Source organism: Myroides sp. TSA_177.3 (assembly GCF_052691955.1).
Genome location: NZ_JBQZGD010000013.1, coordinates 1 through 99,118 on the forward strand (window position 1 = coordinate 1; position 99,118 = coordinate 99,118).

Below are 99,118 nucleotides of genomic sequence, written 5' to 3' on the forward strand. Positions count from 1 at the left end.
ACAGCTCTCCTCACGCAGTGCACCGAATACCAAAACAAATAAAATCATTAATGAGGTAAATGGTAGGTAACCATAGTAATGCGTCGGCACTCCATTGATGTCTGTAAGGTAAGAAGAATTCTCTCTCATGAAGCCAAAATAAATACATACAATCTTTTAATTTTCATTTGGCTGTTTTTATTCTTTGCAATTGTAGTCTTTAGTTTAATGTAAAAAGTAGTGTTTCAAACCACATTGTTTATTGACACTGTCGTAGCCTTCGACTCACTGCGTTCCTCTTTACTGCTCCACCGACGATAAATATAGTGGACAGTTTACAGCGAACAGTTTTACTTCTCTCTTATAATAAATAGTTGTCCAAAACCCAACTATTTTTTTTGATTTACTGTGTACTATCCTTATTCTCTTTATATTGAAAATCCACCTTTATCCGTTAACAGTAAACTGTCAACTAAAAAACCCCAACGATCCGATTTGGAAGGTTGGGGTGATATATTGAGAATCAGAAATTAATAAAATCTTTTCTTCCTTATTGTAAAGCATTTCTTTTCTACTTCATTGCTGTTTTTTAGATCAAAATAAAACATATCAAAATCAATTGTTATTTTCTTATTAGGTGAATCAATTACAATCCTTTTTGTAGCAGCAACATCATGCTTTAATTTAACTACTAAACCTCCATCTCTTTCATATTTAAAAACGAATTGTAACGTATCTCCTATACCAAACGGATAGTTAAAAGAGGTATCTCCTCCCTGTAGATTTCCTAATAAAGTTTCTATATCATTCTTCTTCACATAAACATCTATATTCTCATAAGTGACTTTATTGACTTCCGTATGAACAAATATATTATTCTCTGCTTGATCATTCGCTTCATCAAAAACATTAGGTAAGTTCATTCTATCTATTAAGTCATATATACATAATTTTCCTTTTTTATTAAGTTGATATTTTCCCATAATCAACCCATTACTAACAAAATGAAAAACATCCTGAAGTACAAAAGTTGAATCTTTATCCAATAACAGTAACTTATTACCATTTCTCTCATAATATCTATTATAACTCAATTCTTTTTTGGGAGTACAACTATAAAGTAATACAACCATTATAAAGCATATTCTTTTCATTAGTCAAGATTTTTATTGGGATAGTTCCTTTGTCCATTTTTATCTATGTTAAAAAATCTTTTAATCCAAATCTAGAAGGTTTTGGGTAGTGTTACTTTTTTATCCCTAAAACTATAGATACATGGGAATATTAATCTAACAAGCTAAATAATTTTTTGTTATTAAATAATTTTATATCAAAATCGTAATTATTAATTCTATTAGTATAATAAACAAGGTTTTGCTCATTATCTATCATTTTTTTTATTTTATCTACGTAAATATCTAAATGTGATATCTTATATAAAATTAGCAACGATAGAATTTTTATGTTATCACTATGTTTACTATCAACAATTAATTCTAAAGATTCAAAAATTTCTTCTATATAGTAATATTTAATATTTTCTGATAAATATTGTAATGCGGATAATATAACAAAATGTTCTTTTTTATCACTCTGTTTAACCAAATTAATAATAATCGTATAGTCTAAATTAAGTCCATATAAAATTGAGAAATCTATTAAATCGGAAACATACTCTCTATTATCATTATACAGCAATGTATTTATTTTTTTCTCGATAATTTTTAAATTACTTCTTGAAAAACCATTAAAATTCCCCAAAAAAGCACTAATAAGTTCTTTCTCCTCTATTGTAAATAATAGGATAATATCTTGGTTTACAATTTTCTCTTGACTTAAAGCTAGTTCTAAAATACCTTTATATCCTTCTTCAAAAGTTAAATTTATGTATGATTCAAACATTTCTATTTCTTTTTTTGCCTTTACTCTTACGTGAATGTTGCTCTCCCGTATTCTTTAAATGTCTCTTCAATTTCTGCATTTCAGCTTTAGAGAATGGTATGATATCCAACAAGCTTCTCCGCTAACGATTCCACACTCTTCCAACTCTACTCCTCTTTTTCCGCGAACTCAACTCATTATCAAAGGGTCAACTGTCCTTATAAAAATAAAGTTTATTACGATTGAAAAAATATTTATTTAAAAGATTAGAGATTTTTTAAAAAATTATTGGTCAGCATGAACTGCAAAAGCAATTTCTTTCACTGAAACGGCTAAAAAATAGTGGACACCCAGAAGTATCTTTGGGTTATTTAGTAGGTGATAATACTTCGTGAACAGTCATTGAAAAAACTAGAAGATATCAAGTCTTGGGGAGAACTAGAAGAACGCAAAAACAAATCCTTTATGATCTAATTGATACTTATATAAAAGACAAAATCGTGTGAAACATATAGCTTATAAATAAGCGCCCCTCCATACATCCTACAAAACTAAAAAGGAAAATAAAAAACAACCTTTATATTAATTACTAATTATAGTTACTATTTGGAATATTAAAACCATTATATATATCACATAATCAACCCCAATACTAAACCACTTTAAAAACAACTCGTCTTTTTCTCTATTAAACGTTGATGTAACCCAAATAGCTACCTCCTTTGCAAATCTAGAAACAATTAAAGTCATACTAAAACCAATTAATATGTAAAATACTTCGTTAGAAATAGCCAATCCAAAAGGATTCAAAAAATGAATGATAGTAAAGAAAAACAAAAATACAGTAAGCAAAAATAATCTTCTTCTTCTCAATCTAATTTTTTTTACTAGAACGCTAAAAAACATAAGATCCAAAACGATAAAAAAAATAATATAAAATAATTTCACTTCTCTCTTTTTTTCTTTGCACTATATATTTTTTGCTGCTCCTCGGTAAACATAAAGTCAATCTTTACCCTAGCACATAAGTCAATATAAGCCCTACCAGTTACTTAAAACTCTTTACTAAATTATATATAATCATTCCTTTACTCTCACCTACTGCCCCGAAGGCGTATTTCCACTTTTGCGTCTTGTTTCATAAAAGCGGATAAACTCCTGACTGTAATCTGAATCTGGCAGGTCTTCGGCTCTATTGTTGGAAGATTCTTTTTCTTCTTTTTTCTTCTTCTTTTTCTCGGACTGATTTAAAAACTTCGCGATTAACTCTTTCAACGTATCAAAATCCACCTCATAGGACAATCCTACCCCTTGTGTATAACCGATTCCTTCCCCAATATAATTGATGTCATTCTCTCGGTTAAAGAAGCGTGCATTTAGCGTTCCTTCTTCATTGATACGCAACAATACTTCAACGTCACCAACAATAACCGATTGCTCTACTCCACCGACAGGCACTCCTAATTTTCCATTTACAGAGATGCGATCATTCACTTTCGTGGTAAAAGTTACCCCTAATCGTCCTTCTGTTTGCGTATACGGATTTCGCTCTCCTTGCGCATAGTTTAGTCCTACTTTAAACTTATCATCTACATCCGAGAACAAGTCGTCAAAAATACTACTTGCGCGCTCAAATAAACTTCCTGCTAAAGCAGATGAAGAGTTATCAGAGGAGAAGAAAGACCCCGTTGCTAATAGAGCCATGGCTTGTCTTTCACGTGTATCGCGATCACTCAATTTATAGTCCAACTCCGATTTTACAACCGAACTCACCGTTGGAAAATTAATATCAAAATCTACTTCTGGATTACTTAAACTTCCATTCAATACAATAGCCACATCCGTAGGTACTTTTCTATTGATAATCGAGTTATCAATAATTACACTTGGATTAGCTTCCGTATGGTAAATGGCTTGAAGGTCCAAAATAGCATTCATCGGGTTGCCATCCCAGCGAATTGTTCCATATTTCTTCACGACAAATTTCTTGTCGATCAATCCACCATATTTAAAATTATATTCTCCTTCATACGCCTGGAAATCCCCCCACATATTGAACTTACCAAGTGTATTGATTTCCATGGTAATAAATCCAGCACCTTTTCCACGCATGGCATGTCCAGACTCTCGATCGAGGATAATTTCAATTTCCGCATCGGGTGTTACATAAAACTCAAAATCCAATTCAATTCCACTGTTGCGGTATTTATATGGATCGTAATCATTTCCTGTTAAACGCAATTTCTTTTCTTGAGGCGACAAGAAATGGATAAAGTTATTTTCGCCTGTACTTTGTGCCTCCTTCAACGGAATCTTAATCGATGTCCCTTTATTCGAAGTCGCATTAATATTGATGCTCAACATTTCAATAGGCCCTACAATGTCTGCTTTTCCATTGATATAAGCAGTTCCATAGTATAAACTTCCTTCTGTATATTGGGTATCCAAAGCCAATAAATTCGTAGACGAAAGCGATAGATTCATCACCCAATCCTTAAACATCTTATGGGATACATTTCCATCGACCAATCCCCTTGTCTTGTATTTGGTATCAGTTAATCCTGCCTTGCGGAGGATGAATTGTTTCGTTGTAATATCCAATGGGGTTTCTTGATCAAAAGCATAGCTTACCCCTGTAAACTTCGATTTGAATTTGGTATCATTCAAGTACAAACGTCCATTGACATCTGGATTTTTTGCAGTTCCCAAGAAGGAAATCTTACCAAAAGCAGTTCCTGTCATATCACTAGCCACACTACTTAAAAATGGTGCAATCGTAGCCAATGGGAAATCCGTTAACCCAGACTCTAAATTGAAATGGGTCTGTTTATTGATCACATCGACATCTCCATTCAAATAAAATCGCTCCTTTTCTTCATCATCCATCAAACTAGATTGAACGGTAAACTTCTCTAATCGCTTATCTCCATCCACTTTGAAGAACATATCCCCTAAGTATATTTTATTAATCAGCAGCGAATCGATGACAATATTCGCCTGGGGATGATACACATCCTTCATTTGGGAGAAATTCACCTCTCCATCAATTTTACCGCCAAAAGATAGATTTTCAATATCAGGTGTAATCTTATTTAAATCTACATTGCCAAAAGATAAATTCAGCTTTTTGTATGTAGAATCTCGCATTACTCCACTTAAATTCACCATTTGCTTGTTGTGAGAAATAGCGAGAGAATCAATGGTAAAGTCCATCAATTTTTTATTGAACACCAACTTATTGGCTTTGTCGTTATTCTCGTTGATACTCCATTGGAAATCTTTGAAGAACACCTCTGATTTCTTGAATCCCACCACAGAGAGTTTCTCCTCGTTAATGGTGTGATACAAGTTCAATTCGTATTTATCTTTTAAGTTTTTACCTCCTTTAAATTCTGAACGCACAAATAACGTATCATTATGCGTTAAATTCAGCAAGTTAAAATCAGAAATATCATAGAAATTAGTATGCACACTATCAATAGAAACATACGTATTATAAATGGGATTGGAATTATTGACATTCAATAAGATATTGAAGAATTCCACGCCACTCACGGCAATACTCGGCGAATCGAAATTAAGTTTAAACAAATTCTCATCGCTGTCAATTTCTCCATCTACGTGCGTACGTTCGTTTAGGGTTAATTGGGGCAAGAAAACCTCAATTAAGCGATTGTGTACCGTAATATCAAAATCAACATATTGTCCTTTTTTTGTTTTATACGGAGAGTAATTGGTATACAAACTACCCAATGCATTTGTAAACAACATCTTGGATTCACCAAACAAGAATTTCCCTTTGATGTATCCCTGAATAGCTTCTTTTGAATTTAATTTCAACAAACGCTCACCGCCTTCTGTGAAACTAGATTCAATAGAAAACTCTTCAAATACATAATGATCTTTACTGTTGTCATAAATCGCATTATTAACTTTAAATACACCTTCTAAATCCTCAATATTATTCCCTTTGGCTTTAAATTCAAAATCACCTGTAAACTTAGATAACGTATCGTTAACGAAACCTAATGCATATAAATCCGCATAATCAATCTGCGCAACAAAATCGTAATTCTTTTCTTTAGTACTTAGGTCAATCGTCCCGTTAAAATCGAGTTTCACATTCGGATCTGCACTGTGTAATAACCCGCGATAGTATGGCATTTTCATTAATCCATCCACGGCCAATTGGGTGTATTTATACTTACCAAAAACAAAAGAGAATACATCCCCTTTTACAGAAGTATTCAACGATTTTTGATTAAACCCATGCCCATCTACATATAAATCAAAAGACGTTAATCCAAACTGTTCATTGTGGATAAAATGACCTAAATCAAAGTGATCCAATTTAATATTTCCTTTGTATGTAGCGTGATCCGGATCATTCAGCTGTTGAATGGCAATTTTAGCATTTCCTTTTCCGATAGCCGTTACTAATTCAATATCCGTATCTAAGGTTCGCTTCGTTAACTCAATATTTCCTATGATATTTACCAATCCTAAGCCATCCAATTCCGTTGGTAAAGATTTACCTAACAGATCTGGCATTAAAGCAACTAAGTTATAGCGTGTAGTTTGTAAACGCGATAAATCGGCACGCATCCAAAAAGGTTCATGATCATCAAATACATTGCGGAATGCAAATTTCCCAATAATCTGCGAATTGTTTTCATCTACTAAATTGGCTCCTTCAAGAACAAAGTCATTCATTACCCCTTTCATATATCCTTTGAAGAATACTTCTTTATTAGAAGCAAACTCATGGGCGAATACATTGATATCAGAAGAATTTAATTTGGCTTTTTTAATCTCAAAATCCCACTTCACCTTATCGACAAAATACTTCATATCGCCAGGTTCAAACGTCAATTTCAGGTTTCCTTCAATATCCGATTGATCCGTGACTAATTTCATGTCTTTTAGTCCAATACTCGTTTTGGTATGGGAAAAATCTGCGGTTAAGTTTTGTACGTTCATTCCCCAGTGATCGAGGAAGCTCACGTTTTTCACAGTTCCGTATATTTCAGGTCCTTTGATTAAAAAGTTATCCACTTGACCTTGCAACTTTCTGAAATCAACCGCTACTTTTACTTTCGTATTGTCGTCCGAAATAATTAACTGTGAATTTTTAATAAATATGCGAGAAGCTTTTAGTCGGAACTTCCCTTCTCCAGGTTGTCCATCATCAAAAACAGCAATAAGCTCATCTAGATTCGTTAGTTCTGCGCCTTCGTACTTGTGAATATTCATATACAAGCCATTGATTCGGGTTGTTCCCAAATACACCTTTCCTTGCTGCAAAGCATTTAGGTCAGCCAAACGCGTTTGAAGATGATCAATTCCGATTAATATATTTTCGTGGTTGTCTCTTGCTTCTACCCCTTTGAGGTGAATCACTCCAAAAACATCAATAGATAAACGGTCAATGTAAAAATCCGTACCGAATTTTTCATTCACTTTTTCCGTTACATAGCGTGCTAAATAGCTTTGCACAATTGGCAACATCATGGATCCCACTGCTAAAATCAGCAAGCAGAACAGAGCCAAAAGCAGGCGAAAAACTATTTTTTTAAATTTTTTGATAACTATTAATGTTTTAAATTTGCCCCTAAAATCTACTTTTTTTAAATACCTACGTACAATCAACAAATTTAATTAATTTTTAGGAGTGATTGACTAAAAAAAGAAGATATAAATTAGCATTAAATTAAATTATACATGTCCACAAAACCCACCTATATATTAGCGATTGAAAGTTCTTGTGATGATACCGCAGCTGCAGTTTTAGCAGACAACAAAGTATTGTCTAATGTCGTGGCTCGTCAAGAGATACACGAAGAATACGGTGGTGTTGTTCCAGAATTAGCCTCAAGAGCACACCAACAAAATATCGTACCGGTTGTTGATATTGCCTTAAAGAAAGCGGGAATTACGAAAGAAGAATTGCAGGGAATTGCCTTTACACAGGGTCCTGGATTAATGGGTTCACTTTTAGTTGGCGGATCTTTTGCTAAATCTTTGGCTTTGGCTTTGGATATTCCTTTGATTGCAGTGAATCACATGCATGCTCATATTCTTTGTCATTTTATTGATGAAAGCGGATATGATCAGCCTACTTTTCCTTTTCTAGCTTTGACAATTTCAGGTGGACATACTCAAATTGTACAAGTGAATAGTTTCTTTGATTTAAAAGTATTGGGAGAAACAACAGATGATGCCGTGGGTGAAGCCTTTGATAAATCAGCTAAAATTCTTGGTTTTCCTTATCCTGGCGGGCCTTTGATTGACAAATATGCCAAGGAAGGGAACCCTAAAGCGTATCCTTTTACAAAACCAAAAGTGGAGGGATTAAACTTTAGTTTTAGTGGTTTAAAAACACAGTTTTTATATTTTATTCAGAAACAAGTAGCTGAAAATCCAAACTTTATAGAAGAAAACAAAGCAGACATTTGTGCTTCAATTCAACATACGATTATCAAAATATTGATGGATAAGCTCAAGTTAGCCGTTGAACTAACTGGTATTACTCAAATTGCAATTGGCGGTGGTGTATCGGCTAATTCAGGTATACGCGCAACTTTAAAAGAAGCCGAACAAAAATACAAGTGGAAAACATATATTCCCAAATTTGAATATACAACGGACAATGCAGCCATGATTGGTATTGTAGGGTACTATCGTTATAGAGAATCTCTTTTTGCAGATTCTTCTGTTGTATCCAAAGCTAGAATTGAATTTTAAGGTTTTACATTATGCAGTTATTTTACGCTCCCGCTATCGATAAAGAACAGTCGACTTTCACTTTTGACAAAGATGAAAGCAAACACATTATACGCGTTTTACGCAAAAAAGAAGGGGATATTCTCTTCGTGACCAATGGTCGTGGAACCTTATTTGAAACTAGAATTTCATTAGCCTCAGACCGCAGTTGTTTAACTGATATTGTAGGTTATACAGATAAAGAACAGACGCCTTTTCGCTTGCATTTGGCAGTTGCACCGACTAAAATGAACGAGCGTTATGAGTGGTTTCTAGAAAAAGCAACCGAAATCGGTATTCATGAGATTACGCCTATTATTTGTGATCATTCGGAACGCAAAGTAGTTAAAACAGAACGATTTGAAAAAATCATTCAATCGGCAATGAAGCAATCCCTTCAACTGCATTTACCTCAGTTGAATGAACCGATTACCTTAAAAGAATTTTTAAAACAAGACCATCAAGGTGCTTTATACATTGCGCATTGTGAAGATGACCAAACGAAAGAGCTCCTAAAAAACAAGATTCAACCGCAAGAAAATTACCTCTTATTGGTTGGACCTGAAGGGGATTTTTCTCCTGTTGAAATTAAAATAGCTTTAGAAAAAGGTTTTAAACCTGTATCTTTAGGACATACAAGATTGAGAACAGAAACAGCTGCTCTTGTTGCTTGTCATAGTTTTGTATTCGCTAACGAATAAATCATTGCATGTTGAAATCTAAAGAAATTTCCAAAGGTATTGTTCAAGCCGTTCTTATTTTAAGTGGAATTGCATTAAGTGCGGGGTTGTTGTATCAAATTCGCACCTTGTTTATTTATATTGCCTTAGCTTTTGTCTTAGCCTTAATAGGCAAGCCTTTAGTTGATTTTCTCTATAAAAAATGTAAGCTAAAAAAGATGTTTGCCATCAGTATTACGATGGGCTTCTTTATAGCCGTTTTTATCGGATTTTCTTTTATGTTTGTGCCTTTATTTACTACACAAGCACAGAATTTATCTGTATTAAATACTGCGCATTTACAAGAGGATTTTAATGGTTTAATCCTAAAAATTGACGCTTACCTCGATGCCAAAGGAATCAGCTTGGATAAAATTGTCGAAGAATCTCACCTGAAATCGCAATTCAATCTGGATTTTGTACCTAATTTACTCAATACCCTCATCAGCATGTTGAGCGATATTGGTATTGGACTATTTTCTGTTCTTTTTATTGCTTTTTTCTTCCTAAAAGATCAAGTTGTACTAGAATATCAATTTAAAAAATTGTTTTCCAAAAAGCACGAAAACAAGGTTTTAAACTCTATCAATAAGATTAACAACCTATTGTCCCGTTATTTCTTAGGACTTTGTGTTCAGATGTTCGTCATCTATATTCTTTGCCTCACGGTATTGTTGATTTTTGGTGTAAAAGGGGCAGCTACTATTGCCTTTTTGTGTGCCATCCTCAATATTATTCCTTATATCGGACCATTAATTGGAAATATTCTAGCGGTTGTATTTACCATGCTAACCTACATAGGCGATGATTTTATCGCAATTACCTTACCAAAAGCTATATCTGTAATGATTGGTTTTTTAATCGTTCAATTGATTGATAACGTAGTAAATCAACCGTTGATTTTCTCTAATAGTGTGAAATCACATCCATTGGAAATTTTCGTTGTCATCTTAGCTAGTGGTATGTTTAGTGGAATTTTCGGTATGATTGCCGCTGTTCCTTTATACACTTGCTTAAAAGTTATTGGTAAAGAGTTTTTCCCAAATGTTCGATTTATTCAAGTACTCACCAAAAAGTTATAAGTGGATATTCATCTTATCGTACAACCCGAAGTTCAAGCGTATCTTAAAGAGCACAGTCAAGCTACTTTAACGGATTTGGCGTTCAAAAAAAGTCCATTTCCAGCTATTCCCATGTCTGATTTATTGACGCAGATTGAGAGTAAGCAAAAGTCTAAACACAAGTTGTCTAAGTGGTATACCACCGATTGCATCGTATTTCCACCCAAATTATCTATTGAGCAAACGTCTTCAGAAGAATGTGCTGCCTATAAAGCTTCTTTAGTGGAAGGCAATACGCTGATTGATTTAACGGGGGGATTTGGAATTGATTGCTACTATTTTGCTCAACGTATTAAACAGGTTACCCATTGTGAAATACAGCCTGAATTAAGTGCTGTTGTGCAACATAATTACCAACAGCTTCAACAGACCAATATCACTTGTATTGCAGGAGATAGCTTAGACTATCTAGCCAATAGTAATCAACAGTTCGATTATATTTACTTGGATCCTGCACGAAGAAATCAAAACAAAGAAAAAGTATTTTTCCTCAGCGATTGTACACCGAACATTGTTGAACATCTGGATATGCTTTTCCAACATACAGCAACAGTTTTAGTCAAAACCTCGCCTTTACTAGATATTCAAGCGGGGCTTTCTGAATTGAAACATGTCAAAGCCATTCACATTGTTGCCTTGCAAAATGAGGTCAAAGAATTACTGTGGATTATTGAAAAGGGGTATGTGGGAACCATTGTATTAACCGCAGTTAATCTCACTAAAAAAGAGCCTCAAATTACCGTTTTCGATTTATCAGATGAGTCTGTGGCTACCTATGCAGAACCGCAAACTTATTTGTATGAGCCGAATAGTGCTTTGCTCAAAACGGGAAAGTTCAATGCCATTAGCGCCTATTTTAACGTTGCTAAATTACACCAGCACAGCCAGCTATACACCAGTGAAACACTTGTGGACTTCTCGGGCAGACGCTTTAAAATAAAGCAACATTTGCCTTATAATAAAGCTACAGCCAAAGAATATTTACAACAACAAAAAGCGAATGTTACGGTGCGTAATTTCCCTATTAAAGTGGATGAACTACGCAAGAAATGGAAAATTAAAGAGGGAGGTGATACGTATATTTTCTTTACCACTACCCTATCGAATCAAAAGGTATTTTTAATTTGTGAGCCTGTCTAAAAATTGAGGGCTCTAGCTGACATTGTGAATCCAACACAATTGAGAAACACTACTCCACGTTACCTCAACGGTTGCATTTGAATCAACAGCTAATCCTGCTTGATTTGCCACTAACAAATAGCGTTGATTTTGATATACAACTTCAACCAAAGCGCGTTGTTGTGCATCATTTCGAACTAGTTTCCCAGCATGATCAGTTGCTACTACTCGACCTAAGGCTTTTAATTTGCCTTTTTGCACGCGTTTGCGATCAAAACGAGGGTATAGCAGGTGAAAAGCCCAAACAATAGGAATCAAACTTAACACCATATTCAAGAAGAAGTAAGCCACTTGACGCTTGGTCCAATCGAAATTTTCAAAGTTCCAAACAATAGCGACAACCAGTGTTAACGCAACTAATAATCCAGCAAAAGACAACGTATCTGAGATACAATGTCCTTTAGGACGTGGAAAAGCCTTAGGCGTTTGCAGTGCCTCAATACCTGGTCTTCTTTTTCCTAAAGATCGAACAGGTATAGGTTTCATCGTTCCTTGTATTCCTAACTCAATCGAATGTCTGTAAGGCTGTTTCATATTCTATTTTTTATCGTTCAAACAATAAGATTTTAAAAAAAAAGTTACAACGACAATGCAGGTTGGACCATAAATAGTAACAAATTGGGATCAATAAATAGATAAACTTTAGGTTGAGAAAATAAGAACACGTGGTTGTTAGGGTTTCTCAAAAATCGCTCAAGGTAGCATTGGTCCTTTTTTGCTATTGTTATGTTGTAACCTTTCTTTTTTGTTTTACTTCCTTTTTCTTTTTCACAGTTCGAAAGTACAACCAAAAAAACACATAAAACACAACGAATCAATTCCTTAACTATTTGATAATTCCACCTCATTCGACTAAACATTCCCTTTACATTACTGAAATATTGCCTTTTAATTGCACTTGATTTCCCTTTTTATCTCCTCCTATCTCCTCCTATCTCCTTCGCTTACAAGCTTGTTAAATAACCGTTTACAAGAGTGGCTGTTTGATTATAATTTCATTACTTTGTACGACAAAAAGCAAATATACAATCCACATGAAAAGAAAAACGCTACTTGGTTTAGTTCTACTTTCAACGGTATCTTTTATCAGTTGTAAGCAAGAGAAAAAAGCAGATCCTGTTGTTTCTCCATCGACTGAACAAACAGCTACACCACAACCAGAAACAGCGGTTGATACAGTAGCTTTGAAAAAGCAGATTGAGCAGGAGAAAGAAACATTGAGCAAACCGTATAATGAAGACGAAGATGCACAAGCAAAATTAAATGAACTCGTTGCTCAAGCGAAAAAAGAAGGAAAATACGTTTTTGTCCAAGCAGGAGGAAACTGGTGTATTTGGTGTTTGCGCTTCAATGATTTTGTGCAAAAAACACCTGAGTTGAAACAAATAGTAGATCAAAATTTTGTTTATTATCACTTGAATTACTCTCAAAAGAACAAAAATAAAGCGGTTTTCAATGCTTATGCTCCAAATGCGCGCGGTATTGGCTATCCTTTCTTTTTTGTCTTGGATGGAAATGGAGAAGTAACCAATATTATTTCTTCTGGTGAATTGGAAGAAGGGAAAGGGTACAGTCTTGAAAAAGTGAAACAAATGTTTATTGATCAAGCACCGAAAAAATAGTTAAACAGCCTCAATGATTTTTGAGGCTTTTTTTTTCAACTTAATCCTATCATTTATAATGAAATAGATAAATATTCTTATTTATTTGCCTCCTTTTGATACTGCTCCATGCATTCAAACAGCTCATTTTTAATCGTTTTTATCTGAACAAGATGAAAGGCACTATACCACATTGCTCCTAGTAAGTTGTAATGCCATTTTTGGTAAAATTTCTGAAGTTGTCTTTTAATAATATCCTCATTTCTAAGTTGATAAACAACCACATAATAACCTGATTTTAAATGTTTTATTTCTACTTTGGATACGTCTTTCCAATGTATTATTAAATTTAAACGATGATCGATAAAATAATCTTCTCTTATTTCAAGTATGGGTTTTTTCTTGTAAGCAAGATAACAGTTTCTCCATTCGCACATGAGGAAATCAAAACCAATCACGAGGTAGAGTAATAAAAATAATACGAGTAAAAAAGCTGGTTGATAGTAGATCAAAAAGTATAAACTTCCTAAATACAGCAGCGTAATGAAAAATCGGATTGTTACAATACGTTTAAAATAGAAAAAATGTACCATCAATTAAAAGATTACAGCGAAAAAACAGGTTTATCTTAGGTAAAATGCACAATCAAAGATACAATTAAATGACCATCTGCGATGCTCGGGATTAAAATTCAAAAAAATATTATTTTGGATATTAGTAGGATTTAAACAGAACAAGCTCAACTACTAAGCAGAATGAACAAAAACAGCTTTTATTTTTTCGCTCATTTGTTAATATTTTACACTTTTACAACATTAAAACCCGTTTAATCTATTTAATCCAATAATAAAGTTATGTTAAATAGCATTATCTAATTTTATACCTGATATACATTTGTTTTCCTCAACCACTAATATATTCAACCATGTTGATGACTACATTACCCTTAGGAGGAGTAGCACCATCTGAACTTATAGTTGTTGTTGCAATAGCCTTATTGTTATTCGGCGGTAAAAAAATACCCGAATTAATGAAGGGACTTGGGACAGGAATTAGGGAGTTCAAAGCTGCTACAAGAGAAACCAATGCGACTACCGCAGCTCCTAAACAGAACACTACAGATTCAGTTACTGAAACGACAAGTGAAGGAATTGAAAAGTAAACAAGAGGGTACCTTCAAGGTTGCCCTCTTTTTGTTTTTATGTTGCTGATTCGCTTTATACCACAGCACCTAAATTATAGCTAGCCTTTCCTTCTACTAAATAAGTCAACTCTTCGCAACGAATGATTTTCCCTTCTTGAAAAAGAAACTCCGCCATTACTTTATAGGTATGTGTGGACTGATCATTCAAAAGTACCTCTACCTTGTGCTTGGTAAATACACAATCTTTTCCTTCTCCTGTTTGTAGAATTTCTAAACGAATGGTATGAACAACTTCTTTCAATTTCTTGATATGCTGTTTAAATCCTTCAAAATCCAACACTGTATCATTCACTACTTGAACATACTGCGGTGAAAAGTAAGTGGTTATTAATTGTTCATCATATACCTTGTTTTCGATGATTTGATGTAACATCTCTCGTACTAATTTTTCCATTCTATCTGATTTAATTATAAAAGAACAAAGGTTCATATTTACGCAGCGTTAAGACGATAACAAATGTTATCAATTCACTTGTCAATTACTGCTAAAGTTTACTGACCCCCCCTTCAACTGTACCGATTATACCATCAAAAAAAACTATATTTGTTCTATACAGTATTTCAATATAGCACCGTGAAAAAATACAAATACGAAATCTTTACCACCAAAATAGAACGCGCGATTCAACAAGGGCATTTACAAGCTGGTGATGCCTTACCTTCTGTTCGCGAAACAAAAGCAATGTATCAACTCAGTACGAGTTCAGTTCAAAGTGGGTATGATTATCTTGTATTTAAAGGACTAGTAACGAGTATTCCTCGTTCGGGTTATGTGGTTGCCGCTCATATTCAAACTACAGCAGCGACTAAGCTTGATTTGCCAACCATACCCAAAGACGCCGTATTTACTACTAAAAAAGCCTTGACTTCCCAGCGATTAACACATACAGAACGTCCTTCTTTTCACATAGCTGCGCCAGCATCAACCTTTATCCCACAACAGCTGATTTTGAAGACGATGCAAACGGTTATTCGCGAAAAAGGCGTTTCATTACTGCAATATTACCCCAATACAGGATCTGAAGAGCTACAAGCCCTGCTAATCAAACGAGCAGCGTTGCATGGTGCAGCTTTGCAAAAAGAGGAACTAATTGTTACTGATGGCGCATTACAAGCTTTATATATTGCTTTAGCTTCTACTACCGTTCCTCATGATATTGTTGCTGTAGAAAGTCCCTGTGTATTTTCGGTATTGGAGGTATTGTCAAACTTGCGTTTACGCGCTTTAGAAATTCCCGTAAGACCTATGCATGGTTTTGACCTCGCTTATTTAAGAAAAATGTGTCAACAACACGCAGTTAAAGCAGTTGTCCTCACACCTAATTTCCATAACCCTACGGGCATTCTCATGCGCGATGAACAAAAAGAAGAACTCTACTCCCTTGGTGTACAACATCAAATTCCCATCATTGAAAATGATATCTATGGGGATTTACACTTTCAGGGTGAAAGACCGATAAATATCAAGAATTTCGACAAAAAAGGCCTTGTCATGACCTTTTCCTCCTATTCAAAGACGATTGCCCCAGGTTTGCGCTTAGGATGGTTGGCCGCAGGACAATATGCTGCACAAGCTGAGCGCCTCAAATTCTCCTTAGGAAGATCCGTCTCCCCGATTAATCAGGAAGTCATTATTCAACTCCTACAAATGCCAAGCTATGACAAACACTTGCGTATTTTTCGTCAGCAATTGGAACGTCAAGCGATGCAATTTCTCCGCACCTTCAACGCTTATTTCCCTTCCGATTTTACGCAACAAGCGCCGCAGGGTGGTTACAGTATTTGGGGACAATTACCCAATGATGTGGACGCTAAATCTTTTTACGAAACTTGTCAAACGATGGGCATAGGCTTTACCCCTGGAGAAACTTTTTCTTTTACGGATGTGTACAAACGCCACTTTAGAGCGATTTTTGCACAACGACTAACAGCTACAGATTTATCCCTGATTAAACAATTGGGAGAAGAATTGAAATAACCGATGTACTGATAGTTTTTACTGATACTGTATCGAAAAATATCAACGTTGTTCTTTTATCTTTGTATATAAAGACAAATGAACATGAGTATTATATCTAAATTTACTATAGCAACAGAAGAAGGACTTGCTGTTCTTTTTCAATTAAGAGAAGCGCAAATCAGAAATCTTTATACCTCAAGTACAGATACCGCTTCTTTGAATCAATATATCGCTCAACAACTTGACCACAAAGAAACGATACTTGAACTAAATGATTTAAGTACCCAAATGTTGACGGTATATAACAAAGAAATTCCTGCTGGTTATGTCATGATCAAGCAAGTCGATCAACCTGCAGTTTTAGCAGATAAAAAAGTAATTAATTTAGCTTCTTTTTACATCGAACCAAATCAGAACCAAGAAGAAGTCAGAGCTTCTTTATGGAACAAAACCTTATCGCTAACGCGTCAATATGATGCTATCTGGTTGGAAGTTTTACAACATGATCCTTTATTGCCTTACTACAAAGCATGGGGATTTGAAATTAGTGAAGAAAAGGTGATGCAACCTTTTGAACAACCTTCTTATCTTTTGATTCGTTGGAAAGAATAAATTCTATCCACACAATTCGCTATTTGTTCAAATAGAATATAAAAAGGGTGGTCTTTTGAACCACCCTTTATTTTTATATCCTCAATTTATTACATTTTTGCCAAAGCACGATCAATAAAATCAAGTTCATCTGCATTTAATGCAATAGTAATCGCCTGTGCATTTGCTACAGATTGCTTCGCGTTTCGCGCACCAGCTAGCGTCACGGTAATAGCAGGCTGCAAAGTAGTCCAACGCAAAACAAGTTGAGCTAAAGTAGCGCGTTTCTCTTCTGCTAGTGGTCGAATCTCTTCTAAAAAATTCTCTACTTTAGGTAAATCAAACTGAGAAAAATAGCTCGCACGATGATCACCTTCCATAAAAGCATTAGCCTTAAAATATTTCCCTGTTAATAATCCTCTTTCCATCGGGCTATAGGCAATAATACTCAAATCATGAGCTAAAGCATAAGGAACTAGTTCTTTTTCTATTCCTCTATTGAGCATACTATAGGGTACTTGATTACTCACGATCCCGACGGTATTTCTTGCTTCTTTCACTTGCTCTAGGTTGTAATTACTTACTCCTGCTGCGCGAATTTTACCTTGTTGAATCAACAATTCCATTGCTTCCATCGTCTCTGCAATAGGCGTAGTCGCATCAGGCCAATGCAATTGCAACAAATCGATATAATCTGTACCTAAACGTTTCAAGCTATCTTCCACCTCTTTTATGACGCTCGCTTTACTTGCATACTTGTAAATAGCGATGTCTTTACCTTGGTTATCCTGGCTATTCATCACAAAAGTACCTTGAGGCTTATCTAAGTCCCAACGCATACCAAACTTCGTCAATAGCTGTACTTTATCTCGTGCCAATCCTTTTATGGCCTCTCCTACAATCTCTTCACTCACCCCTTGCCCATATATAGGCGCTGTATCAATGGTGGTTACTCCTTCTTGATGGGCTGCTTGGATAGCCTCAACCGCCTCTTTGCGGTCTGTACTTCCCCACATCCATCCCCCTGCTGCCCACGCACCAAAGGTAATAGCGGAAACTTCTATAGTAGAAGTACCTAGTTTTCTAAATTCCATCTGTTTTGTATTGGTTTACTTGAATATTAAACCTTAAAATCACTACAGCTCGTATCAAGAATTGCTGTTTTCTCATTTTAAGGGCAAGCTTAAAGATAGCAAAAAAAGCCCTGCAATACAAAAATAGGTGCTAAAAAAGGAAAAGTTTAACATCAAAATTCATACTTATACCCCTGAATTACAAACAGATAATAATAAAAGTTTTATTTCTCTTTAGACCATAAAGGTTGATGTGCTAGTGCCTTAGCATAAATCGGACAAGTTTCAGTGTGTGCTCCTTTTAAGTAGCCAATACTCATCAAAAATTCATTGACAATTTCTCCTCCCGTAAAGCGAAAGTGTTTTTTAAATAACTTCCCCCATTCTTCTTTTGTTTTAGGATGATGATGCTCTAGCCATTGCTCAAATGAACCAAACTCTTGTTGAAACTGTACGATGACCTTTGCATTTTCTATAGCTGCATTAATTTTGAGGCGATTTCGAATAATTCCAGCATCTTGCATCAAACGCGCTCGATCCTCCTCTGTGTAAGCAGCTACGGCCTGAAGATCAAAATTGCTATAAGCTGTCCTAAAAGCTTCTTCCTTTTTAAGAATAGTTTCCCAGCTCAATCCAGCTTGATTGATTTCCATCAACAATCGTCCAAACAGCTCATTATCATCATGAATCGGAAAACCATAATGATTGTCATGATAATTTTTATGGAGTATTTGTCGGTCCCCAGTCAATAATTCAACGTGATCACAATAAGACATACTTTCTCTTTTTAAAATTCTGTTTCCTAGTACTCAATACTATTTTGGTACCAACAAAAATAAAACTTCCAACTGACAACTGTTTGTCAAGCACAATTAAATATTTTTTCTCCTTTGGGGTTGAGAAACTAGACACAACATTCTTCTTTTACGAAAAAACGATTGTTTTCAAAGATAACGTTACAATTGCATACTAAAAACAAAGTATAGCAGTAAAACCTAATAAAAACGTTATATTTTAGTAAGCCAAAAACAAATTTAAAAGAGACAATGAATACTGTAAATTAGATTTTTAATATGAAAGTTTTTTTAGACATCGATGGCGTCATGGTTCACGGTAATCCGCAAAAAAAAGTGGAAATTGCTGAGGATGGTTTTTACGTTTTCATGACTAAAGCCATTGCTATTTTCAATCAAATCGAAGTAGATGAAATTATTTTATCTACTTCACATCGAAATAGGTTTTCTATAGCGGAATGGTCCGCTTTATTAAAAAGCAGAGGATTGAAATTTTCTAAACTTACAAAAATGATATCTTGCAGTCCTTATACTTCAAGGAAAGAAGAAATTGAAACTCATATAGCAACTTATCATTTACTTCCAGAGGATATACTTATTCTCGATGACGATAAATCTATTTATGGTCTATCTCCACATATAAAAGAAAGAGCAATTGTTACTCGATCGTTTCTCGGCTTAACAGCATTTGATTTAGCTGATATTCAAACTATTTTACAGGTGGAAGTAAAATAGAAAAGGATACGCAAGAAATAACAAACATAATCACCGCCAAACAAGGGCATAAACAGATTTAGGCTGGAAGTATCTTTTTTTCGTTGCATTTAATTTCAAAAATTATTTTCTGTTTTTTTTAGTGTATTTTTGCGCTTTAATTTTTATTGCTTTATAAAAAAATGCCACAAGAATTACTGCTCCAAGTGCTTCCTGAAGTTGCGGCTTCTGCGGACTTATTAACGTCTTATGTTGCACAACATATTAAAAGTTCAGTTTCTGACATCCAACACATTACTATTCTAAAGAGATCGATTGATGCTAGGCAACGCATCGTCAAAATCAATTTAAAAGTACAGGTGTTTTTTACTGGAGAAGAGGTTGTACATCGACACATTGATTTTCCTGCTTACAAAAATGTAAAAGATGCCAAACGCGTTATTGTCGTTGGTGCAGGACCTGCGGGTTACTTTGCCGCACTGCAACTCATTGAGTTGGGTGTAAAACCCATTGTAATCGAAAGAGGAAAAGATGTTCGTGGACGTCGAAGAGACTTAAAAGCAATCAACATTGACCATGTTGTTCATCCTGATTCAAACTATTGTTTCGGTGAAGGTGGTGCAGGAACTTATTCTGATGGTAAATTATATACGCGTTCTAAAAAACGCGGAGACATCAACCGTATTCTAGAATTATTGGTTGCTTTTGGAGCTTCACAAGATATCTTAGTAGAAGCTCATCCCCATATTGGGACAAATAAACTACCTAAAATTATGCAAGACATGCGCCATAAGATTGAAGAATTTGGTGGTGAAGTCCTCTTTGAAAAACGCGTCACTGATTTTGTCTTAGACGGCAATGAAATGCGAGGAGTAGTACTTGAAAATGGGGATACAATTGAAGCCAATAAAGTTATTTTAGCCACAGGACACTCTGCTCGTGATATTTATGAATTATTAGATCGAAAGAATATCGTAATCGAAGCTAAACCTTTTGCTTTGGGTGTTCGTGCAGAACATCCGCAATCACTTATTGATCAAATTCAATATTCGTGCGATTATAGAGGGGAATTTCTTCCTCCTGCTCCCTACTCGATTGTAAAGCAGGTTAATGGACGTGGAATGTATTCCTTCTGTATGTGCCCTGGAGGGGTAATAGCCCCTTGTGCCACCGCTCCAGGTGAAGTAGTGACCAATGGATGGTCTCCTTCTAAGCGCGATCAAGCAACAGCAAACTCGGGTATCGTAGTTGAATTGCGACTAGAAGATTTCAAACCTTTTGAAAAATTCGGCGCATTAGCAGGAATGGAATTCCAAAAGTCCATCGAACAGCAAGCCTTTAGATTGGCCGGAGAAACACAACGCGTTCCCGCCCAACGCATGGTAGATTTTGCACAAAAGAAGGTATCAACCGCTATTCCGAAAACTTCATACCTACCTGGAACAACTGCGGTTGAACTAGGAGAAGTATTTCCTAATTTCTTAACGGACATTATGCGAGAAGGATTTCAGGAATTCGGAAAATCAATGAAAGGCTATTTTACCAATGAAGCCATTCTACATGCACCAGAAAGTAGAACCTCATCACCGGTGCGTATTCCTCGTGATGATCGCTCATTAGAACACCCACAAATCAAAGGCTTATACCCTTGTGGAGAAGGAGCTGGTTACGCCGGTGGTATTATTTCCGCTGCTATTGATGGAGAGAAATGCGCAATCCTCTGTGTAGAAAGTATGCAATAAATCTTATTTTAATAGATCAATCAAGTCCAACTGCTTTTGTAGTTGGACTTTTTTTATTGCATTTTGTCAACGCAACTTTAGGACAATCCTTTTTCTTTTAAAGAATTCACAAATCACTTTAAAAAAATTGAACCACAATTTAGATAACAAAAATTTTAATTTAATAATTTAACTATTTATAACATTCAATTTATTCACATCTTGCGAAATCGCTTCGTTTTATTATGTTAATTTATTTAGACATTAACCTTTTATTTAAAATAAAATCTAACTTGCACCAAGTAGAATTTTATAAACATCAAATATAAACACCCAAAAAGAACCAAAAAATCAAAGTATAAAATTCTTCCAACAAACAAAAATAACCCGTGTGCCTGCACACACTTTGACACTAATTCGATTTAATTATGAAAAGACTATCGTATGTAATAAACTTTGTTTTGCTTAGTAGTTTAGCAATCACCTCATGTAGTAGTGATGACCACAATTACTTAATCCCTGTAGATCCAATCGATCCAACAGTTCCTACTACCGTTGAGCATGCTAAAGGAACTTATGTAGGAAAAGTAAAAGATAGCGGAAATTTTGCTATTATTCTTACAACCAACAAAGGGGAATTTAACTTAAAATTCATCTCTAATGTAGTAAAAGAGGAAGAATTATTAGAAGCAACCTTAAAATCAGAAACGTATATTGTTACTGATACGGAAAATCTATACACCCTTTCAACAACAAGTACAATAAAAAATGGTGACGCAGTAGCTGCAATCACAAAAGGGGAATTAGTGGTAGTAAATACCAATGGTTCTTATAGCTTCAAGGGAACTTTACAAGACGAACAAGGGGAAGAATACGACATCAATTACACACAAGCCATCGATATTGAACCTATTTACGATGTAACGTATGAAGTTCAAAACGGTTGGTATTGGGGAGATAATATCTTTGATCACCCCAATGTAGCGGAATATATGACGTATTTCACTCAAGGAGATGCAAATGAATATGGGGAATTAAAAGAAGATGGAGATGGATACTATATTTCTCTTTCTTTCTTTGACGAAATGGCTCCAAAAGCATGGGAGGCAAAAGTTCCTGTAAAAACCTTTAAGGCATCTACTGGGTATGAAGTAGGCACATTTAGAGTAGGATCAAAAGAAGCGATTGAAAATGGAGATTATGATTATTCATTTGCTTCATTCCAACACAACGACCAAGCAGCTGGAATCAAAGATAAATTGTACATTTTAGATGGTGCAATCAAAGTGATGGACAACGAAAAGGGACAAGAAATTCGCTTTAATATTTTATTAGAAGATGGTACAAGACACCTAGGTAAATACATCGGAAAAGTAAAACAAGGCGATGAGTATACGATTTCAACGTTAAGAGCAGATAAAACAGTAAGCAAGCTAACACAAGGATTTTTAGAATATAAAGGCAAATCGCCAATCACAGGGAAAGATAATAACCGTTGGGACATTTATTTATATTCCGAAACGTTAACTCCTACCCCTGGAGCGTACTTCGAAGTTAATGGTATTGGAGAATGGATGCGTGTTAGACTTTTTACTGACATTAATACAACAACTGACATTCCTGTTGGAGAATATCCAATCGGAGAAGAAATTGTTGGAAATGCAGGTTTAGGTGGAGGTTCTGAAGTAGGATTAGACTGGGGAACTTGGTTCTTTGAGCAAGCGATCAACAAAGACGGGGACTTAGCAACGACAAACTACGCTCCTACGCGTACAGGAACTGTAAAAGTTGAGAAAACAGGAGATCAATATACAATCACTGTTAACGCAATCGACGACAGAGAAAACAAGATTACCGCTTCGTATACTGGAGCCTTGGAATTCGTAAACAACGCTAATAGAGCTGCTGCTAAACAAACAAAAGCTACTAAAAAATCATACAACAAAGGAAAAAAATTCGATGCTGCTAAAAACAGCAGAAAATAATTTTCTTCTCTTATACAATCAAAGCCCAATTGCTAGCAATTGGGCTTTTTTTATTTTTACACTGTTTTAAAATACTGTTATTTATCATCTTTTCCTTTTATTTTAACTCGTACTTTTGAGTATTAACCCCAAAAAACGAATGAAGATGTCTACGAATACTTTTAGTTGGAAAAACAACATTACCACACTTCTATCTATACCATACCCTATTATCCAAGCTCCCATGTTTGGCGTCGCTACTCCTCAAATGGTAGCTGCAGCTGGTGAAATTGGTGTTTTAGGTACGCTCCCGTTGGGCGACTTACCTGCTGTAAAATGTAGAGAACTAATTCAGCAAACAAAGCAGTTGACTTCTCATCCTTTTGCCGTTAATGTGTTTTTAAATCCCCTACCGGAACGCACAGCGGAATTAAAAAATCAATATACCCGTACAAAACAGTATTTAGAAGATTTTGCCAAGCAAGCTAATCTGGACGTTCAATTAGCAGACTATGACCAAGTGGTTTATACAGACTACCGCGATCAAGTGGATGCAATTATCGCCGAAGGTTGTCAAATCGTCAGTTTTACTTTTGGTGTCTTTGATGAGGCAACGATTGCAAAGCTCAAACAACATGGGGTTATCCTTATTGGTACAGCTACATCTGTAGCAGAAGCGCAACTATTAGAACAAAAAGGCATCGATATCATTTGTGTACAAGGCATTGAAGCAGGTGGACATCAGGGCACTTTTTTACGTGAAACGCTGCCTGAAATCGGAGGGTTATCTTTGTTAGCTAAAGTATATGAAACGGTAAAGACACCACTCATTTATGCAGGTGGATTATATAATGCTTCCACGCTCTTAGCTGTTAAAACATTAGGTGCGCAAGGATTTGCTCTTGGTAGTTTATTGATGGGATCAGAGGAAAGTAATTTAGCCGAATTTGAAAAAGAAGCTTTACGACAAGCCACTGAAGATCAATTGGTCTTAACTAAAAGTTTTTCAGGTCGTTATGCAAGAGGATTACGCAATACTTTTACGCAAAAACTAGATCATTCAGATTATATTCTCCCCTATCCGTTCCAAAATAAATTAACAGTAGGTTTCCGAATTGCGGCTAAAAAGAAGGAAGATGCACAATTTTTAAGCTTGTGGACCGGACAATCTCGTGGGCCTTATCCAAGTGCATCAATCAAAGTAATTCTCACTCAGTTAATTCAAGACGTAGAAGCGTATCAACAATAAAATACGAGATTAATTTTATTTTCTATTTTTCAAAAAGAGGGGCGAAATTATTTTCGCCCTTATTTTTTCTTTTGAAGTAAAGAGAGATAAGCTCCATATCCTGCTGCTTGCATTTCTTCTTTTGGAACAAAGCGCAAAGAAGCTCCATTGATACAATAACGCAACCCTCCTGTCTCAGCAGGTCCATCGTTAAAGACATGTCCTAAGTGAGCATCACCTGTAGTACTTCTCACTTCTATGCGATCCATGCCGTGTGATTTATCTTCTTTTTCTTCGATTAATCGCGTATTAATCGGCTTGGAAAAACTAGGCCATCCACAACCTGCATCATACTTATCTGTTGAGATAAACAACGGTTCACCTGTTGTAATATCTACATAAATTCCTTCGCGAAACTCCTTCCATAGTTCATTGCTATACGCTCGTTCTGTACCGTTATTTTGCGTTACTTCGTATTGAGTTGGAGTTAATGTTGCCTTTAATACTTCTTTTTCCTGACGTTGATACGTTTGCTCTTTTTTAGGGTTAGCCTTTCTCGCTATTTCAAATAAATCTGCACCAATATGACAATATCCTCCTGGGGTTTTATCTAAGTATTTTTGATGATACGTTTCTGCATCGTAAAAATTGCGCAATGGTTCTACCTCAACTACGATTTCTTTCGTATACTGCTTTGCTAATTCTTTAATTTTTTGTGTAATTAAAAATTCATCTGACTGATCTGCATAGTAAATCCCAGAGCGATACTGCGTTCCCACATCATTGGCTTGTCGATTTAAGGTGGTAGGGTCAATCGTCTGCAAAAATAAATCAAGTAATAACTCAAAATCAACAACTTGAGGATCATACGTTACTTTTACTGTTTCTGCGAAACCAGTTGTTCCAGTGGTAACCTCTTTATACGTTGGATTTTTCGTTTTTCCATTTGCGTAGCCCACTTCAGTAGCAACTACTCCTCTAACTTGCTGGAAAAAGTGTTCTGTTCCCCAAAAACACCCACCTGCAAAATAAATTACTTTGGTATTTTTATCTTTTCTTGTTTCCATTTCTTCCTCTGTTTTAGCTGTGTATTTACTTTGATGAAATACTGTACTATTAGCTAGTACAAGTCCACTTACAATAAGTAAAGCGATAAAAAATATTTTTTTCATTTGTTCTTTTTCTAATTGTTAAACTGTTTCATCTTCTTCCATCTGCTCTTGTAAAATAGTTAAAAATAACTGCATGGCAGGACTAATCCACTTTTGGTGATGATAAGCCGCAATCATCGTAATTGTTGGCAAAAAACCCTGTACTGGAATTTCGATAATCTTCCCTCCTTTCAATTCTTCCTCTACCACAAAATGGGGCAAATAAGAAATACCAATCTGACTCATAATGCTACGTTTTGTTGCTTCAATACTCCAAAGTTCAATATGTTGTTTAACCGCTATACTTCTCTTTTTTAATTCTTCTTTGAAAGCTTTTTGATACACTCCATTACTATCACTATTAATCAATGCGCAACCTTTCTCTTGATTCCATTGACTGAAATCCATTTCTTTTTTTGGAAACTGAGGAGAAGCCATCAATCCTACTTTAAAGTCTTTAATAGGAACCGTTTTTATTTGTGGCCCATAACCATCTACCTGGTAATGAATCCCTAAATCAATTTCATTTTTAATAATATCTCTTTGTATTTCATAACAGTTTTTGACTTTTAATTTTAAAAGTACATTTGGTGCTTTTTCAATGAATTTCTTTAATGCAGGTTGTAAAATATAGGTTACTAAACTATCCGAAACTGATATAGTTAAACTACCTTCTATTTTTGTACAATCTGTATTAAGTAATTTTATTTGTTGAACCTCTTCCTCAATACGCTTAATATGTGGAATCATTTTTAAAGCCTGTTCAGTAGGATGCATCCTTCTTCCTATTTTTTCAAACAAGGGAAAATTAAGCTCATTTTCAAGTTGTTGCATTTGATAACTAATAGCCGATAGGGAGTAATTTAATTCCTTTGCTGCTTCTTGGAAACTTTCTTTTTCAACAATTGTTTTAAAACTTTTTAATTGATGTACATCCATACTTCTAAAATATTGAAGTAAAGCTACCAAAAATTTCAATTGTTTGAAAGTATTTATCTTCCTAAATTTGGTGACAAATAAAGCTTTTTCTGTTAAAATAAATCGAATAAATTGACATACAAAAACAAACAATTATGACAAAAAACACACGTACCTATACTTGGGAAAACCCTACCACCCTTTTAGAAGAAGCAAAAAAACAAAGTGGTTATGATCTTTTAGTAAGTGTTCTCAATGGTTCATTACCACAAGCACCTGCACTCGAGACAATTCACAGTACGCTGATTGCGGTAGAAAAAGGACAAGCTGTTTTTGAATTAAAAGCAAGCGCATTTTTATATAATCTTATTGGTACTGTTCACGGAGGTATTATCAGTACAGTATTGGATACGGCTATTGGATGTTCACTACTCACTACTTTAGCAGCAGGTGAAAGCTTTACTTCTTTAGATTTAAAAGTAAATTTTCTAAAAAAAATCACCACCGAAAGCCCATTATTACATACTGAAACAACTATTATTCACCAAGGTAGAACAACAGCCTATTTGGAATCTAAACTCGTTGATGCAACAGGTGTGATTTATGCACATGCAGTATCTACTTGCCTTATTTTTAGATAGTCATTTTTTTCAAAAATACTAGCTCAACCGATTTGTTTTTACTTTCTATCACCTCCTTTTAAAACTAAGTCTATGATTCCGTTTCAAGCCTTATTGCTATTTGCTTTAGCCGCTTTAATTTTAGCTATCACTCCAGGACCTAATATGGTTTACCTAATTTCAAGAACTTTATCACAAGGCCAAAAGGCCGGGCTGATTTCTTTGTTGGGTGTGATTATTGGTTTTTTATTTCACATCGTGTTAGTCTCTTTTGGATTAACAGCTGTTCTCTTTACTATTCCTTATGCTTATACCGTATTAAAATGGACAGGAGCACTCTATTTGGTATACCTCGCTTTTCAAGCGTTAAAACCCAATGGAAAAAACATCTTTGCAGTTGAGCAAACCCTAAAAGTGGATGCCCCTAGTAAACTGTTTTCAATTGGTTTTTTAACCAATGTACTCAATCCCAAGGTCGCCGTTTTTTACTTATCACTCTTTCCTCAGTTTATTAAACCGGCCTATGGCTCTATCTTTTTTCAAAGTTTAACCTTGGGAACGACTCAATTAGTTATTAGCTTTTTAACTAATCTTCTGATTATTTTATTCGCTGCTAAACTCGCATCCTTCTTTCAAAAACAACCCTTTTGGGTTAAAATACAAAAATGGTTTATGGGGAGCGTATTGCTCTTTTTAGCTGTAAAAATGGCGCTTTCTAAAGGGAGATAGTTTTTTGGTGGACAGTAGACAGTTTATGGTACTCAGTTTATGGTACTCAGTTTACGGTGCACAGTGGACAAAGTTTACGGCCTACAAGCACTGTAAACCGTAAACCTTCAACTGTAAGCTATTTTCCCTCTTTCGCAGCCCAAATTTCAATTTCAATCGCAATTTCTGGCAATCCTAAAGCGGAAATATACGCAATAGTCATGGAAGGATAATGTTCACCAAAAACACTAATCCAAATGTGATCAAAATACTCCCAATCGATGGTTTGTGTTGCCCAAATATTCACTTTGATTACTTCTTCAGCTGTTAAGTCTTGACTTGCTAATAGGGCCTGAATATTGTCAAAAGTCAATTTTACTTGTTCATTAAAATTAGACGGAATCACGCCTTCTGCATTAATGCCAATTTGCCCTGAAAAGGTAAATAGACTAGCTTCTTTTGGAATCACAGTTACGTGTGCATATTTTCCCACAGGGTGAGGTACTGTTGCAGGGTTCATTCGAACGATTTTGTTTTGCATTTTTTATCTTTTAAAATTATACTACAAAACTAAAGGATGCGAAATCCTTAGGATTGGATAAAACCGACATCCCTAAAAATTACTCCTTTTCTCCTTTTTTCCACTCGGGAAAATTAGAGAGCTTTTCGTCTGAATGTTTCAAAAACTGCGTTGGATTATTTCCTGTAAAGGTTTTAAACTCTCGGATAAAGTGCGATTGATCATAGTAATCTTGATCATACACTAGCGTTGTTAGGGTATCAAACCCCTTGGTTTTCAGCAATTCTAAACTCGTCTGAAAACGCATAATTCGCGAGAAAATTTTAGGAGATATTCCCGCATGTTGTTTCATGAGACGTTCCAAGGTGCGCTCAGACATGTTCAATTCTTCTTGGATCTCTGCTAGCGATTTACCGCGTTGTAATAAATTGGAGGCAAATTTAGCCTTTTGATTTTCATAGCGGACAAGCTGGATTTGTCGCAACACAAAATCAGAAAGCAAGGTAATTTTATCCTCTATCGTAGAAGCATGTTGCAATTGATCCAATAAAGGAGTAGCCATAAAATCAGCTAATGCAATGGTTTGATTGGTTACATCAGAAGCATCCAATCTGAATATGCTTTTTAAAGCTGTAGGTTCGAGATACGCGCCAATAATGCGAAAAGCGCCATCAATTAATTGATTGGTATACGTTGTAAAGGCACCGTAAACATACAATTGAGGTGTATACTGTTCGTGTTCATCTCGAAATAGATTAGGCGTATCTTGGTAAATCAAAGCGGGAATCCCATCGGGTACTATTTTAAATTGCTTGCTCCCTGGTTGTTCTTCTCCACTCTCCAATACCCAAAAGTAACGGATATACCCTTGTAAAGCAGGAATGGGAAGAATTTCTTGGTAGCGCATAAATTGAGATTTACAATATCAAAGATACAGATTTACCAGGTATATTGGGAAGATGTTTGTTGAGCATTTGTTCCAATCAATAAGGCTACATTCTACCTCAACGGTTTTCTTTCATTCGGATCCACACCACAATACCTGATACAAACGTTAAGGCTCCCGCGATATGGACAGCCCACATCAAGCCGAAATAATTCCCTACAATACCAGCCATTAACGCTCCTATGGCATAGCCCATATCGCGCCAAAAGCGATAAACACCCAAAGAAGAAGCTCTCCAATTGGGATGTGCCACATCACTAACCGCAGCGAGCAACGCAGGATATACCATAGCTGTTCCGATACCCAAGAGAATAGAACCAATTAAACCCGCCGTTAAAGGATTGAAAACAGCACTTCCAATCACTAGATGTCCCAATACTTGAATAAACATTCCCCAAACTATCAAAGGTTTTCTCCCCCACTTATCAGTCAAAGGGCCTGTTACAATCTGTCCTACTCCCCAAACAACCGGATATACGGCTTTAATCCATCCCACACCTTCTAATCCTACACCCATCGAGATAAAAAGCAAAGGAAATACTCCCCAGGACATTCCATCATTTAAGTTGTTGATTAACCCTGCCTGAGAAATAGAAAACAAGTTTTTATCTTTATAGGTAGTTTCTTTAAACACCCACCACAAATTAGGTTTAGCAATTCCTTCTTTTGCTGTTTGATTGTGCTGTTTGGCTTCCAGTTGTGCAAATTGACGGGTATCTCTCACAACAAAAATAGAAAGTAGTAATCCGATAAGTGTATAAGCAATTCCCAAGTAAAAAGGCGCTGGACGCAAACCATAACGAGAAGCAATAATTCCAGTTATCAAAGCAGTTAACCCAACAGCACCATAACCAGCAGCTTCATTTAATCCCATAGCCAAGCCGCGACTTTTACTCCCCACTAAATCGATCTTCATATTTACCGTCATGGACCAAGCCAATCCCTGACTAATCCCCAAAAGAATATTCGCAAATAGAATCCAATCCCATGACGGCCCATAAGCTAGTAAAAAAGGAACGGGGACACCAATAAGCCAACCTAAAACCAATACTTTCTTGCGCGTATACTGATCCGCTAACACCCCTGAAATTAAGTTAGTAAATGCTTTGACCACGCCAAAAGCCATAATAAAAGAAAAGACAACAACGTCTGATTGAATATGAAACTCCTCTGTTCCCACCAAAGGAACAACCGTACGCTCCAATCCAACCATTCCTCCAACCATCATATTGACTACAACCAAAAGAGTAAATTGCTTCCAGTTTTCTTTTAAACCAAGTTGTATTGCCTTCATCTGTTATTTTTTCTTGTTTTGTGTTTCCCTATAGCGAATAGAAGACAAAGATAGTATTTTTTCACCACCTATTCAATAAAACTATTGAATAGATGGTTTGTAAAAGAGATTTCCTTCCTCTTTGGATCAAAACAAACAATCAGAGGCATAACAAAAAAAGCGCATGGATTCCTCCATGCGCTTCTCAGCTATTTTCAAAAATCTATTCTTCTTTTTTATTTGTAGGCAGGCCTTTTAAAGCCCATTCAGGGTAGCCTTCCTCCAAGCGAATCGCTTTAAAGCCCTTTTCCATCAGAAAAGCAACGGCTTCATCAGCATAAACGCAAAATGGACCACGACAATATGCTACAATGGTTTTTCTTTTGTCGAATGCTTTTACTGCCTCTTCTAATTGCTGCAAAGGCATTGATAGCGCTTGATGGATATGCCCTCGATTGTATTCTTCTTCTGGGCGAACATCTAGCAATAAAATCTCTTCTTCTTTAAGTAGCATTGCTAACGTATCTGCATCGATTGCTTGTAGGTTTTCATTTTGTTCTTGACGAAAATCAGTAATCACCTTTTCTACTTCTGCATTGAAATGAATCCCCAATTCACGCAAGGCAATCCACGTTTTATATACTCCATTACTCCTCAGTGAATAGTAGACAAAGTTTCCTTGTTTATTGATTTGAACAAGTTGAGCTTTTTTAAGGTTCTGCAAGTGCTGAGATGCATTCGCAATGGATTGATTGGTATAATTGGCAATCTGTTCTACGGAGAAAGGCCCTTGCGCTAATAGATCAATAATCTCCAATCGCACGGGATTTGCCATTGCTTTGGCTACTTTCGCTAACTCTGTATATACGGTGTCTTTAAATGCTCTCTTATCCACGATTAATCGTTTTTTACCACTCATCACTTGACGAATACAACAAAGATACGATATTTATGATTGCGGCTTTGGAAGGGTTGTTTTTTGTGAGGTTTGTGCTTTGCTCTTTGTGAGGTTTGTTTTTTGTGAAATCGTAAAATTTATCGTTTAAAGAAGGAACGCTGTTTTTGTGCAGTTTGCTCAGACTTTATATCTAGTTACTTGGCAAATTGCCATTTACCACTACGGGGTTTTACATCACACCACCTCATCGTCTCACCATCTTACCTTCTCACCCCCTCATCAATTGCTTTGTGAAATCGTAAAATTTATCGATTAAAGAAGGAACACTGTTTTTGTGCAGTTTGCTCAGACTTTATATCTAGTTACTTGGCAAATTGCCATTTGCCACTACGGGGTTTTACATCTCATTGTCTAACCCCCTCACCATCTAACCTTCTCACCCCCTCATCAATTGCTTTGTGAAATCGTAAAATTTATCGTTTAAAGAAGGAACGCTGTTTTTGTGCAGTTTGCCCAGATTTCTTATCTAGTTACTTGGCAAATTGCCATTTGCCACTACGGGGTTTTACATCTCATTGTCTAACCCCCTCACCATCTAACCTTCTCACCATTCCCTTTCTCTATTATTGGATGAGGTTCCTTCGATTCTCCTTCAACTCTCCTTGGAGTTTCCTTCGAGTTTTCTTGGACATTCCTTCGACAAAAGGGTGTATTTTCCTAGTATACTCCAAGGAATGTCCAAGGAATGTTCAAGGAATGCCCAAGGAATGCCCAAGGAATATAGAACAAAGGTACTGCTTATCTTTATTTTGTAAGAAGTGAATTTGCTCTTTGTGAAATCGTAAAATTTATCGTTTAAAGAAAGAACGCTGTTTTTATGAGGTTTGCCCAGGTTTCTTATCTAGTTACTTGGCAAATTGCCATTTGCCACTACGGGGTTTTACATCACACCACCTCATCGTCTCACCATCTTACCTTCTCATCACCTAACCCTTAACTTCTAACCTCCTCATCGCCTAACCTCCTCATCGCCTAACCCTCTCATCACCTTACCCTTAACTCCTAACCCTTACCCCTTAACTCCTAACCCCATAACAACTAACTCCACTTTGAAAAACTCGCCATATAAGGATCCGTAATACTACTTGCTCCATTTTCGATATGACCTGCATATTGATAAACGAAACTCGTATAGTTGACCAGTGTAATCACTACATCATACCATCCTTTGTATTTAGTATAATCTAGCTTCAGGGTATGTTCTTCGTTTGGTTTTACTGATATCTTCTGATTTTCTTTGCTGTATACAACATCTTGCACATAGAAAGTAAGTGTTTCATTTGATTTGTTTTTGAGGGCAATGGTTACAGTTTGATCGACATGCACTGTAAAATCAACAGCTACACTAGGGTCTTGTACTTTTCCTTTAAAATTTCGATAAAAACCATTGAAACTATGTACACTAAAGTTGTATCGTCCTTGTTCTAAATCCTGGCTTCCCCATTGGTACACCAAAGGTTCCTTTTCATCTACGCTGAAATTCCAATTACGACCTGTTTCTCCTTGAAACTTCTGATGAGCATATACTTGAACAGGCGCTAAATAGTCCTTATTTTTAAGCGCATTGGCGTGAACATCCAATTGCATTTTTACTCCTTTTTTATCAACTAATGCATTGACATTGATTACATAAGGCAATCCGCATGCTTTTTTAACTCCACTTTCTTGTTTAGGAAAATGTTGGAAATCATTCCAAGCTTGGTGCTGTTGTAATTCCTGCCAAGTGTAAGCATTAAAACCTTGTGGTAAATTTTTATCTCGGGCATTTAGGATACGCTCCACATACTTGTTTCGGTCAACAAAATCTAAATCCAATTTCTTCAAGTCATTAGCTGGTTGAAAAACGGATGTCATATTACTACATGTTCCTCTTCTCCACGCTGATATATTCTCTTCAATTACTTTTTTTCCTGTTTTTTTCTCGATGAAATACTCCAAAAATTGCAAGGTTGACGTTAAATCACATACTTCTGAGTTCACCCAACCTCCTCTTGTCCAAGGTGAAGCAACTACCATAGGTACGCGATACCCTAAACCAATAGGACTCGCCAGTGCACTTTTACTATCTCTGGCACGATCTTGTGCTAGCGTTACCCACTCGTCTTGTGTATCTAATTGACTAGATACTTTTCCTTGTTTTTCATCTGTACTCAATGGAGGAACAAACGGTGCGACGTGATCAAAATAGCCGTCATTTTCATCGTACGTTAGAATAAAGATAGTCTTTTTCCACACCTTTGGATTTTTTGTTAGAATATCTAATACTTCCGATACATACCAAGCGCCAAACCACGGAGCACCAGGATGATCTGAAAAATTACAAGGAGCAACTAACCAACTCACCATAGGCAATTGATCTTCTGCAACATCTTTTCTGAATTGATACAAGATATCTCCTTTGGGAACAGCTACCTTTTTGGTTTCTCCATTCTCTTGGTATTCTATTTCTTCTATTTGGTGATAATCAGGATCAGCCGTATTGGTTGTAAAAGCTTTTTTGTGAATTTGCTGTTCAAAATCCGATAATTGAGCAAATGCAGCTTCACCATGTTCTGCTAGGTATTTTTCTAATGCTAGGCGTTCTGTTTCAGCTTTTTGCAATGCTTCTCCAGCTAGCGTACCATCCGTTATCTGTTGTGTTAAGCGTTTCAATTCTAATGCTTTGAATTGAATATGAGCCTTGTGAAAACGAACATTATACTGCTTGTAAAACTCTAAGTTATTATCTGTAAAATTAGCCAGCCACGATTCTTCCATATCCGTAAACCCTACAGGTACACTCAATTCATTTTGGTATACTTTCCAAGAGATATTATTTTCTTCCAATCGCTCGGGATAGGTTTTCCAACTCACATCTTTGTAGTTGATTTGCCCGTTGTTGACATGAGCAATAGAATTGGGATCACGTGGATTTTCTCGAATTGCTCCTGCCCAAAAATACGATCGATTGGCGCTTGTTCCCGTTAGGGACGAACAAAAGTGTTGATCACAAACTGTAAAAGCGTCTGCAAAAGCATAGTAAAACGGAATATCTTCTCGCGTAAAATACCCCATGGTTAAAGGCATGTGCGCGTATTCTTTATTTCCCGGTTTTTTCGCAATCAACCATTGATCCATTTTACCGTCATTTCTCGCTTCCACCATATCTTTCCAGCTATGCGGTAAGCTCCCCATCCAGGTGATTTTTGTATTTTCAATATCCAATCGAAAAGGACCATATATCGTTTTATTTTGGTCTGTTTGAAACCAAACAGGCAACTGATTAGACTGTCGAATTACGCGAGGATCATTAAACCCACGAACACCGCTCAACGTTCCATAACAATGATCAAAAGAGCGATTTTCTTGCATCAAGAACACCACATGCTCTGCATCGAGAAAAGTCGTTCCTGGATCTGCTTCAATACTCAATGCGCGTTGAATTGACGATGGCATTGCATTTAGAACCGTCATCCCTCCCATAAAAAGGGATGACGTTTTAATAAAATCTCTTCTAGTTGTACTCATCTCTCTTATTTTAACCACCAACTAATTCCTCTAATATTATCTGAACCGCTAAACTGGCGATCTAACGCTTCTTGCAAATGTTTTTGATTTCGGTTGTACTCTGAACTTGGGTATTGCCATCTCGTTGGAGCAGTAACGCCTTGTTGTAGTTTCAAAGCTGGAAATCCTGTACGCAAATAATCAAAATAAATACTCATTCCCGCTTGATGAAACATAATCAAATACTTTTGCGTCAAGATTTGTTTTAGTTGGGTTTGCAAATCCCCTCCTTGGTAACTTACCTTAGGCTGTTGCACATATTCCTCGTATTTTTCCGTTGTAAAATAGTTACCTAAACCTTTAGCATATTGAGCATAATACTCAAAATTCCCTTTGATTCCCTTCAGGTAAAATTCTGCTGCATTCCCTGCAATCCACCCTCTAGCCGATGCTTCTGCTAAAATGAATTGCAATTCGGCATAGCTCAAAATCACATTGGTTTCATTGGTTGGATCTTGATAGTATCTGCTTTTTACTTTAGAGATATTTTTACTTTGTACTAATTTTTCATTCTCAGCATAAGGTACCGTAGGGTCTCCTCCGTTGTATCCATCGAAATTATCCTCAGCCAATCCTTGCTCCAAAGCTGAAGCGGTACGTTGAGCAAATGCAAATAATCTCGGATCTTTCAATTCTTTCAACAAATCAATAAAAGTACTTGACATATACATACTTGATCCGTATGAGCTTGAGTTGAACTGAGGATAACGGCTTCCTGCTTGATCAAAGAAAGTAAGCTGCCCATTATCTGCATTATCCATCATCAAGATTCCTTTTTGATAGATTTCATTAAAGCGTTGAGCCACATCAATTCCGCCTACTTTTTGCTTTTTAGACAAAGTCAACAACACTTTTAATTTATAAGATTCAATCAATTTTTCCCAGCGATTTAAATTGCCATTGTAAATGATATCACCTTGAATTGAACCTTCTTTTTTCAATGTTTTTGACGCTTGTTCTAACTCCTCTAAAATTCCCACAAACACAGCTTCTTGTGTGTCATATTTCGGAAATTGGATGCTTCCTTCGCCTTGCAAAGCTTCTGAGAAAGGGATATCACCAAACGACATGGTTAATTCATAAAAGAAATAAGCTTTTAAAAAATGTCCAATTGCAAGATATTCGGTCTTTCCTGTACGAGTAGCCTCGTCCATCATTTTTTGGGTTTGCATCAAATCTTTATAGCGATCAAATCCTTTACTTCCCCATTTCAAATACTGATAGGTGCTTTCTCCATCCGTTTGTATAATCATACGAGAAGCGTACTCTTTATCTATATTTTGTAATGAAAAAGCTGTTTTTTCAACTTTTGTTAGCAATAAATAAGGATCTGCCTCCTTGATTTTATTTGGATCTTCATTCAATTGATCTAAATCGTGACATCCCACTACGGTTAATGCCAAAGTAATTGCGTATAGTGTTTTTAAGTATTTTTTCATGACTCTCAGTATTAGAATTTTACATTTAACCCTAGTCCAATCCAACGTGTTGAAGGATCTTGGATATCGTTCTTATTTGCCGTATCGTAATCTGGATCAGAGTATAATCCTTTTGATTTTTTCCACATCAATAAGTTATATCCCGTTAAAGAAGCAGATAACTGCGTGATTTTCTTTGATTTTATCATAGGCGTAAAATCATACGATAAACTCAAGGTTCTCAATTTGAAATACGTTCGATCAAATACGTTTGCGAACAATTTGCTTTCTTTTTCAGTTACTCGAGCGCGATAAGGATAATTTTGCGCCCAACTTTGCCAGTTTACAGCCCCAGTATGCTCTTTAAATACACGAGTATCCGAAATCACATTCCCTTGTACATCCGTTACTAATTCTCCCGAAACTAGATTAACCCCACTAGGTACAAACACTGGATTTCCTGTTGAGTACTCTTCATCTCTGTAGCGAACAGATTCAGGATGTTTTCCTCCCCACCACATTTTCTCTACCACTTCAGAACGCATTACACCACCCCAAATACCATCAATTCCAATATTCAATCCCCAGTTTTTATACTTGAAGCTATTGTTCCATCCTAATGTCCATTTCGGGTCTTTATGTCCTAAATACGCCGCTTGTTTATTTGCAGTAGGCATTCCTGTTTTTTCGTCTAAGATGACTTTTCCATCTGGTGATTTCATCCAATCCACACCATAATACGAATCCACACGGTCATTCAAACGCAAGTCGCCAAATCGCTCCGCATCTTCGTGAATTTTCGTCAAGCGTCTTGTTCTCGCACTCCAGTTGATGGCTGAATTCCACTGAAAATTATCATTTTTCACTACAGCACCTGTTAAGGAAATTTCCCACCCATTTGTTGTATATTCATTTCCATTCACCTTCATGTTATTGAATCCAGATGCTTCTGAAACAGGATAATCAATAATAAAGTTTGAGTCCAACACGCGATAATACGTTACATCTACATTTAAACGCTTCTTGTAAAAAGCACTTGATAAACCAACCTCATAAGTTTTTGATTTCTCAGGAAGTAAATACGGATTCAAAACGGCATTGGGATATTCTACCATTTGATTGCCATTGAAAGAAGGATTTACAGGAGAATAGGTCGATTGCAATTGGTAAGGAGTCAAGTCACTCGATACATTTGCCCAAGACGTATACAATTTTAAATAATCAATTTGTTCAGGCATCTCAACTAAATTAGAGACCACCACACTCAAGGAAGCTGAAGGGTAAAAGTAGGAACGTTGACTTTTCGCCAAAGCTGAAGACCAGTCATTACGCCCTGCAAAACTCAAGAAAAATGCGTTGTATAAATCAAATTCTATGGTTCCATATACACTATTTACTGCCTTTTTCTCCAAGTAATTCGTTGCGGTAACGGGACCTTTTGAATTTCCTAAATTGTGTACACCTGGCACAGTCAATCCATCTGCTGCTGCAAATGAATTTGTTAAGCGATAGTAGCGAGAAGCCGCTCCTGCATTAATGTTAATTCCAAAATTATCTGTAATAGTCTTGCTGTACATCGCTAAGAAATCATAATCAATATCCAAGCGATCATTTTGCTCTAAACTATATCCACCTTCTCTTGATGTACTATAATTGAAATATGATTTTGGGCTTTGTAATTCTGTATTGTTATTCGTTGAAATCATCGAAGCTCTTCCTTGTAATACCAAATCCTCCGTTGCTTGATAACTCAAACTCAATTGTGCATTTGTCACATCTTTATTCCAGATGCGTTTGAAATATTCTGATCCAAACCAAGGGTTGTTGTACCACGCATAATTGTAACTTGCTTGTTTATATCCTTCCATTCCTGGAGTCCATAAATTATTTTTCAAATCACGTCCATTCACATCATCTCCCATCCAAATTAAAATAGTATACATATGCCCACTTGGGTTATACTCATAATTTGGCACATTTGGCGCGTGTACTTTGCTATAAGAAAGCTTAGAATCTAACGTCAATTTATCGGTCAAATAAGTTGTTGATTTGAAGTTTAAACTCCCTCTATACATACTCGTATTCGGTACTCGGTCTTTGTTGTACGAAAAATCCCCTCCTAAGCGATACGATCCTTTTGCTGATTTGTTTGAAACCGCGAAATTTGTACGAGAGATGATTCCAGTTTCCATAAACTCTTTCAAGTTATCGTGGTACTCCCAAGCGATAGGCACTCTTTCGTAACGCGATTTATCATCATACTGTGTGCCTTCCACGTTTCCATACCAAGGAATTACGCTTCCTGTTTGTTTGTCTCGAATTGGACTATTCCATTGTGCAATATTCACCCCTGGTTCAAATTTAGGCCCCCAAATCATATCTCCATCACTGATTCCTCCATCTTTTCCGTCCCAGAATTCATATTTCCCATTTGATCCACTTCCGTATTCATTTTGCGTTTTAGGAAATAAAGTATACCCTGCACTGATCATTGTATTTTGCGATACCTCAACCGATATACCTTCTGTTTTAGCATTTTTAGTTGTAATCATAATGGCTCCATTACGACCTAATGAACCATAAAGTACAGAAGCACTCGTTCCTTTCAATACGTTGATATTGGCGATATCCTCTGGTGATACATCATAAAAATCGGTCGTTACTGGAATCCCATCAATCACAATAAGTGGATCTTTTCCTCTTAAGGAAAACTTAGGTGCTTGTAGCATCCCAGGAGGATTGGATACTTGAAGTCCTGCTACTTGACCACTCAACAAACTTCCCATATTCGGTGTAGCTACTTCTTGTACTTTTTTGACGTCTATATTTTGCGTTGCATATCCAATTTTCTTCTCTGCTTTTGAAATCCCCAAAGCTGTGATAACTACTTCATCTAAAGAAGCTTGTTCTGGGGTTAATACAAAAGTAAAGTCGATTGTTTTTTGTACTGCTTTTTCACTGTTTTTGTACCCTATAAAAGAAACTACAATATGATCTTTATCTTCTACTTCTAATGTGAATTTTCCATTTAAATCTGTTGTTGTTCCCGCTGTTGTTCCTTTTATTACAACAGAGGCACCCGGTAACTCTAATCCGGTTTCATCTTGTACCACACCTGTAATATTTCGCTTTTGTTGCGCATAGGTCAGGCTGACACATAGTAGAAATACGGTATTCCAAAATAGTAATTGCTGTCTCATAATTCTTTTAATTAAGTTGAGACAAATATTGTTTTTTCAACGCGCTATCGTATTACGCAAAAAACAAGAATCCCGCTTTTTACTTTAACTAATTATTAAGAATCCCAGATACATGAAACAATAAGATAACAAAGGTAAACGGAGTTGTATCTTTCAATCCCTTACGGCAATCGTCTGAAATTTGCAAAGAAAAATTTCCTTTTTACACGATAAAAATGGAGTGTTCCTCTTAATTTTATTCCTAAAAATTAACGCTATTCAGTATAAAATTCTAGTTGATTTCCGAGGCTGCTCCCAAACACTTTTAGTAATTTTGTCTAAAATTTACATCCAAAATGAACGTAGTCAAACAAGTCGCAGTCATTTTTGGCTGCCTTGCCTTTGGTGAATTAATCATTTACCTCACAGACATCAAGCTTCCTTCTAGTATTATTGGTCTTCTTACTTTGTGGATCTTATTGCAAACAAAAGTGGTACAAGTACACACTATTCAAGACATTTCGGGGTTTCTTATGCGCAATATGGGTATCTTCTTTGTTCCGCCTTGTGTAGCCATGCTCAATTATTTTGACTTACTACAAGCCTCCTTTGTTCCTCTTGTAGTAGCTACTTTACTCAGTACAGTTCTCGTTGTTTTTATTACGGGATTAACCCACCAACTTTTGCGAAAACTAAAAAAATGAGCTTCTTATCTAACCCAACATTTTTACTCTTTTTGGTCGTAGCCTTTTATGCCTTAGGTCTTACACTAACAGAGAAATACAAATGGATTATTTTTAATCCCATTATTCTATCTACAGCCATTCTTATTACCTATTTGGTTCTGCTAGAAATTCCCTATGAAAACTTTAGCCAAGCGGGGCAATACATTGACTTTTTCTTGAAGCCATCCATTGTAGCCTTAGCCATCCCTTTGTATCTTCAATGGCCGGTAATTAAAAAACAACTTTTTCCCATCGTTATCAGTCAATTCGCTGGTTGTGTAACAGGGGTTGTTTCTGTTGTACTATTAGCACATTGGACGGGTGCAGAACGCGAAATTATTTATTCTCTCGTGCCTAAATCTGTCAGTACGCCGATTGCGCTTGAAATTTCCAAAACAGTGCATGGCATTCCCTCCATCACAGCAGCAGCTGTTATGATTGCGGGAATATTTGGTAGTATGGTTGGTTTTCAAGTCCTTCGCCTCACACACATCAACAATCCGATGTCTCAAGGTATTGCCCTAGGAACTTCTTCCCATGCTATGGGAACGATGAAAGCGATGGAAATCAGCAATAAATACGGTGCTTTTGCCAGCGTTGGAATGATCTTCAACGGTATTCTAACTGCGATTTTAGCCCCCATCATTTTATCACTTTTACTCCCTTTGCTCAACTAAGTTGCTTTAGTTTTAAATTATTATTAAATTCAAAGCAGGAAATCCAATACAATCAAGCATTTTGAGTAACTTTATAGAAAATAATGCTACTATAAAAAAAAATATGCGCGAAATTAACTTGTACCATACTATTCCATAGATAGTATATCGTACAAAACAAAAAATTGCAGATAAAAAAAAGAAAAACTAAATCTAAGCCACTGAAAATATGCTTCAAAAAGCAAGAAAATACACTGATAATACCCATTTAGCAGATTCGTTAAAAATCACCATTTCGGGAGTAATTCCCTTCTTATTTTTTATGCCAAGTCAACAATTTGATTGGGCATTTGCTATGGCTGTTGGTGCTTTACTAACGGCTCCTGTCGATATTCCCAGTAACCTCAAGGATAAAATTAACGGTATCTTAGTTGGAGCATTACTTGTTCCCTTCGTTACCTTGCTCTTATCCTTAACCCAAGGAAATTGGTACTTTTATCCTGTTTTCATCTTTATCATTTTTAGCTTAGGGATGATTTCAGTCTATGGACATCGAGCCAATCTATTATCCTTCAGCGGATTATTAGCTGCCAGTTTAGGATTGGCACACAGTTATGTTGGTAAAGATTTATGGATCCATGCTTTACTCCTACTCTTGGGAGGTTTACTCTATTTGGTTGTTTCCCTAGCGTTTTATTTCATACGTCCTCGTCGTTATGGGGTTTTACAAACGTCAGAGTGTATGGATTTAACGGCGGATTACCTAAAATACCGTGCGCAATTATGGACTCCAGGGGTCAATGCAGATAAAATTGTTGAAGAACAACTCAACATCCAAATTAAACTCAATGATGTACACGAAAATCTTCGTGAATTTCTTGTACTCAATAAAGCCAATACAGGAAACTCCTCGAATAACAGACGTTTACTCGTAGCTTTCTCCACTCTAGTTGAAATATTGGAAATTGCCGTTTCTACTTCTTTCGACCATAAAGAACTACATGAACTCTTGGATGAGGATGATCCGACAATTATTCGCGATTACCAATCTTTAGCAGAAGATTTTGCTGCTGCTATTAAGGACATTGGAGATTCCCTCAATATGGGATTGAATTACAAGCCTAAATACGATTTTGATCGCAAATTAATCGCCTTACAAGAGAAACTAACTGCCTTTATTGCAGATAGTAAATCTCCCAAAAAAGTAGAAGCCGTGCTTTCTTTTTCCAATGTCTTGCACTATGCGCAAAGTCAGATTGATAAAATTCACATCTTAGAGCGCATCTTAACCGAAAAGACATTTAGTGATAATGTAGAAGATCGCTTTAAAGAGTTAGAGAAATTCTTAACTCCGGTGCATTATCGTTGGGAAACACTCGTTGTCAACCTAAACTTTACGTCTACGATTTTTAGACATGCCACACGTTTAACCTTGACCATTTTAATCGGATTGATCATCAGTAACATCTTCAATCTACTTAATGGATATTGGATTTTACTAACGATTGTCGTGATTATGCGACCTGGTTATGGATTGACGAAAACACGTTCCTTTGAGCGTGTAATTGGTACAATATTAGGAGGATTGATTGCCTTTGGTTTGTTGTTTATCCTTCAGGATAACCACACGCTTATTGCCTATTTAACCATCTTGACAATGATTTTAGGCTACTGGTTTTCTCATACGGATTACAAAGTCGGGGTGACGTTCATTACGATGTATGTCGTATTGATCTATGCAATCCTGACACCTAATTTCATGGACTTATTGATTTATCGCGTTATTGATACCTTGATTGGTGCACTATTAGCTTTAGGTGCCAATTATTTGCTATGGCCGTCTTGGGAGTTCCTCAATGTCAATGTACACTTGTCTAAATCCATTCAAGCCAACCAACAATACGTCAAGGAAATCAAGGAAATTTACAACCAAAAGAGCGAGCCTACTCTGTCCTATAAATTGGCCCGTAAATATGCCTTTATCGAAATTGGAAACTTAATGGCTTCTTTTCAGCGCATGATTCAGGAACCAAAATCCAAACAGCGTTTGCGTTCTGAAATTTATGAATTAGCCGTATTGAATCACACCTTCTTATCGACAGCAGCTTCTATTGGTGTATATGTACAGTCTCGTCATACTACCAAAGCCTCAGAATCGTTTAATTTGGTGATGGATTATATTGACAAGAACTTACAGTTAACCCATAACTTGCTTAACAATACTCCTACAGAAGAGGACTTAATCACAGCAGAAGATCAGGAAAGCTATCGTGTAAGCATGAGTTATTTACAAAATGTTAGAGAATACGAGTTGAAAAAATCCTATACAGACGATACGCAAATTAAAAACTTGATGGAAGAATCTGCCATGGTGATTCAACAGTTGACGTGGTTGGCCCATCTATCTGAAAAAATATTAAAAATAAGTAAGGTAATTCGAGATAAGAGAGAAGAAATGCAGCAGAAAAAGCTCGTTTTAAATCCAACAATATTATTTAAAAAAGGGTAAATTTCCTTTTTTATTAGTTCTGTAAAAAGAGGTGTTTTTTGTGTTTTAAATCATTTTTAAATGCAATAAAACACCTCTTTTTATTGTGAATATTCAACATAAATCAACCATCCATTAGCAGATTTACTTCTATTTTTTTAAAAGTCAACAAGTTTGAGCTACTTTGTATCAAATTCTCTTTTTTTTTCGTATTTTGCAATAACTAATTAATTACGACGATGATGAATCCAACTAGACTTTTTGATATACCTTATTTCCAACATGAACATTTTCCTTTGGAAGATGCGCTGGTAACCAAAGTTAACGGTGTTTGGGAAAAGACGTCATCCGCCAGTTACCTTCAAAAGGCCAATGCTTTATCTAGAGCTCTTTTGAGATTAGGTGTTCAACCCAATGATAAAATCGCAGTTATCTCTAGTAACAACCAAACCAAATGGAATCTATTGGACATTGGTATTCTACAGATTGGCGCTCAAAATATTCCTATTTACCCAACAATTGCTCCAGAAGATTATCACTTTATTTTAAGTCATTCTGAAGCAACGTATTGTGTGGTATCAGATCAGGAAATCTACGATAAATTAATGTCTGTTATTGATCAATTACCCTTGATCAAAGCGGTCTATTCTTTTGATACTATTGCTGGATGTAAAAATCTCGATGAATTATTTGAATTAGGAGCAGATGAATCCAATCAAGAACAAGTAGAACAACGCAAAGCAGCAGTGACTCCTGATGACTTAGCAACTTTAATTTATACCTCTGGAACAACGGGAAAACCTAAAGGAGTTATGCTTTCACACAACAATATCCTTTCCAATGTATTGGGTAGTAGTGAACGTGTACCTTTCACCAGAGAACAACACTTCAAAGCATTAAGTTTCTTGCCTTTATGTCACGTTTTTGAGCGTATGTTGATTTATTTGTATCAATATAGCGGTGTAGGTATTTACTATGCTGAATCCATTGATAAAATGGGGGAGAATATGAAAGAAGTGAAACCTAATGTAATGACCGTTGTACCTCGTCTTTTAGAGAAAGTGTATGACAAGATTTTTGCAACAGGTTCTGCATTAACAGGCATAAAAAAGAGTATTTTCTTCTGGGCTTTAGAGCTTGGATTCAAATACCAACCTTATAACCGCGGGTTCTTTTACAATTTACAACTGGGTATTGCCCGTAAATTAGTATTCAAAAAATGGCAAGAAGCCTTGGGCGGAGAGATGAAGATCATCGTTTCGGGAAGTGCTGCTTTACAGCCTCGTTTATCCCGTGTATTTAATGCTGCAGGAATTCCTGTAATGGAAGGATATGGATTAACAGAAACCTCTCCTGTGATTGCAGTAAATGACGAGCGAAACAAATCCATGAAAATTGGAACTGTTGGAAAACCGTTAAGCAATGTAGTCGTTAAAATCGCAGAAGATGGTGAAATTCTATGTAAAGGACCTAATGTTATGTTAGGATATTACAAAGATGAAGAACGCACCAAAGAGGAGTTAAAAGACGGATATTTCCATACAGGTGATATTGGAACCATTGATGAAGAAGGATTCTTGAAGATTACCGATCGTAAAAAAGAAATGTTCAAAACCTCTGGAGGGAAATATGTAGCACCACAAATCATTGAAAACACCCTGAAACAATCGCGTTTCATTGAGCAAATCATGGTTATTGGAGAAGGAGAAAAAATGCCAGCAGCGTTAATTCAGCCAAACTTTGAATTTGTAAGAGAATGGGCGAAACGCAAAAATATTAAGTTAGGGAATACCAATGAAGAGCTAATCCAAAATGAACAAGTACGTCAACGTATCGAGAAAGAAGTAGAATTTGTAAACCGCAAATTTGGTAAGTGGGAACAAGTGAAAAAATTCGAATTGACACCAGATGTATGGAGTATTGACAATGGTCAATTAACCCCTACATTAAAATTAAAACGAAGAGTTATTTTGGAAATCTACAAAGATTTATACGATAAAATTTATAGAGAATAATAAAAAAGGAAGCCATGAGCTTCCTTTTTCATTATATCGTTTTTATATCGTTTAATAGTATAGACCTGAATATCATCACACAAGGTTTACCGTCTAAAACAACAGCTGTTAACTATAAACTATCCCACTGTTAACCGTTAACTGCTAACTGTAAACCATTATAATGATGTTCTACGTGATAACTTGCATTATATGCCATTTCCTTTAGCGTAATCAATCCCAATAAAGGATGAGGGATTTGCAAGCTCTCAAAATCAGCTTTTGTTAATTTTAAAATAGCTGCATTGTATTGTGAGATTAACGCCATCAATTGTTCCGTTAGCGCTTCTTTAGATTCCGTAATTTCCTCTTGAGGTACAAATTGTTCAGGTGCCTTCCCTCCTTCTTTCAATTTCACTAAATAAGCTGCCTTTAGCTCCTCATAAGTTTGATTGCGTCGTTCTACACGTCCAAATTTTGCCTCAATAGCCGCTACTGGCAATGTATAAACATAAACCAAGGGTTGTACTGCTAAAACCAAATGTTTCAAATGCTGGGCTGCATTCCACTTTCCTGGTGAAGGGTGAAAAAGATATGCTTCCTCGGATAGTTGATGGATACGCTGTACAAATTCACTGTATTTTTCAACTAGTTCTTTCGTTATATCTGCTTGATTCATATATTTTTATTTTGTTTTTTGTTGGTTCCTTAAATGTAAAAAAAAATAGGAACGAATTACAATTCGCTCCTATTTTATCTTATTTTCTTATCTTTATTTTCTTGCTCTTACAATTGAGCTACAATAGAATACACCATTGGAATTTTATTATCCAAGTGTTTGATGCGGTATTTATTCGGTTCAAATTCAACAGTATGTTGAAAACAAGCATAAGGAGAATAATCAAATTCTTCAAAGCCCTGAATCGTTAACTTATTTTGAATTAAACTCGTCATCACCTCACTCAAACTATGATTCCAACAAACATACGACTGTGAAATATCCGCTGCTTTATCTGCATAGGTTCCACTTTCCGTTTCTACAATAGCAGCGGCATTAAAATAATTGTATCCTACCTTCGTGAAGTCATCGTCAAACATCCATACCACAGGATGAAATTCAACAAATACAAAATGTCCGCCTGGTTTTAAAAAAGTAGCAACAACATTGGCCCATCTATCCATATCAGGCAACCATCCGATCACGCCATAACTCGTATAGACAATATCAAATTTTTCATTTAAATGATTAGGCAAATCATATATATCACAACATACGAATTGAGCCGTTGACCCGGTTTCCTCTGCTAATTCTTTTGCTTTTTTAATGGCTTCATCCGATAGATCAACACCAGTTACTTCAGCGCCTAGTCGGCTTAAAGAGATAGTATCTTGACCAAAATGGCACTGCAAATGCAAAATCTTCTTGCCTTTAATATCGCCTAATAAATTGAGTTCAATCTCATTTAAAGAACTCTTTCCCTTTTTAAATCCCTCAACATCATAAAAATCGGATTGAATATGTGTCTCCGTGCGATTATTCCATGAGTTTCGATTGATTTCTATATAGTTTAATTCTGGTTTCATTTTTGTATATTTCTATAATTTTGTGATAAAAATAATCTATTATTTATTTCCCTCAACTAAGTAGATCAAAAAAGGTAAAAAAACCGGCACGATCATCTACTACAAGGTTCCTTTAATCACCTTCACTCCTGTTTCCAAGAAGGTATCTACATTATTGCGAACATCGTGTATCGTTTTTAGTATATCTAAATTGGGTACAATACCAATACGTTGCGTTTCCTTACCATCAGGATAATATACACCTAAGCCCGAAATATAAGTCCCTAGCCCTCCAGGGAATGAAATAGATGAAACATTTCCATCTGCACCTGCGGTTTGACTCCCTACTAACGTTACTCGATCACCTACTTTAAAGGCCATCGCGGTATACTCTGCTGAACTTTGAGTACGTTCATCTACTAAAACAACCACTTGTCCTTGATAGGGTTCACCATCTGGTTCAATTACCTGAAAAACACGATCAAATACAATTTCTCCTGGATTCTTGTAATTTGGTTTAGAAAACCTCGCAAAAGCTTTAGTTTCTGAAACAAAGAAGCTCCCTAAAGTAAAAGGTACAAAAGCGGATGGATAATTGCGAATATCAATTATAATTCCTTCCGTATTTCGGAATGTATCTTTAATTTTCTGAACATCACCATCTTGAATATTACCAAGCGTAACATACCCAATATTATCCTCTAAAAAGCGGTAACTAGGTTCCCCTTTCAAGGGTTTAAACCAGCCGTAAGACTTGAGCTCACTTTTCGGATACATCTTTATTGTGGCGTGTTGCTCTTTATAATTACGATCCACATAGGTGATTTCTACCTCTTCTTCATTCGTTCTCAAAATATTAAACAAACTAATATCTCTCAGTTGAGCGCTGCGATTAGATCCTGGGTGATACGGAGAAATACGATCTAAAATTTGTTCGATACGCTCTTGATTAATATGGGTTATGATGTCCCCTTTCTCCAATTTAATATCCGCTACTAATTCGGGATTGTAAATATCTGTCACCACTAATTGGTTTAAAATAAATTCCACGCGAAATGGGGCATATCGATTTCCTCTCATTTGATTCAAAGCTTTACTTCCTTGCCATAAATCTGTGTGAGAATCATTTACCTCCGCAATCAACTGCAGGACAGCTGTTTCATAAGCTAAGCGATCTGAAGCTTCAAGAAATGGACGAATATGCAAAGCCAAAACATCTTCCCAATCAGTATCTGTTAAGTGGCGATTCGGCATATAATACTGCATTACATTCCAAAAGCGATATAACCCCATTAAGCGAAAACCTGCATCAGGTAATTCCATATTTTCATATGTTTCCTCATTGGTAAAAACAGCATTGCCTATACCAGGAGCTTCACTGACATAGTAATGTCTGTCTTGGTTTCGATTTTTATAAATGTACTTTATTTTATGCTGAAGTTCGTCTGAAAGTGCATACGTGGTCATCCAATCTAAATTCGGCTTTAAAATAGCATCACTATCGGTGTCCTCACAAGTTTCACATAACTTTACCATGCCCAACTGATCTATCCATTTCAACAGCAAGGCATCGCGTTCTTTTTTGGATGTAACTGCTAAGTACTCTGGTAAAAGACGAAAGAGTTCATAATCCCAATTATACTTTCCTACAGCAATAGCAGGGTGATGGTATTTTAAGAATCCCCACACTCTTCCTAATAAAGCGAGGTTTGTAAGGTGATCGGTTTGTAAGGTTGGAAATACAACTGAAGATCCTTGATCAAATGCTTTGTCTTGTTTTGCTGGAAAATTGATTTCTGCGACTTTTGCGTTTGAAACATCTTGACCGTCAATGGTTACTTTAAAATCATCCAACCACATGACTCCATAGCCAGCCGTTTGGATTGCAATGACCATTTGTTGGGCTTGTTCCGGTCTAAGATTGACCGCAATCTCAAATTTTTGCCATTCATTGGTTCCTGTAATCAATTCAGATAACTTGACAAAATCCAACATGGGATCGATGCGTATCACAGGAGTAACTTGAAACGTTTCATCTCCAACTGTCCTGATATAACCAGAGAAAACTAACTTTTTCCCGCTGTAATTTGGCAATATTTTTGAAACAGAAAACATAGGATTAACCTCATCCGTTTCATGCATTGCTAAAGCAAAAGAAGATTTTCCTTCTTTGAAAATCTCATGATCTTGAGTAGGTATAAAAAGACTATTTCCCTCAATAATCCACCCTACTGGTTCATTAGTAAGTCCTATTGGTTCTTCGTCTTTAAATGTTTCAAAATTATAATTTGCAGGTACTTCTTGAGCTATACTTGCCCATGATAGCATAGCGCACAAAAATGCGGGATACAGTTTCTTCTTTAGCGTAAACAAAATTTATATGTTTTAGTTGATGTCCTAAACATACAAAATCTGAATTAATTAAAAGGTGTTTTGTTTGACTGTTTACGGTTAACTGTTAAAGTAAACCGTAAACAGTCAAACAACTTAAATAAACAATCCTTTTTTGCCTTTGTATAAACGATAAGAACCGGGTCCAATCATAGCGATTGCCAATGCTCCTACTAAATACAACACATTAAGTTCTGCTCCGATTCCACCTGTGGTAGCACTAAGGGCAAATGATCCGCCTCCTTTTACTAAAATCATAGACATGACCATAGTAAAAGCGATTAATACACCGGATAAACGAGTAAAAACACCTACAATTAAAAGGATCGGTGCAATAATTTCTCCTACAGGAACTCCCAACCACAACCAAGTAGGATATCCTTTGGCTGCTAATTGTTCAATAATCATATCGTGTCCGTGGATAATTTTGTGAATCCCATGAAAAATCATCAATCCCCCTACTCCTAATCGTAAAATAAATTTTCCTAAATCTTGCATATTCTTTTCTATATGGGTTAACTTGTTTTTAAAGGTCTAATTTCAATCTTACTTGGTAAAGCACGTGGATTCATTTTCAATAAATCGACCACTAATTCCCCAATATCTTCTGGTTGAATTTTCCATGCGTCTTTTTCATTGGGTTCATGGTTATTAAAATGACTGGTCACAGAACCAGGTAAAATAGTCGTTACTTTTACATCATGTGCTCTCAAATCAAGCATAGCTGCTTGTGTGAATCCTACCACACCAAATTTACTTGCATTGTACCCACTTCCTGTGGCGAAGAAATTAATCCCTGCTAAACTCGCTACACTGATGTAATATCCTTTATTTTGTTTCAATTGAGCGACACTCGCTTTCAATGTATGAAAAACTCCTGTTAGGTTGGTGTCTATCATGGTATTCCAATCTTCAATCGACAGCTCTTCAATCGAAGCAAAAATACCTACGCCTGCATTGGCGATCACCACATCTAAGCGCCCAAATTTTTCAACAATCTTAGCTACTGCTTGTACTTCATCTTCATATTGTGTTACATTAGAAGCAAGGGCTAAAACTTGATCCGTCGTTCCCAATTCGCGAGCTATTCGCTCTACTTCTTCTAAGGAACGACCAGAAATAGCCACTCGATATCCCGCTGCTAGTAATGCTTGTGCAATTCCTTTTCCTATACCTTTTGTACCTCCTGTAATATAAGCTACTTGCTCTTTTTTTGTTGCCATACTCCTCTTTAACTTTTAATTTTCACTAAATTAAAGAATTAAAAATACTTTTTCACTTATTATAGATTAATATATTAAAGAATAGAAAGCAATAACCATCACTAATCAAACGTTGTACATCTTATACCCTTCTCATTAACTGAATTTAAGCTATATTATGTATAATTTCACTTTTATTTAAGTGCTTGAAACAGGAGGTTTCTGTACCTTAGTAGTACAAATTATCTAAACTAATTCATCTAATCTCGGAGTAATTACAATACTATTCTTAATTACTTCAAAAAACGTTAAATTATGGCTGTTAAAATAAAAGGTTCAGGGAGTTATATTCCTACACAAGTTGTGACCAACAACGATTTTCATCAGTTCGACTTTCGCGATGAAAACGGTCAACCTTTGAAAGATTCCAACGAAAGAGTGGCAAAGAAGCTGGAGCAAATTACAGGTATCCAGGAAAGACGCTATATCACTTCTAACTTAACAACCACGGATATTGGTACCCTTGCTGCGCAACGTGCCATTGAAAATGCACAAATAGACATTGAAAAATTAGATTATATCATCTTTGCACATAATTTTGGGGATATGAAATACGGTACTGATCAATCGGATATCGTTCCCAGTTTAGCTGCACGCGTGAAGCACAACCTCAAAATTCAAAACCCCAATTGCGTTGCTTATGATGTGCTTTTTGGATGTCCAGGTTGGTTACAAGGTGTCATTCAAGCTTACGCTTATATGTCATTAGGTATTGCTAAATACTGTTTGGTTATCGGTGCAGAAACGTTATCTCGCGTGATTGATTTACACGATAGGGATTCTATGATTTACGCAGATGGTGCTGGTGCTACAGTATTAGAAGTAACGGATGAACCGGGGGGAATTATCGCAACAAAAAGCTGTAGTTTCACTGCAGATGAAGCTTATTATATTCACTTTGGTGAATCCTATAAAAAAGAACCAAAACAGGATACACGTTACATTAAGATGTTAGGCCGTAAAATCTATGAATTTGCCTTGACAGAAGTACCCAAAGCGATGAAAGCTTGTCTGGATGACAGTGGTGTAGACATCAATCAAATCAAAAAAATTATCATCCATCAGGCCAATGAGAAAATGGATGAAGCTATCGTTAAGCGCTTTTATGAGCTATACGACAAAAGCATGCCTGAACATATTATGCCGATGAATATTCAAAAATTAGGAAATAGCAGCGTAGCTACACTTCCTACATTATATGATATGATTGTCAATAAACAATTGGATAACCACAGTTTCGAAAAAGGGGATTATCTCTTGTTTGCTTCTGTTGGAGCAGGAATGAATATTAATGCATTTGTGTATCAAGTGTAATAGATAAATAACTTTTATTACAATATAGTAAGGGCGCATAATTATGCGCCCCTTTTTGTACTATTCACTCATTTTTCTCAAAACAACCTCATTTTCAACACAATCTAAAAAAACTTTTTTTTAACTTTTTACAAAACAATCTGTTAGCAAAAAACTCTTAGCTTTTACATTTATTTCTGTTTTTTACTTTTTTATTAAATTTATTTTAAACAATAACCACATTAACAAACTATCTTATACTAAAAAGTAATAATTTATTTTATTTTATACATAAAATTATATCTATGTTTGTCCTGAAAAAGAAAAGAAAATACAGTTTTAATTAATATCAAATAAATAAAAGCTATGAAAAAGAAATTTTTATTATGCACCCTAGCAGGGTTTTTACTTTTTAGTACAGCATCATGTAGTAGTGATGATTCCAACACAACAGAAATTGAGGAAGTTGAAGTTCCAAATACCCTAAAGGATAAATTCTTTGACATTGAAGGAGCTACTTTCAAGCCAGGAACTATTCAAGGGGGTGAAAAGGATGCTATTAATCAAATTAATGTCAATAATTTCGTTATCAACGGAGGAAAAGCTATTATGACGATTACAAGTACTGCAGAACTTCAATCGATTTTAATTGGTCTAAAAGGACATGATGGTTTTTATGAATTTAAAACAACTAATGAAAATCAAACAAGAGATCTACTCTATAGTTATGAGGTAGTTTTAGACTTATCTCAAAAACTAGATTTAGAAGTTTTTGAATTGCAAATTGTTGGCTACATCACAGATGGTACAAGAACAGTAGTCTACTACAGAGAATTCCAATTAATTCCAGCTGGTACTGGTGAATTGCAAATTTCACTATCATGGGATAAAGAAGATGATGTGGATTTACACTTAGTGAAAAAAGATAGCAATCGTATCTATTATGGAAACAAGCATTTATATAATTCAGAAGGGATTGAAATTGCAGAATTAGATATTGATTCCAATCCAGGTTGTCAATTGGATGGTATTAAAAACGAAAACATCTATTTTCATCAATTAGAAGATGGTGAATATGCCATTTATGTTGATTTATACAGCAAATGTACGAATGCAGAAGCAGGTAGTAAATATATTGTAAATGTAATAGTTGGAGGTACAAGTATTCGTTTATCCGACCATATGATGGGGAAATTCGCAGATGAAAATCCTGGAAGTGGTAACGACCCTAGCCAACATGTATTTATTGGAGCATTTTCAATTGTTGATGGACAATTTTCATCTGTTGTAGCATCGGAAAGAACGTCATTCACTGATACATTCCGCTTAAACGAAAGGTTAGTTTACAAAAAGTAGTACTTCAGTTTCAATATACTACTATGATTCTCCAAGTATAGTAGTACAATTGAATTGAATTTTAAAATATTTGTCTTTAATTTTCAATGATTTACGTCAAACGTCAGTAGAAAAGTCTATTTTTCTACTGGCGTTTTTTTGGCTTGATAAACAGAAAATTACGTTGCTAAAATAGAAAATGGAATTCCCTTTCAGCCATATTAAATCTAAACTATTTTGAGTATTTTTGTATCAACCCAAAAAAGCGATACCAGTGGATTTTATCAGAATTACGGAGCAATCTTCTACGTATGATCATTTAGAGCAAATGTCTGTTCAGGAGCTATTGACGAATATCAACAAAGAGGATCAGCTAGTTCCGTTAGCTGTTGAAAAGGCTATTCCTCAGATAGAAGTTGCCGTTCATAAAATTGTAGAGCAACTCAAAAAAGGGGGGCGTTTATTTTATCTTGGCGCGGGAACCTCAGGTCGATTAGGGATATTAGATGCTTCAGAATGCCCACCTACTTATGGTGTTTCTCCTGATTTAGTTATTGGATTAATTGCTGGTGGTGATCATGCTATTCGCCATGCAGTAGAAAATGCAGAAGATAACCCCAATCAAGGATGGGTGGATTTACAAGCTTATCAAATCAACGATAACGATTTCGTCGTTGGGATAGCAGCTTCTGGAACAACACCCTATGTCATCAAAGCTTTAGAAGCTTGTCAAGCCCATCAGATTCCAACGGCGTGTATCACGTGTAATCCCAATAGTCCTTTGAGTCAAGTAGCACAATACCCTATCGAAGTGATTGTAGGTCCAGAATTTGTCACAGGCAGTTCTCGCATGAAAGCTGGAACAGCTCAAAAATTGGTACTCAATATGATCTCTACCTCTACCATGATTCAACTGGGAAGGGTAAAAGGCAATCGCATGGTAGATATGAAAATGACCAATGCCAAATTAATTCAACGCGGTATTGCTATGCTACAGGAAGAATTACAAGTGAGTAAAGCAGAAGCTACTCAACTATTAAATCAATACAAAAGTGTCCGTTCGGCACTAGATCATTATAAATTATAAACAGTATGGAACCTCAAGGTACAAATCGAAAAGTATTACAAAAAGGAGTTAAATATCTTGCTATTACACTGCCTTTATTGTTTCTTGGCCCCATTGTAATTCACAGCTCGTTAAAAAACCAGGCTAATCCGTTTTTTATACCAGTCTTTGCATTAGGATGTATCATTTGTTTATCTTCTATGTTTTTACTTTTTAAAGGTATTAACACCATTATGAAATCATTATTTGGGAAATAATTATTCTATGAAAACTAAACTATTCTATCTTTTACCCTGCTTTGCCTTGTTTGCTTCATGCTATCAACAAGAGCGCAATTGCGCAAACTTCCGAACAGGAAAATTTGAGTTTGTTACCGAAATTGACGGTGTTGAAAAAAGATCCACTTTTATTCGTACAGCTGAATATGAAATAGAGGAATTTGAAGGGAGAGTTGACACCTCAAGTATTCGATGGATTAATGATTGTGAATTTATTTTACAAAAGAAAAATCCTAAAAACATGGCAGAGAAAAAAGCAGTGGGTATCAAAATTGTTACAACCGATGGCGATAGTTGCGTTTTTGAATATGGCTTAGTAGGTGACGCGAGAAAAGAGCGCGGAAACCTTAAAAAAATTGGAGAACTATAATCCTATCTCTATATGGAAATTTTTTTAACAGCTGACGCTATCGTAGCGTTTATTACATTAACCTTCTTAGAAATTGTTCTAGGAATTGACAACGTCATTTTTATTTCCATTGTGACGGGGAAACTCCCAGAAGAAAAAAGAAAAAAAGCGACTAAAATCGGTTTGTTTTTAGCGATGTTTATGCGAATAGGTTTGCTATTTGCTATCACGTGGCTAATCAAAATGAAAGCAACACTCTTTAGTGTCGATTGGGGTTGGTTCAGTGCTCATTTCAATGGCCAGGCTCTTATTTTATTAGCAGGAGGAATCTTTCTAATTTACAAGTCCACCAAAGAGATACACGAAAAAGTTGCCCATGTTCAGGTAGCAGAAGATGTTAGTTCTACGCCTAATGCTAAGCAAATTGCTACAAAATCATTTGGAAATATTCTCGTTCAAATCTTATTGATTGACTTGATTTTCTCTGTAGATAGTATCCTTACTGCTGTAGGTATGACCAATGGTCTGGAAGGTGCTTTGTACATTATGATTGCAGCAGTAATTGTTTCTGTAGCGGTTATGATGATTTTTGCTGTTCCTGTTGGAACCTTTGTCAACAATAACCCTTCGATTCAAATCTTAGCCCTATCGTTCCTTATTCTAATTGGATTTATGCTTACTACAGAAAGTATGCACTTATCTGACGCGAAATTAGCAGGACAAGATGTGGGTGCTGTTCCGAAAGGATACCTCTACTTTGCTATTGCCTTTTCACTTGTTGTGGAATTTATCAATATGCGAATCAGAAAAAGAGGAAATAAACAGTAGTGAAATATCAAATATCCTATAAAAAAAGGTTCAATCTTATCGATAAGATTGAACCTTTTTTTTAGGTATATATTTTAAGTTTACTCCTCTCCACTATTACTATTCTCCAAATAGCGTTCAGTCACAAAATCAATATCTTTAATAGATTTTCTAGCCCAATCGATTCGTTTTGCCAATAGTTCTTCTTCAGACAATTGCCATGGAATAGCTGATTCTCTTAATCGCGTAGATAAACTTTGAATGATTATAGCGGCAGAAACTGAGATATTCAAACTTTCGGTAAATCCGACCATTGGAATTGTAATATAGTCATCAGCTTGTTCAATAATTTCAGGCGACAATCCCGATTTTTCTGTACCAAAAAAGATAGCTACTGGTTCTGATAAATCAAATTTATCTAAACTTTGTGCAGTTCCATGTGGCGTTGTAGCAACTATTTTATATCCTTTTGCTTTAATTGCATCAATACTACCTTGTACAGAATTATACCGATGAATATCCACCCATTTCTCTGCTCCAAGTGCGATTTGCTTATCAATTCGCTTGCCAAATTTTTGCTCAATGACGTGAAGCCCTTGGACACCAAATACCTCACAACTACGCATAACAGCACTAGTATTATGCAATTGATAAACATCTTCTGCTACAACCGTTATATGGTTGGTTCGATTCGATAAAACTTCTTTGAATCGCTCCACTCGGTTCTCTGTCAAAAAAGTTTCTAAATAAGCTAAGTATTCAACGTCTTGAAATAGCTTGTTTGAAATATTCATTATATCTTTAGTTTTATTCAAAAATGCAAAGGTAAGAATATTATGGAAAAACGTTTAGTGGTGCTTTCAGGAGCGGGAATGAGTGCAGAAAGTGGAATCAAAACCTTTCGCGATGCTGATGGCTTATGGGAAGGTCACGATATTATGGAAGTTGCTTCTCCTATTGGTTGGGCAAAAAACAAAGAAATGGTTTTAAAGTTTTACAACGATCGACGTCGACAATTGCTGACGTGTGAACCAAATGCAGCTCATCGTGCTATTGCGGAATTGCAACAACACTTTAAAACCACTATCATTACTCAAAATGTCGATGATTTACACGAACGTGCAGGAAGTAAAGATGTTATTCACTTACACGGTGAATTACTCAAAGTGCGCAGCGAAGTAAATGAACAGCTGGTTTATTCTTGGACCACTGACTTAACCGCGTTGGATCACAATGAACACGGCCATGGTCTACGCCCACATATTGTGTGGTTTGGAGAAATGGTTCCAGAATTAGAACGCGCGATTCCTTATGTTGAAGAAGCGGATGTGATTTTAATTATTGGAACTTCCTTGCAAGTATATCCTGCAGCTTCCTTGCTTGATTTTGCAAAACCAGATGTTTTAGTTTACTACATTGATTTGCATCCTGCTTCTACTAAACACTTCCATCACAAGATTGAAGTCATTGCAGAAAAAGCATCGGTAGGCATGCAACAGATTCACGAATCTTTAATTGAATTTAGTCAAATGATATAATAAAAGCGGTTGTACAACCGCTTTTCTATTTTATTCTCGCTCGAATTCTACTCAATGAAATGGGAGATATACCAATATAGGAGGCAATCTGTTTCAATGGAACCCGTTGAAAGAGTGTTTTATCATATTTCATTAACTGCAAATAACGATCTTCTGGCGTTAAGACTAACATATCAATCAATTGCTTTTGTGTTTTGATGGCGTTGAGTTCTGTAAATTGTCGTGCCCAATTACATATTTCAATAGATTCATAAAAAAGCTGCTTCATTGCCACGAGATCAATCTGATAAAGAATTGCATCTTCTAGCAACTCAAAACGCTCATAACTTGGAGCTTGATAAAAATAGCCCAAAGAAGTACTTAAAATATCTTTTTCTCGAGCAAATTCGAATGTCATTTCTTTATCCTCTGTCGTAATAAAGATGCGTACAATGCCTTTTTTAATGAGATACGCATGCTTTATACCTTCTTTATCCTCCAACAGCCGATAACCTTTAGGTAAAACGATAGGTGTAAGTGTTTGCTCAATTAAAGCTACGCTAACATCACTTAATTCTTCTTCTAAAGGTAAATCTGTTCGGTGAAAGGATATCATTTCTATTTATATTCCATCACAACTTCTCGTTCTCCAGTTGATTCATCAATTTTTTCTTCTACGACTACAAACCCTTCCTTTTCATAAAAGGCAATAGAATTGATATTTTTCACATAAACCCCCAGCTCTAGAGTCGAACGTTTTTGTTTAATAAATTGCATCAATTCCTTCCCTATTCCCTTTCCTTGTTCACTTGGAGCAACGAATATCGCTGCGATATAATTCTCTATCAAAGATACAAAACCCACAATATGTTTCTCCTTTTCATATACATAAGTTTCACTATTGGGAATATAAATCTGCTCCATATCAGCCTTTTTCTCTTGCCAATAACTTGCTTCAATAAAATCATGAGCTATCACCGAAGCTTCATACCAAAGCTCAACCACTTCTTTGCTGTCTTCAGCTGTAAATAATCGTATCATTTCCTTTTTTTTACACCACAAAAGTAGACAAGTCTAAGTAGATTTTCCTTTACTTAAGTTAAGAAGTATTTTAACAATTGGGAGGGGGTTTGTGAGGGGGCTTTTTGTGAGGTTTGTGCTTTGTGAGATTTGTTTTTTGTGAGATTTGTTTTTTGTGAGGTTTGTGAAGTTGTAAGATTTATCGATTAATGAAGAAATGCTGTTTTTATGAGGTTTGCCCAGACTTTTTATCTAGTTACTTGGCAAATTGCCATTTGCCACTACGGGGTTTTACATCACACCACCTCATCGTCTCACCTTCTCATCATCTCATCTTCTCTCTTTTCTTCTTTCCCCCTTAACTCTCAACCCACAAAAAAAAGGAAGCACTACGCTTCCTTTTTTTTATTAGTTCAAGACTTTTACGCCTTTTAGAAAAATCCATTTCACACAGATTTTATCTCCTTCATCTGTTTTAAAAACTTTAAATTGTGGAGCAAAAACAGTTGCTACAATAGCACTAACAATGGGTAGCCATATACCCGATAAATCGGTAAAATACGCCAAACCAGTTCGTGCTAAAAGAAACAGTACGGCAAAGCTCACAAATTGAAACAATATTGTTTTAGTTCCTACACTCATCGTTTTTTAATTTTGATTCATATATTTTCCCTTTTTACTTCCTTCATAGAGTTCGTATTTAGCTAAACGTGCCTCTAATTTACCATTAAATAATTTAATTTTTCTTGAAGGGCGTAAACCAACATATTTTAAAGCTTCAATATTAGCGGTAATGAACCAAGCATCTGTTCCTGGATACCCTTGTTTTAAAGTATCTCCGATTTCGCGGTAAAAACGTTCTAAATTAATATCTAAACGTTCTCCATATGGTGGGTTAAACACCATATGTAAAGGTCCTTCTACCTCTTTTGAAGTCTCAAAAAAGTTTAGGTTTTCTATCTTAATGTATTCTTCTAAATTTGCATTACGAGCGTTATCTTGGGCTTTCATTACTGCAGAAGGTGCTTTATCATACCCTTGAATCGTATAATGAAATTCGCGTACGCGTTTAAGCAGTGAACTTTGAATGACCTCAAATAGATCTGCATCCCAATCATTCCAACGTTCGAAAGCAAATTCTTTTCGGTTGATATTCGCCGGAATATTACATGCAATCATGGCTGCTTCGATTAACAAAGTTCCTGAACCACACATAGGGTCCATGAAGTGGCTTCTTCCATCCCACCCAGATAACAACAACATTCCCGCTGCTAATACCTCGTTAATTGGTGCAATATTAGTTGCTGTTTTATATCCTCTTTGGTGTAAAGAAGCACCCGAAGAATCTAGTGAAACCGTACATAAATCACGTTGAATATGCACATTAATACGCAAATCTGGGAAATCTTTATCTACATTCGGACGCTTGTCAAATTTATCTCTAAACTGATCGACAATAGCATCTTTTGCTTTTAATGATACGAATAAACTGTTGTTAAACTGATCCGAAAACACGGTTGAATCAATCACAAACGACTGATGTGCACCGATATATTTACTCCAATCAATACTTTGAATTCCTTTATAAAGATTACTTTCGTTATAAACAGCAAATTGTTTAATTGGAACTAAGATTTTCAAAGCGGTACGCAAAGCTAAATTCGCTTTGTATAAAAATCCTTTATCTCCTTCGAAACTCACCATACGAGTTCCTTCCTTCACTTTCGTTGCTCCTAAAAGCTGTAGTTCTTTCGCTAAAACCTCTTCTAAACCGAAAAGCGTTTTAGCTACCATTTTAAAATTTTCCATTTTTTTATATCGCTATAAGGAATAATTGTATTCGTTATCCAAATGTGCAAAAATAAAGTAAATTTGCAAGCTAATAAAAGATTTAAATTAAAACTATGTCTGAACAGAAGAAAGCTTGGTATGCATCGTGGTTTGATACCCCTTATTATCACATTTTATATAAGGATAGAGATTATGATGAAGCACAACTTTTTATAGATAACCTTACCCATTATTTAAACTTATCCGAAAATTCTAAAGTTTTAGATTTAGCCTGTGGTAAAGGCCGTCACGCCATTTACCTTAACAGCTTAGGTTATGATGTGGTAGGCGCAGATTTATCTGCAAACAGTATTGAAGCAGCTAAAGTAGCGGAAAATGACACGCTTCATTTTGAGGTACACGATATGCGTGAGCCTTTAGAAAATAAATACGAAGCTATTTTTAACTTATTCACAAGTTTTGGTTATTTTAGTAATCCAGAAGATAACACCAAAGCATTAAAAGCCATGCATGATAGCTTATCCGATTATGGATTAGCTGTAATTGACTTTATGAATGTAAACAAAGTAATTGCTAATTTAGTTCCATCTGAGATTAAAACAGTTGATGGTATTGAATTTCACATTGAACGCAGAGTAGAAAACGGGTATATCATCAAAGATATTCGCTTTCAAGCCGATGGAGAAGATCACGCTTATTCAGAGCGTGTGAAAGCTTTTACTTTAGAAGACTTTGAGCAAATGATGAATGAAAATGAAATTTATTTACTTGATGTTTTTGGTGATTATAAATTAAGAAAATTCTATCCAAACGAATCTGATCGATTAATCATGATCTTTAAATAAGCCGATGGCGTATATCGTACCTTTACTAGCTGTAATTATTGGATATTTAATTGCACTACTCATTCAACCCAAGAACAAAAAACACATCAAATTATTGATGGCGTTTAGTGGTTCTTTTTTACTAACGATAACAGTGACTCATTTATTACCTGATGTCTATCAGGCTGCTATTGGTCATCTCGTTATGGAAGGAGATCACGTACATGATCATGATCACAGTGGCGCAGGGAGAATTGGATTTTTCATCATGGCAGGTATTGTGTTTCAGATTATCCTAGAATATTTTTCTAAAGGTGCTGAACATGGACATGTTCATGGACATGAAAAACTAGAACGCATCCCTTGGTTGTTGTTTATCAGTTTGTGTATCCACGCTTTGTTTGAAGGAATGCCTATCAGTCAACACAGTGAGTTGGCCTTAGGAATTGGAATTCATCATTTACCGATTGCCATTATTCTAACGGCTTTTTTCATCAATGCCCAAATGAATAAAAAAATGGTTTTTGTGTTTATGATGTTGTTTTCCATTATGACACCTTTAGGTACTTTAATTTCAAGTAATGTTCCTATTTTGAGCACGTACTATGCAGAAATTTCAGCTGTTGTAGTTGGAATTTTATTCCATATCTCCTCTACTATTATTTTTGAAAGTAACGAAGACCACAAATTCAATATCAATAAATTAATAGCCATATTACTCGGTGTAGTTGCCGCTTATTTCATTTAAAGAATCAGAAGCTGTCTTCTGATTCTTTAAATGAAATCATTTTATTCCTACTTATTTGCAAAACCAATCTTAAGAATATAAATCGTTTGGTTTGTTTTTAGTATTTTTGGTGCTATTACTATTCGTTAGACTTATTCCTTTATGAAAAAAATAATGGTTATCGCCTCTTTTCTATGCCTTGCTACTCTTGCATTTGTAGCTTGTGAGAAAGATGATATATGTGGCAAGGAAGAACCAACAACTCCTAATTATAAAATTCAATTCTTCAACTATGAAGATCAAGAAGTTGCCAAAAATGGTTTAGTTGAGGCCTATGCAATAGGTATTCCAGATACCATTCGCAGTACGGGGAATACGTTATTATTGCCCCTTCGTCTGGATCAGCCAGCAACTGATTGGGTACTGCAAATTCAAGAAGTAAAAGGAAAAGAAACGCTGATTATTCGCGATACGCTTTCCTTGAAATACAGAGTGAACACGCGTTACTTGAATAAAGCTTGTGGTTATATTTCTACTTTTTCTTTACTTCAAGATGGTACTTCTCCACTCTTAAATGGCCAAGCCAATGTAACAAAAGGGAATTGGATTAAACTTTATAGAACTGAAACGAACGAAATCGAAAACAATTTAGAAAATGAAAATGACGCCCATTTTAAAGTATATTACTAGTGGTATAATTCTATTGTTTTCAGTTGTAAGTTTAGCCCAAAAGAAAACGGAAGAAACCACAGAAAAAACGACGACACATATGGCACCTCAAGTGCCACCAAAATACCCTCAACGTTACGGTTTACGCTTAGGTGCGGATTTATTTAGAATCACTCGTTCCATGTATGATAAAACCTACAATGGATTTGAAGTTGTTGGAGATTATCGATTGACTAAAAAGTTATTTGCCGTGGCTGAATTAGGTCATGACAAATTGAATAAAACGGAGAGTACCTATGGTTATACCACCAATGGAACTTACCTTCGTATTGGGGTTGATTACAACCTCCATGAGAACTGGTTGGATCGTGAGGACCAAATATACGTAGGGGGACGTTATGGTTTTTCTACTTTTTCTCAGAACTTAGATTGGTATAAACCATATACAACCAATCCTTATTTTGAGAATCCTGCGATTCCAGTAAATAAAAAATACAGTGGTTTATCTGCACATTGGATAGAATTTGTTGCAGGAGTAAAAACGAGAGTATTCAACAATGTTTTTATGGGATTCAGTCTTCGTTTAACGGGCTTAATTTCTCAAAAACAACCTGATGATTTTGAAAACCTCTATATTCCGGGATATAATAGGAAGTATAGTGGAGCCATTGGAGTTGGTTTTAATTATACTGTGAGTTACTTCATCCCACTTTATAAATCAAATAAAAAGGCTTTTACTATTCCAGAAAAAGACACAAAATATGACTTAGAAGGAAATAAGATTGAATCAGAAGATTTGAAAATGATTCATGAAAATAAGCAAAAAGCTGGAGAAGAATTATAAAAAAAAGCCTTGTGAATTCACAAGGCTTTTTTTATACTATTTTGTCTTTATCACTTTACAAAAATCAAATGATGCAAACGACCTATGATCCTTTTGTATTGTAACTTTTTACTAATTGCTTCAAGAAGGCCCATTGTTTTAAGGTTGTTTTAGCTTCTAAAGCTGGATATCCTAAAACGGTTTTTCCTGCTTCTACGTCACCTGTTACACCAGATCCTGCTCCTACTACAACACCATCTCCTAATGTAACGTGGTCTTTGATTGAAGCACTTCCGCCAATCACTACGAAATTACCCAAGGTTACAGACCCTGCTAATCCGCTATTACCCGCCATGATACAACATTTACCAAGGACCGAATTATGCCCAATTTGAACTAAATTATCTATTTTACAACCATCTCCAATGATCGTTGCACTAAACTTACCGCGATCTACACAAGAATTCGCTCCAATCTCCACATGATTACCAATCTCCACATGACCAATTTGAGGAATTTTAACCAACCCTTTTTCAGAAGGGCAAAAACCAAATCCATCTGCTCCTAAAACAGCATTTGGATGAATAATACAATGATGCCCAATTTGAGTACGCTCACGAACGATTACTCCAGACCATAAAACGGTATTATCTCCAATAACAGCATGGTCTAAAATCGTCACATTAGGATATACCACAACATTTTTTCCAATAATTACATGCTCTCCAATATAAGATCCTGCTCCAATTTGCGCTCCCTCTCCAATTTGTGCAGTAGCATCAACATTGGCTCTTGGGTGAACTCCCTCTTTTACATGAGGTAATTTAGGTGCAAAAAAAGCAAGTAATTGAGACATCGCTAAATCGACATTATCAACCTTAATAAACGCTCGATCGTCTCCAGGTACAATGGAAATATCACGATTCACAATGGCGATACTCGCTTTGGAATTCGCCCATAGGCGTTCATATTTTTTATTTCCGATAAAGGAAATTTGACCATCTTGTGCTTTGTCTAACTGTTCCGCTGCGTGAATTTGTTTTACTGTTGTTCCTATTATGCTTCCATTAAGAATATCATTTATTTCATTTAAGGAGTATGTCTTCATAATAACATTTAGTTTCTTGGTTTGTACCAAAGAAAACGAAAATTTATTAATCATATTGCAACGAAATGTTATTTTATTTTAAAAAAATACATAATAAGGGTATTTTATTTGAAAAATGAACAAAAACCCCACATAACATACAGCAATAAATACTTTGTTTTATTAGAAATTAAAACTGTATTTTCTACTTTTTAACAGACTATATTCAATAGTTATTTGTTTTATATCCTTTTACTGTTTTTAATTAAAAAATAACTACCCCTACTAAAATTACATACTCTTTTCTATTTTTTTATCCCCCTCACCTGCTAAAAAGTAAAAATCAACTCGTTCATCGTCCTAATTTTCAATCCTTTTGTGTATCTTATACTACCACAAAAAACAACCAAACATGAAAAATTTATTTAAAAGCATTGGAAACTTCATTGCCGAAGAGAATTTTAATGCTTTACACGACCTACAGGTAGAGAAACCTGTATATTTTAATTGGGTAACCGAAATATTTGAAGGGATTAACGTCAAAGAGCATCCCGATAAAACTGCGCTCCTTTGGACTGATGGTACAAAAACAGAGCATTACACCTTTCAAACCCTTTACAACCGGTACAATCAATTGCTAAATTTCCTTCGTCAAAAAGGAATTCAACAACAAGATGTAATTCTCACTCAAATGATGTTACAACGCATCAATTGGGTCACTCATCTTGCAGCAATTAAAGGAGGATATCGTTTATCACCTGCTGCGAGTATTCTGGGTGTAAATGATTTGAAATATCGCTTTGAGAAGATTATGCCTAAAGTTATCCTTGCAGATGCGGATAATGTGGAAAAAATTGATGAAGCTGAAAAAGCGGCAAACCTCAACATTCCGATTAAAATCATTATCGATGGACATCGCGAGGGGTGGTATCCTTTATCTGTTCTAGACGAGCAAGATACTGAAGCCGAAGCAGCTCAAACCAAACCTGATGATAACCTCTTCTTATTTTTTACTTCTGGAACTACAGGCATGCCCAAAATTGTATGTCATACTCAATTGAGCTATCCTATCGGAAATCTAACTACTGCTGCTTGGATTGGGCTCAAAAAAGAGGATATTCACTATAATATTTCCCAACCTGGATGGGCTAAATTTGCGTGGAGTAGTTTATTTGCTCCGTGGAATGTCGGGGCTACGATTTTTGCCTATCACACGAAAGAGCGTTTCAATGCGGCTAAAACACTTTCTTTAATTGAAAAGCACAAAATTACTACACTTTGTGCGCCTCCTACTGTGCTCCGCTTCTTTATTCAGGAAGACTTATCCGCTTACCAATTTAGCTTGCGCCAATGTGTAGCTGCAGGTGAACCTTTAAATCCTGAAATTATTGAAGAGTGGTATGAAGCAACAGGACTATATATTAGAGATGGATTTGGTCAAACGGAAAGTACGTGTATGGTTGCCAATTATCCTAATGCAACACTGAAATATGGTTCCATGGGGAAACCTACTTTTTTATATGATATAATCATTGCTGATGATGAGGGACGAGAGCTCCCTACGAATGAAGAAGGAAATATCTGTGTCAAAACAGATACAAAAAAGATCAACGGAATTTTCAAGGAATACATGTATGATAAAGAACGTCAAAAGCAGGTATTCAAAAATGGGGTTTATTTCACTGGAGATAAGGCCTACAAAGATGAGGATGGCTATATCTGGTTTATTGGTCGCGATGACGATGTAATTAAAGCATCCGATTACCGCATTGGCCCATTTGAGGTAGAGAGTGTTTTACTTGAACACCCTGCTGTAATCGAATCTGCTGTTGTAGCAAGTCCACATGAAGTCAAGGGATTTGAAGTTAAAGCTTTTGTCATTATCAAAGATATTCAACAAGCTAATGCAGTACTAGCACAGGAGTTATTTCAATTTTCCCGTCAACATCTCGCTCCATATAAAATGCCGCGTAGAATAGAATTTGTAACTGAATTACCCAAAACAATTAGCGGTAAAATTAAACGAGTAGAACTACGTGCTTTGCAAGCTGAACGCATCGCTAAGAAAATTGATGTGCCTTTGGAGTTTGTTTATTAATGGGAAGAAGGTGGTTAGGAGTTATGGGTTATGGGATGTGAGTTATGGGTTATGCGGCGGGGACTTAACCCTTAACCCTTAACCCTTAACCCTTAACCCTTAACCCTTAACCCCTATTTAAACTTAATATAAACTAATTCCGTCAAAAACATCTCTTTCAATTTTATCGTAACTTTCTGCTTATAAAACACACGGTTATGTTATTGGAAAACTATGCTTCTTTTGCGCGAGAACTAGAGCAATTCCTCCCTTCTCAACAAATTATTACAGACCCCATTCAAACGATTGCTTACGGCACGGATGCGAGTTTTTATCGTTTAAACCCTCAAATAGTGGTAGAAGTAAAAGATGAAACAGAGGCGATTCAAGTGATTGCCTTAGCGCATCAACATCAATTGCCCATCACCTATCGTGCTGCGGGCACGAGTTTATCTGGGCAAGCGATAACGGATTCTATCCTATTGGTAGCTACGCATCACTGGAAGGGCTATCACATTGAAGACAACGGTTTACGTGCTACTTTTCAACCAGGTATCATTGGAGGAAGAGCCAATATTCTACTTGCTCCTTATGGACGCAAAATAGGTCCGGACCCTGGTTCAATCAATGCCGCAATGATTGGTGGAATCGCAGCAAACAATGCCAGCGGAATGTGTTGTGGAACCGCGCAGAACTCCTACAACACCCTAGCGGATATTCGCCTTGTTTTTTATGATGGAACGGTATTAGATACCGCTGATTCCAATAGCAAACAAGAATTTGCAGCCAAACATCCAGAAATACTAGCCGAAATTCAAGCCATTCACAGCGAAATACAACAAGATTCAATCCTCTACGAACGAATCAAACGCAAGTATAAAATTAAAAACACAACAGGTTATAGCTTAAATGCATTTATTGATTATCAAGATCCATTTGATATCATCAAACACTTAATGATTGGTTCAGAAGGAACGCTTGCTTTTATTTCTACTATTACGTATAACACCGTAATTAATTTCAAAAAAAAGGCGTGTACCTTAATGGTCTTTGATTCTATCACAACTGCATGTCAAGCTGTTCCATTTTTAAAGAAAAGCCCCGTGGCTGCGGTAGAATTATTAGATCGAAACAGCATTCGCTCCATTGAAGATGAACCACAAGCCCCCGCTTATTTTAAAACACTTCCTGCTTCCGCTTGTCTGTTACTGGTAGAAGTACAAGCAAATAATCAGGAGGAATTAGAACAAAAACAAGACGAAGTTCAACAAGCAATGGCTTCTCTTTCTACCTTAGCTCCATTTGTATTTACCTCTGATCCGAAAGAATATGCCTTCAATTGGAAAGCGCGCAATGGCTTATTACCAACCACTGGAGCGCTTCGAGCAACAGGCACCACTTGTATTATTGAAGATGTTGCTTTTCCGTTAGAACAACTAGCAGAAGCGAGTATTGCTTTACAACAGCTCTTTGCCAAACATCAATATGAAGATGCTGTTTTATTTGGGCATGCTTTAGAAGGTAATTTACATTTAGTTTTCTCGCAAGATTTTAGTACCGCAGCCTCCATTCAACGCTATGCCAATTTAATGGACGAGCTTGTAGATTTAGTCGTACATCAGTTTGATGGTTCACTGAAAGCAGAACATGGCACAGGTCGCAATATGGCTCCTTTTGTAGAAAAAGAATGGGGTGCACAAGCGTATGCCTTGATGCTTCGCATTAAACATATTTTTGACCCGCATCAGGTTATTAATCCGGGCGTGATGATTAATGCCAATACACAGATTCACTTAGAAAACCTAAAAGCAACACCAGCTACCCACCCTCTAGTGGATAAATGTATTGAATGTGGATTTTGTGAATCGCATTGTGTTTCCGAAGGATTGACCTTATCCCCTCGTCAACGCATTGTAATAGGAAGAGAAATTGCGCGCTTAGAGCAAACGGGAGAAAATCCTCTTTTATTAGAACAGCTCCATAAGCAAGCACAATACTTTGTGGATGATACGTGTGCTACAGATGGTTTATGTGCGATTGCTTGCCCTGTTAAGATTGACACAGGCCAATATGTCAAAAGTTGGCGTTCGTCTAACCTAACGGCTAAAAATCATCAAGATGCCCTGTATTTCGTAGAACATCTAGATCGCGTTACCCAATTGGGACGTTACAGCTTAAAATTTGTTCGTTTCTTCCAAAATACCTTGGGCAATCGCAATATGTTGCGCTTATCAACTAAAATGAGGGCTTGGAGTAATGATCGAATTCCACAATGGAATCCAGCCATGCCAACTGGAACTCAATCAAAAATAAAACCAACAGTTGAAAACAAACAGAACAAGCGAAAAGTAGTCTATTTTCCTTCTTGTATCAATCGAACGATGGGTAAATCAAAAGATTATACCTCAGATGAATTAGATTTAAAAGATTTGACTGTTCTGCTATTAGCACGTGCGGGTTATGAAGTCATTTATCCTGATAACATCGCTAATCTATGTTGTGGTATGCCCTTTAGTAGCAAAGGATTTCAAGAAGAAGGATTACAAAAGTCCACAGCACTAGAAGCCGCATTGTTAGCCGCTTCTGAAAATGGTACCTATCCTATTTTATTTGATATGAGTCCGTGTCATTATACCTACCACGACCATCATGCAGCGGGGGCTTTTCAGTTTTATGATCCCATTGAATTCATGTTAGATTTTGTTCTTCCTGATTTATCCATTACCCATCCGCGAGAAGAAATAACTCTTTTTCCGGTCTGTTCTGTTAAAAAATTAGGTTTAGAAGAAAAATTACTAGATATTGCTAAACAATGTGCTAAAAAAGTAAACTATATTGACAGTAACTGTTGTGGGTTTGCGGGCGATCGTGGATTTACATTTCCTGAATTAAATCAACATGGAACCCAAACCATTGCGCAACAAATCCCCTCTACTTGTTCCGATGGATTTTCTACTAGTCGAACTTGTGAAATTGGTTTAACGGCACATAGTCATCGAAGTTTCAAATCTATTTTTTATTTGATTGAAGAAGTGACGCGAAAATAGTGTTTTACTTTACTACATAAAATTGTTTACAAAAAAGGCATCTAATCAATTTTAGATGCCTTTTTACTTATAACTCTATATTATAAAGTTTCATTTTATTGTATAATGTTTTTCTGTCAATTCCCAACAATTGCGCCGCTTTCGTTTTATTAAACTTCACCTTTTCCAAGGCTGTGCGTATCGCTTGTTCTTCATTGCGCGAAGAGAACAATTTTAAATCTCTTTCTTCTTCATTTGGAGCATCTGAAACAATCGGCTTAGGAGCAAACATTTCATCTGGTAATACCTCTTTTTCGATATAATCACCTTTCGTTAATAAAACCGAACGTTTGATAATATTTTTCATTTCACGCAAGTTTCCTGGCCAATCATAGGTCAAGAAAATACGTTCTACTTCACTAGAGAATCCTTTTACAACCTTCTCTAATTCTTGATTCGAATGCTTTAAAAAGTGCTTAGCGAAAGAAAGTACATCACTTCCTCTATCTGTTAAGCGAGGAGCTACAATACCAAATTCGTTTAGACGGTGATATAAATCCTCTCTAAACTCTCCTTCTCTTACTGCTTTTGGTAAATCTTCATTTGTTGCAGCAATGACGCGAATATCCACATCAATTTCTGTACTACTACCAACGGGTTTTACTTTTCTTTCTTGTAAAGCACGTAACAATTGTATTTGTACTTCATAAGATAAATTTCCAACCTCATCTAAGAAAATAGTTCCTCCATTTGCTGCTTCAAAATGCCCTATTTTATCTGTAACAGCCCCTGTAAAAGATCCTTTAATATGACCAAAGAACTCACTAGACGCTAAATCCTTAGGAATTGCACCACAATCTACAGCAATATATGGCTTTTTACTACGCTTACTTAATAAGTGAATCGAATGCGCTATATTTTCTTTTCCTGTACCACTATCCCCAATAATCAAAACTGACATATTCGTTGGTGCTACCAATTCGATATATTCTTGTAATTGTGAAGATACTTTACTTTCTCCTTTTACATATTCTTCTAAAGCTGTTTCATCTGTAGATAAGTCGATGGAAGTCGATTTTGACGTTTCATGTTTCACCGTATCTTCCCCTTTACTTTTCTTATCTAGCGCTTGTTTTATTGTTAAAACAATTTCATCTGGATTAATGGGTTTAGCCACATAATCAAAGGCACCTAATTTCATGGCATTCACTGCCGTTTTGATTTCAGTATACCCCGTCATTAAAATAACTTGGGAAGTGATACACTTTTCTTTGATGTATTTCAGCAATTCTATTCCATCGCTATCTGGGAGTCTTACATCCGTTAATACAATATCGTAACAAGTATCATCTATTGCTTTCTTTGCATCTAAGGAATTAAAGGCGTTCATAACAACAAAACCTTTCTTGGTCAAAAAGGCTTTCAACATTTCGCAAAATGGTACATCATCGTCTATAACAAGAACTTTATGACTCATATTTTATCCGTCTTTATTTAAGGGCTAAAGACAAATTTAATATAATTATTTTGTAGAAACTAACAAGTAGCAAAACTTTAACCTCCTATAAACAGTAAAAGGGAGCCTAAGCTCCCTATTTACCTGAAGATTTCTCTTCTTCACCTTACTAACGATCTAACCTATTACCTCGTTCGGTAATAAAATTTCTTTAAAACAAACACTTAATTTTCTTTTTCTAGCAATTAAAGTTGATTCCTCAACTTATTTGTTTTTTTGTATAACACCTTACGCTATAGTATATAGAAAAAAGCGTGCCAAAAATACAAATTTACCTTCAAATCAAATAATTTATTATTTATCAACTACTTAAGCTGATATCTTTTTTTTATCTGTGTGCCATTCTAGTAAAATCCCCATCACAAAGTGGGTAGATATTCCCCAAATACTAGAATGGATACCCAATTGCCAAGTTGAACATGAGGTTGTCTTTTCTCCATTTTCCACTTCCAAAATTAATATCTTTTACCACCCAACGTTCTCCTGGTTCATTATAAGGTACACGAAGCGGGAAGGCAAAATCAAAACGAACCACCAAAAATGTAATATCAAAGCGAAGTCCAGCTCCAGCTCCTAAAGCTATTTCTTTATAAAAATCACCTGATATCTTCCCTCCTGGTCTATCAGACACCTCATTTAGGTTCCAAATATTTCCTCCATCAATAAACAAAGCTCCGTGAATAATACTCACTAATTTTTTTCGGTATTCAAAGTTGAACTCTAACAACATGTCTCCTGATTGATCTGGAATAAATTTAGCATCGAATGAACTCGGATCAAAACTTCCTGGTCCTAACGTTCGCGCTCTAAATGCACGTATACTATTTGATCCTCCTACATAAAATTGCTTAGTATAAGGTAAGTTCTTCGAATTCCCATAAGCATACCCAATTCCAGCATGAACACGACTCACCAATTGAGAGGTTCTACTCAACTTTAAATAATGTCTAAAGTCATGTTCTGTTTTCACATATTGACTAAAAGGTACGCCTAAGATGGATTTTTCTTTATCCTTATCTACATCAGCTCCCATGATTAATCCTGTAATATTTCCAGAGAAATCCAAACCTCCACGGTAGTAGATGGTATGTTTCTTGTATTGGTTCATGGTATTGGTATACGTATAAGTATACGTAGGTCCAAAAATCAATTGCTTATCCAATACCCTTTCTAAAGATGGATTTCCTGCGGCTGTTTCTCGGTATAAATCTGTTACATTTTGTGGCGTTACATAGTTTACTTCTAACGCATTAAAATGATGCTCTTTCCTTACATTTTCCTTCCACATATATCCCCAAGAACCTTTGAAAGAAGTCAACGAATACAATTGGCTGCGTTCTAAATATTCTCCTCCTAACGTTGCTTTTGTACGCGGGATATATCCACTAGACGAATGGAAATTACCTGGAGCTATTAAACGAGGCCAAGTTAGACTCGCTTCCAATCCGGCTTTGTAGACATTATATCCTTTGTTTTTAGAAGACATTTGGAAATCAGCTCCTCCATAAGCCGATACGGAAAACAATTCCGCTCCCTTCAAGAAGTTTTTATGACTCCAGTTTACATTTAACTCCGCTCCACTATAGCTGGCTGAGTTTGTTTTTCCCAACAGCTCTAATCGAATGGATTTCGGATTATCTGGTGTTAGAAAATAGTAAACATCTAATTTATTATTTACTGTATCTGCTAATTCAAACTGGTTTTTTACATATTTAAAAACTCCTAGGTTAACCAAGCGATTCAAGGATAAATTGTGGTCATTTCGATTATAGAGTTCGCCTTCTTCTAAATAAACTGTTCGATCATAGATGCTCGGTTTAAATTTATTTTTAGGATCAATGATTTCAAATCCTTTATAGGTTTGAGCCGTTTTTATATCGCGTTTAATATCCGTGTCAGCCAAAGAATAATCAGAGAAAATATAGACCTTATTAATTGTATATGCTTTCGTAGCCAATACAGGCGTATCTTCTTTTACTTTGACAAATAGATTAACCTTGTGATTCCCTACTGTACTATCGACTTGTACTAACAGGTTATTTGGGCTAAAATAATAGTATCCTTTATTTTTCACATAGTTATCAAATCGAACGCGTTCCTCTTTAATCTGTTCCAGATTATAGGGTTTGTCTTTTCTTAATCTTGTCCATCGATTTCCCGCGTCGTAAATAGCTTGTTGTAACGGAGTTGAATCATTCAAAAACGTAACATCGTTGATTGTAAACTGCGTTCCTGGTACAATGGTATATTGAGCTGCTTTTTTCTTTTCACTTACTTTGAGTGTATCCGCCTTCACGCGAACATTAAAATATCCATCGTTTTCCATGCGATTGACCAAAATAGCACGGTTGTGTTCCAAATCTACTTGACTGAAAAGCACTGGAGGCTCACCAAGAGAATTGCGCATCCAACGCCTTACTTTATTGGTTTTCGTTGGATCTCCACCTAAATTGTAAAAAAACAATTTAGGGCGAAATCCTAAAAAAGAACTATTCGGTTCTGGACGCAAGAGCGATTCCAGAGATTCTTCAATTTCTTTTTGCTTGGATTTCCCTAGTTCCGTTTCTTCTAATTCAACAATGCCTTTGGTGTACAAGGCATCATCCTCCGGAATATATTTCGTGGAACTACATGAGCTTATAAAGAATCCTGCAATTCCAGTTATGGTCAATAATAGGACACTATTCTTCTTTTTTAGCTTCATCTCTTATCTGTTTTTTCAATTGTCTTTTGTCTTTAGAGCGTTCAAATAATTCTCTAAAATGCTCATAACTCATGGTAATAATAAAACCTACTCCCGTTTCTATCACCTGTCCTTGCAAGGCTACTTCGTATTGGTTTTTGCGATATACACGCATTAAATAACGGCCATCTTTAGATAAGGCATACTCTAGCTCAATATCTCCTGCGATATTTGCCGCTTGTTCATTTTGGCGTTGATTTCCTTCTACTTCAAAACTACTTCCAACGGTTACTTTCAAACGATCTGAAAACAAACGCTTCGAAACTGCAACATTCAAATCTGTTCTATTTTCTCTCGAACCAGAAGAGAAATCTTCTGTTGATTCTAGATTAAAGTTTAACTCTACCCCTTGAATCAAGTTACTAGCGAGGTTATTCAATTGATCTGACAATAATCGGTTTACACTTTGACGAGCCATTGTTCCTGCACTTAATCCACCCATGCTACTTTCAAAAGGGTTATCCCCTATAAAATGATTCAATAACAATAGGGCAAATACTTGTTTATTCAATTCAGATTCATTTGCTCTAATCTGTTCTAATCTTGATTTTGTATTGGAAATCACATCTCCAGAAGCACTTGTAACCCCATCTTTCAATCGAATATCAAATGAAATTTCTGGTTTCAACAATTCGCCTTTCATCATTAACAATGCTTGGAAAGGCAGCTGTTGTTTATACATGTTTTGTTGAGTTGGTGAAAGTGCTGCCAATTGATTCTGCAATAAATCAATTGGGGCTGTTTTTGTTTCGTAAATAGCCGTTAAGTTAAGGATTGCATCCGTTGGGTCACCCGCAAAGGTAATGGAACTTCCTTTTTCAACTAAGAATTTACGCTTCAAGAAATTAAATGATAAATCATAAGATCCCTCTGAAAACTCATAACGTCCTGTCAAGGAAACTTTTCCTGATTGATCAATTCCTCCGACAATATCACCTTCTCCTTTTAGTACAATTTTATCACCACTGCTCTTATCCATAATCATGGTAAAAGTAGCTTCTTTATCTACAATGATGGATACTGAAACATCCATTCCTTTCAAGGTAGACTGATTAAAATCATCCTGGTATTTCAACAATTCTGCTTGTCGTAAACTCTCTTCATCAATAAATTCCACAATTCCCTCTCGATCGGCGATAGAAGGATCTTCTTGTGGCATAACCATGGTAAAATCGGTCTTTTTACCAATACTAATTTGTCCTGTTACTTTAGGCGTATTTAAGTCCCCTCTAATTTTAAGGTTTGAATCAAAAAGCAAGGTTCCATAGTACATATCATTATCTTTCGATGTTGAGTTTACTGCTTGGAAATCGACTGCTTTAATATCTAAATTAAATTTAAAATCAGAATAGGTTTGAGTAAGGATCTGCCCATCAATAACAAGCAAGTTACCTTCCGAATCCGTAACACTGAATTTATCTAATTCAATACCGCGTGCTGTAAACGCTATTTTTTCATTGATATCTTTAAAATCCGCATTAATTGGATTGACATGGAAACCAATTGAATTGAAATCTAATCCACCTAAAATCGTAGGTTTATCATATTTTCCGCCTAGTGCGATTTGTCCAGACAAATACCCTTGCGCATTGCTCAAGTTCCCCATACTGAAATGCTCCAGAGCCTCCAATTGGAATTTATCTATTGCTAGTTTCAAATCTAAACTTTGTTGGTCTACATCCGTTACACCAAACAATCTGATTTTGTTTTCTTTTCCTTCTAAAACTATATTGGCTGCATACTGGCTCAAAGACTGGTTAGACACTCCAATATGAAGATTTCCTAATCCGATTTCATATACTGCTAAATCTGTGATATCAATATCCGAAACAAATCGGAAATCAGAAGTTAAGTCCTTGAGGTGAATTTCTCCATTAATAGTTCCCCCTGCCAATAACTTATCCTTCTGAATCATCTTCGTTATCGCTTCAATACTAAAGTTTTCAAAATTCACAGCCAATGGGCTATTCATTTTCTCTTCCTCTGAAGCTAAGCGAATAAGGCTTTTTTGGTAGCCTAACTCAAAATCTTTCGCATAAAATCCTTTATCACCAAATACAATACGATTCGCTGGATTAACCGTCCAAGGAGTATAATCTAAGATAAAACTCCCTTCTTTCATGTGCAACTGTTGTTGCGTTTCCTCCGCAAGCAGCTCTGCACCAATCAGGTAGCAGGTTTTATCTTCTTTATCCAGTAGTTTGAAATTAAAATCAAGTAGATTATCCTTAGCAAATCCATCTAAAACCATTCGTCTAATACTAAAAGAAGCATTAGAAATACTCTTAATCGCTAATTTATATTCCAAAGCAAAAGCATTCGGTTGCACATCCAAGGTAATAGCCTCCACTGTGATATCTCCATATTCTACCGCTGGAATTTCTCCTTTCAACGTCAAATAGTCATCCTTTTGCCTGTAGACTCCTCCAAATACAATAGGCTGTATTTCCTTTAACTCAGGCACTATTTTTTGAAAAATAGGATCATTTTTAACACGCAACTGATAGGTGAAATACTGCTGTTTTATTGGCGTTTTCTCCGTTTCTTTTGGTGTTTCTTTTCCTTTGGATTTTACTTCTTCTTTTTTCTCCGTTGCACTAATCTTATAGTATTTATTAATAGTCTGAGTAATCGCATCTCCTAATTGAGTCAAGAGATAATCCCCTTCCATTTCGAAATCTACTACTTGAGAGGTTAGATTCATCTTGCGATGAGAAGCTTCCGCTTCTGCCGTGAATTGAATCGGTTGCAATCTAAATGATCGACTTAATGCATTAAAGCTTAAGTCGCTAATTGTTGCTGTTCCCACCAAACTATCTGGTAAGATATTCGGCATTGCCACTTCTACACGACCTGAAACCGTTGAGGGCTCCTGATTCAAGTGCAGTTGATACAAGTCAATCTTCTTTAAATCAGCAAGTAAATCCAAACTCAACGCTTGATTGGTCCATGTACCCGCAGCTTTTAAATCAAAATCAAGATTCGGATCTGTATTATGTGTAGTTACCGCATATTCTCCATTAGATAGCTGTCCATCCAGTAGAATATCTTTATAGGTATACCCATTGTACTCCGCTTGATCTAATTTTATAAATGCCTTCGCTTGTGCCTTCGATGGTTCAAAACTCATTCCATCTATTTTCGCTTGCATGCTTACAATTCCGATCGAATCGTTTTTAATTAAACGACCTACATTCAGTTTATCAACTGTTAGATTGGCGCGATATTTCTCTTTATTCTTGATACGTTGATCAAAAGAACCATCAAAGTCGATAGATCCTAAACTCGTTTTTAACTTAAACGTACTCGCTATGTCTTGTTGTGTTCCTTTTGCTTTTCCGGTAAAACTAATTAACGCTGGAATTTCAATATTATCCGGCAACGTTTTTGGAGGTGCAATAAGCTTGATATCCTTTGCTGATGTTTGGAAATCTTTGATTGTAAAATCAATATAGGCTTTTGCTGCATCTGGTAAATTTCGAACTTTTCCTTCTGCATTTAAAAAAGTAGACCCTAACATATTGACATATAACTTTTCAATGTTCAAGTCATTCACCAATCCCTTAGCAATCAATTCTACTTTAATTTTCTCCTGACTCAATTTGGTCAAGCCATTCGCTTTAAAAACATCTGGCAGTAATAAATAAGCATCTTTTAATCCCAAATGAGAATTTGAAATCACCACATCAGTTGACAGTTGGCCTAATTCATCTTGTAATTGATCTAGGCTATTGTAATTAAATACAGCAGTTGTATAAAACTGAGTATTGGGTGTTTCTATGCTTAGATTTTTCACAAAAGACGCTTGTTGACCATATTGAAAATAGGCCTTTATATTGTCTACTGTAAATCCGCTTTGTTCTTTAAAAGAGAATTGTTGTAAATTTCCATTCAATCCTGCATCTGTGTATTGAAAATCTTTTAAACTAAAATTTAAAGACTCAATTCCGATGTGATTAGCATCTATCCCTTCTGGTGTACGCTTGTGGTTATCATCATCGTATTTCGCATTGAAATCTTTGATTCCTAAATTTCTAATAGCTAGATTCCACCCCAATTTTGCTGGTGTATCTGTAGCCAAAGTATCATTAGTAACAGCAGTTGTGGGAGTAGTTTCAGGCACTACCTTACGCGGTAAGAATCGAACATTGGCTACCGTTTTATTCCACGTAATATCCTCAATGTCTATCTGTTGTTTTTCCAGGTTCATTTTATTCAAAGACAATTTAAACTCATCTAAGGATAAAAAGGCCTGAATATAATCTTCGATGCTTTGGTAATCAATTTTGGTTTTAGTCAATTCAACAACTCCAATTGTCAGATCGATAGGTTTCGACGGAATAGTTGTGTCTTTCTCCAGTTCTTGTTCTTGAGGCACTTCTCGTTCACCAAATGGTTTTTCCTTATGGTATACTAAATCTAATCCATCAGAAGAAATAACAGGTAAGGCGAATCGCATCTGATCTAAATCAAAATCTCTAAATCGCGTAACAAATTGATTTAGTTTAAAATCAACATGATGGCCATCGTATTCATCATCAAATTTCAGTGCAATAGCGCTAAGATTGATTTGTCCCACAGAAATAGCCATGGTTGAAGGTGTATCTTCTTTTTCATCTTCTGAAGCAAATGCTTCTATGATATAATCAAAGTTAAAACGCTGCAAGGTATCCCTTTGGATATTAGCCTTTACCCCATCCAAATCAATTGCGTTTATATTGACTTGGTTATTCAACAACCCCCATAGGCCAATATCTACGCCTAAATGGTTTACATAAACTAAAGTATCTTGCTCTTGAGATTCTAGATATAGTCCTTTGACTACAATCTTTTTTGGGAAAGAAATGGCAATCCGATCCAATTGAACAGGGGTGCCAATTTTATTTTCAACAAATGATATGGCTTTATCCTTTATTGCGTTTTGAATAGAAGGTATTTGCACTAATACAATTAAAAGTATCAGTAAAACGAGGATTGAAAACACAATCCAACCCACTATTTTACCTATTTTAACAAGTAGTTTCTTCAAAGTCTTTTATTTTTACTCAAAAATAACAAAAACATCCTGCATATCAGGATACAAATAACTAATATTTCACAAATAGTAGTCTTTTTCTCTTTTATTATAGTGAAAAAATTAAATTCTTTTTTCTTTTAAAAAATTCAGTTCCAAGGATTTGATTTTTTCATGTTGATTCAACTGCACCTCTTCTATTTTTTTAAAAAAAATAAAATCATTTCTCTCCTTCTGTTTCTCTTTTTTTGCCTTTTATAGAACATAAAAAGGTGTCAAATAGGGAAATAATTGGTGGAAATACAAAAAAAATATTTTTTTTACCTCTTCTTTTTTTAGAAGAAAAACTACTGAACAACGCAGTAACCATCAAGGATTAAATGATACATTTTTTCAAAAAAAATAGATTCTATTTCAAATAAAAAGAAACAAAATACAGTTTTTAACGATTTTAAGTTAAAAATAAAATTATTTTTAGTAATTTTACACTAACAAAACAACGCTTACAATTTAATTCTATTAAAGCCCCTTACAAAAATTGATTGTCGTTCTTAAAAAGTAGCCGAAAATGAAAAAATTATTTTTCAATCAACAAGGAATTGAGCAGAAACAACAAAACATGGCTCAACTTTCTTCTCAACAATTGAATGAGGAGCTTCTAATTATGTTGTATGATACAAAAAACTGGGTTATTACTAACTTTGTTTTATCTAAACATCAATTAGAGAAACTAGAAAATGCGCCAGAAGCATTTCTGAGAAATTTCCGCCTTACATCGATGAATATTGTTTGCAATTAATCGATTGAAACAGGTTTTAGCAAAAAATTAAAAATAAAAAATCCAGAAAGTACTTTCTGGATTTTTTTGTTTCTATTACTGATTTTTTTCTAAATAGGTTCTAAAATAACCACATTCATTGATTACGTCTTGGTAGTATTTGGTATCACTATACAACGTTGCTAATTCTTGGAATCCCTTCCATTTTTTAAACATCGGATCATCCCAGCCTGCTCCCCAATAGTAATCTTTATTTTGATACTGGTTAGCGTAAAACTCATTGCGTTCTACCTTCGCTTCTAAATAAGCCATTTTAGCTTTTTGTTCTTTTGTCGTTGCTGCTTTTTTAGCTAGGCCATAATACTTCTTCGCCAATGCCATATTCAACAAATATTTTCGCTCTGAAGGAGAAATGAAATTCCCATATTCATTGACTAAAGCATTGTAATAAAATACACGTGCATTTCCGTAATAGGTTCCATTGTAAAAAGCATTTCCAACTAATAGCGCATTATTAAAGACATCCTCCCCTTGCGCGATCTTATCTTGCATTTCTTTGATTTTTTCTAAGAAACTCAATTTGGTATATTTCACACTCTGTTTCGCCATATGATCACAATCATTACAGTCTTGAATCTTACCATTGAATGGATTTCCAAGTAATTCTGTATTTTTATAGGTTTTCACATAAGACTCTCCACTATACTCATAGGTCGCTGTTATAGGCTCTGCCTTTTTCATTTCTACGATAGCTTGGTCGATTTTATCTTGGTAAAACAAGTTAATTGCTCTCCTTTCGTAAATATCACTCAAGTTATATTGATATTTATCCACCATCAGTTGTTCAAACTTGGTCTTTTTAGTAGCAAGTAAAAATTGCTCCATTTTTACAGTATGTTCTACTTTACCGTAAAAATCAAGGTTTGAATACATAATTTCACTCATTACGTTATTTCCTTGTTCTGCATAGATAGCAGCTAAATACTGACGAACCCAATGCAAAGCGTAATCATAACGGAATGGATCTTCCCAATTAGCCTTTGGTATAATCTCATTGTAAATCCATTGCATATCTTCTAAGATAGCTTGTTCAGCTTTGGCATCAACTTTTTTGATTTGAGATACTTGATTAATCAATCCAAATAGACGAATTTGATTTTCAACTAATGCATTTCCCTTCGCTTCTTTTTTTGCTTTTACAAAAGCTTCGTCTGCTTCTTTATACTGCCCTTGAAAAATAGCTAAATAACCACTAGCCATATACCACAGTGCTGGATTATCTACTTTTTCTTCTTTTGCTATTTTCTTTACCCAATCCAATCCAGGCTGGTCAATTTTTTTCTTTAAACTTCCAAAGTATTCTTTGCTCGTTTTGAAAGATTCCTCTCGGAATTGTAAAACGGAAGCTTCTTGTTCATTTACCCAACGGGTTAATAGAAAATTAGCATGTGGACTTTTGCTATCTACTGCGACAACTTCTTTTAATGCATCCATTGCATTACTGTAATATCCTTGCATCGCCCATAAAGCAGCTTGTACTTCTTTATTCGGAATAGTTTGTACTAACGCTCTAACACTTTCCGTTTCTCTTGGTTTGTAGTTATATAAAGCTACTTGACGCAAGGTAGGATTTGCATTAAAAATCTCCGCATATAAAACGTTAGATTGATCATAATCACCTGCCTGGTAATAAGCTCCAGCTACATATCCCAATGCTCTATAATACAAGTTATTCTTTGGTTGTTTCGCTGCACTTTCATTAAAAAAGGCAATCGCACTTGCTCTATTCGTTGAGTAGAACTTAGCTTTCATAACTTGAAACCACATTCTATTGGCATAAAATGCATCCTTACTCTTCAGATTTTTATATATTTTTTCTACTTTATCGGCTTGATTTTCCTCCATTAAAGTAGCTACATGTGATTCATAATTCCAATAGCTATACGTATCATTGGAATACATTTCTATAGCTTTAGCATGGTATAAAAAAGTAACGAAATTTTGAATGCGTTCATCCTTTAAATTCCAAGTTGTCGACTTCTTTCCTTTTAAGTTAGCGTATAATTGATCGATTTCTGCTGCATTTTCTTGACTAGACAACAGGTATTTTTTCACCTCAGCTTGCTCCAATTTTCCTTGCAAATAAGTCGTCCATTCTGCTACAATATCGTCGTTAAACATGGAGCTATTGTCCATATATCCACCGTTGTAAAAACGGTCATAAGGAGCAAAAAACAAGGGTTTATAAGATTCATCCGCAAAGGCTTCTGGTGTAAAATTGGAGATACTTGAATAGCTCCACCAGCCATCAGCACAACCATACGTATAAATACCTGTTCCCAGCAAAGCGGCGAGGCTACTTACAACGTACCATTTCTTTAAAGATTTCTTGATCATAGTAATTGATATTTTTTGAATTTAAGTCGTATAATATTATTTCTTTAGGGCATGTACCACTTGCTCGATACAGATCTGTTGTCATTTCTTTGAGTTGATCAGCTGAGATACTTTCAACCTTCAATACATCACCAGGCTGAAACACAAATCCGAATGCCTCCATTTCTTGCATAACAACAAATTGATTTGCCTGCTGTTGTTTTACGTTTGGTTGCTGGGCCAAATCCGCAGTTCGCAAACGACTGATTAAGCGAATCACTTGATTATCTCTACTGTGAACCACCCAAGAATAAATAGGCAATGCATAATCCAACTGCAAGGGATAATCTCGTAATCCACCAATGTATTTTTGAGCAATTTCGCGATCGTATATTGAATTTAAAGAATCGGAAGCAATACGTCCCATGTTGTAATACATCAATACTCCTCGATCCACATTGGGGATTCCCGTTTTTGATGCATATTTAACCTGATGTAAACGAACAGTAGCAGATATTTTCATTTCCGTTTCCTCGTGTAATTGGTCAATTAAAGCAAAAAAGCGCTCTTTACTATTCAACGTCCAATCACAATCGATTTGAATTTCTTGACTATCAATATTGTTGTGTTCATTGATTTGTATAACGAAATCCACAATTTGATTCGCCAGTTTTTTCACCTCTAATTGCTCACTAAGAACAACTTCATTTTTAATATAAATAACGGGAACTACTTCCAGTAATGGCACAGCTTCCTTAAATACTATAGGCGTAATAGGAATAGCCGTTCCATTTTTCAATCCAATATCAAAATATCGAATATACAGCTTACTGACATTCAAATTAGTTAATGCCTCTTTTTCTACTTGATCCAAAGAGAAAGTCGTCTTCCAATAGTAAAAGGAAAGTTTGGGATTCGTATTAGAGGAGGTATTCATACAGGACACACACAGCAAAAGCAGCATCCCTAAAATAATTTTTTTCATAGCTTTAACGAAGTCTTCTGACCTTGAAACAAAGTCCCCTTCTTGTAGCAAATGTACAGATAAGAATGTATTTGTGCCTAGTACACTCGTACTATTTTTTGGGAAGAAATACAATATTTCACAAACAACAAAAGGCCTAGAAGAACGAATCCTTCTAGGCCTTTTTGTATGCTTACTTTTGGCGATTTACTGCACTCTTTCTGTTGTCAAATCAAATCCCCAATCTTTTCCTTTTAATACAGCAGGAACTCCTTTTACCATCCATACAGGTGCTTGTGCTCCTTTCAGGTAATAATCAAAAAACTGTTGTTGACGAATTTGAATATCTTTTCTATTTTGACGTTTCATCAAATTGTGTTCATCTCCGTTATAGTTCAACATCCACACTGGTTTTTCCAATCGACGCATCGCCATAAACATTTCAATTCCTTGATACCAAGGCACTGCTCCATCGTTATCGTTGTGCATAATTACCAAAGGTGTTGTTATATTTGGCACTTTGAATAAAGGAGAGTTCTCAATGTACAAATCATATCCTTCCCAAAGTGTTTTACCAATTCTACTTTGTGTTTTTTCATATTGGAATTGACGACTCATTCCTGTTCCCCAACGAATTCCACCATAAGCCGAAGTCATATTAGCTACTGGAGCACCTGCCCAAGCGGCTGCATACATATCTGTAACCGTAACCAAATACGTTACTTGATATCCACCCCAGCTTTGTCCTTGAATTCCTATTTTATCTCCATCAACCCAAGCATTTTCTTTCAAAAACTCTACTCCGGAATTAATAAACTCTTCTGCCGCTTTTCCTGGGAATCCATCTGTATAACTAATATCAGGTGTAAATACCAAATAACCATTACTCACAAAATAAGGAATATTTAAACGAGAAGGTGTTGGTGCTGGTGCTTCATAACGATTCAAATTATCCGATAGTTTTTCGTAGAAATAGACAATCATCGGATATTTCTTCGTTGCATCAAAATCTTCTGGTTTAAACAAAACTCCGGTTGCCTCATATCCATTAGGTGTTGTCCAATGTACTAACTCATTCGTTCCCCAATTGTATTCTTCTTGTTGTGGGTTCAACTGACTTAGTTGAGTCATTAGGTTTAATTGCTCTCCTACATATAAATCATTCGAATGGGTAAAATTCCCTTTTGTAACAGCGTATACAGAAGCATTTTTCGCTTTAGACAATGAGGTAAATCCGCCGTAATTCTCAACTACAATCTTCGTTGGATTCTCTCCTGTTTTTAAATTCACATAAAAATAACCCGCGTCTTTGGTTTGATTATCCAATACAGCTGCAATCGCTTTTTCATTTCGATTGAATGATTTCTTTTCATCATCTAATTGCAGTAAATCAAACGTAAGATTATGTTGACGTCCATAGCCATTGGTAATCATGCGAGGTGCTTTATTTCCTTTCAGGTAAAACTCCCATATATCATATCGATCTCCAATCAACACTGATTCGTCGTTATCTGTCCAACCTTTTATTCCATAAGCAGAAGGAAGATCAGGCATATCAAATTCTTCTTCAGCGAAAGATACGGTTACCCCTTTATTCAATTGTTTGGTAATCCCCGTTTTTACTTCATACACATACCAATTTGCCTCTTGACTATTGTAGTATACTACAGCAGTTCCTTTAGGAGATATGGTCGCTCTTCCAGGTAAATCTTTGACAATCTCTTTGCGTGCTCCTGTACGTACATCAACAATATAATACGATGTTACACCTGAGATATTCCATTGTTTTTCTACACGTCTTCCGTAATCAGATGCTTGAAATACAATAGCTGCATCCCCTTCATCTACCAAAGACGTATAATTTGCTGTTTCATCTGCCAAGGCAACAATCTCATTTACTTTTGCAAGATTCATTGTTGCTAAATAAGATTTCTTCAAATCTTTATCTAAATTGACCAATTGTTGTGGTTGTAAATAATCTTCTTTATAATGCCAAACATCAACAATAGCGTGATCATCAGCAATTAAAGTAGTATCCTTTGCAATTGGTTGAGGCGCTATTCCAAAGTATAATCTTTTTCCATTTTTACTGAATTGAGGCGTATAATTTTCTGATACCACCCAATTTTCAGGCATTCCTTTACTTGTATTAGCAACTAAAGGAGTAGCTTTTTTAGGCAAAGAAGCATGGTAAATTGTATATGTTTTCACCAAAGCTTTCTCTTCATCCGCTGTATAGGTAAAAACCACTTGTTTCCCTTCTTTATCCAAGTTGAACTGGGTAAATTTCCCTTCTCCAAGTAATAATGCCGTTTTCTTCCCTGTTTTTACTTCTAAAGCATAAGCTCCATATTCTTGATCTATAAGAGTAGTAGTTACAGTAGTTTCTTCTGCTGCTACTTCTTCTTTATTTTCCTCTTTCTTGTCCTCTTTTTTCTTTGGTTCCGGATTAGCCGTTACATAAACAAGATAATTTCCTTTTTCATCAAAATGGTACGAAACCACGTTGGCAATACGCTCCTCTTTCGCTGTTTCCAACTGGCGTACAACAAGAGTTAGAGGTTCATTTTTATCTGTTTTCTTCTCCGCTTTTTTCTTTTTTCCACCAACCGTATCTTGTTCTTTTTCTAACAAATAAGCTAAAACACCATTTCCTTTTTGTGGTAATTTAAACGATTTTACCTGTGGAATTTTCACTATAGTTTGTTGTGTCAGATTGTATATAGCTAATGAATCCTTAGCAATTTCGTCTTCTTTCTTTTTCTTATTTTTTACAGCCTTTAAATCTGTATATAATGGTCTAATAGCAAAAACAATATATTTAGAATCAGCTGTAAATGCTGCTTGTTCTCCACGAGGAAATACTTCTTTTTTCTTTTGATCTAAAAACTGAAGCACTAAGGTTTTATCCCCCTCTTGTTGTGCAATTTGATAAGTGATTGCTTTTCCATCACTCGTAAATTGTTTGTTTGCAATCGTTTCCCAACGATCATATACCGAGTGATCTAAAGGTTTCTTTTGTCCATACCCTAAAGTGGCTGTCAATAGTAACAAACCAATTCCTAAAGGGGCTATTCTATTCATTCGAATCATTATATAGGTGTAAAATGTTGATTTAAGTATTTTTATCGAAAGGTACAAGATATCGCATTAGCCCTGATCTAGCAAATGTATTAACACCTTAGATTCAAAGGATGAAGCGTTGATTAGATGATATGCAAGGATTTAACTTTTTTATCTGATATGTTTAAGGCTGATTTTCAATCTTTAGTAATAAAAAAAGGGACACTAGTTCCCTAGTATCCCCTATATTTTCTATTCTTTTAATATTTATGACTGTAAATCTTGTATAAAAACCTCTACATCGGTATCAAATGTAGGTTCTTGTATGAGTTCTAATGCCATTGTTGTCATTTTTTTAAAGTGAACTTTAGTATAACTACGCCCAAAGCTCATCTTACAGAAATCTCCTACTATCCCAAAGACACCATTAATTTCTTCTTCTGTTACTTCTTTTTTGTCTGCAAACCTTCCTCTTAGTACAGCTGCCCCCACAAAAGCTCCAATTTTCACCACCAAATCTGTATTTAAGACTCCTTTTTTATCCGCTAAATACAATAATTCATCTAGGTTATGATGAATCAATGCCTTTATATCCATAATCTATGCTCTTAGTTAAAACACAAAGTTATAAAAACAATCTGGAAATCTTAGCTAATAAAAAAAGCTTCCTTTAAAATTAAGGAAGCTTTGCAACTATTGTAATTACAATTTTTTAAAATAAAGATATACTTTTTCATCTTTCAAACGTTTATAATCTGAAAGACGATCTTCGATTCTTAAATAACCTGCTTGAAATCCAATTTCTATTTCTCCTTTAAAATAATCTTTTCTTTCATATTTTTTTCCATCTTTTGTTTTCCCATCATCTTTATACAACTGTTTCAAATACCCATCTTCGATAGAAGTTCTCATATAACCAGAACGCACAAGTTCATTTTTTTGTAACAAACGTGGAAATTCAAAAATACTCATACATTCAAGTCTTCCTTCAATTTTATCCAAACGAAAATTATTATATGTTATGGAATCTAATACAGATGTTGTAGGATTTCTATGTACTACTAAATAGTCAACTCTTTTACAATTACTTGTTTCACCAACTACTCCTACTTTACGATCTCCTATTTTATTTCCAATATAAGCATATTTGCCAACAGCTAATTCATCTAAACTCTTTAGTTCTTCATAAGGTTGAGAAAAAATAGGGTCATCTGAAGACGATTTATTATCATCACTTGAACAAGATGCTAGGGCGATACTCCCTACTAAAATCGCTATTATCTTTTTCATTTCGCTTTGGTTTTATTAATTAAGAAAACAAATATATTCTTTTTTGCATGACTAAAAATAAAAAAGAGTCTAAATAGACATTTAGACTCTTTTTTTAACATATTTTCTCTTAACCTATACGTGTAATGCGCGGTTTTCAGTAGCAGCTAAAGCAGCCTCTTTAATAGCCTCTGCAAACGTTGGGTGAGCATGAGACATTCTTGAGATATCTTCAGCAGAAGCTCTAAACTCCATAGCTGTTACTGCTTCTGCGATTAAATCAGCAGCACGAGCACCTACCATGTGAATTCCTAAAACTTCGTCTGTATTTTGGTCAGCGATAATTTTCACTAGTCCATCCAAATCACCACTAGCACGAGAACGTCCTAAGGCTCTGAATGGGAAACTACCTACTTTGTATGCTACACCTTCTGCTTTTAATTGCTCTTCTGTTTTTCCAACAGCAGCAACTTCTGGCCAAGTGTAAACTACACCAGGAATCAAGTTGTAGTTGATATGTGGTCTTTGACCAGCTAAATATTCAGCTACTAAAACTCCTTCTTCTTCCGCTTTATGTGCTAACATTGCTCCACGAACTACGTCACCAATTGCATAAATGTTAGAAGCTGTCGTTTGTAAGTGATCATTCACTTCAATTTGCCCTCTTTCCGTTACTTTTACTCCCGCTTTTTCAGCATTCAATCCATCTGTATATGGACGACGACCTACTGCTACTAACGTGTAATCACCTTCTAATGTGATGATTTCTCCTTTTTTATCTTCAGCAGAAACTTTTACTACATCTCCTTCACGTACAACACCTTGCACTTTGTGTGACGTGTAGAATTTCATTCCTTGTTTCTTTAATACTTTCGTCAATTCTTTTGAAACTGCACCATCCATTGTAGGAAGGATACGATCAGCAAATTCTACTACAGATACCTGAGCACCTAATCTCAAATAAACCTGACCTAATTCCAATCCAATTACACCACCACCAATAATAATCAAGTGTTTTGGTACTTCAGGAAGTTTTAACGCCTCTGTTGAAGTAATAATACGCTCTTTATCTAATTGGATAAATGGCAAAGTTGATGGTTTAGAACCTGTAGCAATAATAGTGTGTTTTGCTTCAAATTGTTCTACAGAACCATCGTTCTTTGTTACATTAATTGTAGTTGCATTTTCAAATGATCCAACTCCTTCGAATACTGTAATACTGTTCTTGTCCATTAAGAATTTAACTCCCGAACAAGTTTGGTCTACAACAGCTTGTTTGCGCTCAATCATTTTAGCTAAATCCACTTTTACATCACCAGCAATTTCGATACCGTGTTCTGCAAAGTGTTTCATCTCCTCTACCATGTGAGAAGATGCCAACAACGCTTTAGAAGGGATACAACCTACGTTTAAGCAAGTTCCACCTAATGTTGCATATTTTTCTACGATTGCAGTTTTAAAACCTAATTGGGCACAACGGATTGCAGCTACATATCCACCAGGCCCTGAACCAATTACAACTACGTCAAATGAATTCATATTTTTTTTAACTTTTTGATGTTTATATACGATGTACAAATGTACGCTTTTCTAAAATAACTCTTTACACGATTCGGTGTTGTTTTTATGATAAAAAAGCCATTTTGTACTAACAAATAACTTTTAAACTCTTTTGTGCGACTTCGATTACAAAATGGTTGGTATCAAATTCATAATATTCCCCATCTATTTGTGCTCCATTCTTTGGACTGTGCTTAATTTCAACCTCTATTTTGGTTGTTTGCACATAATCTGTTCGTCTAAATTTTTCTGTTTTTTTCAATAAAACATATAACCCAAAGGTCAATTGTTTTAAAATACCAATTTTAGGTACCATTAAATAATCCAATAACCCATCCGTAAGGCTTGCTTGAGGCGTCAGACTCATGTTATATCCCATTTCATTTGAGTTGGAAATAAACAACAACAAGGGATTTACTTCTTTTGTCACTCCATTATAGGTTACACGCATCTGTTTCGCCTGATAATGTTGAGCGGAATTTAAAGCAGCACGAATATAGGACCCCAATTTTCGCTTGCCTGATTTTTCATATTGTTCAATAATGGTTGCATCAATTCCAAATCCCATATTACTAAAGAAGTACTCCCCATTCAACACGCCAACATCCATAGCAACAACTGATTGTCTTTGAATAACTTCAAGGGCTTTATCAATATCTTTAGGAATCGACAAATTAGAAGCTAGTCCATTACCTGAACCAACAGGTACTACGCCAAAAAGCACATCTTTATGTACTAACTCAGTAGCCACCTCATGAATTGTACCATCCCCACCACATGCAACAACAATTGATGCCCCTTGTGTTAGCGCTAATTTGGTTAATTCAATGGCGTGTTTTTTATGAGTAGTTAAATGAACAACAACGTTATATTTTTCACTGGGAAAAAAAGTTCTAATATGTTCTTCTGTAATATTGTGTTTACCTTTTCCTGAAATAGGATTAACGATAAAATGAATATGGGTCATACAACGACGATAAGGGATTGAAAAAATACGTATTCTTTCGTATTTTATTTTTATTGTAACAAAAAAGTCAACTTATGTTGACTTTCTATACGGTTGGTCCTTCCCACTCCGTAATTCCTCCAAGTAAATTAAAGGTGTTTTCAAACCCTAATTGGTTCATCAACATACAAGCTTGGTTACTTCTTCCACCTGCTTTACAATACACGTAGTAGTTCTTTGTTTTATCCAATTGCTCTACTGCATCTAAAAAACCTTGACCTTTATAGATATCAATATTGATTGCATTGGGAATTGAAACTTCTTCTACCTCTTCATCTGTGCGAACATCTAACATAACAGCGTTGCTATCGTTTTGATATTGTTCCCACCATTGTTCTTGTGCTAAATCCATTTTTTGCTTACTTGTTTTAATAGCTTCAAAGATAAAGTTATTTTGCGTGTTATCTATTATTTCGCGCTAAAAAAAGACTTTTAGTAGGATTTATTGTTTTACTTTGTTCTATCAATTACAAGAAATAATTTATGTCATCACATCACATCGTTCGAGATGATCAAGAACCTGCCTTAATTATTGCTAATGGGGCCGCATGTAGTCAAGATTTACTAGATCAATTACTGGAATGGTCTCCTTATATTGTAGTATTAGATCAAGCGATAGAACGAGTTATTGAACTGAATATCAAAGTAGATGTATTGATTGGAGACTTTGATCGAGATTTTGATCCAACCGTATATCTTGCCAAACAATATCCCTTAGAAATTATACACAGCCCCGATCAAGAAACTACAGATTTGGAAAAGGCATTAAATTTCTTGCTAACCAAAGGAATAACAGCAGCTAATGTTATTTGGGCAACAGGTAAAAGAGCAGATCATACCTTCACGAATATTACAACTTTAGTAAAGTACCGCGATAGCATGAAAATAGTGATTCTCGATGATTATTCTAAAATTTTCAGATTACCTTCTACCTATAAAAAATGGTATACGAAGGATAGTATTTTATCTTTGATTCCCGTTGGGAAAGCTGGCGGAATTACAACATCTAATTTGAAGTACCCTTTGTTGAATGAAGCCTTAGAACTCGGCATTCGCACAGGATCAAGTAATAGTGTGTTGGAAGATGGTATAGTCAGTATCACCTATGAAAGTGGCGATTTACTATTAATGGAATGCACGGATTAATTTTTGTTATTTATTCCTATTAAATAACAAAAAAATCAGTTTAAATTATATAAAAAAAGGGGCTCTGTTGAGCCCCTTTTTAGTATCGTTAATTGATTATTTTCCTAAGAAAATTTGGAAACCTAAAGATAATCCTAATCCATTATGTGCAGAAGCACTTGCTTGATTAGATTTACTGTAGTTGTATCCCACAATTGCTTCTAAGGCAACGTTACGAGAGACGAAGTGAGAATACCCTGCATTAATATTAAATGCGAAAGATGTATCGCTCTCTCCTGCAACTTCAGCACCTGAAATACCAACAGCACCTTGTCCAAAGAAACGTCCTGTAGCACTAGCTCCTTCTGGGAAATAGTATCTTGCAAACGGCATAACTTTATAACTCCAAATATTATCACCGTCTTTTACTGTTTGAAACCCTGTTCCAATCTCAAGACCCACTGCAATTCCATCAGAGATAAAATAACCTGCTCTTGGTGTTACATTAATATTAAAACTCTCTTCTTCGAAACTATATCCAGTTGATCCTAAAGCACCTCCAACAATCCAGTTTCCTTTTTTGATTGGCGTTGTTCCAACATCTTCAGATAATTTTGGTGTTTCTACTAATTTTCCTTTTTGTGCATGTGCAATTGTCATACTACCTAACAATAATGCTGCAATCAATGTAATCTTTTTCATCTTTTTTTGCTTTTTTAATTATACCTATTTTTCTTAGCTGCCTTCATCAAGTTTGGGATAAAAATTCTCGTTTTAATACTAACAAGCTTTTATTCGTACAGATGAGACCGTTAATTAAATATTGTCGAAGTTCTTCCTTATTGGGATGAGTAATGTATTTCGCCCACTCATCCGAAAGAAGTACTTTCTTAATTTCGCTTATGCGTTTTGCTGTGTCTTTGGCATTTCTGCGAAACGCATCGCTACCGTTAAGACTTGCATAATGTTTAAACGTCACTTCTTTTTGCAAAAAATTAACACTTATAACATAGTTATTTTCTCTTTCATCATTGGGATAAAAACTAGCCCAAGGAGCATAACCAACTGTATACCCTTGATTTGCATGTTTGTCAGAAATCAATTTCCATCTACAATTCGCAACTCTCCCCCAATGATTTGCATATCTATAAATACCTTGTTCATCAAAGAAATAACAACTCCCTTTTTCACTTTTAAAATTGGGTTTTTTATCTGCTATTTCTTCCATTGGAACTTCCGTCCATTCACAATACGTATGTTTAAAAAAATTCGCCGCGTTGTATTTTTTCATTTACACCTTCAATTCTTCACTTTCATTTACGATAACGACATTATTCTCAATCAATTTCGCTTTTGCTTGTTTCAGTCCTTCCATCGTAATTGGCTTCGTTGCAAAATCCAAAAAATAGGTTTTAAACCCTGCATTCTTAGCATCCATTGCGGTATAAAACACACAAAATTCTGCTGCCAAACCACAAACATACACTTCTGTAACTTGTTTATCTTTCAGAAAACCTAGAAGCCCTGTCGAATCGATTTTATTGTTATCGTAAAAACCGCTATAGGAGTCGACTTGTTTATTCATTCCTTTTCGGAATACAGCAGCGACGGAATTACTCTTCCACGCTTGACTAAATGCTGCTCCTTCCGTTCCTTGTACGCAGTGATCAGGCCATAAAACCTGTGGTATCCCATGCAATTCAATCACATCGTATACGTCCTGATTGAGATGCTGAGAAGCAAAACTTTGGTGATCCAAAGGATGCCAATCTTGCGTTGCAACAATCAAATCGAAACGATCTTGTATTGCATTAATATAAGGAATAATTACATCCCCCTCTTTCACTGCTAAGGCTCCGTTCGGTAAAAAATCAACTTGTAAATCAACTACCAATAAAGCTTTCATAAGTTACTACTTTTATTTTAAATTATAACAAAAAAAGAAACGAAAAATATATTTTATTTACTATCTCTCGAATTCTTTCAATGTTTTTACGATAATAGATACACAATCCAACAATTGTTCATCATTCATTACTAAAGGTGGTGCGAAGCGAATAATGTTACCATGTGTAGGCTTAGCTAATAATCCATTATCTCTTAATTTCAAGCAGATATTCCAAGCTGTATCACTATCCTCTGTATCGTTGATTAAGATTGCATTCAACAATCCTTTTCCACGTACTAAAGTACAGATGTTACTTGTTTCAATATATTTTGTCAATTCACTTCTAAACAATTGTCCTAAACGTTCTGCATTGTCTGCTAATTTTTCATCCAATACAACATCCAACGCCGCAATAGCAATTGCAGCTGCCATTGGATTTCCACCAAAGGTAGATCCATGCTGTCCTGGTTTGATTACGTTCATGATTTCATCATCTGCCAATACAGCTGAAATAGGGTAAGCACCTCCTGATAAAGCTTTTCCTAACACGAGGATATCTGCTTTTACATTTTCGTGTTGAATCGCCAACATTTTACCTGTTCTCGCAATTCCCGTTTGTACTTCATCTGCAATGAACAATACATTGTGTTGCTCACATAGTAATTTTGCTTCTGCTAAATATCCTGTTTGCGGTACATAAACCCCTGCTTCCCCTTGAATAGGTTCAACTAAAAATCCAGCAATTGTTGCGCTATCTTTCTCTAATGCTGCTCTTAATGCATCAATATTATCATAAGCCACACGGATAAAACCATCCGTATAAGGACCGTAATTTTTTCTAGCTTCCTCATCATTTGAGAACGAAATGATTGTTGTTGTTCTTCCGTGGAAGTTATTTTCACAAACAATAATTTTTGCTTGATTTTCAGCAATTCCCTTCTTCTCATATGCCCATTTACGACAAACTTTCAAAGCCGTTTCCACTGCTTCCGCCCCAGAGTTCATTGGCAATACTTTATCATACCCCATCAATTCAGTGATTTTCTTTTCATACACTCCTAATTGATCATTATAAAAAGCACGAGAAGTCAACATCAATGTATTAGCTTGTTTCGTCATTGCTTCAATAATTCTCGGATGACAGTGTCCTTGATTTACTGCTGAATAAGCAGATAAAAAGTCATAGTATTTTTTCCCTTCAACATCCCAAACATACACTCCTTCACCTTTTGATAATACAACTGGTAGTGGATGGTAGTTATGTGCTCCGTATTTATTTTCTAAAGCAATAGCTTGTTCTGAAGTTATTTTTCCTGACATAATAGTATCTGTTTTAATTTACCTGCAATTTACTTCTTTTTATGCACATAATTCGAAAAATACATTCATATACCCTATTTTACACTTGTTTGTTCCTAAAAAACCGAATGCTTGTTCTTTGTATATTTACAACATTCACCCTCAAATAAATCAAACTGCAGTTCCTATCTATTTATTTTATTCTATTTTTTTCATCAATCCTTTAAATCTATTGCAGAAGTTACAATGAAAAAAGAAATAAAAAAAAGTGACCAAATTACCTTTGATCACTTTTTTTCTATTTGCTTATTTCAATTTTTCTTCAATTTCGGCCCATTTTGTTGGATCTTCTTTGATGTCGATATAATAGTCATACAACATACGAGTTAGTTTTACTTCCACTCGTTGTCCCATCACTTCATTCAAGGTAAAATAACCGTGAAACTCTCCTCCTTTTTTAATCAAGGGCGGTTTTTCTGCGTGTGGATTCCAAGGCGAGAAATTACTCTTATCATCTCCATAAACGCCGTATTTATTCCAAATGGATTTCTTATTGTATTCATTACCATAAATTCCATTTGAATTCCATACCGAATTTTTATTTTCTGAAGGACAATTCAGACAGCCTAAATATTCTTGAGCTTTATTGTTGCTGTAAATTTCTAAAATTTGCGCTTTTAAATTAAAGGAAACAAGACAAAATAAAGCAACTAGTACATTAATTTTCTTTCTCATTTTTGTTGTTGTTTTGCTTCTTGCAAATTACAATATATTTTACATTTTACCCTTATCGAATCTTTTCTTATTTGTTAAATTCTAGTGTGATAAAAAGTTTTTATATCATTTAAGCAACATTTTCACCCTACTTCTTTCACTTTAAACACATATCCTTCTTATTTCTTGTTAATAAAAAAATAGAATTGATTTTTTTTCTTAAAAAAAGAGTACATTTAATATTTACTAGCTATTTAATATTTATTCTATTAGGAATATAGTAAGTTATACTATACCATTTAGCGCACATTTCACAAAAACTAATTTTTATGCAAAGCCAACGCTTATCTCTTACTATACTTGATCACCATGACAATGCTTTTATCATGGAAATTGTCAATACACCTGGTTGGTTAAAATTTATTGGCAATCGAAACATTTACAGCGCCTTAGACGCACAGCTTTACATTCAAAATATTTTAGACAATCCATTGTTTACCTATTGGGTAGTACGTCTCAATACAGATCAAAGTCCTATTGGAGTTATTTCACTCATTAAGCGAACATACTTGGATGCACACGATTTAGGTTTTGCTTTTCTTCCTCATCACATGAATATGGGTTATGCATATGAAGCTGCTTCTCAGGTCATTGAACACCTAAAAGCAATGCAATTACACCCCAAACTATATGCAACAACACTACCAGAGAATAAAAGTTCGATTAAACTATTAAATCGTCTAGGTTTTCATTTTATTGAAACCATACATCCTCAAGATGAGCTTTTAAATTTATATCAGTTAGATCTAAATAAAGGATGCGAGGTAAAAGAATAACCTCAAAGAATTCCTCCTTATCTTTGTTCACTAAGAACCATGTAAAGTTTTTCTTCCCATGAAATGTATATTGTGTCAAAATCAGTTAACCCATAAGGTTGATCCATACTATTATCATTGTACTACTTGTTTTGCTTATGTCAAAGATGTTCAATATTACTTTTCGGAAGAACAAGAAAAAAAGCACTACGAATTTCACAATAACGATGTCAATGATTTAGGCTATCAAAAGTTTACGTCACCCATCACCAATGAAATTCTCTTGCGTTATCAACCTGATACTTTGGGATTGGATTTTGGTTGTGGCAAAGGTCCCGTTATTACCAAACAATTGGTTGACCGCGGCTATGCAGTCAACTTGTATGATCCTTATTTTTATCCGGATAAATCATACCAAAATCAACAATATGATTATATTTTCAGCTGTGAAGTATTTGAACACTTGTATCATCCTCATGAAGAAATTCTACACTTAAAGGAACTATTAAAACCTAAGGGAATGCTGTTTGTTATGACACATCTCTATGCTAATCAAAAACCTTTCGAATCGTGGTATTACCGCAAAGATGAAACCCATGTTTTTATTTATACCGCTCAAACCTTTGAATATATCGCACAACACTATCAGTTCACTATACTAAAGATCACAGAGCGCTTTATTGCCTTAGCATCCTTAGACTAAGAAAGTGATTTTTTTCTAGTTAAGTACCAAATGATTCAACGAAAAAGGAGTAATTCAGCTGAACTACTCCCTTTCTTATATACCGCTTGTTACCAAGCAGTAAGAACAATAAAAAAAAAATTATGAAATCTTTATATGTTTAGAAAAATCGAGGTGCGACTTTTCTTCTTTTCTTATTTGCAAGCTCAAACTTCATGAATATCTCATGAGAGCCTGAGTGATAATTTGCTAGTTTACTGGTATCTGCATCATAGGTATACCCTACAAACAAACCGTCTGAAACTTGAAAACCAGCTAATCCACTTACTGAAGCATCCCAACGATAAGCAGCACCTAACGTGAACTTTTCATAGAACCAGAAGTTGGCAGTAAGATCAACTTGTAAGGGTGCACCTGTTACCACTTTTACTAAAGCAGCAGGTTTAAATTGAACCTGGTAATTCAAATCAAATACATAACCTCCCATCAGATAAAAATGAGTTTTCTCATTCATCACCTTATAGTCATTATCATTGTAAATCGTACTAGACAAAATCATGGGAACGGATAATCCTACATAGGCTTTGTCAGAATATAAATAAACCCCAGCTCCTACGTTACCTGAAAATTTATTTGTGATATTGTTTTCTGCCACAGGATCTGTTCCATCATAGATATGCAATTTAGTATAATCGACATCCAAAAGAGATCCTGTTCCTTTTAGTCCAAATGCCAATTTATAGTCATAGTTCAGGTTCACGGTATACGCTAAATCAATGGATAAACTATTTTGATCTGTCACACCTAAATGATCATTTTTAAAGTGAACGCCCATCCCTAAACCATTCTCTGTTAAAGGCGTTGTTACAGATAAGTGTGCTGTTTTAGGAGCTCCTTCTAAACCTACCCATTGTGTACGATACAATCCAAAAATCTGTAGCTGATCGACACTACCTGCATAAGCAGGATTGATGACTGCAGGATTATACATGTATTGGGTATATTGCGGATCTTGTTGAGCAAAAGTTTGTTGGATACCCAACCAACTCAAACTAATCAGAACAAAGGACTTTATTGTGTTTTTTATTTGCATAGCGTTCGTTTTTAATTCGTTTCAAGGTGAAGATTGGCTGCCTTTTTAATCATGCGACTTCCGTTAGCGTCTTTATATTCATAGGTAACAACATAGTAATAGGTCCCGCTAGCAAGTTTAGCTCCCTTATCTACCGTTATTTTCCCATCCGAATATCCTTTAAAGACATTACTACTTCCATCTCCTTTTGGATCGTATCCTGTAGTTTCATATACTCGTGCGCCCCAACGGTTAAAAATTTCTACTTTATTGTTGGGATAGTTTTGGATATTTTCAATGATGAAATAGTCATTTTTCCCATCTCCATTGACTGTTACAAGGTTATAAATCACGACATCACCATCTGTAATCCATTCTTTCTTAACTGCTGCCAGCGTAAAAAAACCATAGCCTTTTACACTAGCAATTGTGGTTACCTCTTGGGTTGACATATCCACAACCCCTCCTTCATCTACCCATAGTTGCTGCTTCGCATCCCAACGTACAATGTGTAACTCTTCTTCGGGATTAGATAATATTTCGGGCACTGTAGTGGATTCATCCCAGCTTAACGTTAACAGTACATCACTGTGTTTATCATTGCCTTTATTAATAATCCAATACTCTTGATCATTAAGCTTTTTAACCACGCCTACACTATTTGGACGCGCCTTAAAAAAAACGGGATCCTTATACACATATTGACCGATGAAAACAGCGTTATCTTCTTTAGGAGCGGAAATACGTGCAGGGCGATATTTTCCTCCATCTCCACTGGGATAAGTAAAAGATTCATTCCCAATCTTCTCTATGGCTCCTTGAATATGAGATGCATCACTAACTTGGTGTACCTTAGCTCCTTTTTTAAACGTAAACATTCCATTAGATACTTTTGTTATAGGATTATAAACTGAATCCACTCGAATAATTCCATTTTGAAACTCTACTATTCCTGAAACATCAATGTTGTTTCTTAAATCAAAAGCCACATCGCGTACCGGGCTATCAAAGGTGATATGATGAAAGGAAGCCATTTGGTTCCCTCTAATTTGCTTGACTTGTTGAGAAGGTTCTTCTGCTGTAAATATGGTGGTAGAAGTCATATTATGTGTTGTCAATCCATATGCTCCATCATTAGCAAAATTTTCAAAATAAATTACCGTACCATCATTCGTCATCTCACCTGATTTACTATTTTCAAAATCTCCTTTAAAGGACACTAGACTTTCTGGTGCTATACTCAAGATACCTTCATTGGTAATTGGATCGGTACTTTGTCCATAAAGTAGTAGCCCGTTGAAAACTAATACCCATACGATATATTTTCTTCTCTTTTTCATCCTTTTTTTGTGTTAATTTTGATTTTCTTCTAGCTTCAAAGGGTAAATCTCACTTCCGTATCATCATCATAAAAAACAAAGAGGATTACTGCAAGATTGTATTCAATTCATTTACATTTCTTCACATTGACTTTTATTTATTTGATTTACTAAAGCATTTATTTACATTTTATCAAGTACCGTACCAAAAAAATCTCAATATTAGATTTTACTCTATTTTTACAACAAAAAACAAACACAACACACTGATAATAAATACCTTAAATTTTAAAAAACAAATATTAAAAAACATGAATTATTTATTTAAAAAATTTGATCCTTTCATTTTACTCCTTTCTTACCTGATTAATTTTAGCATAAAAAAAAGGATTAGCTGTTTCCAGCTAATCCTTTTCAAT

At 35.5% G+C, this 99,118-nt stretch carries 81 protein-coding genes; 35 read left to right on the top strand and 46 right to left on the bottom strand.

Annotated elements, in window-relative coordinates; translation table 11 throughout:
* Positions 1-509 precede the first annotated feature (509 nt).
* From ACUTSE_RS12390 to ACUTSE_RS12400, 3 genes are all read right to left on the bottom strand, one after another.
* A complete protein-coding gene (locus ACUTSE_RS12390; RefSeq protein ID WP_445640442.1) occupies positions 510-1,133 on the bottom strand; it encodes a hypothetical protein in 624 nt (207 codons plus the stop codon).
* Positions 1,134-1,263: 130 nt separating this feature from the next.
* A complete protein-coding gene (locus tag ACUTSE_RS12395; protein ID WP_002985835.1) occupies positions 1,264-1,881 on the bottom strand; it encodes a hypothetical protein in 618 nt (205 codons plus the stop codon).
* A 1,077-nt stretch (positions 1,882-2,958) separates the two neighbouring features.
* A complete protein-coding gene (locus ACUTSE_RS12400) occupies positions 2,959-7,371 on the bottom strand; it encodes a translocation/assembly module TamB domain-containing protein (RefSeq protein WP_445640443.1) in 4,413 nt (1,470 codons plus the stop codon).
* A gap of 210 nt (positions 7,372-7,581) precedes the next feature.
* On the opposite strand from ACUTSE_RS12400, the gene tsaD reads away from it, so the two are divergent.
* From tsaD to ACUTSE_RS12420, 4 genes are read left to right on the top strand one after another with little or no spacing between them, the layout of a single operon-like run.
* Positions 7,582-8,604, top strand: coding sequence for a tRNA (adenosine(37)-N6)-threonylcarbamoyltransferase complex transferase subunit TsaD (gene tsaD / locus ACUTSE_RS12405; protein ID WP_115090782.1), 1,023 nt, complete (start codon positions 7,582-7,584; stop codon positions 8,602-8,604).
* Between the two features lie 11 nt (positions 8,605-8,615).
* Positions 8,616-9,323: a 16S rRNA (uracil(1498)-N(3))-methyltransferase gene (locus ACUTSE_RS12410; RefSeq protein ID WP_002985843.1), complete on the top strand. Its 708-nt coding sequence runs from the start codon at positions 8,616-8,618 to the stop codon at positions 9,321-9,323.
* An 8-nt stretch (positions 9,324-9,331) separates the two neighbouring features.
* Positions 9,332-10,423 carry an AI-2E family transporter gene (locus ACUTSE_RS12415; RefSeq protein WP_445640444.1) on the top strand — a complete coding sequence of 364 codons (1,092 nt, stop codon included), beginning with the start codon at positions 9,332-9,334 and terminating at the stop codon, positions 10,421-10,423.
* Positions 10,424-11,602, top strand: coding sequence for a class I SAM-dependent methyltransferase (locus ACUTSE_RS12420; protein ID WP_445640445.1), 1,179 nt, complete (start codon positions 10,424-10,426; stop codon positions 11,600-11,602). It begins immediately after the preceding gene.
* 12 nt (positions 11,603-11,614) lie between these two features.
* Here the strand turns inward: ACUTSE_RS12420 and ACUTSE_RS12425 are convergent, their stop codons facing one another.
* Entirely contained in the window at positions 11,615-12,175 is a 561-nt protein-coding gene (locus tag ACUTSE_RS12425; RefSeq protein WP_445640446.1) for a hypothetical protein, read from the bottom strand.
* A gap of 500 nt (positions 12,176-12,675) precedes the next feature.
* Here ACUTSE_RS12425 and ACUTSE_RS12430 point away from each other — a divergent pair, with 500 nt between their 5' ends.
* Entirely contained in the window at positions 12,676-13,263 is a 588-nt protein-coding gene (locus tag ACUTSE_RS12430) for a thioredoxin family protein (RefSeq protein ID WP_230847997.1), read from the top strand.
* Positions 13,264-13,340: 77 nt separating this feature from the next.
* Here the strand turns inward: ACUTSE_RS12430 and ACUTSE_RS12435 are convergent, their stop codons facing one another.
* Positions 13,341-13,835 (bottom strand): hypothetical protein, encoded by a 495-nt coding sequence (locus ACUTSE_RS12435; RefSeq protein ID WP_445640447.1) that lies wholly within the window; start codon positions 13,833-13,835, stop codon positions 13,341-13,343.
* Positions 13,836-14,167: 332 nt separating this feature from the next.
* Here ACUTSE_RS12435 and ACUTSE_RS12440 point away from each other — a divergent pair, with 332 nt between their 5' ends.
* The gene (locus ACUTSE_RS12440) at positions 14,168-14,404 is read left to right on the top strand and encodes a Sec-independent protein translocase subunit TatA/TatB (RefSeq protein ID WP_002985853.1); all 237 of its coding nucleotides are present in this window, start codon (positions 14,168-14,170) and stop codon (positions 14,402-14,404) included.
* Between the two features lie 55 nt (positions 14,405-14,459).
* Here the strand turns inward: ACUTSE_RS12440 and ACUTSE_RS12445 are convergent, their stop codons facing one another.
* Positions 14,460-14,840: a hypothetical protein gene (locus tag ACUTSE_RS12445; RefSeq protein WP_445640448.1), complete on the bottom strand. Its 381-nt coding sequence runs from the start codon at positions 14,838-14,840 to the stop codon at positions 14,460-14,462.
* Positions 14,841-15,020: 180 nt separating this feature from the next.
* On the opposite strand from ACUTSE_RS12445, the gene ACUTSE_RS12450 reads away from it, so the two are divergent.
* Both ACUTSE_RS12450 and ACUTSE_RS12455 read left to right on the top strand, forming a co-directional pair.
* Positions 15,021-16,424 carry an aminotransferase-like domain-containing protein gene (locus ACUTSE_RS12450; RefSeq protein ID WP_445640449.1) on the top strand — a complete coding sequence of 468 codons (1,404 nt, stop codon included), beginning with the start codon at positions 15,021-15,023 and terminating at the stop codon, positions 16,422-16,424.
* Positions 16,425-16,508: 84 nt separating this feature from the next.
* Positions 16,509-17,018 (top strand): hypothetical protein, encoded by a 510-nt coding sequence (locus ACUTSE_RS12455; RefSeq protein ID WP_445640450.1) that lies wholly within the window; start codon positions 16,509-16,511, stop codon positions 17,016-17,018.
* 89 nt (positions 17,019-17,107) lie between these two features.
* On the opposite strand, the gene ACUTSE_RS12460 is transcribed toward ACUTSE_RS12455, so the two are convergent.
* Positions 17,108-18,091, bottom strand: a complete 984-nt coding sequence (locus tag ACUTSE_RS12460; RefSeq protein WP_445640451.1) for an aldo/keto reductase — start codon at positions 18,089-18,091, stop codon at positions 17,108-17,110.
* A 203-nt stretch (positions 18,092-18,294) separates the two neighbouring features.
* Positions 18,295-18,846, bottom strand: a complete 552-nt coding sequence (locus tag ACUTSE_RS12465) for a DNA-3-methyladenine glycosylase I (protein ID WP_445640452.1) — start codon at positions 18,844-18,846, stop codon at positions 18,295-18,297.
* A 297-nt stretch (positions 18,847-19,143) separates the two neighbouring features.
* Here ACUTSE_RS12465 and ACUTSE_RS12470 point away from each other — a divergent pair, with 297 nt between their 5' ends.
* From ACUTSE_RS12470 to ACUTSE_RS12485, 4 genes are all read left to right on the top strand, one after another.
* Positions 19,144-19,599: an HAD domain-containing protein gene (locus ACUTSE_RS12470; protein ID WP_445640453.1), complete on the top strand. Its 456-nt coding sequence runs from the start codon at positions 19,144-19,146 to the stop codon at positions 19,597-19,599.
* Between the two features lie 161 nt (positions 19,600-19,760).
* Positions 19,761-21,320 (top strand): NAD(P)/FAD-dependent oxidoreductase, encoded by a 1,560-nt coding sequence (locus ACUTSE_RS12475; protein WP_445640454.1) that lies wholly within the window; start codon positions 19,761-19,763, stop codon positions 21,318-21,320.
* Positions 21,321-21,727: 407 nt separating this feature from the next.
* Positions 21,728-23,284, top strand: coding sequence for a hypothetical protein (locus ACUTSE_RS12480; RefSeq protein ID WP_445640455.1), 1,557 nt, complete (start codon positions 21,728-21,730; stop codon positions 23,282-23,284).
* 145 nt (positions 23,285-23,429) lie between these two features.
* Positions 23,430-24,512 carry an NAD(P)H-dependent flavin oxidoreductase gene (locus ACUTSE_RS12485; RefSeq protein ID WP_445640456.1) on the top strand — a complete coding sequence of 361 codons (1,083 nt, stop codon included), beginning with the start codon at positions 23,430-23,432 and terminating at the stop codon, positions 24,510-24,512.
* 59 nt (positions 24,513-24,571) lie between these two features.
* Here ACUTSE_RS12485 and msrB read toward each other — a convergent pair whose 3' ends face one another.
* Together msrB and ACUTSE_RS12495 are read right to left on the bottom strand one after the other, a co-directional pair.
* Entirely contained in the window at positions 24,572-25,663 is a 1,092-nt protein-coding gene (msrB, locus tag ACUTSE_RS12490; protein WP_445640457.1) for a peptide-methionine (R)-S-oxide reductase MsrB, read from the bottom strand.
* A gap of 18 nt (positions 25,664-25,681) precedes the next feature.
* Positions 25,682-26,581 (bottom strand): LysR family transcriptional regulator, encoded by a 900-nt coding sequence (locus ACUTSE_RS12495; protein WP_060873489.1) that lies wholly within the window; start codon positions 26,579-26,581, stop codon positions 25,682-25,684.
* A gap of 134 nt (positions 26,582-26,715) precedes the next feature.
* Here ACUTSE_RS12495 and ACUTSE_RS12500 point away from each other — a divergent pair, with 134 nt between their 5' ends.
* Positions 26,716-27,201, top strand: a complete 486-nt coding sequence (locus ACUTSE_RS12500) for a PaaI family thioesterase (protein WP_445640458.1) — start codon at positions 26,716-26,718, stop codon at positions 27,199-27,201.
* Positions 27,202-27,273: 72 nt separating this feature from the next.
* Positions 27,274-27,909 (top strand): LysE family translocator, encoded by a 636-nt coding sequence (locus ACUTSE_RS12505; RefSeq protein WP_445640459.1) that lies wholly within the window; start codon positions 27,274-27,276, stop codon positions 27,907-27,909.
* Between the two features lie 118 nt (positions 27,910-28,027).
* On the opposite strand, the gene ACUTSE_RS12510 is transcribed toward ACUTSE_RS12505, so the two are convergent.
* From ACUTSE_RS12510 to ACUTSE_RS12540, 7 genes are all read right to left on the bottom strand, one after another.
* Positions 28,028-28,429 carry a RidA family protein gene (locus tag ACUTSE_RS12510; protein WP_445640460.1) on the bottom strand — a complete coding sequence of 134 codons (402 nt, stop codon included), beginning with the start codon at positions 28,427-28,429 and terminating at the stop codon, positions 28,028-28,030.
* Positions 28,430-28,508: 79 nt separating this feature from the next.
* The gene (locus ACUTSE_RS12515) at positions 28,509-29,315 is read right to left on the bottom strand and encodes an AraC family transcriptional regulator (protein ID WP_445640461.1); all 807 of its coding nucleotides are present in this window, start codon (positions 29,313-29,315) and stop codon (positions 28,509-28,511) included.
* Positions 29,316-29,412: 97 nt separating this feature from the next.
* Positions 29,413-30,648, bottom strand: coding sequence for an MFS transporter (locus ACUTSE_RS12520; protein WP_445640462.1), 1,236 nt, complete (start codon positions 30,646-30,648; stop codon positions 29,413-29,415).
* A gap of 202 nt (positions 30,649-30,850) precedes the next feature.
* Complete coding sequence (locus ACUTSE_RS12525) at positions 30,851-31,522, bottom strand: ArsR/SmtB family transcription factor (RefSeq protein WP_445640463.1); 672 nt, start codon at positions 31,520-31,522, stop codon at positions 30,851-30,853.
* Positions 31,523-32,623: 1,101 nt separating this feature from the next.
* Positions 32,624-35,092 carry a phosphocholine-specific phospholipase C gene (locus ACUTSE_RS12530; protein ID WP_445640464.1) on the bottom strand — a complete coding sequence of 823 codons (2,469 nt, stop codon included), beginning with the start codon at positions 35,090-35,092 and terminating at the stop codon, positions 32,624-32,626.
* Positions 35,093-35,097: 5 nt separating this feature from the next.
* Complete coding sequence (locus ACUTSE_RS12535) at positions 35,098-36,570, bottom strand: SusD/RagB family nutrient-binding outer membrane lipoprotein (protein ID WP_445640465.1); 1,473 nt, start codon at positions 36,568-36,570, stop codon at positions 35,098-35,100.
* Between the two features lie 11 nt (positions 36,571-36,581).
* A complete protein-coding gene (locus tag ACUTSE_RS12540; RefSeq protein ID WP_445640466.1) occupies positions 36,582-39,749 on the bottom strand; it encodes a SusC/RagA family TonB-linked outer membrane protein in 3,168 nt (1,055 codons plus the stop codon).
* A 335-nt stretch (positions 39,750-40,084) separates the two neighbouring features.
* Here ACUTSE_RS12540 and ACUTSE_RS12545 point away from each other — a divergent pair, with 335 nt between their 5' ends.
* From ACUTSE_RS12545 to ACUTSE_RS12560, 4 genes are all read left to right on the top strand, one after another.
* On the top strand, positions 40,085-40,432 hold the full coding sequence (locus ACUTSE_RS12545; RefSeq protein ID WP_002985890.1) for a CidA/LrgA family protein: 348 nt from the start codon (positions 40,085-40,087) through the stop codon (positions 40,430-40,432).
* Entirely contained in the window at positions 40,429-41,130 is a 702-nt protein-coding gene (locus ACUTSE_RS12550) for an LrgB family protein (protein WP_445640467.1), read from the top strand. The genes ACUTSE_RS12545 and ACUTSE_RS12550 overlap by 4 nt, the downstream gene beginning before the upstream one ends.
* Before the next feature lie 208 nt (positions 41,131-41,338).
* Positions 41,339-43,618, top strand: a complete 2,280-nt coding sequence (locus tag ACUTSE_RS12555) for an FUSC family membrane protein (RefSeq protein WP_445640468.1) — start codon at positions 41,339-41,341, stop codon at positions 43,616-43,618.
* A gap of 218 nt (positions 43,619-43,836) precedes the next feature.
* Complete coding sequence (locus tag ACUTSE_RS12560) at positions 43,837-45,612, top strand: AMP-dependent synthetase/ligase (protein WP_445640469.1); 1,776 nt, start codon at positions 43,837-43,839, stop codon at positions 45,610-45,612.
* Positions 45,613-45,742: 130 nt separating this feature from the next.
* Here ACUTSE_RS12560 and ACUTSE_RS12565 read toward each other — a convergent pair whose 3' ends face one another.
* The 5 genes from ACUTSE_RS12565 to ACUTSE_RS12585 form a co-directional block, all read right to left on the bottom strand.
* On the bottom strand, positions 45,743-46,270 hold the full coding sequence (locus tag ACUTSE_RS12565) for a DinB family protein (protein ID WP_445640470.1): 528 nt from the start codon (positions 46,268-46,270) through the stop codon (positions 45,743-45,745).
* Between the two features lie 107 nt (positions 46,271-46,377).
* Positions 46,378-47,175, bottom strand: coding sequence for a class I SAM-dependent methyltransferase (locus ACUTSE_RS12570; protein ID WP_445640471.1), 798 nt, complete (start codon positions 47,173-47,175; stop codon positions 46,378-46,380).
* 99 nt (positions 47,176-47,274) lie between these two features.
* Positions 47,275-49,482: a S41 family peptidase gene (locus ACUTSE_RS12575; protein WP_445640472.1), complete on the bottom strand. Its 2,208-nt coding sequence runs from the start codon at positions 49,480-49,482 to the stop codon at positions 47,275-47,277.
* 159 nt (positions 49,483-49,641) lie between these two features.
* Positions 49,642-50,043 carry a DoxX family protein gene (locus ACUTSE_RS12580; protein ID WP_445640473.1) on the bottom strand — a complete coding sequence of 134 codons (402 nt, stop codon included), beginning with the start codon at positions 50,041-50,043 and terminating at the stop codon, positions 49,642-49,644.
* A 17-nt stretch (positions 50,044-50,060) separates the two neighbouring features.
* Entirely contained in the window at positions 50,061-50,768 is a 708-nt protein-coding gene (locus ACUTSE_RS12585) for an SDR family oxidoreductase (protein ID WP_445640474.1), read from the bottom strand.
* A 294-nt stretch (positions 50,769-51,062) separates the two neighbouring features.
* Between ACUTSE_RS12585 and ACUTSE_RS12590 the strand changes: the two genes are divergently transcribed.
* The 6 genes from ACUTSE_RS12590 to ACUTSE_RS12615 all read left to right on the top strand — a co-directional run bounded on the left by ACUTSE_RS12590 (position 51,063) and on the right by ACUTSE_RS12615 (position 55,956).
* Positions 51,063-52,121: a 3-oxoacyl-ACP synthase III family protein gene (locus tag ACUTSE_RS12590; protein ID WP_445640475.1), complete on the top strand. Its 1,059-nt coding sequence runs from the start codon at positions 51,063-51,065 to the stop codon at positions 52,119-52,121.
* Between the two features lie 345 nt (positions 52,122-52,466).
* The gene (locus tag ACUTSE_RS12595; protein ID WP_445640476.1) at positions 52,467-53,456 is read left to right on the top strand and encodes a hypothetical protein; all 990 of its coding nucleotides are present in this window, start codon (positions 52,467-52,469) and stop codon (positions 53,454-53,456) included.
* Positions 53,457-53,709: 253 nt separating this feature from the next.
* Positions 53,710-54,522 carry an N-acetylmuramic acid 6-phosphate etherase gene (murQ, locus tag ACUTSE_RS12600; RefSeq protein WP_115091663.1) on the top strand — a complete coding sequence of 271 codons (813 nt, stop codon included), beginning with the start codon at positions 53,710-53,712 and terminating at the stop codon, positions 54,520-54,522.
* Between the two features lie 5 nt (positions 54,523-54,527).
* A complete protein-coding gene (locus ACUTSE_RS12605) occupies positions 54,528-54,758 on the top strand; it encodes a DUF6095 family protein (RefSeq protein ID WP_002985913.1) in 231 nt (76 codons plus the stop codon).
* Positions 54,759-54,765: 7 nt separating this feature from the next.
* Complete coding sequence (locus ACUTSE_RS12610; protein ID WP_002985915.1) at positions 54,766-55,149, top strand: hypothetical protein; 384 nt, start codon at positions 54,766-54,768, stop codon at positions 55,147-55,149.
* Positions 55,150-55,161: 12 nt separating this feature from the next.
* Positions 55,162-55,956 carry a TerC family protein gene (locus ACUTSE_RS12615; protein ID WP_445640477.1) on the top strand — a complete coding sequence of 265 codons (795 nt, stop codon included), beginning with the start codon at positions 55,162-55,164 and terminating at the stop codon, positions 55,954-55,956.
* Between the two features lie 80 nt (positions 55,957-56,036).
* Here the strand turns inward: ACUTSE_RS12615 and ACUTSE_RS12620 are convergent, their stop codons facing one another.
* On the bottom strand, positions 56,037-56,729 hold the full coding sequence (locus tag ACUTSE_RS12620) for a TrmH family RNA methyltransferase (RefSeq protein WP_445640478.1): 693 nt from the start codon (positions 56,727-56,729) through the stop codon (positions 56,037-56,039).
* 42 nt (positions 56,730-56,771) lie between these two features.
* Between ACUTSE_RS12620 and ACUTSE_RS12625 the strand changes: the two genes are divergently transcribed.
* On the top strand, positions 56,772-57,473 hold the full coding sequence (locus ACUTSE_RS12625) for an SIR2 family NAD-dependent protein deacylase (protein ID WP_002985921.1): 702 nt from the start codon (positions 56,772-56,774) through the stop codon (positions 57,471-57,473).
* 25 nt (positions 57,474-57,498) lie between these two features.
* On the opposite strand, the gene ACUTSE_RS12630 is transcribed toward ACUTSE_RS12625, so the two are convergent.
* The 4 genes from ACUTSE_RS12630 to ACUTSE_RS12645 form a co-directional block, all read right to left on the bottom strand.
* Complete coding sequence (locus ACUTSE_RS12630; protein WP_445640479.1) at positions 57,499-58,068, bottom strand: Crp/Fnr family transcriptional regulator; 570 nt, start codon at positions 58,066-58,068, stop codon at positions 57,499-57,501.
* Positions 58,069-58,070: 2 nt separating this feature from the next.
* Complete coding sequence (locus ACUTSE_RS12635) at positions 58,071-58,493, bottom strand: N-acetyltransferase (RefSeq protein WP_445640480.1); 423 nt, start codon at positions 58,491-58,493, stop codon at positions 58,071-58,073.
* 387 nt (positions 58,494-58,880) lie between these two features.
* Entirely contained in the window at positions 58,881-59,114 is a 234-nt protein-coding gene (locus tag ACUTSE_RS12640; protein WP_002985927.1) for a hypothetical protein, read from the bottom strand.
* A gap of 6 nt (positions 59,115-59,120) precedes the next feature.
* Positions 59,121-60,281, bottom strand: coding sequence for a THUMP domain-containing class I SAM-dependent RNA methyltransferase (locus tag ACUTSE_RS12645; RefSeq protein ID WP_445640481.1), 1,161 nt, complete (start codon positions 60,279-60,281; stop codon positions 59,121-59,123).
* A 95-nt stretch (positions 60,282-60,376) separates the two neighbouring features.
* Between ACUTSE_RS12645 and ACUTSE_RS12650 the strand changes: the two genes are divergently transcribed.
* The 4 genes from ACUTSE_RS12650 to ACUTSE_RS12665 all read left to right on the top strand — a co-directional run bounded on the left by ACUTSE_RS12650 (position 60,377) and on the right by ACUTSE_RS12665 (position 63,327).
* Positions 60,377-61,108, top strand: coding sequence for a class I SAM-dependent DNA methyltransferase (locus ACUTSE_RS12650; RefSeq protein ID WP_115090824.1), 732 nt, complete (start codon positions 60,377-60,379; stop codon positions 61,106-61,108).
* 4 nt (positions 61,109-61,112) lie between these two features.
* Positions 61,113-61,835, top strand: a complete 723-nt coding sequence (locus ACUTSE_RS12655; protein WP_002985933.1) for a ZIP family metal transporter — start codon at positions 61,113-61,115, stop codon at positions 61,833-61,835.
* 141 nt (positions 61,836-61,976) lie between these two features.
* Positions 61,977-62,504: a DUF6452 family protein gene (locus tag ACUTSE_RS12660; RefSeq protein WP_230847994.1), complete on the top strand. Its 528-nt coding sequence runs from the start codon at positions 61,977-61,979 to the stop codon at positions 62,502-62,504.
* Positions 62,470-63,327, top strand: a complete 858-nt coding sequence (locus ACUTSE_RS12665) for a DUF6048 family protein (protein WP_445640482.1) — start codon at positions 62,470-62,472, stop codon at positions 63,325-63,327. Before ACUTSE_RS12660 ends, ACUTSE_RS12665 begins: the two co-directional genes overlap by 35 nt.
* Before the next feature lie 82 nt (positions 63,328-63,409).
* On the opposite strand, the gene lpxD is transcribed toward ACUTSE_RS12665, so the two are convergent.
* Entirely contained in the window at positions 63,410-64,414 is a 1,005-nt protein-coding gene (lpxD, locus tag ACUTSE_RS12670) for a UDP-3-O-(3-hydroxymyristoyl)glucosamine N-acyltransferase (RefSeq protein ID WP_445640483.1), read from the bottom strand.
* A 391-nt stretch (positions 64,415-64,805) separates the two neighbouring features.
* On the opposite strand from lpxD, the gene ACUTSE_RS12675 reads away from it, so the two are divergent.
* Positions 64,806-66,491: an acyl-CoA synthetase gene (locus ACUTSE_RS12675; RefSeq protein ID WP_445640484.1), complete on the top strand. Its 1,686-nt coding sequence runs from the start codon at positions 64,806-64,808 to the stop codon at positions 66,489-66,491.
* 197 nt (positions 66,492-66,688) lie between these two features.
* Positions 66,689-69,517: an FAD-binding and (Fe-S)-binding domain-containing protein gene (locus tag ACUTSE_RS12680; protein ID WP_445640485.1), complete on the top strand. Its 2,829-nt coding sequence runs from the start codon at positions 66,689-66,691 to the stop codon at positions 69,515-69,517.
* 67 nt (positions 69,518-69,584) lie between these two features.
* Here ACUTSE_RS12680 and ACUTSE_RS12685 read toward each other — a convergent pair whose 3' ends face one another.
* The 3 genes from ACUTSE_RS12685 to ACUTSE_RS12695 all read right to left on the bottom strand — a co-directional run bounded on the left by ACUTSE_RS12685 (position 69,585) and on the right by ACUTSE_RS12695 (position 78,784).
* Positions 69,585-70,973 (bottom strand): sigma-54-dependent transcriptional regulator, encoded by a 1,389-nt coding sequence (locus ACUTSE_RS12685; RefSeq protein ID WP_445640486.1) that lies wholly within the window; start codon positions 70,971-70,973, stop codon positions 69,585-69,587.
* Between the two features lie 427 nt (positions 70,974-71,400).
* Positions 71,401-73,716, bottom strand: coding sequence for a translocation and assembly module lipoprotein TamL (gene tamL, locus ACUTSE_RS12690; RefSeq protein ID WP_445640487.1), 2,316 nt, complete (start codon positions 73,714-73,716; stop codon positions 71,401-71,403).
* On the bottom strand, positions 73,694-78,784 hold the full coding sequence (locus ACUTSE_RS12695) for a translocation/assembly module TamB domain-containing protein (RefSeq protein WP_445640488.1): 5,091 nt from the start codon (positions 78,782-78,784) through the stop codon (positions 73,694-73,696). Before ACUTSE_RS12695 ends, tamL begins: the two co-directional genes overlap by 23 nt.
* A gap of 553 nt (positions 78,785-79,337) precedes the next feature.
* Between ACUTSE_RS12695 and ACUTSE_RS12700 the strand changes: the two genes are divergently transcribed.
* A complete protein-coding gene (locus tag ACUTSE_RS12700) occupies positions 79,338-79,568 on the top strand; it encodes a hypothetical protein (RefSeq protein ID WP_115090834.1) in 231 nt (76 codons plus the stop codon).
* 75 nt (positions 79,569-79,643) lie between these two features.
* Here the strand turns inward: ACUTSE_RS12700 and ACUTSE_RS12705 are convergent, their stop codons facing one another.
* The 8 genes from ACUTSE_RS12705 to ACUTSE_RS12740 form a co-directional block, all read right to left on the bottom strand.
* Positions 79,644-81,944, bottom strand: a complete 2,301-nt coding sequence (locus ACUTSE_RS12705) for a tetratricopeptide repeat protein (RefSeq protein ID WP_445640489.1) — start codon at positions 81,942-81,944, stop codon at positions 79,644-79,646.
* Positions 81,904-82,908 carry a hypothetical protein gene (locus ACUTSE_RS12710; protein ID WP_445640490.1) on the bottom strand — a complete coding sequence of 335 codons (1,005 nt, stop codon included), beginning with the start codon at positions 82,906-82,908 and terminating at the stop codon, positions 81,904-81,906. Before ACUTSE_RS12710 ends, ACUTSE_RS12705 begins: the two co-directional genes overlap by 41 nt.
* A gap of 186 nt (positions 82,909-83,094) precedes the next feature.
* The gene (locus ACUTSE_RS12715) at positions 83,095-85,971 is read right to left on the bottom strand and encodes an alpha/beta hydrolase family protein (protein WP_445640491.1); all 2,877 of its coding nucleotides are present in this window, start codon (positions 85,969-85,971) and stop codon (positions 83,095-83,097) included.
* Positions 85,972-86,217: 246 nt separating this feature from the next.
* Entirely contained in the window at positions 86,218-86,547 is a 330-nt protein-coding gene (locus tag ACUTSE_RS12720) for a hypothetical protein (RefSeq protein ID WP_002985955.1), read from the bottom strand.
* 105 nt (positions 86,548-86,652) lie between these two features.
* On the bottom strand, positions 86,653-87,240 hold the full coding sequence (locus ACUTSE_RS12725; protein ID WP_445640492.1) for a hypothetical protein: 588 nt from the start codon (positions 87,238-87,240) through the stop codon (positions 86,653-86,655).
* Between the two features lie 114 nt (positions 87,241-87,354).
* Entirely contained in the window at positions 87,355-88,758 is a 1,404-nt protein-coding gene (gene lpdA / locus ACUTSE_RS12730) for a dihydrolipoyl dehydrogenase (RefSeq protein WP_002985960.1), read from the bottom strand.
* A gap of 109 nt (positions 88,759-88,867) precedes the next feature.
* Positions 88,868-89,746 carry a diacylglycerol/lipid kinase family protein gene (locus ACUTSE_RS12735; RefSeq protein WP_445640493.1) on the bottom strand — a complete coding sequence of 293 codons (879 nt, stop codon included), beginning with the start codon at positions 89,744-89,746 and terminating at the stop codon, positions 88,868-88,870.
* 85 nt (positions 89,747-89,831) lie between these two features.
* Positions 89,832-90,137 carry a rhodanese-like domain-containing protein gene (locus ACUTSE_RS12740; protein ID WP_353100330.1) on the bottom strand — a complete coding sequence of 102 codons (306 nt, stop codon included), beginning with the start codon at positions 90,135-90,137 and terminating at the stop codon, positions 89,832-89,834.
* A gap of 131 nt (positions 90,138-90,268) precedes the next feature.
* Between ACUTSE_RS12740 and ACUTSE_RS12745 the strand changes: the two genes are divergently transcribed.
* The gene (locus ACUTSE_RS12745; RefSeq protein ID WP_445640494.1) at positions 90,269-90,931 is read left to right on the top strand and encodes a thiamine diphosphokinase; all 663 of its coding nucleotides are present in this window, start codon (positions 90,269-90,271) and stop codon (positions 90,929-90,931) included.
* A gap of 96 nt (positions 90,932-91,027) precedes the next feature.
* Here ACUTSE_RS12745 and ACUTSE_RS12750 read toward each other — a convergent pair whose 3' ends face one another.
* The 5 genes from ACUTSE_RS12750 to ACUTSE_RS12770 all read right to left on the bottom strand — a co-directional run bounded on the left by ACUTSE_RS12750 (position 91,028) and on the right by ACUTSE_RS12770 (position 94,832).
* On the bottom strand, positions 91,028-91,612 hold the full coding sequence (locus ACUTSE_RS12750) for an outer membrane beta-barrel protein (protein ID WP_002985967.1): 585 nt from the start codon (positions 91,610-91,612) through the stop codon (positions 91,028-91,030).
* A 46-nt stretch (positions 91,613-91,658) separates the two neighbouring features.
* On the bottom strand, positions 91,659-92,201 hold the full coding sequence (locus ACUTSE_RS12755; protein WP_445640495.1) for a hypothetical protein: 543 nt from the start codon (positions 92,199-92,201) through the stop codon (positions 91,659-91,661).
* On the bottom strand, positions 92,202-92,816 hold the full coding sequence (pncA, locus tag ACUTSE_RS12760; protein WP_445640496.1) for a bifunctional nicotinamidase/pyrazinamidase: 615 nt from the start codon (positions 92,814-92,816) through the stop codon (positions 92,202-92,204).
* A 60-nt stretch (positions 92,817-92,876) separates the two neighbouring features.
* On the bottom strand, positions 92,877-94,118 hold the full coding sequence (rocD, locus tag ACUTSE_RS12765; protein ID WP_002985972.1) for an ornithine--oxo-acid transaminase: 1,242 nt from the start codon (positions 94,116-94,118) through the stop codon (positions 92,877-92,879).
* Positions 94,119-94,403: 285 nt separating this feature from the next.
* On the bottom strand, positions 94,404-94,832 hold the full coding sequence (locus ACUTSE_RS12770; RefSeq protein ID WP_002985974.1) for a hypothetical protein: 429 nt from the start codon (positions 94,830-94,832) through the stop codon (positions 94,404-94,406).
* 308 nt (positions 94,833-95,140) lie between these two features.
* Between ACUTSE_RS12770 and ACUTSE_RS12775 the strand changes: the two genes are divergently transcribed.
* Both ACUTSE_RS12775 and ACUTSE_RS12780 read left to right on the top strand, forming a co-directional pair.
* The gene (locus ACUTSE_RS12775; RefSeq protein WP_445640497.1) at positions 95,141-95,647 is read left to right on the top strand and encodes a GNAT family N-acetyltransferase; all 507 of its coding nucleotides are present in this window, start codon (positions 95,141-95,143) and stop codon (positions 95,645-95,647) included.
* 58 nt (positions 95,648-95,705) lie between these two features.
* Positions 95,706-96,329, top strand: coding sequence for a class I SAM-dependent methyltransferase (locus ACUTSE_RS12780; protein WP_445640498.1), 624 nt, complete (start codon positions 95,706-95,708; stop codon positions 96,327-96,329).
* 139 nt (positions 96,330-96,468) lie between these two features.
* On the opposite strand, the gene ACUTSE_RS12785 is transcribed toward ACUTSE_RS12780, so the two are convergent.
* Together ACUTSE_RS12785 and ACUTSE_RS12790 are read right to left on the bottom strand one after the other, a co-directional pair.
* Positions 96,469-97,401 carry a PorP/SprF family type IX secretion system membrane protein gene (locus tag ACUTSE_RS12785; RefSeq protein WP_445640499.1) on the bottom strand — a complete coding sequence of 311 codons (933 nt, stop codon included), beginning with the start codon at positions 97,399-97,401 and terminating at the stop codon, positions 96,469-96,471.
* Between the two features lie 11 nt (positions 97,402-97,412).
* Entirely contained in the window at positions 97,413-98,720 is a 1,308-nt protein-coding gene (locus tag ACUTSE_RS12790; protein ID WP_445640500.1) for a gliding motility-associated C-terminal domain-containing protein, read from the bottom strand.
* Positions 98,721-99,118: the final 398 nt, after the last annotated feature.

What these genes read in the sequence shown, in the direction of transcription:
- tamL (WP_445640487.1), bottom strand. Translation starts at nt 73,716, where the DNA reads ATGAAGCTAAAAAAGAAGAATAGTGTCCTATTATTGACCATAACTGGA.
- ACUTSE_RS12565 (WP_445640470.1), bottom strand. Translation starts at nt 46,270, where the DNA reads ATGAATCAAGCAGATATAACGAAAGAACTAGTTGAAAAATACAGTGAA.
- ACUTSE_RS12570 (WP_445640471.1), bottom strand. Translation starts at nt 47,175, where the DNA reads ATGAAACCAGAATTAAACTATATAGAAATCAATCGAAACTCATGGAAT.
- ACUTSE_RS12440 (WP_002985853.1), top strand. Translation starts at nt 14,168, where the DNA reads ATGTTGATGACTACATTACCCTTAGGAGGAGTAGCACCATCTGAACTT.
- ACUTSE_RS12640 (WP_002985927.1), bottom strand. Translation starts at nt 59,114, where the DNA reads ATGAGTGTAGGAACTAAAACAATATTGTTTCAATTTGTGAGCTTTGCC.
- ACUTSE_RS12540 (WP_445640466.1), bottom strand. Translation starts at nt 39,749, where the DNA reads ATGAGACAGCAATTACTATTTTGGAATACCGTATTTCTACTATGTGTC.
- ACUTSE_RS12630 (WP_445640479.1), bottom strand. Translation starts at nt 58,068, where the DNA reads ATGATATCCTTTCACCGAACAGATTTACCTTTAGAAGAAGAATTAAGT.
- ACUTSE_RS12545 (WP_002985890.1), top strand. Translation starts at nt 40,085, where the DNA reads ATGAACGTAGTCAAACAAGTCGCAGTCATTTTTGGCTGCCTTGCCTTT.
- ACUTSE_RS12710 (WP_445640490.1), bottom strand. Translation starts at nt 82,908, where the DNA reads ATGAAAAAAATTATTTTAGGGATGCTGCTTTTGCTGTGTGTGTCCTGT.
- ACUTSE_RS12650 (WP_115090824.1), top strand. Translation starts at nt 60,377, where the DNA reads ATGTCTGAACAGAAGAAAGCTTGGTATGCATCGTGGTTTGATACCCCT.
- ACUTSE_RS12595 (WP_445640476.1), top strand. Translation starts at nt 52,467, where the DNA reads ATGAAAAAGAAATTTTTATTATGCACCCTAGCAGGGTTTTTACTTTTT.
- ACUTSE_RS12505 (WP_445640459.1), top strand. Translation starts at nt 27,274, where the DNA reads ATGATTCCGTTTCAAGCCTTATTGCTATTTGCTTTAGCCGCTTTAATT.
- ACUTSE_RS12645 (WP_445640481.1), bottom strand. Translation starts at nt 60,281, where the DNA reads ATGGAAAATTTTAAAATGGTAGCTAAAACGCTTTTCGGTTTAGAAGAG.
- ACUTSE_RS12775 (WP_445640497.1), top strand. Translation starts at nt 95,141, where the DNA reads ATGCAAAGCCAACGCTTATCTCTTACTATACTTGATCACCATGACAAT.
- ACUTSE_RS12610 (WP_002985915.1), top strand. Translation starts at nt 54,766, where the DNA reads ATGAAAACTAAACTATTCTATCTTTTACCCTGCTTTGCCTTGTTTGCT.
- ACUTSE_RS12580 (WP_445640473.1), bottom strand. Translation starts at nt 50,043, where the DNA reads ATGCAAGATTTAGGAAAATTTATTTTACGATTAGGAGTAGGGGGATTG.
- ACUTSE_RS12485 (WP_445640456.1), top strand. Translation starts at nt 23,430, where the DNA reads ATGTCTACGAATACTTTTAGTTGGAAAAACAACATTACCACACTTCTA.
- lpdA (WP_002985960.1), bottom strand. Translation starts at nt 88,758, where the DNA reads ATGAATTCATTTGACGTAGTTGTAATTGGTTCAGGGCCTGGTGGATAT.
- ACUTSE_RS12510 (WP_445640460.1), bottom strand. Translation starts at nt 28,429, where the DNA reads ATGCAAAACAAAATCGTTCGAATGAACCCTGCAACAGTACCTCACCCT.
- ACUTSE_RS12715 (WP_445640491.1), bottom strand. Translation starts at nt 85,971, where the DNA reads ATGAATAGAATAGCCCCTTTAGGAATTGGTTTGTTACTATTGACAGCC.
- rocD (WP_002985972.1), bottom strand. Translation starts at nt 94,118, where the DNA reads ATGTCAGGAAAAATAACTTCAGAACAAGCTATTGCTTTAGAAAATAAA.
- msrB (WP_445640457.1), bottom strand. Translation starts at nt 25,663, where the DNA reads ATGAAAAAAATATTTTTTATCGCTTTACTTATTGTAAGTGGACTTGTA.
- ACUTSE_RS12550 (WP_445640467.1), top strand. Translation starts at nt 40,429, where the DNA reads ATGAGCTTCTTATCTAACCCAACATTTTTACTCTTTTTGGTCGTAGCC.
- ACUTSE_RS12590 (WP_445640475.1), top strand. Translation starts at nt 51,063, where the DNA reads ATGGCTGTTAAAATAAAAGGTTCAGGGAGTTATATTCCTACACAAGTT.
- ACUTSE_RS12415 (WP_445640444.1), top strand. Translation starts at nt 9,332, where the DNA reads ATGTTGAAATCTAAAGAAATTTCCAAAGGTATTGTTCAAGCCGTTCTT.
- ACUTSE_RS12660 (WP_230847994.1), top strand. Translation starts at nt 61,977, where the DNA reads ATGAAAAAAATAATGGTTATCGCCTCTTTTCTATGCCTTGCTACTCTT.
- ACUTSE_RS12785 (WP_445640499.1), bottom strand. Translation starts at nt 97,401, where the DNA reads ATGCAAATAAAAAACACAATAAAGTCCTTTGTTCTGATTAGTTTGAGT.
- ACUTSE_RS12390 (WP_445640442.1), bottom strand. Translation starts at nt 1,133, where the DNA reads ATGAAAAGAATATGCTTTATAATGGTTGTATTACTTTATAGTTGTACT.
- ACUTSE_RS12445 (WP_445640448.1), bottom strand. Translation starts at nt 14,840, where the DNA reads ATGGAAAAATTAGTACGAGAGATGTTACATCAAATCATCGAAAACAAG.
- ACUTSE_RS12500 (WP_445640458.1), top strand. Translation starts at nt 26,716, where the DNA reads ATGACAAAAAACACACGTACCTATACTTGGGAAAACCCTACCACCCTT.
- ACUTSE_RS12575 (WP_445640472.1), bottom strand. Translation starts at nt 49,482, where the DNA reads ATGCTATCATGGGCAAGTATAGCTCAAGAAGTACCTGCAAATTATAAT.
- pncA (WP_445640496.1), bottom strand. Translation starts at nt 92,816, where the DNA reads ATGAAAGCTTTATTGGTAGTTGATTTACAAGTTGATTTTTTACCGAAC.
- ACUTSE_RS12725 (WP_445640492.1), bottom strand. Translation starts at nt 87,240, where the DNA reads ATGAAAAAGATAATAGCGATTTTAGTAGGGAGTATCGCCCTAGCATCT.
- ACUTSE_RS12400 (WP_445640443.1), bottom strand. Translation starts at nt 7,371, where the DNA reads ATGATGTTGCCAATTGTGCAAAGCTATTTAGCACGCTATGTAACGGAA.
- ACUTSE_RS12495 (WP_060873489.1), bottom strand. Translation starts at nt 26,581, where the DNA reads ATGGATGTACATCAATTAAAAAGTTTTAAAACAATTGTTGAAAAAGAA.
- ACUTSE_RS12530 (WP_445640464.1), bottom strand. Translation starts at nt 35,092, where the DNA reads ATGAGTACAACTAGAAGAGATTTTATTAAAACGTCATCCCTTTTTATG.
- ACUTSE_RS12430 (WP_230847997.1), top strand. Translation starts at nt 12,676, where the DNA reads ATGAAAAGAAAAACGCTACTTGGTTTAGTTCTACTTTCAACGGTATCT.
- ACUTSE_RS12410 (WP_002985843.1), top strand. Translation starts at nt 8,616, where the DNA reads ATGCAGTTATTTTACGCTCCCGCTATCGATAAAGAACAGTCGACTTTC.
- ACUTSE_RS12435 (WP_445640447.1), bottom strand. Translation starts at nt 13,835, where the DNA reads ATGGTACATTTTTTCTATTTTAAACGTATTGTAACAATCCGATTTTTC.
- ACUTSE_RS12755 (WP_445640495.1), bottom strand. Translation starts at nt 92,201, where the DNA reads ATGAAAAAATACAACGCGGCGAATTTTTTTAAACATACGTATTGTGAA.
- ACUTSE_RS12625 (WP_002985921.1), top strand. Translation starts at nt 56,772, where the DNA reads ATGGAAAAACGTTTAGTGGTGCTTTCAGGAGCGGGAATGAGTGCAGAA.
- ACUTSE_RS12705 (WP_445640489.1), bottom strand. Translation starts at nt 81,944, where the DNA reads ATGATCAAGAAATCTTTAAAGAAATGGTACGTTGTAAGTAGCCTCGCC.
- ACUTSE_RS12740 (WP_353100330.1), bottom strand. Translation starts at nt 90,137, where the DNA reads ATGGATTTAGCACAAGAACAATGGTGGGAACAATATCAAAACGATAGC.
- ACUTSE_RS12770 (WP_002985974.1), bottom strand. Translation starts at nt 94,832, where the DNA reads ATGAGAAAGAAAATTAATGTACTAGTTGCTTTATTTTGTCTTGTTTCC.
- ACUTSE_RS12460 (WP_445640451.1), bottom strand. Translation starts at nt 18,091, where the DNA reads ATGGAATTTAGAAAACTAGGTACTTCTACTATAGAAGTTTCCGCTATT.
- ACUTSE_RS12685 (WP_445640486.1), bottom strand. Translation starts at nt 70,973, where the DNA reads ATGAGTCATAAAGTTCTTGTTATAGACGATGATGTACCATTTTGCGAA.
- ACUTSE_RS12675 (WP_445640484.1), top strand. Translation starts at nt 64,806, where the DNA reads ATGAAAAATTTATTTAAAAGCATTGGAAACTTCATTGCCGAAGAGAAT.
- ACUTSE_RS12425 (WP_445640446.1), bottom strand. Translation starts at nt 12,175, where the DNA reads ATGAAACAGCCTTACAGACATTCGATTGAGTTAGGAATACAAGGAACG.
- ACUTSE_RS12620 (WP_445640478.1), bottom strand. Translation starts at nt 56,729, where the DNA reads ATGAATATTTCAAACAAGCTATTTCAAGACGTTGAATACTTAGCTTAT.
- ACUTSE_RS12635 (WP_445640480.1), bottom strand. Translation starts at nt 58,493, where the DNA reads ATGATACGATTATTTACAGCTGAAGACAGCAAAGAAGTGGTTGAGCTT.
- tsaD (WP_115090782.1), top strand. Translation starts at nt 7,582, where the DNA reads ATGTCCACAAAACCCACCTATATATTAGCGATTGAAAGTTCTTGTGAT.
- ACUTSE_RS12780 (WP_445640498.1), top strand. Translation starts at nt 95,706, where the DNA reads ATGAAATGTATATTGTGTCAAAATCAGTTAACCCATAAGGTTGATCCA.
- ACUTSE_RS12520 (WP_445640462.1), bottom strand. Translation starts at nt 30,648, where the DNA reads ATGAAGGCAATACAACTTGGTTTAAAAGAAAACTGGAAGCAATTTACT.
- ACUTSE_RS12745 (WP_445640494.1), top strand. Translation starts at nt 90,269, where the DNA reads ATGTCATCACATCACATCGTTCGAGATGATCAAGAACCTGCCTTAATT.
- ACUTSE_RS12475 (WP_445640454.1), top strand. Translation starts at nt 19,761, where the DNA reads ATGCCACAAGAATTACTGCTCCAAGTGCTTCCTGAAGTTGCGGCTTCT.
- ACUTSE_RS12720 (WP_002985955.1), bottom strand. Translation starts at nt 86,547, where the DNA reads ATGGATATAAAGGCATTGATTCATCATAACCTAGATGAATTATTGTAT.
- ACUTSE_RS12735 (WP_445640493.1), bottom strand. Translation starts at nt 89,746, where the DNA reads ATGACCCATATTCATTTTATCGTTAATCCTATTTCAGGAAAAGGTAAA.
- ACUTSE_RS12470 (WP_445640453.1), top strand. Translation starts at nt 19,144, where the DNA reads ATGAAAGTTTTTTTAGACATCGATGGCGTCATGGTTCACGGTAATCCG.
- ACUTSE_RS12790 (WP_445640500.1), bottom strand. Translation starts at nt 98,720, where the DNA reads ATGAAAAAGAGAAGAAAATATATCGTATGGGTATTAGTTTTCAACGGG.
- ACUTSE_RS12535 (WP_445640465.1), bottom strand. Translation starts at nt 36,570, where the DNA reads ATGAAAAAATACTTAAAAACACTATACGCAATTACTTTGGCATTAACC.
- ACUTSE_RS12605 (WP_002985913.1), top strand. Translation starts at nt 54,528, where the DNA reads ATGGAACCTCAAGGTACAAATCGAAAAGTATTACAAAAAGGAGTTAAA.
- ACUTSE_RS12455 (WP_445640450.1), top strand. Translation starts at nt 16,509, where the DNA reads ATGAGTATTATATCTAAATTTACTATAGCAACAGAAGAAGGACTTGCT.
- ACUTSE_RS12515 (WP_445640461.1), bottom strand. Translation starts at nt 29,315, where the DNA reads ATGCGCTACCAAGAAATTCTTCCCATTCCTGCTTTACAAGGGTATATC.
- ACUTSE_RS12615 (WP_445640477.1), top strand. Translation starts at nt 55,162, where the DNA reads ATGGAAATTTTTTTAACAGCTGACGCTATCGTAGCGTTTATTACATTA.
- ACUTSE_RS12465 (WP_445640452.1), bottom strand. Translation starts at nt 18,846, where the DNA reads ATGTCTTATTGTGATCACGTTGAATTATTGACTGGGGACCGACAAATA.
- ACUTSE_RS12585 (WP_445640474.1), bottom strand. Translation starts at nt 50,768, where the DNA reads ATGGCAACAAAAAAAGAGCAAGTAGCTTATATTACAGGAGGTACAAAA.
- ACUTSE_RS12655 (WP_002985933.1), top strand. Translation starts at nt 61,113, where the DNA reads ATGGCGTATATCGTACCTTTACTAGCTGTAATTATTGGATATTTAATT.
- ACUTSE_RS12560 (WP_445640469.1), top strand. Translation starts at nt 43,837, where the DNA reads ATGATGAATCCAACTAGACTTTTTGATATACCTTATTTCCAACATGAA.
- ACUTSE_RS12395 (WP_002985835.1), bottom strand. Translation starts at nt 1,881, where the DNA reads ATGTTTGAATCATACATAAATTTAACTTTTGAAGAAGGATATAAAGGT.
- ACUTSE_RS12665 (WP_445640482.1), top strand. Translation starts at nt 62,470, where the DNA reads ATGAAAATGACGCCCATTTTAAAGTATATTACTAGTGGTATAATTCTA.
- ACUTSE_RS12700 (WP_115090834.1), top strand. Translation starts at nt 79,338, where the DNA reads ATGAAAAAATTATTTTTCAATCAACAAGGAATTGAGCAGAAACAACAA.
- ACUTSE_RS12750 (WP_002985967.1), bottom strand. Translation starts at nt 91,612, where the DNA reads ATGAAAAAGATTACATTGATTGCAGCATTATTGTTAGGTAGTATGACA.
- ACUTSE_RS12680 (WP_445640485.1), top strand. Translation starts at nt 66,689, where the DNA reads ATGTTATTGGAAAACTATGCTTCTTTTGCGCGAGAACTAGAGCAATTC.
- ACUTSE_RS12555 (WP_445640468.1), top strand. Translation starts at nt 41,339, where the DNA reads ATGCTTCAAAAAGCAAGAAAATACACTGATAATACCCATTTAGCAGAT.
- ACUTSE_RS12480 (WP_445640455.1), top strand. Translation starts at nt 21,728, where the DNA reads ATGAAAAGACTATCGTATGTAATAAACTTTGTTTTGCTTAGTAGTTTA.
- lpxD (WP_445640483.1), bottom strand. Translation starts at nt 64,414, where the DNA reads ATGAAGACATACTCCTTAAATGAAATAAATGATATTCTTAATGGAAGC.